A 113941-nucleotide genomic window follows, 5' to 3' on the forward strand; every position below is an offset into this window, starting at 1 on the left:
AATCCTTCACGTTGTCAACGCCCAGGCTGGGGTGAACGACGAGGTAGCCGGGCATCTTCACGAGCCTGGCCACGGGCGCAAAGTCCTTTTCCGGGTCGTAGCGCAGTTTCCGGAACATTCCTGGGGCCACCGACATCGGCCCGGTGGAGCCCACCACCAGCGTATAGCCGTCGGGGGCGGACTTCGCCGCTGCATCCACGCCGATGGTGCCCCCTGCCCCGGCACGGTTCTCCACCACGAACGGCTGCCCCAACGACCGCTGCAAGCCGTCTGCCAGCGCCCGGGCGACATAGTCGTAGGGGCCGCCCGGTGGAGCGGGCGCGATGATCTTCACAGGGCGGCTTGGCCACGTATCCGCGTTGGCGGCGACAGAAGCCGCCATTGCGCCGACTGCGGCAAGTATTCGAAAGGCCTTCATCCAGTGTCTCCTTCAGTAGCTTTTCATTTGAAGTGGCCAGCCGGTCTCAGCGCAGAAGTACGCCGCCCAAGACGACCGCCGTGACTGCGGCTGCGGCGTACACCCACACGGCGACACCGCTGCTACGCTTTGCGCTCGCGGGAGTTGCCGTGTCGGCTTCGGCCGTGATCGAGGGGCCCGGCGTGGGCACCACCAGCTTGCGGAACGCCTCGAAGAAATCATCCGACATCTTCCGCGCGACACTGTCGATCAGCCGGGAGCCGATCTGCGCGAGCTTGCCGCCCACCTGTGCCTGCGCCGAATAGCGCAGCTCGGTCGCGCTGCCGACGTCGAGCAGTTCGACGGTGGCCTGTCCTTTGCCGAACCCCACGGCACCGCCCTGCCCCTCGAACACCATCACGCATGACTCCGGCGGCTGTGCCTGCGTCAGACGCAAGTCGCCGTTGAATTTGGCCCGCAACGGACCGATGGCCGACACGACGACCACACGGAAGAGCTCGGGCGAAACACGCTCGACCGACTCACAGCCGGGCAGGCAGCCCTTGAGGATCGCAGGGTCGTTGAGGGCCGCCCAAACCTGTTGGCGCGGCGCGGCGATGGATTGGCTTCCAGTGATTTGCATGGCAGTCCTTAAGCGGTCAGAGAGTGCAGCCGGCGCGCCACGACCGCGTTGAACGCAGCAGGCTGGTCGACATTTGGAAGATGTCCGGCACCTTCGATCACGTCGAGGGCCGAGCCGGAAACGAGTGATTGCAGATGCCGCATGGCGTCCGGCAGGACACCGTCGTTGGCGCCGACTATCCATTGCGTGGGCGCCGTGATGCGGCCGACGCGGCTCAGGTAGTCCAGACCTTGCAAGGCTCGCGCGCAAGCGGCGAAACCGCCGACGGAAGTGCCGGCGATCATCTCCTTCACCTCCCGTCCGAGCTCCGGCCGGCGTTCGAGGAAGTCGGAACCGAACCAGCGTTCGGCAGTCGAGTCTGCGAGTGCGGCGGTGCCATGAGCTTGCGCCGTCGCAATCCGCTCGTCCCAGGGAGCTGCAAATGCCGGTGGCGCATCCGCACGGGCGTCGCAGACGATCAGGCTGGCGACGCGATCCGGGTGAAGGATGCCGAGACCGAGCGCTACCATTCCGCCCAGCGATACGCCGATGAAGTGCGCCCGTGTGATGCCCAACTCGTCGAGTACGCGGATGTTGTCGGCGACCAGGTCGTCCAGACTGCATTCCGGAGGCGGCTCGTCCGAGGCGCCATGGCCACGGGTGTCGACGCTCACGACGCGCAGCCCGAGCTCAAGCAGCATTTCGACCTGGCCGCGCCACATGTTTGTGGAAGCCAGGATGGAGTGTCCGAGCACGACCGCCGGAGCGCCGACACGGCCGGCGGTGTGTACCGCCAGCCTCCCGTGAAAGCTCTCGGCGGGAATGAGTGTGGATTCAAGTTGCATGGTTTTCTCCGGCTTTGCCGCTGTTGCGCTGCTCGATGACGGTCCAGATGGCCTGCGGCGTCATCGGCAGTGCGTCGATGGATGCGCCCATAGGAGCCAGCGCGTCGTTGACGGCCGCTGAAATCGCCGCGGCGCTGCCCAGGTAGCCGGCCTCGCCGGAACCTTTTTGGCCGAATTCCGTCAGCGGCGAAGGTGTGCAGTGATCGACGATGGTCACGTTCGGCACCTCTTCCGAGCTGGGCAGCAGGTAGTCCATGAACGTGCCGGACAGCAGCTGCCCATCGTCGGAATAGGTGAACTTCTCCATCAGTGCGGCGCCCAGGCCGTGCGCAACACCGCCGTAGGTCATGCCATGAACGACGTCGGGGCTGATCATCACGCCACAGTCGTGGCCCACCGAATAGCGGTGCAGCTTCACCTTGCCGGTCTGGGGATCGACGCTCGCGAGGACCACATGGCTCTCGAACGAATGGCAGGGGTACATCTGCACCCGGCCATCCTCGGTGGGCATCTTGCCGCCAGTGGGGACTTGCCACACGAACTTTTCCTGCAACCCAGGTTCCATGCCGGGTGGCAGCTGGTGGTACTTGCGGTGAGCGATTTCGACCAGTTGATCCCAGCTCAGGCGCCGCCGCGGCTCCTCCGCCACGAACACGGCACCGTCCTCATAAACCACCGACGAGAGCGGGACACCCAGATTGTGAGCGGCGATGGCAAGCACCTTCGCCTTGAGAATCTTCGCGGCGCCGGCTGCGGCCCCGCCTAGCATGATGGCCATGCGGCTTCCCACGGGGCTGTTGGACGGCAGCGCGCTCAGCGAGTCGGCATGCAGCACCCGGATGCTGTCGGGGTGGATCTGCAGGACTTCGCCCACCACCGTCGAGACCAGCGTTTCATGCGCCTGCCCCGACGTGGAGGTCGCCATCAGTGCCGTGACGGCGCCCGACAGATCGATGCGCACAAGGCAGGAATCCATCCACGTCGTGGTCTCGTTCTTCGGATTGAAGAGCGGCTCGAAAGAAGAGTTGCCCCCCGATGGCTCGAGGCAGGTGGACACGCCGATGCCCGCCAGCAGCCCTTGGCTGCGCAGCGTGTCGCGCTCTCGCTCCAACTGCGCCATCGGAACGACGCCCAGGGCCTTGTCCAGCACCGTAGCGTAGTCCCCGGAGTCATAGGTCGTCCCACTCGGGATCAAGTAGGGGAACTCGTCCTTGCCGATCAGGTTGCGACGCCGCAGTTCCACGCGGTCCAGCCCGAGGAAGCGCGCGACCTTTTCCATTCCGGTTTCGATGGCATAGTTGGTGGGCGCCTGACCGAAACCGCGGACTGCTTCCTGCGGCGTCTTGTTGGTCAATACCGAGATCGCCTCGTACTCGACGCTCGCGATGCGGTAGGGACCGACGATGGCGCCCACCGGTTTGCCCAACTGCAGCGGCGCACGGCCGGAGTAGGCGCCGATGTCGTCGATGGCCCGCATCTTCATCGAATGGATCACGCCTTGCTCGTCGAACGCCATCGTGACGTCGAAGGCACGATCGGGGCCCTGCATGTCGCCGCCGCGCATGTTCTCCAGGCGATCCTCGATGAGCCGCACGGGGCGCCCGAGCTTGCGCGCCAGGTAGCCGGCGAGCACGGCATGTTTGATGCCGCGCTTGACGCCGTAGCTGCCGCCCACATCCACATCGAAGTGCACCCGCACGGCGTTGCCGGGCAGCTTGAGTGCCTTGGCCAGTTGATCGGGGAATTTGGGCATCTGGATCGAGGCCCATACGTCGAGGATCTGTTGCGACTCGTTCCACTCGCAGGTGACGCCGAAGGTCTCGATCGGCACGGTCGCGCTGCGCGCCCAGCGCACGCGGTAGCTGAGCGTGTGGCGAGCCCGAGCGAAGTCGTCAGCCACGGCTCCCCAGGTGAACTTGCGGCGGAAGATCGTGTTCGAGCCGAACTTCGGATGCACGATTGGGGAATCGGGTTCGATCGCATTTTCCATGTCGACCACCGCCGGCAGCGGGTCGTAGTCGATGTGCACCAGTTCCGCAGCGTCTTCGGCGAGCGCACGCGTTTCCGCGACGACGGCAACCACCCACTCGCCGGCATAACGTGCAACGCCGGTGGCAAGCGGGAACCGCTCGACCTGAGGCGCGTCGACCCCTACCAGCAGCGGCAGCGTCGCGGCGCAAAGCTCCTCGCCCGTGAGCACGGCATGCACGCCGGGGACTGCGAGCGCCGCGCTCGACTCGATCTTTGTGATGCGCGCGCTCGCATACGGACTGGCGATGATCGCCACGTGAAGTGTGTCGTGACGCCTCACATCCGCTGCGAAATGCCCCTGGCCCAGCACGAATCGCCGGTGCTCCACCGCGCGGCGATGCTTGCCGATGTACCGGAATTGCGCTTCAGCCATGAGATGCATCCTGGGTCGTTGCATGAAGGACGGCGTCGATGATCTGCTTGTAGCCCGTGCAGCGGCACAGGTTGCCGCTGATTGCCTCGCGCACCTGGGCCTCCGTAGGATGCGGAACCCTGTCGATCAGCGACTGGCAGGCGACCAGCATGCCCGGCGTGCAGTAGCCGCATTGCAGCGCATGCTTCTCACAGAAGGCGTCCTGCAACGGAGACAGCTTTCCCCGCTCCGGCGCCAGACCTTCGACCGTAGTGACGGACGAACCGTCGGCCTGCACGGCGAACATGCAGCAGGAACGCACGGGCTCGCCGTCGAACACCACGGTGCATGCGCCGCAGACCCCGTGTTCACAGCCGACGTGCGTACCGGTCAGACCGAGTTCGTCGCGAAGGAAATCAACGAGCGTCATGCGGGGCTCGACGGCCCGCTGGTGCTCGCGGCCGTTGACCGCAATGCGGATATTCACAAGTCTGTTCAGATCGTTCATGGTCAGTGGCTCGCACCGCGAGCGTTTTCGGCAGCCTTCAGCAAGACCCGTTCGCCCAGCACCGCCGCCAGGTGGCGGCGGAATGAAGCGGTGGCATGGATGTCATCGCCCGGTTCGCAGCGCGACGAGGCCGAGTGGGCGATCTCTCGGGCGGCCTGCGCAGTGATGCGGTGACCGACGAGCTGCGAGACGAGTTCGGGAAACACCATCGGCGTACCGTCCACACCGCCGAAGCCAAGGGCGACCCGCTGGCAGACACCGGCCTCATCGAGCTGCAGCTGGCAGGCGGCCGATGCCATCGCAAAATCACCGTGCCTGATGCTGGTCTCGTCGAAGGCGCTGCCTGTGTGCGCGCCCTTCCAGACCGGCCAGTCGATGGCGACCAGGCATTCGGTCTCGGCAGTGGCAGTGAACATCGGGCCCTGGAAAAACTCCGCCGCATCTACGACGCGCACGCCGTTCTGGCTGCGCAGATGCAGCCGGGCTGCCAGCACGCTGGCCGCCAGCGGCAACTCGGCGGAAGGATCGGCGTGAACAAGGCTGCCGCCCACCGTGCCGCGATTGCGCGTCTGAATGTGACCGACCCAGGTCAGCGCTTGCGCAACCAGCGGCAGTCGCGAACGGAGACCTTGATCGTGCTCGACATCACGCTGGCGAGTGCAGGCACCCATCCGGACGGCGTCGGCGGCGCTCTCCACGCCTTTCAGCGCAGTCAGTCGGTTGATGTCCACCAGTACCGAGGGCCGGGCCAGGCGCATGGCCATCATCGGCACCAGGCTCTGGCCGCCTGCCACGAGCTTGGCGTCGGCGCCATGCTGCTGCAGGACCTCCAGCGCGTGAGCTTCGCTCTCGGCGCGGATGTAGTCGAACGGGGCTGCTTTCATGGCTGCCGATCATCGACACGTAGGGCGATCGCGGCAAAGGACGATTCTTCACGTGGCGTGAGCTATAGTCACTCGACCAGCGGAACGCCTTTCCCCAGAATGAACAGGCCATGATCAGAAAACTCCCGCCGTTGAATGCGGTACGTGCATTTGAAGCCGCGGCGAGACACGTCAGCTTTACCAAGGCTGCCGAAGAACTCAGCGTCACTCACGGCGCGATCAGCCGGCAGGTGGCCTTGCTCGAGGATTGGTTCGGCCGTCCCCTGTTCCGGCGGTCTTCATCGCAACTGACGCTCACCGACGCCGGTCGCAGCTATCTTCCCGAAGTCAGCGCCGCGCTCGATCGACTGGCCTTGGCCTCGATGTACATGCTGCAGCAGCAGTCGCCGACCAGCCTGCGCGTGAGCGCACCACCCACCTTCACCATGCGATGGCTTATCCCCCGCATGTCAGGCTTCCAGCGCCGCCGACCGGACGTGGAGATCCGGCTCTCGACGTCAATGGAGCGGCCGAACTTTCAGGCCAACCTGTACGACGTAGCCATCCGGGGCGCCCATGAAGCCCCCCTGGACTGCGGCGCGGTGCGGTTCATGTCGGAACACATCCTCCCTGTCTGCCACGTTGACGCGCTGAACGGAGGCGCTCTGCTTGAGCCAAAGGACATCACGCGGTTCACGGCCATCAGCTATGCGACCGAACCCTATCCTTGGCAGGAGTGGCTGCAGTCGGCCGGCGTTGCGGATCTGCGCCCCGCGAATACGCTGAAATTCGAGCAGATGTACTTCGCATTGCAGGCAGCCTGCGAAGGCCTCGGTATCGTGCTCGTGCCGCTGTTTCTGGTCCTCGACGACATCATCGCCGGCAAGTTGTGTGCACCCTTCGGCCCTTTGGGAATCAAGCGCCGCGACTATTACGCCAGCTTCCCCTCTGAATCGGACGCCTATCCGCTCATCGCCAAGTTTTGCGAGTGGCTCCAGCAGGAAGGGCGGGACACGGAGAGTTCTATCGAGGAATGGGCCCGGTCGCAGAGCTGGGACCTACGGACACCCGTGCCTACGACTTTGCCTGAACTTCCAAGCGGTACTGGGTCGGACTAAGACCTGTCCACCTCCGAAAGGCCTTGCGAAAGCTCGCAGCTTCGGAAAAGCCTACGCGCTCGGCAATCTCGTCTATCGACAACGGAGAGTTTCTCAGCAGGCCCGCAGCGATGGCTTGTCGAACCTCATCGGCGATGGCCTGGAAGCCAAGCCCGCCCTCGGCCAGTCGCCGGTGCATGGTCCGCACTGACAGGCCGAGCGATCGAGCTACCGCATCGGCATTCGACATCCTGCCTTGGTTGCTGAGACAAACGGCGCGGATCTGGTCCACGAGGCCTCCGCCTTCGAGCTGGGTCCTCATGATCTGTTCGCAAAAGCTCGCGCACAGTTTGGCCGTTGCCGGATTCGCGCCGGGACACGCCATGCGCAGCACGGCGGAATCGAATTCCCATTCGATACGTGGAGCGTCGAAGTGCACCGGACATCCGAACATGCGCTCATAAGCAGCGGCGTGCACCGGACGCGGATAGGGCAAGCGCAGGCACTGCGAAGGAAACGGTGCCGCGAGGATGTTGGTTGCGAGTTGGAGCATCGAGGCGAGCCAGAACTCGGTGGCCAACGGCAGCACAGGACCCAGCGAGAGAACGTCGGCTCCTTCGAGCAGTGCGGTATCGCCCAGCAGACGAAAGCGCTTGTGAACCACCGGTCCCGCCAGCTTTAGGTACTTCATGCCAAGCACCACTGCGTCGCCAAAGGCTGCACTGCTGGTCAGCGCGTAGCCGTACACACCGAAGTCGCTCAGGCGCTGCCGCGCGCCGGCGCGCAGACCGACGTCGGGCAGCCTGGCCAATCGCTGTGCGTTGCGGAAAATGGTGATCTTCTGTCGATGCGACATGCGCACTTCGGGGTCGACCAACTGCCTTGCTTCCAGCCCCGACCCGCCGAGCACCACCTCGGCGCTCACACCCTGGCCAGCCATTTCGGCCAGGAGCGCGCCCAGGCCCAGCACCGAGTGCACAGGCGCCTCCAACTCCATTCCGTAGCTGCCTACCAGTTCGAAGCCGGCGGCCTGCGCCTGACACCGTTGCATTGAGCTTGGCAATTTATGACCTCTGTTGGCAGGATGGGACCTCGTTGAAGTCCTGCGTCACCCGTAGATTTCGTTCGCCCACGCGCCACTCCCGTCCCCGCGACCTTGCGGCATGTGCGAGCGTCCACCCAACCGACGAATGACCGGAGACACTTCCATGGAAACCGAGCTGCGCCTGCGCGGGCTTTTCGAGCGCCAGAGGGCAGCCTTTGCCGCCCAACCCTTTCCCAGCGTGATGCAGAGAAAGACGCATCTCCGGGCGCTGAAGAGCCAGTTGCTGCGCTATCAGGACGAATTGGTGGCGGCCATCAGCCGCGACTTTGGATTCCGGGCCCCGGCCGAAACCCAGATGATGGATGTGCTGGGCTCGGTGCTGGAGATCAACCACGCTCTTTCGCATGTGGGCCGCTGGATGCGTTCGCGCCGGCGATCGACCGAACTGCTGTTCATGAGCAACAGCCTGCGCGTGCACTACCAGCCCAAAGGCGTGGTGGGCGTGATCGTGCCTTGGAACTTTCCGGTCTATCTCGCGCTCGGGCCGCTCGCTGCCGCTCTTGCAGCCGGCAATCGCGTGCTCCTCAAGCTCTCGGAAGCCACGCCTGCCACCAATGAGGTGCTGGCGAGCCTGCTGGCGGAGGCATTTTCCGAGGCATGGGTTGCGGTCGTGGGTGCGGAATTGGAGGATCCGAACTTCTTCACCGCCCTGCCCTTCGATCACATCGTTTTCACGGGGTCGCCTGCGGTCGGACGCGCCGTGATGCGCACAGCGGCCCAGAACCTGACGCCTGTCACGCTCGAGTTGGGCGGCAAGTCCCCTGCATTGCTGCTGCCCGGATGCGATCCGCGCGATGCCGCGAGCCGGATCGCACATGGAAAAGCCGTCAACGCCGGGCAGATCTGCATTGCGCCCGACTACGCACTCGTGCCAAGGGCGCAGGTGGAAGCCTTCGTCGAGGGTGTGAAGGATGCCTTTGCACGGCTCTACGGCCCGAGCGTCTGTGATCACCCGGACTACACCGCCATCGTGAACGAACGCCACGGCCAGCGCATCCGGGACTTGCTGGATGACGCGCGAAGCAAGGGTGCCCATGTGATTGCCTGTGCCGAGCCGGGAGCCGGCCGGCGCGTTCCCCTGCATATCGTCACAGGTGTGCGCAAGGACATGCGGATCGCTCAGGAAGAAATATTCGGCCCGATCCTGCCGGTGTTGGACTATGACAGCCTCGACGACGCGCTCAGCATCATCAATGCCGGCCCCCGCCCGCTGGCCCTGTACTGCTTCGGCCATGACGCGCGTGCGCGGCGCCGCGTGCTGGAGCATACGCATTCCGGCGGCGTGACGATCAACGACTGGGGCTGGCACGTGCTGAACCATGACGCGCCCTTCGGCGGCATAGGCAACTCGGGCATGGGCAGCTATCACGGCGAGGAGGGATTCCGCGAGCTGTCGCATGCACGAACGGTCTTCAAGCGCCACCGCTGGTTCCCCGTGGGCCTCTTTTATCCACCGTACGGCAGCTTCGTGCAGCGACTGATCCTGCGCCTCTGGCTGGGCCGCGGCGATCCATCTCTATCGCCTCCGTCAGCGCGACCATCCCAGGCCTTGGGGAGTTCCGCACGATGAGCCAGCAGACCTTCGACTACGTCGTGGTCGGTGCGGGAGCGGCCGGATGCGTGATTGCCTCCCGGCTGAGCGAGGATGCCAAGACCAGCGTGTGCCTGCTCGAGGCCGGTCCATCGGATCACAGCGTCCTGATCCGCGCGCCTGCCGGTGTCGTCGCCATGGTGCCGACCCGATTGAACAACTATGCCTACGAGACGGTGCCGCAGCATGGCCTGGGTGGGCGGCGCGGCTACCAACCCCGAGGCAAGGTACTGGGTGGCTCCAGCTCCATCAACGCCATGCTGTACGTGCGCGGCCATCGCTGGGACTATGACCATTGGGCCGAGCTCGGCAATCCAGGATGGTCGTATGACGAAGTGCTGCCATTCTTCCGACGCTCGGAGAACAACGAGCGGTTCGGGCCGGACGACTTCCATGGCCGGCGCGGACCGCTCAATGTGGCGGACTTGCGCAGTCCGAGCCCCATCAACCAGGCCTTCCTCCTGGCAGCGGCGAACCAGGGCGTTTCTCGCAACGAGGACTACAACGGCGCCGAGCAATTCGGCAGCTTCCACTACCAGGTGACGCAGAAGAACGGCGAGCGCTGCAGCGCCGCCAGCGCCTACCTGACCCCACATCGCAGCCGTCCCAACCTGCATGTCGAGACCGGGACAGTGGCCTCCCGCATCTGCTTCGACGAAGGTCGGGCCGTGGGCGTCGAGTTCCTGAAGGGCGGCCAGCGGCACGCAGTCCGCGCGCGCCGGGAGGTGATTGTCTGCGGCGGCACCTTCGGCTCGCCGCAGCTTCTGATGCTCTCGGGCATCGGCCCCGCGCACGCACTCCAGCGGCACGGCATTCCGGTGCTGCATCACTTGCCCGGCGTCGGCCAGAACTTGCAGGACCACATCGACTACGTGCAGGCCTGGCTCGCCCGCAGCGACACACCCACCTTCGGGATCTCCCCGCGCGGTATCGGGCAAGTCGCCAAGGCGATCTTCGAGTGGCGGCGCCATCGCACCGGGCTCATCACCAGCCCCTTCGCCGAGTCCGGCGCCTTCGCGCGCTCCCGTTCCGATGTGGCTGTGCCCGACCTGCAGCTGATCTTCGCGGTGGCCATCGTGGACGACCACGCGCGAAAGGTGCACCTGGGTCATGGCTTCAGCTGCCACGTGTCGGTCTTGCGTCCCAGGAGTCGCGGCACTGTCGCGCTGGCCTCCCGCGATCCGCGTGCCGCTCCCGTGATCGACCCCGCGTTCTTCAGCCATCCGGACGACATGGCACTGATGCTCAAGGGTGCGCGCCTGATGCAGTCCATCCTCGGCGACCCCGCGCTGGCGCCATACCGTGGCCGGCGCATGCTGTATCCGGTGCGCCCGGACGACGAGGCGCATCTCGAAGCCGACATCCGCCAGCGCTCCGACTCGCAATACCACCCGGTGGGCACCTGCAAGATGGGCCCGGCCCACGATACCGGTGCCGTTGTCGACGCCAAGCTGCGGGTTCATGGCGTGAGCGGGTTGCGCGTGGCGGATGCGTCGATCATGCCGACCCTGGTGGGAGGCAACACCAGCGCGCCCGCGGTCATGATCGGCGAAAAGGCGGCGGCCATGATCCGCACCGACGGTGCATGAGAGTCAGGCCCGGCGGCGCACCAGCCGGGCCAGGCCTCCCGGCAACAGGTAGACGAAAACGATGAGCACCACGCCGTAGACCGCCCATGGCGCCGCCTTCGACACTTTTTCGGCCAGATCGGGCACGAACATGATGAACACGGCCCCGTACAGCGCCCCCCACAGCGTGCCGACGCCACCGACGACGATGCCCACGAGCAGCGAGATGGAGAGAAACATCGCGAAGGTGTCCGGCGACACGAACTGGACCGCGACGGCGAACAGGGACCCCGCCACGCCCGTAAACCCGGCCGAGATCCCGAAAGTCACCGACTTGCAGTGGCTGCCCGGCACGCCGATGGCCTCGGCCGCCAGGGGATGGTCCCTCATCGCACGCATGGCTCGCCCGCTGGCGCCGCTGACGAGATTGCGGGCGACCAGAAGCATCAGCAAGCCCACCACGAGAGAAAAAAGGTAGAACCACTGGTCCGCATCGAGCGGAAGGCCGAACGGCGCCTCGGGCTTGTTCAGCACGATGCCGCTGGACCCTCCCGTCCACGGCTCGAAATGCCTGGACTTGAGCAGCTGCGGCGCGGCGATACCCAGCGCAAACGTGGCGAGCGCCAGGTACAGGCCCTCCAGCCGCAGGGCTGGGCGTCCGAACAGGTAGCCCACCACCAGCGCGACGGCGCCCGAGATCGGCACGCACAACCAATACGGCACACCATACCTGTCCATCAGGATGGCCGTGACATAGGCGCCGACCGCGTAGAACGCGCCATGCCCCAGCGAAATCTGGCCGTTGTAGCCGGTCAGCAAATTCAGGCCAAGCAGAGCGATCGCGTAGCTCACGATCATGGTGGCCTGGAACAGCTGGTAGCCCTTGGCGAAGAAGGTCACCAACACGGCGAGCACCACCAGTGCGATGAACAGCCGCGGGATGGAACGTACCGCATCGCCCTGCACGGGCTGTGCAGTTGGCAGTGCCTTCAGGGCGGGAGGATTGGCATTCATCGTCGATCTTCCTTCAGACACGCTTCACCACCACGCGGCCCAGCAGCCCCGCAGGTCGAAAAACCAGCACGGTCACGATCAGCACCAGGGCCAGCGGCAGCTTCAGCTCCGTGCCGATGACGTAGGTTCCGAGCAGGTTCTCTGCCACGCCAACCACGAGCCCGCCGACAACGGCGCCCACCGGATTGTTGATGCCCCCGACGAGCGCTCCGGCAAATGCGTAGAGCAGCACTCCGCTCATCATGTGCGGGTCGAGGAACAAGGTCGGTGCGACCATCATGCCGGCCACCGCGCCGATCGCTCCGGCCAAGCCCCACCCAAGCATCAGCATGCGGCTGACGGGCACCCCGAGCAGCCGCGCCGAATCGGCGTTCTCGGCAGCCGCACGCATGGCCAGACCCAACGACGTCAGCCGCAGGAATGCAAACAGCATCGCGACTAATGCCAGCGTGACGGCCATGGCGCCCAGTTGATGCACGCTGAGCAGCGCGGAGCCGAACCAGGCGTCAGCAGGGAACGGGCTCGGAAAGCGCTTCACGTCAAAACCGAAAAGCCAGCCCGCCATGCTGTGAAAGACCACCAGCAGGCCGATGAAGACAACCACGACACTCAGCTCGGGCGCCTTCTCCAAGGGCCTGACGATGACGAACTGGACCGCCGCGCCCATGGCGAACGACACCAGCACCGTGGCCGCGAAGGCCAGCCAGTACGGTACCCCCGCCTGCAGCAAAGCCCAGGCAATGAAGGCTGAGAAGGTGGCCATCTCTCCCTGGGCGAAGTTGATGTGGTGGGTGGCCTGGTAGATCATTACCAGGGCGAGCGCCATGCTCGCATACACCCCGCCGGCCGCAAGGCCGGCGGCAAGTTGATGCAGGAACGCTTCCATCTCAATCTCCGAGGTAAGCGCGCCGCACGGCATCGTCTTGCCGCATCTGCTCGCTGGAACCCTGCGCAACGACGCGGCCGCCTTCCAGCAGATAGGCGCGCTGTGCAAGTTCCAATGCCAGGCGCGCGTTCTGCTCCACGAGCAGGATGCTCACGCGCTCTTCACGATTGATCTTCGCGAGGATGCCGAAGATCTCGCGCACGATCAGCGGGGCTAAGCCGAACGAGGGCTCATCGAGCAGCAGCAGGCGCGGCCTCGCCATCAACGCCCGCGAAATGGCGAGCATCTGCTGTTCGCCGCCCGAGAGCGTCCCTGCCTGCTGTCGCCATCGTTCCTTCAGCCGCGGGAAGTAGCCGTACATGCGCTCCAGGTCACCAGCGCAGCCTGCCCGGTCGGCCCGCGTGTAGCAACCCAGGCGTAAGTTTTCCTCCACGGTCAAGCCGAGGAAGGTGCCGCGGCCGTCAGGCACGTGACCGACCCCGAGCCGGGCGACCTGCTCGGTCGTCTTGCGCTCGATGGCCTCTCCCGCAAGGCTCAGACTCCCCTCGGTCCGCACTTTGGTGCGGCACAGGGCCCGCAGCGTGGTCGTCTTGCCTGCCCCGTTAGCGCCCAGCAGCGCGCAGACTTCGCCCTGCTCCACGTCAAGATCGATCCCGTGCAGCACGGCGACAGGGCCATAGAAGGCCCGCAGGCCCTTCGCTTCAAGCAGCTTGTTCATCGGTCGCTCCATGAACTTGCTCGCCCAGGTAGGCAGTGATCACGTCCGGGTGCCAGCGCACCTGTTCCGGCGTGCCTTCGGCGATGCGGCGACCGAAGTTCAAAGCAACCACCTTGTCTGAAATTCCCATGACGAGGCCCATGTGATGCTCGACCAGCAGCACGGCGAGGGACAACTTGTCCCGCAGGGACACGATCAACTCGCCGAGGCTCTCGAGCTCCTCGTGATTCAGGCCGCAAGCAGGTTCGTCCAGCAGCAGCAACGACGGCTCGCAGGCCAGCGCCCGTGCCATCTCCACCCGCTTCTGCGTTCCAAACGGCAGCGCAGCGGCGCTTCGATCCGCCACGGACTGGAGCGACAGCAACTCGATGGCGGCATCGGCCCGCTCGGCCGCTTCCCTCTCCACCTTTCGCTTGCGTTTGCCACCAATCGCATCCGACAGAAAGCCAACGTGGTGGTGCGCGTAGGTGCCGACGAGCACGTTCTCGCGCACACTCATCGAGCCGAACAGCGCGAGGTTCTGGAAGGTGCGGCCGAGCCCGAGCGCCGCACGGCGGTGGCTGGGCATATGCGCAAGCGCGTGGCCATTGAATTCGATCGCGCCGACCTGCCATGGGTAAAGGCCCGAAAGGCAGTTGAACAAGGTGCTCTTCCCGGCACCGTTGGGACCGATCAACCCGCAAACCTGTCCACGCTCGACGTTGAACGAGACACCGTCAAGTGCGACGATCCCGCCGAAGCGAACCGTCACGCCGTCAATGCGCAACAAAGGCTCACGGGGCGCTGTGCGGTCCATGGCGGCGCCTGCTCAGATCGGGTTCCATCGGAACACATCACTCGATCGGTCCAGGCTGTGGTACTGCGCTCGCAGCGCCGGTAATGCGTGATCGGCCACGCTCTGAGGTGTCCAGCCCTCCCCCCGGTGTACCGACCGCACGGGACGAGGTTGACTCATGAGGAAGATTTCGTTGTTGCGCACCGCGAAGATCTGCCCCGTGGTATCCGCTGCGAGATCGCTCGCAAGGCATACCGCCAGCGGTGCGATCTTCGCGGGCGTCATTTCCTTCAGACGATCCACTCGAGCCTGTTGTTCCGGCGTGTCCGTGGGCATCGAGGCAATCATTCGGCTGAACGCGAACGGTGCGATGCAATTCGAGCGCACATTGAACTTGGACATGTCCAGGGCAATCGACTTGGACAGCGCGGCAATGCCCATCTTGGCAGCCGCGTAGTTCGCCTGCCCGATCTCGCCGATCAACCCCGAGGTCGACGTCATGTGCACGAAGCAGCCGGACTCCTGTTCCTTGAAATGATTGGCGGCCGCGCGGCTCACGTGATAGCTGCCATACAGGTGCACCTTGATGACGGCATCCCATTGGTCGTCGCCCATCTTGTGGAAGAAGCCATCGCGCAGGATCCCGGCGTTGTTCACGACGATATCCAGGCGACCGAAAGCATCCAGCGCACACTCCACCATGCGACGGCCGGCGACCGGATCAGCCACGCTGTCGGTGTTCGCGGCGGCCTGGCCGCCCAGCGCCTTGATCTCGTCGACCACGGCTTGCGCCGGCCCTGCGTCCCGGCCTTCGCCATTGAGAGCGGCGCCGATGTCGTTCACAACCACCCGCGCGCCTTCGCGCGCCATGGCCAGGGCGATGTCGCGACCAATGCCGCCGCCCGCGCCCGTGACCACGGCCACCTTGCCTTGCAGAATGCCCTCGGCGCCGGTCGGGGCTGATTTTGTGTTGTCCATGTGATTGCTCCTGTGGGTGGCCTCTGCCGCGGTCATGTGCCGGCGGGCCAGTTGTAAGGGGGTGCCTGCTTTTCCAGCAGGCGATTGACGGCCAGGCGGTGGCCCGGCGTACTCATGGCCATCGCCTGCGCCAGGGCCTCGGCGTCCAGCAAGGCAGCCAGTTCGCCGCCCTGCGGCGCCAGATTGCGCTTGATCATGCTCACGGCGGCCGGTGATGCCTGGACGAAGCTGCGGGCGATGGCGCGGGCGCGGGCGAGCAGCGCATCGGCAGTGGCAATCTCTGTGACGATGCCCAGGCGTTGGGCCTCGTCGGCACCGAATTCGCGGGCCGACAGCATCAGTTCTTTGGCTCGCTGCACACCCACCACTCTAGGCAGCGTGTAGAGGCAGCCGCAGTCGGGCACAAGGCCAACGCGCAAGAACGACGCGCTGAACCGCGCACGCGGCGTGGCAAGCACGAAATCTGCCGTGAGGGCAAGGCTCAGGCCGGCGCCCGTCGCCATGCCGTCCACGGCCGCGACCACCGGCCGGTCGAGCGAGATCAGGTCCCGCACCCAGTCGTTCATGTCCTGGAAGCGCTGCAGCCAGCCTTCGTTGTCCAGGCCTGCACTGGCGAGCGCCCGGAGGTCGCCGCCGGCGCAGAAATGCCCTTGCGAGCCGGTCAGGATCACGACGCGCACGTTGCGGTCGCGCCGGACGGCAACGATGGCGTCCGCCAACTGCGCCCGCATGGCGGGATCGAGCGCATTGCGGCGCTCCGGCTGGTTAAGCGTCAGTTCCGCAACGCCATCCTTGATGTCAAGCAATACGCTTCGGGGTTCGCTCATGCTGCCTCCTGCAGTAGCAAGACCAGGGCCTCGCCTTCGAGCTTGATCTCGCCCTGCTCGTTGGTGCAAGTGAGCGCCACGCGGGCTAGTCGTTCCGGCGACTGCTCGACGATCTCGATGACGCGCCCGCCACAACGGATGCGCTCGCCAACCCGCGTGATCGCCGCAAAGCGCACGTCCATGCTGCGGACCGCATGCTGGGGCACCCAGCGCGTGAGCACGTGGCCCAGCCAGGCCATGGAGAGCATTCCGTGCGCGAAGACGTCCTGCGCGCCGGCGGCGCGGGCATAGTCGATGTCGACATGAATCGGGTTGTGATCCCCCGATGCGCCGCAATAGAGCGCGAGCACGAGCCGCGAAACAGGCTCCGGTTCGAAGACCGGCAGTTCAGCCCCCGCCTGCAAGGATTCGAGGACCTTCATGCGCTCGCTCCAATCGGATGGCGCACGACTGTCACGAATCGCAGGTCCGCGACGTGTGCGCCCGCCTGGTTGCTGACGCGCGTGACACGCGCGACGAATTCGAGCGCCCCGCCCTTCTTGTCCCAGATGTTCTCGATGCGCGGCGCGAAGGTGAGCACGTCACCTGCGTAGGCCATCGCGTGATACCGGAAGCCCTGCTCGCCATGCAGCAGGAAGCGGTAGTCGAGACCCAGAAGCTCCCGAACGGCAGCCGGATTGGGTCCGTCCATCTCCAGGCAGAACAGGAAGGTGGGCGGCACGGGCAATCCGCGATGGCCCGCGGCCTGCGCGGCCATCTCGTCCGCGTACACCGGGTCTGGCTGGCTCGTCGCCTTGGCAAAGAACCTCAGCCGGCCGGGTTCCACGGTAACCGAGAACGGTTCCAATGCATGCCCGATAAAGCGCTTGTCGATCACGCCGTCCCCTCAAGCGCGCTGGTAGAGCGTGACGACGCAAGCGCCACCAAGCCCCAAGTTGTGCTGCAGCGCCACGCGCGCGCCTTCGACCTGGCGCTGTTCGGCCTGTCCCCGCAGTTGCCACACCAGTTCCGCGCATTGCGCGAGGCCGGTGGCACCGAGCGGATGGCCCTTGGACAGCAATCCGCCCGAGGGATTGACGACATAGCGGCCGCCATAGGTGTTGTCGCCATCGAGCACGAACTTCTCCGCCGTTCCAGGCGCAGTCAGGCCGAGCGCTTCGTACGAAATGAGTTCGTTGGCCGTGAAACAATCGTGCAACTCGACGACATCCACGTCCTCAGGACCAATGGAGGCCCGTTCGTAGACCCACTTCACCGCGTCCACCGTCATGTCATAGCCCACCAGCTTGCGCATGTCGTTGCTTTCGAAACTGGCGGGTGTATCGGTGGTCATGGCTTGGGCAGCGATCACCACACTCATGTCCAGCCCGTGCTTGCGCGCAAAGTCGGCCGAGCACACGATGGCCGCCGCCGCGCCGCAGGTGGGCGGACAGCATTGGTAACGCGTGAGTGGGTCGAACACCTTGGGCGACGCCATTACTTCTTCGAGCGAGAGCACCTGCCGGAACACGGCCAGCGGGTTGCGCGCTGCATGCTGGCGCGCCTTGACGGAGATGCGACCGAAGGTCTCGGGCTTGGTCCCGTATTGCGCCATGTAGTCGCGCCCAGCGCCGCCGAAGAACTGGGCGGCCCGCGGAGTCTGCGGTTCGTAGCCCTGGTGCGCGGTCATCGTTTCGGCAAAGCGCTGCATTGGCGAAGGGCGATCGTCGAAGGCGCCCTTCAATGCGCCTGGAACCATCTGGTCCATCCCCAAAGCCAGAGCGCACTCCACCGCCCCGCTCTCCACGGCCTGGCGCGCCAGAAATAGCGCACTCGACCCCGTTGCACAATTGTTGTTGACGTTGAAGACGGGAATGCCGCTCAGTCCGACCTGGTACATGGCCGCTTGGCCCGCGGTGGAATCGCCATAGACGTAGCCAACGTAGGCCTGCTCCACGAGGCCGTAGTCCAACCGGGCGTCTTCGAGGGCGAGCTTCACGGCCCGCGCGCCCATGACGTTGTAGGGCTCACTGGTGCCGGGCTTGGTGAACTGGATCATGCCGACGCCCACGACATGGACGGGACGGTGCTTGTGGGTCATCGATCTTCCTCGGAGGAAATTAAGAAAGTGGGCTGTTCACGCGGTTGCGCGGGACAGGTATTCGTCGCGCAACCGGGTCTTCAGAATCTTGCCGGCGGCCGACAGCGGCAAGCTGTCGACGAAATCAAAGCTCTTGGGGCACTTGTAGCCCGCGAGACGCGTGCGGCAGTGCTCGCGCAGGGACTCGCCATCGGAAGTTGCGCCCGGTCGCAGAACGATGACGGCGTGCACGGCTTCGCCCCACAGGGCGCTGGGTATGCCGATCACGGCGCATGCCGACACGGCCGGGTGCGCCATCAGCGCCGCCTCGACTTCTGCGGAGTAGACGTTCTCGCCGCCGGTGATCACCATGTCCTTGAGCCGATCGACCACGTAGATGTGGCCGGCGGCATCGCGCCAGCCGGCGTCCCCCGTATGCAGCCAGCCGTCGCGCAGAGCGGCCGCGGTTTCGGCGGGCTTGTTCCAATAGCCTTGCATGACGGCCACGCCGCGCAGCACGATCTCGCCGACGGCGCCCGGCGGGAGGTCACGGCCATCGGGGTCGACGATGCGGAGTTCGGCGCCCAGGCCGACGCGCCCCACGGAACGCGTCACCTCGCCCATGTCCTTGCGGTCCGCCTGGATAAACGGCCCCAGCACACTCACCACGCCCGAAGTCTCGGTCATGCCGTATGAGCTGCAGAAGCCGACGTGAGGCAGTGCGCGCATGGCCCGATCGAGCAATGCGGGCGGCATCGGAGACGCACCGTAGGAGAGCCGCTGCAGGTTGCGCAGTCGCCCGGCATCGAATGCCGGATCGTCCAGCAGCATCTGCAGCATGCTGGGGACAACGACGATGTCGGTCACGCCGTAGCGCTCGATCGCCTCGACCACGGCTTCGGGCCGAAACTGCGGTTCGATGACATTGCTGGCGCCGAGCACCAGTTGCATGACGAACCGGAAAAGGCCCGAGACATGGAAGAAAGGCGTCACCAGCAAGGCCACACCGTCGCGGGGACTGAACATTTCCGCCAGGCGCGTCACTGCACCGCACCAAAGATTCGCGTGGGAAAGCATCACGCCCTTCGGGAAGCCGGTGGTGCCGCCCGTGTACAGGATGGCCGCCAGTTCTTCGCCGCCGCGCCGCACATCGGTGGCCGGCTCGCAGGACTGCACCAGAGCTTCGTAGCAATCGATACCTTCGGCACGTGGCGCCGTGCCGACGTGCACAACCCGGCGCACTACGGCTGCGGCAGCCCGAATCGCATCGACGAGCGGCAGGAAGGCGTCGTCCACCACCAGGACAGCAGCCCCGCAGTCGGACAGCGAGTAGGCGATCTCGGTCACGCTCCAACGCGTGTTCACAGGCGCCGCGACCGCGCCAGCCCACCAGACGCCCAACAGAAACTCGACATAGCAGTCGGAGTTGTGCGCCAGGATTGCCACGCGGTCGCCGGGGCGTACGTCGAGGCCCTGCAGCAGGGACGCCACGCGGCTGGAACGTTCGGCCAGTTCGCGAAACGAACTCGTTCTTCCCGCACACAGCGTTGCCGGCTTTTCTGGAAACTGCTGCACAGCGCGGTGCAAGCCTTGGGTGAGATACATCGCCGTCATTCCAGTGTGATGCCCAGTTCCTGCATGAGCACCTTCTCCCGGGCGAACTCGCGCGCCGCGGATTGCGCGTAGGCTTCGCTGCCGAGGTACTCTGGTATCTGGTCGTTCTGATCCATCGCACGAACGTAGGCTGGATCGTTCATGGCCTTGCGCAGGGCATCGTGCAAGCGGGCAACGATTGCGGGGTCCATGCCGCGCGGGCCAATCAAGCCGATAGGCGAGGTCACGACGATGTCGTAGCCCAATTCCTTCAACGTCGGGACCTGAGGCCAGCGCTTCGGCCGCGTCTCGCCCATGGTGGCCAGGACACGCACCCTGCCCGACTCGAGCACCCCTCCCCAGCCGGCGTCTGAATACACGCCGATATGCCCGCCCAGCAGGTCGTTGGTCACCTCGGCCGTCCCCTTGTAGGGCACGAAGTTCAGGCGCACACCTGCCGCCCGCGCGAGTCGCTCCATGGCGACATGGCCGCTGCTGCCTCGGCCGGTGGCACCGTAGGCGATGGCGCCGGGTCTGGCACGTGCGTCGTCGAGCATGTCCTTCAGCGTCTTCCAGGGAGCATCGTCGCGCACGATGATCCCGAACGAGAACCCGCTCAGACCGATGATGTAGGTGAAATCATGCAGCGGGTCGTAGTTGACCTTGCTGAGGTGCGGCAGGCGCAACAGGGTGCGCACTGCCAGCGCGATCGTGTAGCCATCGGGAGCCGAGCTGCGAGCCATTGCAGCCGGCGCGAGTGTGCCGCCATTGCCCGGCCGATTCACAATGATGATGGGCTGGCCCAGGTCCTTCGAGGCCGCAGCGGCGAGCGCACGCAGCTGTCCATCGGAAACGCCGCCGGCCGGGAACGGCAGGATCAATGTGATCGGGCGCACCGGGAAGGGATCGGCCGCATTTGCCGGCCCGGCAGTCATCAGCGTGCAAACTGATGCGAGGGCAAGAAGCAGTCTGCGGCCAAGCAGTGCCGGAGAGGCGGAAGGCGTCGTGTTGCAATGCTTGGGCATGGTCAGTCCTGTGTAGCGTCTTGAGAGCGCGCGGAGAAAGCGCCGCTGCAATGTAGGCGCGCGTTCGCAATCAAGCGAGGTAAAAACGCTCAAGCCGCATGAGAATTCCTGACATGTCATCACCGCACTTCCGCCCGATACAGCGTGACAACGCAGGTCCCGGTCTCGTGATCGATAGCGTGCTGCAGGGCCGCGCGGGCGCCCTCCACCTGCCGGCAGCGAGCGGCGCCGCGAAGCTGCCACACCAGCTCAGTGCACTGGGCCAGCGCATTGGCTGCGCCGGCGTTTCCAAGACCGAGCAATCCCCCCGAAGGATTGATCACCACGAGTCCGCCGTAGGTGTTCTCGCCTTCGAGAACGAATCGTTCTGCGCCGCCTTTCGACACAAGGTGCAACGACTCGTAGGCAAGCAGTTCGCTCGCCGTGTCGTCGTCATGCAGTTCAACGAGGTCGAGATGCTCCGGGCCGATGCCGGCTTCTGCGTACGCCTTGCGCGCAGCAATCTCGCTGGCGCGCGGTACATCGAGGGAGCCAGCCATCCGCTCGATGGCTTGCGCATCAACCGACACCCGCTTGTCGAGCCGATGACGACGCGCGAAATCCGCGCTGCACAGGATCACGGCCGCCGCGCCCGCACGAGGTACGCTGGATTGCAAGCTCCTCAGCAGATCTGAGAGCGCATCCGAGTCCAGCGTCTCCGACATGCCCGATGTACACCGGTCGTTCACGAGCGGATTGCGTGCAGCATGCTGCCGGGCTTTCACCGCGATGCGTGCGAACGTCTCCCTCCGCGCCCCTTGCAGACCCATGCAGGTGCGTGCGACACGATGTCGGGCCTCGTCGTGCGCCTCACCATTCTTCAAGCAGGTGGCACCCGCATGGACCCCCAGGACAAGTGCGCACTCCACAGAGAAGTTCGCCACCGCCTCGCGGGCCCGGTGCAGCGCGTGGGCGCCGCCGAGATCGTCCGTGCTCACCCGGAATGCCGGAATGCCGGCCATCTCCGCGGCACAAACCGCGCTGGAAGCCCAGTTCGGATCCTGTATGGCCGAAGCCATGAATGCGTGCTGCACCAGATTGCCCTCGAGGGCAGCATCGGCGAGCGCCGCACGTGCCGCCTGTGCACCCAGGACGGCTGCGTTGGTGTCTGGTTGGGGAGCGGTGAAGGGACCCCGCCCCACACCGACCACATTCACGCCGCGGTTCATGGCCATCACAGTCGGTCAGCGCCCGTAGACCTTCCCGAACAGCTCCCAGTAGGTGCCATTGAATCGCATCATCTTCATACGCTCCAGCGGGAAGTAGTCATCGACACCTGTTGTCACGCTGATGCCAGGCAGCAGCATGGGCAGCGTGACGTCGAGGCCGGCGGCCTGCTTCATGATGTTCTCGTGCGTGAGGTTGTCGCCCGCTTGGCGGATCACCTGCACCGTGGCCTGCGCGACGGTGTAGCCCCAGACGACGAGCCAGTCCTTCAGATCGGCGTTGGGGTTGTACTTGCGCGCCCAGGCCACGAAGTCTTCGTATTCCTTGCCCTTCTGCCACTGCGGATCGGAAGCATCCCGAAAGAAGTTCGCACTGATGAGGCCGGCGGCGCTGTCCAGGCCGGCGGGCTGCAGGACGCCGCCGATCGAACTCGACGCATTGATCAGGTAGTGGGTCGGTTTCCATCCCAGTTCCGCCGTCTTGCGGATGGCCTGCGAGGCGAACTTTCCGAAGGAGACGTTCAACAGCGTGTCCGCTCCCGAGGCCTTCAGGGCGATGATCTGGCTGTCGATGGTCGGGTCGGTGAATTCGTAGCTGGCGCGGCCTACGATCATGGACTTGGCCTTGGCACCGAGTCCCTCCTCCAAACCTGCCAGGAACTCCTTTCCCACGTCGTCGTTCTGGTGGAACACGGCGATCTTAGCGGCCGGCTTGTTCTCCAGGAGGTACTGCGCAAAGATGCGGGCCTCGCTGTAGTAGTCGGGCGTGAAGCCCATCGAATAGGGGAAGGCTTTCGGATCGCCCCACTTGCGCGTGCCGGAGGCGACGAACAGCTGCGGCACCTTCTTTGCATTCATGTACTTCTGCACTGCCGCGCTGGTCGGGCTGCCGATCGACGCGACGATCATCAGCGCCTGCTCCTGCTCCACCAGCTTGCGGGTTTGCTCCACCGTCTTGGGCGGGTTGTAGCCATCGTCCAGCGAGACGAAGACAATCTTGCGGCCGTTGATTCCGCCTTCGTCGTTGATCTTGTCGAAGTACGCCTTCATCGCCTTCGGGCCGGAGCTGGCGCTTGAGAGCGCTCCGGAATAAGGGGCGGTGTTGCCGATCTTGATCTCTGTGTCCGATGCGCCGGGGTCGTACTTCTTCTGGGCGAAGACTGTCGTATGGGCGGCCACGGCCATGACCGCGGCCCAGGCCGCGAATCGGGTGATAGTCATCTTGTCTCCTCAGTGGGTTGATTCAGGTCGCGGTTCGGCTAGGCATCCACGTCCGTGGAGAACGCGATCGCCTGCTGCGCCTCGAGCGCCGCGAGGCGTGCCGTCAGCGTCGAATGCAGGGCTTCGTAGGCATCGCTGCCCAGGGCCAGACGACGCGGCGCCTGTGGCTCGTCTGCGCAGGCGATCATGGCCTTCGCGATCTTCTGCGGATCGCCGCGGAAGGCCTGTAAACCGGCGGTGGCCATGCGGCGCCGCATCGCGCCGACGGTCGACTCTTCGTAGGCGGATAGCGGTTGTGCACGCTCGGCGTTCGATCCTGCCCAATCCGTACGCGCGCCGCCTGGCTCCACCAGCGTGGCTTGAATGCCAAAGGGCGCGACCTCGGGAATGAGCGCTTCAATGAAGCCTTCGATGCCCCACTTGCTGGCGTGGTACACCCCGAGGGTGGGGTACGCGACCTGCCCGCCCACGCTGGATACCTGCAGAATGCGGCCGCCGCCATGCGCCCGCAGGTGCGGCAAGACCGCTCGCACCAAGCGCATCGAGCCCAGCAGGTTCACGTCGAGCTGGCGGACCAGCTGCTCGTCGCTGACTTCCTCGGCCGCGCCGAAGAGTCCGTAGCCAGCGTTGCTCACGACCACATCGATGCGGCCAAGATCTGCAACCGCCTCTCCGACGACGCGCACGATATCGGCGTTGTCGGTAATGTCGAGCTCGCTGCGCCAGAGACACTCTCCGAAGCGAGTTGCAAGGTCATCGAGCGAAGCCAGCCTGCGCGTGGTGGCAGCCACCCGGTCACCGCGGGCCAGCAGCTGTTCAACCATCGCGCGCCCGAAGCCGCCGCTGGTTCCAGTAATCAGCCAGGTCTTGTTCATTTGCATGCTCACTCGGGTTTCAGGAATTGCCGTGCATGAAGGGGCAGCGCCCTCCACTTGCCGTTGTTGCCGATTCTTGTTCCGCCTGCTGCGGCAGGCGCTGGACTTCTGCCATCAGCTGGCGGGCATGGGCCATTGCGAACTCCCGGCTGGCGGGATTCGTCGCGATGATCATGTGCCCGGCAGCGAGGCCGTCGAACGCCTTTGCAGCGACCTCCGCGGAGTCCTGCGCATAGGGCTCTATGCGCGCCGCGGCCTCCGCTGAGGCGCCGATCAATGCCGTGACGCGCTCGGTGCGCACCCACCCAGGAGCCAGAAGCGACACCTTGATGCCGAGCGGAGCAAGGTCCCTTGCCGCCGTTTCCGTCAGGCCCAGTGCTGCGAACTTGCTGGCCGTGTAGATGCTCATCGGCCCGACATGTGGCGGCACGCCCAGCGAATGTTCGGACCCGGTGTTCAGGATGAAAGCGGGCCGGCCGACCGCGGCGGCCGCCTGCAGGTGCGGCGTGAACGCATGGATGCCATGAAACAGGCCGAGCACATTGAGATCCAGCACCTGGCGGGCCAGTGAAGGGTCGGTCGCGTGCAGCGGCCCCGGCACGCCCCGGCCGGCGTTGTTGCACAGCACGTTGATGCCGCCGAATCGCTCGACGGCGTGCGCCGCCAGGGCGGCGACGTCCGGGTACTGGGTTATGTCGCAGGGGCGCCATTCGGCCCGGCCGCCCGCGGCGGCAATCGCATCCACTGTGGGTTGGGCGTCCTGCACATCGCCGATGATCACTGCCGCCCCGCGGGCCGCCGCTTCGAGCGCAAGCGCGCGACCGATCCCGGCTGCTCCACCGGTGACGACGACGACGGTATTGTTCAGCGTCTTCATGGCTCAAGCGACTGCCAACGGCAGAGACAGCAGCTGGTTGATCATGGTGTTGCGGCCACGCCTGGGCTCGCCGTCGGGCCGCACGCGAATGCCGCGCCGGTGCATCTCCTCGAACAGGATGCGCAGTTCGAGCTTCGCGAGGGGCGCGCCCAGGCAAGCGTGGCAACCGCCGCCAAAGGCCATGTGGTTGTTCTTCGGACGTGCCGGATTGAAGCGGTGCGGCTCCTCGAAGATTTCGGAGTCGCGGTTGGCCGAGACAAAGTACAGCTGCATCACATCGCCTTCGCGGATCTTCGTGCCGGCAAACTCCAGGTCCCGCGTGGCCACCCGCACCATGTTCATGGCCGGCGTGATGTAGCGGAGGAACTCATCGATCAGTGCATCGGTCGTGCCGGCCGCCACCGCTTCATTGGCCATTTGCGCAATCGCCTCGTCTTCCGCGATCATCCGCATCGCCTGGGCCATCACGGTGTGCGTGGTTTCAAAACCGGCCAGCAGCAGCACGCTCGTGAACGAGCGGTACTCGCCCTCGCTCAACTCTCCGCGCTCGTGTGCCTGCGCAAGCGCTGTGGCCATGTCATCCGCCGGTTCGCGCAGCTTGGCGGCCCGCAATTCCCACATGTAGTCGCGGATCGGGTTGTTGACCGTCCAGAAAGTCTTGCCGCCGTCGGGCACCTGCATTGCGGCAAAGATGTCGAACGTCCACTTCACCACGCGCAATTCCTCGTTGCGGGGAACGCCGATCACCCGGGCCATGACGCGCGAAGGGATCATCGCCGCCACTTCGGGTACGAAGTCGCCGCCGCCCTTGGCTATGTAGGCGTCCAGCGCTTCGGTCACGATCGGTCGAACCCATCCGTCGAAGTTCGCAACCACCCGAGGCCCGAAAGTCTTCGCCACGCCTCGGCGCAACTCGCCGTGCTTGGGCGGATCGTTCCACAAAATGTTCTCTGGATTCTTCCCCGGCAGCGGAAAGTAGGGTCCATGATTGGACGTGAAGGTCGCCGGATCGCTCTCGATCGCGGCGATGTCCTTGGCCCTTGTGACGGCCCAGAAGCCGCCGCTGAGCGTGCCGCGCTCGACCGGCTGCCAATAGAGGCCGGGCATGGCCCGAAGGGCATCGAAAGCTTCGTGCGGCACGCCGCCCACGAAGGTATCCTGGCTGGCCAGGTTGGGGATCTGCGTTGCGGGCACTGCGCTCATGCTTGTCTCCTTTTGCGATGGAAGGCGCCTCAACGGCGGCCGAAAGTCTGGCGATTGCCCAGGTCGACCCAGATCGACTTGGTCTCGGTGTACTCGTCGAGGGCATGGGAGCCGAGTTCACGGCCCAGCCCGCTCTGCTTGAAGCCGCCGAACGGCATCGTGTGATGGACCATGCGGTAGGTGTTGACCCACACCGTTCCGGCGCGCAGACGGCGCGCCATCCGCTGGGCCCGCGAAGAATCGCGCGTCCAGACCGCCGCCGCAAGCCCGAAGTCCACGTCATTGGCAAGGGCCAGCGCTTCCTCCTCGCCCTTGAAGCGGATCACCGCCACAACGGGACCGAACACCTCTTCCTGTGCGAGACGGGAGCTGTTGGCGACGTCGGCGAACACGGTGGGACGAACGAAGAATCCGCGTCGCGTCGCTGGCGCTTCGTCGCGTACGCCGCCAGCCAACAGCCGCGCTCCCTCGGATTTACCGATGTCGATGTACTCCAGCACCTTGCGCAATTGCGCACTGCAGGCCAGAGGGCCGACTTCGGTCGCAGGGTCGAGGGGGTCACCGAGCCGCAGGGACTCGGCGGCGGAGGCGAGACGACGAGTGAACTCGTCATAGATGCCATCCTCCACCAGCAGCCGCGAGCCGCCCATGCAGGTCTGTCCAGTGGCCGCGAAGATGCCCGCCATCGCACCATGCACGGCGTTGTCCACGTCGGCATCGGCAAAGACGATGTTGGGCGACTTCCCGCCAAGTTCGAGCGTTACCCGTCCGATGCGATCCGCAGCAGCCTTCAGCATCGCGCGGCCGCCCTGCGTCGACCCCGTGAAGGCGATCTTGTCCACCCCGGGATGGGCCACGAGCGCGGCGCCGGCCGTCTGCCCATAGCCGGTGACTACGTTCACCACGCCCGCTGGGAAACCGGCCTGCACACAGAGCTCCGCCAGGCGCAAGGTAGAGGTGGGCGTCACCTCGGAGGGCTTGATCACCAGCGTGCAACCGGCACCCAATGCCGGGAACAGCTTCCAGGCGAGCAGCCCCAGCGGCGTGTTCCAAGGGGTCACAGCCGCGACGACGCCCAACGGTTCCCGAACCGTGCTGGTGCTCATGTTGGGAAAACCGGTGTCGACGGTCTCGCCGTGCATGTTTTCCACCAACCCGGCAACATAGCGGGCATGGGCTCCAAGCACGAAGGTGCCGCGGCTCATCTCTCCAAGCAGCTTGCCGTTCTCCTGGATCTGGATCCTCGCGAGCTCGTCGGCGTTCTGTTCGATAAGGTCTCCCAGCCGGCGCAGCAACGCGGCCCGTTGCCCTGGTGGCGTCTGCGGCCAGCCGCCTGTATCGAATGCCCGGCGAGCGGCGCGTACGGCGCGGTCCACGTCTCCCGCTTGTGCCGAGGGGACGCGGCCCCATTCGCGGTCTTCGTAGGGATCGACACAACGGAAGGTCTCACCACTTTGCGCAGCGACCCACTCGCCGTCGATCAGCATCCGGTAGTCGCGATCCGTGCTGGGGTCGAATCGTGTGGGGGCTTGGGAGGGTTCGCTCATACGGATACCTGAATGGAGTTGGAATTGGATGGAACTTGCGATGCCGCACAGATAACGCTGGTCGCCAGATAGTTCAGTGGCACGGAGGTGTCGGCCAGCTTCGACGCAACGCCACTCACGCCACCGCCGACGAGCCTGCGCGCGGCAGCAAAGTCCCGCGGGCTCGACACGACGTCGGCAGCAACCAGAGCGCCCGCCCTGAGGTACCACACACTGAAGCTGCTGTCGGTCTGTGGATCGCCGCGCACCACACGTTCGCAATCCGGCGTGTAGATGCCCACGCTCTGCAGCCGCGCATCGAACTGGTTCGACCAGAACCACGGCGCCGCACGAACAGGTATCGGCTTTCCGGTGAGCGCGGCTGCTGCGATACGCGCCTGCTGCAAGGCGTTGTCTACCGACTCGATTCGGCGCGGCGTCCGGTCCGCGCCACATGGCTGCCGTGCGCAGTCCCCGATGGCCAGGATGCGATGATCGCTGGAGCGGCATGCCGCGTCTACGAGGACGCCCTCTGTCACGGCGAGTCCAGCCCTCTCGGCCAGCTCTGTTCGCGGCTGCTGGCCGATTCCCACCAGCAGGGCGTCGCACGCAACGCGCTCTCCATCCGCAAGCACGACAGCCGTCACATGCCCGCCTGCTCCGAACTCGAACGAGACAACTTGTGCCGCCAGTCGGATGTCGACGCCACGCGATTCATGCAGACGCCGGTAGAAGTCCGACACCGGCTCGGAGGTAACGCGGGCCAGCAAGCGTGGCTGCGCTTCGAGCACAGTGACCTGCAGTCCGAGCTGGCGCGCCGCGGCGGCCGCCTCCAGGCCGATGTAGCCACCGCCCACAATCACCAGCTTGGAACTGGTCCGCAGGGTTTCCTTGAGCGCAGTGGCGTCAGCCAGTGTCTTGAGGTAGTGGACGTTCGATGCACGCTCGATGTCGCAGCCGGCAAGGCGCCGTGGCTGCCCACCGGTTGCAAGGATCACAGCGTCGTAAGGGAGTTCGCGCCCGTCATGCAGGCGGACTCTCCTGTTATCGCGGTCAATGGAGTCAACAGCGCCCGACAGGATTTCGATGCCCTGCTCGACATACACGCTGGCCGGCCGGATCGCCAGGTCGGCCTCGGTCGCTGCGCCGAGAAGGTAGGCCTTGGAGAGTGGCGGCCGTGCATAGGGCACGCCCTCTTCTTCGTGAACGAGCGTGAGCGTGCCGGTATAGCCGCAGGCACGCAGTTCCGTGGCCGCCTCGGCACCTGCCTGGCCGGCTCCGACGATCACGACGGCGCCGTACTCCGGGGCTTGCGCGGCGTTCATTTCTGCGAGCGAGGCACGTGGACGACGAGGCCCTCGAGGGCCGGCGTAAGACGCACCTGGCATGCAAGGCGACTGCACGCCGTGGGCATCTCCGCCGTGCACTCGAGCATCTCTTCCTCATCGGGGGAGCGCGCGGGCACCGCCGCGAGCCATTGCTCGTCCACCATCACGTGGCAGGTGGCGCACGAGAGTTCGCCACCGCAGTCTGCAACGATGCCGGGCAAGCCGTGACGGCGTGCCACCTGCATCACCGATTCGCCGTCGAGCCCTTGTACGGTCTTGCGCTCGCCCGAGGCCTGCACGAAGGTCACCGCAGGCATACGGACCGTCCTGCGCGTTTGGCGGGTTGCTGGAAGTTCATGGATATGTCTCCTGCCGATTCACACATTGAATGGCAGGGATGCTGACGCCCTCGGCCGATAGCGTCCAATAGAAAGATGCGAGGTCTCGGATACGGGTTCGGTATGGCCCGTCCGCAGGCTCAGCGCGCAGCAGAATCCGACAACCAGGGCAGTCGATCCACCGCTGTGTAGACCCGCCCATCTGCAATCCGGCGGGCCGTTCGAACGAACGCCGCACGGCGCACCAGCGGATCGGCTCCCGCTTGGTTTTCTATCGCGGCGGCGACGTCCAGCACTCCGCACGGATGCCCGATTCGTATCGTGCCGCTCGCGTGGGCATCCGCGCTGACAAGGTCGTAAGCCACGCTTCCCTCCAGCATGGAAGCAACGCCCAGGCAGGCGCTTCCCGTCCCAGGATAGGCCTTGTGCACATTGCCGCCCCTCGCGTAGAGACGCGTGCCGATGTCGCACTCGTGCGCCTCATGCTGCTCGCCTGTTGCATGATCGCACCAAGGACGCGGGGCGCTGACGAGCGCCAGCCACGGCGTCGAAGGTGGCTGTCGGGTGGCCGACTCCATATCCTTCGCGACGCCGGCGAGCAGTGCCGCTTCCAGCCGCACCCGCTCGCACAACTGCATCAGTTCGTAGTTCGCCTGCATCGCAAGCGGGTCTTCGGTCCCCGCCAGGCCGAGGTCCCCGGCGCGTACATAGCAGACCAGGTTTGCGAGGTCGACGATGGAGACCTCGATCTCCTTGCCATCGACGATCAGCCGATCCCGGACACGACCCGTCGGAAGCAGTCGCCCTGTCGCGCCTCCCGCCAGTTCCCTGAAGTCCAGCCGCACGGGCGCACCGGTGCCGGGTACGCCATCGATGCGCTGCGAGCCCAGCACACGAGCCTTGCCGTCCTCGCCGACCTCCACGTCGGCGTGGATGATCTGGCCCATGTTGGTGGCGTGAATTCGCACCGAGGTGATGGGTCCGCGGGACGCCACAAGGCCTTCGTCGATGGCGAACGGACCGATGGCCGCGGAGATGTTGCCGCAGTTGATGTCCTGGGTGACGGTCGCCCGCTCGGGGATGACTTGCAGGAATGTGTAATCAACGTCCGCGCCGGGACGTGTGGGAGGGCCCACGATCGCGAACTTGCTCGTCAGCGGGTCCGCGCCCCCGAGTCCGTCGATCTGGCGGCGATCTGGAGACCCCATGACCGCGAGCACCCAGGCGTCCAGGTCCAAATCGCTTCGCATCGGCGGCAGGTCGGAGCGCTTCACGATGGCGGCCTTGCTGGTGCCGCCCCTGTAGTAGGCGTATGCGGTTGCGAACTGTTCCATCATGCCCTCCTCATTCCATGCGCAGCTTGTTCTTGGCGATCAGCCCCTGCCAGCGTCGCCCCTCGCGAGCGAGCCGCTCGGCGTAATCCTGCGGCGTGTGCTGCGACGCGACTTCCACACCGGAGGTTGCCATGCGCGTGCGCAAGGCCTCGTCCGCCCATACCTTGGAAAGCGCAGCGTGGAGTTTCTGGATGACGTCCGGCGCCACGCCACTGGGCACTGCCAGTCCGACGTGCATCTCCGCGTCGAAGGCGGGAAATCCTGCTTCGGCAAACGTGGGTACGTCGGGCAACGCCGCAATGCGCTTCTCGTTGGCAACCGCGAGCACCCGCAGGTCACCGGATCGGATGTGCGGCAGGTAGGTATTGAGTGCGGCAAACGCCACCTCCGTGTCGCGCCGTACGAGCGAGGTTGCCATCGGCGACCCACCAGGATATGGCACGTGCACCATCTGAACATCGTTCTGGGCCATGAACATCTCGGCAGCCAGGTGATAGGCGGTGCCCGCGCCCGCCGACGCGTAGTTCACGGCGCCAGGGCGCGCTTTCAGATAGGCCACGAGTTCACGCACGGTGTGCACCGGCAATTTGGCATTCACGATCAGGCCAAGCGGGAATCTGGCGAGTACGCCGACGGGTGCGAGATCCTTGCGTGGGTCGTAGCTGAGATCCTTGCGCAGCAGGGCCGCCGTGGCCATGTTGAACTCGGTGCTCATGAGCACCGTATATCCGTCTGGCGGTGCGTGCGCAACCAGATTGGCGGCGAGCGTCGAGGCGCCTCCCGGGCGGTTCTCGAGCACCAGGGGCTGGCCCAGGCTTCGCGCCATGATCTCGCCAGCGCTGCGGCCGATGAAATCCGCGATCCCACCCGCGGACGTGGGCACCACGAGCTTGATCGGGCGTGCGGGGTAGGACTGTGCCCGCGCCACACGCGCCAGCACGGAGGCCCCCAGGGCAACGAGAGTTCTGCGTCGATTCATCATGATCTTTGTCTCCATTTCAAATATTCAACGTTATTGGGGAGCGCCGCAAGTTGGACAGGCTCTCCCCAGGTACTCCGCTGCTTAGAATCCAGTACGAACGCGACGAAGTTTCGCGGCGAGGAGACCCGAGGTGGACATCAAGCAGCTGCGCGCATTCCTGGCCATCGCCGATACGGGAAGCATCACTCGTGCCTCCGAAACTCTGCACCTGGTGCAGCCGGCGCTGTCGCGCCAGCTGCGCATGCTCGAGGACGAACTGGGCACCACGCTGTTCGAGCGCACCCCGCGCGGCATGGACCTCACGGACGCCGGCGCGCGCCTGATCGACCGGGCGCGGCGGGCGCTTCGAGAGATCGACGGCGCACGCACGGACATCCTTGCTGCCAATCCGGGCGCGGTGCGCGGCACCGTGGAATTGGGGCTCCTGACAAGTCAGAGCGAAATGATTGCCGCCCCGCTGGTGGCCGCGTTGCGGAGCAGCCATCCGGACCTGCTGCTGCGCATATTCACGAGCTATTCGGACCGGCTGCGCGAGTGGCTGGAATCGGGTGACGTCGGCCTCGCGATGTTGACCGACTACAAGCAGTCGAGCCAGCTGGATATGCAGCCTCTCTTTGCGGAGCAGCTGTGCCTGGTTGGCGGCCCGGCCTTGGAAGACCATGGACGCGAGCCCATGGGTCTGCAGCGCCTGGTGAGTCTGCCCTTGATCCTGCCGACCTTCTACCGGGGGCTGCGCCTGATCCTCGACCACGCGAGCGAGGCCCAGGGCGTCAAGCTCAACGTCATCGCCGAAACGAACGACACGCGGGTGCAGAAGGAGATGTTGCACTTGAACCTCGGCTATGCGGTTCTGCCCATCAACATCGTCGCCGCAGAAGCGGCCAGCGGGCAACTGAAGTTCACGCCGCTGGCCAACGAGGAGCTGCAGCGCCGCACCGGAATTGCCGTGTCGATGATGCGCAGAAATTCCTTGGCGGTTCGCGCTGTTGCCAATGAACTGAACGCGCTCACCCGCACCCTGATCCAAGAAGGCCGCTGGGTAGGTGCGACCTGGATCGGCGAAGACTGACGCGAACGGAATCAGGCGTCCGCGCATTCGATCACGCCATCCTTGCGCAGGGCCGAGATCTCCTGCGGCGTGTAGCCGCCGAGATCCTGCAAGACCTGCGCAGTATCCTGCCCGATCGAGGGCGCGGGTCGCGTCAACTGCATCGGCTCATCCTCGAACTGAAACGGGAAGCCCTTGGCGAGAGAGCCATCAGGCAGGGTCCCGACGGCTTCCCACCAGGAGATGCCCCGCCCCTGGGCGGCTTCGTTCCCGTCCCGCGCGGTCGCAGCGGCAATGCCCAGCGCGGCCAGTGCTTCGACGGCCTCTTCGGCCGTGCGAGTGGCCATCCACCGCGCCAAGCGCTCGTGGACCCGCCCAACCGCTGAATCGGCCACCAGTCCGGCCAGCAACGGAAGCTGCCGCTGCTCCACGGTGACGGCAATCCACGCTTTGTCCCGAGACGCATAGCAATCCTGGAGCGCATAGAGCGGATCCGTATTGCCCCGGGGCTGGCCCGAAGCGCCCTGCACGAACCGCTCACCAAGCAGAAAGCTCGTCAGCTCGCGCTGGGACAGGTCCAGGTGCACTCCCTGGCGGCCCTGGGCTGCATGCCAGGCCGTGACCACCATGCCCGCCGCGAAGATCGCAACGACCTGGTCGGGATAGTTCAGGTCGCGGCCGCTCACCGTCGGCGTTCCGCCCGCGTACCCTGTCTCCGCCGCAAGACCCGACATCGCTTCGAGCGTCGTGCCGAACGATACGCGGTCGGCGTCCGGGCCGAACTCGCCATGGCTGGACAGTGAGGCCAGGATGATGGAAGGCCGCACTCCGCGCAGTTGCGGGTAATCGATGCCTAGCTTGGCCAGCACGCCGCGCCGGAAGTTCTCCACCACCACGTCGGAACGGGCGACCAGACGCATGAACACCGCCCTGCCCTCAGGCCGTTTAATGTCGATACCGATTCCCTGCTTGTTGCGGTTGGTGAACCGGAAGAATGGCGAATCGTCGGCGCCGCCCGGCCCGCTCCAGCGGCGGAACGGATCGTGGTAGCCCGGCGATTCCACCTTGATCACATCGGCCCCGAGGTCGGCGAGCATGGCCGAGGTCGCCGCGCCAGCGGTGATGATGCCCAGGTCCAGGACCCTGCAGCCTGCGAGAGGACCGGTCATGCCAAAGTCTCCTCTTCCTGCATGCCTCGCGCCGGAATTCGCCCCGGCGCGAACAGCTCACCACTCCAGAGAACCGGAAGGCGCGGCAGGGACACGCTGCCTGCATCCGACGCCACGGAGCGCACGAAGCTCCGCGCGCGGTAGTGCGGATCGTCCGCCAGCTCACCGACGCTTTGCACGACGCCCAGAGGCAGCCGGTGTCGCGCGGCGAGCGCGTTCACCTCGCCCCGCGTCAATCTGGCCAGCGAACCTTCGAACAGCGCCGCAAGTTCGGACGCGTGCGAAGCACGGCCCGCGGGGGTGCCGAACCGGGGATCTCGCAGGCGCGGATCACCCAACGTGTCGCGCAGCGTCTCCCACTCGTGGGGTTGGTAGACCACCGCCACCCAGCCGTCCGCACACCGCACCACCGGCCAGCTCATCGCCTGGCCGGACCGCCTGGCAGGCGTCTCGCCAATGGAAACCGTTGCCAGGTTCTTCCAGTTCAGCCAAAGTGCCGTTTCCAGCAGGCTCACCCGAACGACTGGCGGCTGCGGCCCGCGGCGACAGAACGCCGCCACCATGCCGGTATACGCCGCCAGCCCGGCGGAGTAAGCGACCTGGTGGCCGGCAAGGCGCACGGGCTCGCGACATGCATCGCCGACCAGATCCAGCAAGCCACTCTCGGCTTCGACGGTGAACTCGCTGGCCGGCGGTTCGTGTGCATGTTGGCGAGGCAGCATGTCCACCTGGACGATAGCGCGCGGGACACCGGCAGCCAGCTTCTGGCCTAGCGCTTCGGCCGCGGCATTGCGCAGCCAATCGTCCCCGAGCAAGGCATTCGCACCGCCTGCGATTTCTCGCGCCAGTGTCAAGGCCGCGTCGTCCCCGACGCCTGTCACAACGTTCTTGCCTGCAGAAAGGAACGAGTGGAGGGCCGAGGCCTCTTCGATCGCAGCGTTCGTATCCGGCAGCGCGGCCTCGCCGGCAGGTTGCAGGCAGACAACCTGCGCGCCGAGGTCGGCAGCGATTCGCCCCGCGAAAGCCGCAGCGAGCCGCACGCCCCAACTGCTGCGCGGCGAAACGGCCTCGAGCACAACACGGCCTTGGAGCGGCTTCGTCATGCTTTGTCCTTGAACGCTGCGATGCCTTCGGTCTGGGCCGTCGTGCGCGTCCGAATCCCGACGTTGAGGGCCATCGCGTAGTCGAATGCCGGTTCCAGTTCGGTGATTCGCTTCGGGATCATCTCGAGCGCACGCTTGCTCTCGGACAGCGCAATGGCGTCGTGCCGGGCAATACGTTTCGCCAGAGCGTCCGCGGCGCCCTCCAGTTCGGGCAACGGCACACTCTCGTTCACCAGTCCCCACTGGGCGGCCGTGCGGCCATCGATGCGATCAGCCGTCAACACCATCCAGGCCGCGCGCTTCGATGGCAGCATCATCTGCGTAGAAGGCCCTGCCATTGCGGGATACATGCCAAAGCCGAGCTCGGGCATGCCGATCTGCGCTTCGTGTGCGGCAATCGCGAGGTCGCACACGTTGATCAACGACACGCCGCCGCCCAGTGCATAGCCTCCGACGGCCGCGATGAAGACGGCTGGATGACGCCGGATCGCCAGCAACACCTCCACCCACTCGCGCGGAGCCAGCTCCCGTTCGCGCTGGGTGGCAGATGCGACCTCCTTCAGGTCCACGCCGCTGCAAAAGCTGCCGTCCTGCCCCGTGATGACCAAGACTTTGTGTGCGCTGCGAGCCCGTTCGAGGCACTGAAGCAGTCCTTTGCGGGCCGCGCTGTTCATGGCGTTGCGCTGGGCCGGGCGGTTCAGCCGGATCAGTCCGTAGTCGCCACAATCTTCCAGCAGAACTGGTTCTTGCGGCGTGCTCATCGAGCGTCCTCCCCCACCGGCGCGAACACCGGGATCGAAACCTGCTCGTTGGCGTGGCGGAACGTCACGCGAACACGTTGGCCGATGCGGATCTCGTCGTTCGCAATGCCGACCAGGTTGGTGAAGATGAACGGGCCTTCGTCCAGCTGGACCATTGCCACGTTGTACGGCAGCTCGTCAGCGAAGCCGGCATAGTATTTTTGATGGAAGACCACCCACGACGTGACGGTGCCAAGGCCGGAGAGCTCCGCCCATTCCCATTCCTTGGAGAGCGTGCGCGGCGCGACCGGCGAAGGCGGAAACCAGAACTCGCCGGTCGCCTTGTCGCGCTGCATCAGCAGGCGATGCTCGCGGCAGGCATTCCAGAAGGGCCTGCTCCAGACGTCGACGACGGGGAGCGGCTTGCGGTAGGGAGTCGATGTTTCGGTCATGGACTCAGTTCCTGAAGATGATGGAAGTGGCGCAGTTGGTCGCGCAGATGTACTGGAGGGCCTTGCAGTCCGGGATCTGCCGCTCGCCCGCGCTGCCGCGCAGCTGACGTACGGCCTCGGCGATCAATGCCCAGCCCTGCATGTACGACTCCGACAGGTGGCCGCCGCTGGTGTTGGTGGGCCAGCGGCCGCGCCCGAGTTCGAGCATGCCGTCACGCACGAATGCGCCGCCCTCGCCGCGCTCGCAGAAGCCCATGCCCTCGAGCGCGAACAGCACGGTGGGCGTGAAGTTGTCGTAGATCATCAAGCCGCTCAGGTCGTCGCGCGAGATACCCGAACGCGCATGCACCTCCCGGGAAACCTCCTGCAGGGCCGGATGCCACAGGTCCGGGTGGAAGGTGGAGCTGTTGTCGTAGGTGTCGCGGCGGGCATAGCCGCTCACGAACACCGGCTTGCACCGCAGATCGCGGGCCCGCTCGGGCGTGGTCATGATCCAGGCCACGCCACCGTCGTTGATCAGGCAATAGTCATTCAGCCGCAGCGGATCCGCAATGAAGCGCCCCGCCTGGTGCTGCTCCACGGTCAGGGGCTCCCGCATCACGGCGTCCGGGTTCAGTATGGCGTGCTTGCGGAACGCCACCGCCACGTGGGCCAGGTCTTCGGAACGTGAGCCGTACCGGTTCATGTGATGGCGCCACATCATCGCGTGCAGCGCGCCCGGCGAGGTCATCCCCCAGGGAGACCAGGTGGCGTCGCCACCGCCATAGTTCATCCGCTGCGAGCGCCCGTTGTTGCCATACACCAGGGCGACGTAGTTGGCCTCGCCGCAGGCAAGCGCGTTGGCCGCCAGCTCGAGCGAGATCGAGGCGAAGCGGCCATGCACAGGCGTCTGCATGGTGAAGCGCGGATTGAGCCCTGCGACTTCGGCGAAGCGTTCGAACGATGGGATGCGGCTGACGATCAGCCCGTCGATCTGTTCCGGCTTCAGGCCGGCGTCTTCAACGGCACGCTGGAGCGCGTCCGCGCCCAGCCCATAGGCATCCGATTCGGGGAAGGATCCATAGGCCGTCGTTCCTACGCCGACGACACAGGCCCTGTCGCGAAGCGACCATTCTGACATTTGATTCCTCTCAGGTTGAACGCCGGATGGCGTACAAGGGAATCGTGGCTCAGGGCTCTTTCGCAGTCCAATAGAAAGGCTTGAGGAGCCGCATAACCGAACGGAATAGGGCCGCCGGAGATCGACTCGTCAAGACCGGCGGACGTCCATCTCGCCGAATCCAGAGATTGTTTGAACGGCAGACAGCGCCCCCCGTCCGTGGGGTGACTCCAGCTGCCCTTCGGATGCGCCACTGCAAGGCCGCGCGATGCCGACGCGGGGATCATTTCGACATCCTCGGATTGGCATGAGCGGATCCAATGCCGACCGATGTCGACACTCCGTCTCCACGAGCAAGTGTGATCAGCTCGTGCGCATCAAGTCTGGAGAGAATAGCCCCTACGATCGGGCCTCAAGCGATGCCGCCGAAGCAGATGTACTTCGTCTCGACGTACTCTTCGATCCCGTACTTCGAGCCTTCGCGCCCGATGCCGGATTCCTTCACGCCGCCGAATGGAGCAAGTTCGGTGGATATGCCGCCCTCGTTCACGCCCACCATGCCGACCTCCAGGGCCTCGGCAACCCGCCATGCGCGGCCGACGTCCCGGCTGTAGAAGTAGCCCGCCAGGCCGTAAGGCGTGTCATTGGCCTGGGCGATCACCTCGGCCTCATGCTCGAAACGCTGCAAGGGTGCCACGGGCCCGAAGATTTCTTCGTGGCACATGCGCATATCACCGGTGATGCCGGAGAGCACTGTCGGGCGAAAGAAGAGCCCACCGAGTTGATGCACGGTGCCGCCGGTTTCCACCTTGGCACCGCGAGCCAACGCATCGCCCACCAGCACTTGCACCTTCTCGAGGGCGGCTTGGTTGATCAGTGGGCCTTGCTGGATGCCCGGCGCGAGTGGATCGCCGGTCTTCATGCCGGCGACCGCCTCGCTCAGCATATTGCAGAAGCGGTCGAACACGCCGGCTTGCACGAAGATGCGGTTGGCGCTGACGCAGGTCTGCCCCGTGTTGCGGAATTTCACCGCCATCAGGCCCGCCAGTGCGGCGTCCAGATCGGCGTCGTCGAACACGATGAAGGCCGCATTGCCGCCCAGTTCGAGTGACACCTTTTTGACTGTACCTGCGCATTGCGACATGAGCAGCTTGCCCACGCGTGTCGAACCGGTGAAGGACAATTTGCGCACCGCCGGGTGCGTAGTGAAGACCTCGCCTACCGGTGCCGGCTTTGCCGTTGTCACGATGTTGAACACACCCGCCGGTACCCCCGCGCGCAGCGCCAGTTCACCCAACGCCAGCGCCGACAACGGCGTGTCCTCCGCAGGCTTGAGCACCACCGTGCACCCCGCCGCCAGGGCCGGCCCCGCCTTGCGGGTGATCATGGCACTGGGAAAGTTCCAGGGCGTGACCATCGCCGCGACGCCGACCGCCTGCTTCACGACAACGAGGCGGCGGTCACGAACGTGCGGCGGGATGACATCGCCGTACACCCGCTTGGCCTCTTCCGCAAACCACTCGACGAATCCCGCGCCGTAGACCACCTCACCAATGGCCTCAGCCAGAGGCTTGCCCTGCTCGCTGGCCAGGATGAGCCCGAGATCTTCGCGATGCGCCAAGATCAGGTCGTACCAGCGGCGCAGGATCGCGGCCCGCTCCTTGGCCGTGAGGGCTGACCAGGCCGGCAGCGCCTTCTGCGCCGATTCGACGGCAGCCACGGCATCCTGTGCGCCCGAGGCGGCCACGCGCGCCAGCTGGATGCCATTGGCAGGATTGACGACCGGGTGCAGCTCGCCGGAGGCGGCGCTGCGCCAACTGCCGTCGATCAGATTGAGCTGCCGAAGCAGCGTCTTGTCGACCAAGCGGTCGGAGAGGGTTGGCGTCTGGAATTCTTGGGTCATCATGGACGGTGGATTGTCCGCAGGAGCCGCCCGAGGCTCAACGGATAAAAGCTCACGTCGCACCAGACAATCTCACGTCAGTTGCTTCGCTCAGCAAGCAACTCAGTGAAGCAATGTTCCCGGGCCAGGCGGAATTCCTCCGCGATGTCTTCCACCAGAGCCGCCACTGATTGCAGTCGCGCAACTCCGGAAACGCTGTGGCCCGCACTCCAGATGTCCGTCCAGCGCTTGGGTGCACCGTTGCTTTGGCCGCCGCCGAACTGCGCCTTGGCAGCTTCCAATGTCACTTGCTCTTCCAGTTGTGTGAGATCCAGGCCAGCAGCTTCGATCGAAGGACGAAGCATGTTGGCGTCCAGGCCTGTGAAAGCCCGTGTCAAGACCACGTCATCCAGAGTGCTATCGACGAGCATTCGCTTGTACGGCTCAGAGGCCCGGCTTTCTTCGGTGGCGATGAACCTCGTGCCCATGTAGCCTAGGTCGCAGCCAAGCACGCGCGCAGCCCAGAGCGCCCAGCCGTCGGATATTCCCCCCGCGATGACGATAGGGCCATCAAAGAAATCACGGACAGCTCGCACGAAAGCCATCCCGTTGGCCGAGCCGGTCTGTCCCCCCGCACCGGCAGAAAGAAGCACCAAACCATCTGCTCCCGCGCGCAAGGCCTTCTCCGCGTGCGCAATGGACGCAACGTCGGCCAGGACCACACACCCGATGCCGTGAAGAGGCGAGATCACCTGCGCCGGCGAGCCCACACTCGTTATCACCATGCGAGCACCGTGCCGCAGCACGCAGGCCAGATCGTCACGCAATCGAGGATGCCGAATAATGAGATTGGGACAGATCACTCCCTCAAGCTGACCTGTATCCTCTTGATGACGTAGCGACTCGCGCGCCGCGAGCAGCCATTGATCTAGCTCATCCGTGGTGCGTGCATTCGCTGTAGGGAAAGCCCCGATGACGCCGCTGGTGCAGGCGGCCATAACGAGCTCCGGCCCGCTAACCCGAAGCATCGGGGCCGCAATGAGGGGGATCTTCAAGTGAGACCAGGGCCACGATGGGGCCGACCTCGATGATGGAGACATGATTCCTTACCTCGATATGAATGACGCCAACTAAATGGCTCGTTCCCTATCGCGCCAATGGCTAGCCCGCAGTTCTCTCTTGAGAACCTTGCCCACAGCGTTTCGCGGGAGCTCTTCGACAACGAATATGTGCTTCGGTCGCTTGTAACTGGCGAGTCGTCCAGAACACCACTCGAGGAGGACAGCCGGCGTGAATAACACGCCGGACCGAAGCTCGCAGAACGCGGCCACCGATTCCCCGAATTCTTCGTCGGGAACACCGATGACTGCGCAATCGGCAATCGCGGAATGCGTCTTCAGGACGGCCTCGATTTCCGCCGGATAGATGTTTACCCCGCCTGAAATGATCAGATCCTTCGCACGATCACAAATGTAGAGAAATCCATCGTCGTCGAGGTAGCCGATATCCCCCGTAAAAAAATAGCCGTGCGAATCGAGTTGATCGGGACCGAGCGTAGGCCCATGAAGATATGACGTGATGCCGACCGGTGTCTTGATCCAGATCTCTCCATGCTCACCCGCGGGCAGCACTTGCCCCCCGCCGTCTCGAATGGAGATGCTGACGTGGCGAAATGCGCGCCCGCAGGAGTTCATCTTTACGTGTTGGAACTCTGGCGGCAGAGAGGTTGCCAGTCCAACCTCCGATGAACCGTAACCTTCTCGCAGGCACACACCCAGGTTGTCCATGATCCATTGCTTCAAGGCCCCATCGACAGGAGCCGCGCCGACGCCCAATTGCTTGAGGGAGCTCAGGTCGTACTGCTTCACCTCCGCGCCGAGGGCAGCAACCCGCCTGTACATTGTGGGCACGCCAAACCACTGCGTGACTCGCTGGTCCTGGATCAGACGAAGGACTTCTTGAGGTTCGAAGCGCCGCAGGAGGATCAACTTCGCACCCGATTTGAGCGCATCGGAAACCTGCGTCGCACCCGCTGCGTGGTGGAGTGGAACAGTCACGAGGCACACGTCGCCGGGGGCCAGGGATCGGGTCGACCGTACGTCTGCAAGGTACTCCCTGGTTACCTCGCTGTCATCGGGTCGCAGGGCGATACCTTTCGGCTCCCCCGTAGTGCCCGACGTGAAAAGAATAAGCGAAGGTGGCTTGCGCGAAAAAAAGTCCGAGGCCGGTTGGGATTCCGAAACAATGTCGGCGTACGACGCGAATCCCGCCGCGGTACAGTCTATCGAGATGGCACACTTCAGTCCCCCAGGATCGATTTGTGCACCGAGCTGGGTAAGTTCGGGATCGTCACAGATCAGGCCAACGGCCTGACTTTCGCCCATGATTCGCCCCACTTCGTCAGGAGTTAAGCGCCAATTGAGAGCCAGCAATTGACATTCCAGCTTGCCCAGCGCCAGGCAGACTACCGCCCATTCAAGCCGGATGTGACTGCGGACGGCAACAATGTCTCCAGGTCGAACACCATCAGTCCTCAAAGCCGTCGCCAGACGATTGGCCAAGAGATTGAGTTGCGCATAGGACAACTGCCTGTCGGACTCCAGCACGGCCGCTGCGTCAGGTTGCCGCAGGGCCCAATATTCCGGCGTCTCAGGAGCAGGTCGGTTCAGTGGCTCGTTCATTAAAGTTTCCATTTATGTGGCTTTGGTTCATCCGGCCAGCGGATCAACTTCCGAGGCTAGATATCGCCCAATGATCAGTTGCTGGATCTGCGTGGTGCCTTCGTACAACCGCAACAATCTTGTGTCCCTGAAGAATCGCTCCACCACGGACTCGTTCATATAACCCGCGCCTCCGTGAACCTGCACGCCGCGGTCTGCGATCCTGCCCGCCATCTCTGTGCAGAACATCTTGCAGCAGGACGCGAGCATGGTGATCTCCGCGTTGCGCACACTCGGATCTCGGCCGTCGTATCGCGTGGCGCAGTCTTGCACCATCGACCAGCCCGCATACAGTTCGGCCTGGCTGTCGGCAAGCATGGCTTGGACCAGTTGAAAGTCACCTATCCGCTGGCCGAATTGCTTGCGCTGCGCCGCATATCGTCGTGACTCGTTCAACACTCTGCTGGCCATTCCACAAGCCACCGCCGCTATGTGTAGGCGGCCGCGGTCCAGCACTTTCATAGCCGTTCGAAAACCTTTCCCGGGAATTCCGCCAATGATGTTGGCCACAGGGATCCGCACATTGTCGAAAACCACGTCGCAGGTCTGCGAGCCCTTCTGACCCATCTTCTTGTCGATCTTCCCGAGGCTGATTCCCGGCAGGCCGGCAGGCACCACGAAGGCGGAGATTCCGTTTGCTCCCATCTCTCCGGTACGCGCCATCAGAGTGAACGCACCCGCTCGCGGGGCGTTCGAGATGAATCGTTTACGGCCGTTGATTACATAGTGGGTCCCGTCATGGTCCGCGCGCGTGCGTAGGGAGCTCGGGTCGGAACCGGCGTCCGGTTCCGTGAGCGCGAATGACATCACGAGGTCGCCGCTGGCGACACGCGGAAGAAACTCTGCCTTCTGGTCCTGCGTCCCATCCATCAGGATTCCCTGGGAACCAATGCCGACGTTCGTCGAGAATACGGATCGGAACGCTGCAGCGGTTCGGCCAAACTCTCGGATTACGCAACACTCCTGCGCCATGGAGAGCCCGCTGCCACCATACTCTTCAGGTATGGACAGGCCAAAGAGCCCCAACTCCTTCATCTCCGAGATCAGTTGAGAGGGCACCTCATCGAACTCCTCGACATGGTTCTCGTTGGGGAGCAGGCGCTCCATCACAAACCGCTGCACAGAGGTCAGCAGTACTTGAAACGACGTGGGGTCTAGCGCCATGGTGCCGTCCACCTCAAGGCCTGCGCAGCACGTGCGCGTAACAGACGGCGCCCAACCCGACCATGTGCGCCATGGCAAGCCGAGCTTGCGGCTGCTGGCGCTCCCCGGCTTCATGCCGCAACTGCCGCACGATCTCGCCGATTTGGCCGATCCCCGTGGGTCCGATTGGATGCCCCATGCCGATTAGGCCGCCAGACGGGCTGACGGCGGCGCCTCCCCCAATGTCGAAAGCGCCCTCCTTGAGCATCGGAATCGCGTGTCCCGCGCCGCAATAGCCGATGGCTTCGAGGTATTCAATTTCCTCGATGGTGAAAGCATCATGAAACTCCAGAACATCGAGCTCGCGCACGCTGACGCTCGCCTGATCCAGTGCTTTTTTGACGGTGGCCTGCGTCAACTCGACATCGTGACGGGCCGGATCGCCACTGGCGCACTGGCTTGAAGCCGCCGAGCTCAGGACTTGAACGGGGCGAACCGGACCGGAGATCCTCTTTAAGGCTTCCTCCGAAGCAACAATGACGGCAGCGCCGCCCTCCCCAACCGGTGTGCATTGCAGCTTCGTGAAGATGCCAGCAACCGGCTTGCCGGCCAGCACCTCTTCCAGCGTCTGCTCCTTCTGCCGCTGTGCGTACGGATTTTTCGCGGCATTCCTTAGGTTCTTAACGGCTACGAGCGCGATGTCGGCCACCTGGCAGCGAGACGACCGCGCGTACGCCTCAGCCCGCAGGGCGAAGCTGGTGAAGGGAACGATGGCATCGTTGGCCAGATTGTCCAGCCCGTTGATGGCTTCTGCCCGCGCGGACTGCCGTACAGGATCCGGCTTATCGACGCCGATGACCATCGACACGTCACTCACGCCGCTGGCAACGTCCAGCACCGCAGCGCGGAACGCGGCAGAACCCGATGCCGAGGCGTTCTCGATGTGAACAATGGGAATGCCCGTCGCGCCGAGATGACGCAGCATAGGCCGGCCCGACGCCATCGGAAGCAGCGCGGTGGCGACGAACGCCGAGTCGACGCTCTCCCAGGGCAGGCCGGAGTCCGCGAGCGCTTCGCGCGCGGCGGTCAGCCCCAGGTTCACGTAGGGGGTGGCGCTCAGCGCTTGGTACCGATGAAAGCCAATACCAATGACATATACCGGGCGAAAGCTCAAGAGAGGCAGCTTCACGGATATCCTTACTGTTCGCTAGAAGCAACAAAGCGCAGATCCAGCACACTCGACGAAGGGTTTCCCGGCTGGGGAACCTCGACGAGTTCTGCGACCACTGGATGACCGGGAGGAAGAATCCGTGGCACGCCGCCAGATCGTTCCGCTAGAAGCGTGCGCACGAGCGGGCCATCGTGCAGCCGCACCGCCGCGACCACAAATGGGGTCGGACGATCGTTCGTTGCGTGCAAGTGCACGATTACGCTGGCGAGCACGACCCCTGCTCCAGCAAGTTGGGTGGGCTGCAGTGATGTCGTGTCGCCGCAGCGCTCGCATCCCAGCGTCTGCCAAGGAAAGAAGACGTAGCCACACTGGCAACGACCGCCTTTGAGATACGCGCCTCGCGCCGGCTCGTCCTCGAATATTCCGTACAACGTTGGTTTCAAAAAGGTCAACATATGAGCTCCGGCGCTGTTTCTACTGTCCCGTCCACCGCGGTTTGCGCTTTTCGGCAAACGCCGCGAAACCTTCCGCTCTGTCGCGCGACTCCAGCACCCGTCTGGCGATGGGTTCCTGGGCTTTCCAGGCTTCATCATCGGAGAGATGCGCGCTTCGATCGACAACCTCCTTGCTGCAGAGCAGGGCGATCGGGGCGTTTTCCTGAAGAGCCAACGCCCATTGCTGCGCCTCCTGCAAGGCCAAACCGGGCTCTGTGATCCGGTTCACGAGCCCATGCCGCTGAAAGTCGACGGCGTCGTAGAACTGTCCACCCAGGATGACCTCCATGGCGAAGGCGCGCGGTACCCGCTTGGGTAGGCGTAACAGGGCGCCACCGATCGCCATGACGCCGCTGCGCACTTCAGGCAGGCCGAACTTGGCATCGCGAGCCGCGACAACAAGATCGCAGGCCAGACAGATCTCGAAGCCACCTCCGATGGCATAGCCCTCCACCGCAGCGATCACCGGCTTGCGCGGGGGCTTCTGGACAATGCCGAAGCCTCCGCGGCCTGCGGTCATGGCGCGCTCTCCGCGAGCGGCCGCTTTCAGGTCCGCACCCGTGCAAAAGTTTCCGCCGGTGCCGGTGATAATGCCGACCACCAGATCCGGATCGTTGTCGAGTAGGTCCAGTGCGGCGCACATCTCTTCGGAAGCCTGCGTGCCCATGGCGTTCTTCACGTGCGGGCGGTCGATGGAAATGACCAGGGTAGCGCCCTGGCGCTGTATGCTGACTTGAGCTTGGTTGTCCATGTTCATACCGATAGGGTGTAGCCGCCATTGACCGGGTAGGTCTGGCCGGTGATCCAGGAACTGGCGTCCGATGCGAGGAACAGCACCATGTTTGCAACGTCCGTCGGCTGGCCGAGTCGCCGAATGATGTAGCGCTCCAAGACCTTCTTCTTCCGGTCCGGGTCCTTGGCGAAGCGCTCCTCCAGCGCGGGCGTTGAGGTTGCGGAGATCGAGACGGTGTTGGCGGTCACCTGGTAGCGGCCCAGCGTGTGAGCGATGGCTCGCATGAAGCCAGCCGACCCTGCCTTCGCCGCAGAGTAGATTTCCAGGCCTGCCTGCCCTACTCGGGCGGCGTCTGAAATGATCGTGATTATCCGGCCGCCTCGCTTCTCGATCATGCTTGGGATGCACGCCGAAACGCAGTTGATCACACCGAACAGGTTGACGTCGACGACGCCGCCCCACACGTCCCTGCCGTGTTCCCAAAAGGGTTGCGTCACCTCTTCGCTGGGATTCGCGCCGAAATTTCCTGCGTTGTTCACCAGAATGTCGATGGAACCGTAATGTGTCGATGCTTGCCGCATCATCTCCGCGACGCTCGTTGCATCGGTCACGTCAGCCTGAACGGGGATTGCGCTTCCGCCCCTGGCGAGGATCTCATTCGCAACGCGCTTGGCCCGGTCGAGAAAGAAGTCATTGACCACGACTTTGGCGCCGTGCGCCGCGAACAAGTGACTGATGGCCTCCCCAACTCCTTGCCCGGCGCCGGTGACGACGGCCACCTTGCCTTCAAGATTGAGAATGCTTTGGTTGAGATTTTCCATGCTTGATGAACCTATTGGTTGGTGGATTTCATTCGGCCACGCCGAGACGCAGCATCTCGGCAACTTCGTCACGCGAGAACCCGAACTCCGACAGAACTTCGCCGGTCGAGTGGACCGGTGCCGGTGGAAGCGACGATGCTGAGGCGCCAAACCGAGGCACCGCACACGGAACTCGTATTTCGTTTGCATCGACAAAGGTTCCACGCGCAACGTTGTGCGGATGAGTCAACGCTTCTTGCATGCAGAGCACGGGTGACACACAGGCATCGACCCCATCGAAGTGCCCTACCCATTCATCCCGCGTGCGCGTAACGAATATTTCCTGCAGGCGCCGTCGCAGCGCCGGCCACGTTGCAGGGTCGTTGCGTTGCGTTATCGCGCAATCACTCTCCAGACCCATCCGCTTCACGAATGCATCCCAAAACTTCGGCTCAAGCGGCCCCATTGCAATGAAGCGGCCGTCATTGCATCGGTACACGCTGTAGTGCGGCGCACCGCCATCGGCAATATTCGCGCTACGCTCGTCAAGCCACGTCCCCGCCGCGAGACGCGCATAGAACGGAGCCATAAGAAACGCAGCGCAGTCGGTCATGGCCACGTCAATCACCTCTCCGCATCCGGTCCTAGCCGCCTGCAATAGGCCACTGGCAATCGCGAACGCCAGAATGGCGCCACCGCCGCCTAGGTCACCGACCAAGTTCAGGGGCACCACGGGCGATCCTGCCGTTCCAATTGCATGCAGTGCGCCTGCAATGGCGATGTAGTTGATATCGTGCCCCGCGGAATGTGCCAAAGGTCCGGACTGGCCCCATCCCGTAACGCGGCCATACACCAAGCTCGGACGGCGCGCGAGACATGCGTCCGGCCCTAGTCCCAGTCGCTCCATGACCCCCGGGCGATAGCCCTCGATGAGCGCGTCCGCGCGCTCAACCAATCGAAGCATCGCTTCAACGCCCTGGGCCTGCTTCAAGTCGAGCGTGACGATTCTTCTGCCGCGTGAATAAGGGTCCTTGGACTCTTCCACCGGGCTGCTCAGTGCGGGTGTCCGCCGGCCCTCGACGCGGATCACCGATGCTCCGGCATCGGCGAGCAGAGTCCCCGCACACGGCCCGGGACCGAGCCCTGCCATCTCGATGACCGTCACGCCCTTCAGTGGTTTGGTCATGACAGCAGGTGACGGGCTAGGACCCGGTACTTGTGAACCTCGGTCGGGCCCTCGTAGATTCGCGCCATACGCTGGCGGTCGTACCACCACGCCAGAGGAGATTCGTATGTACACCCGGCCGCCCCATGCACCTGAATAGCGCGATCCAGGATGCGGCCTACCATCTCGGTACATTGCATCTTCACGAGACCCGCCTCAATGCGCATCTCACGGTCACCGTCAGATCTTTCCGCGCAGCGATACAGCATCAACCGGTTTTGCTGGAGCTCGATCCACGAATCCACCACCATGGTCTGCACCGCTTGCTTGTCCGCTAGGGGCCCGCCAAACGCGACGCGGTCCTTGGCGTAGGAGACCATCATTTCGTAGGCCCTCTGCGCCACGCCGAGCGCGCTAGCAGCCACCTCAAAACGGGCGGACGTCAATCCGATCTGAGCTCCTTCGAGGCCGTGTCCCTCGGCGCCTAAGAGCGATGAATCGTCGACCAGGCAATCGTCGAATGTGAGCTGATGGGTCTTCATTCCACCAAGCATTGGGACCTCACGTGCGATAAGCCCGGGATTTTCTTTCTCCACCGCGAACATCGACATGCCTTTGATTCCGGCGCTTTTGTCGGTTCGAGCCACGACAAACACAACGTCGGCCTCGTCGAAGGCCGTGATCCAGATCTTCGAACCGTTGAGAATCCAGCCCTGGTCATCGCGACGTGCTGTCGTGGCCACGGCGCGCGCCGGGTCGGCGCCGCCGCCAGGTTCAGTCTGAGCGAAGCTCCAATGCTTATGCCCGGCCAGGATGGGATCGAGATAGCGCTCCTTCTGCACCCCGGTCAGCGCAAACAGCGATTGGAAAGTGTGTCCGCCGAAACGCAGCGGAGTGAGGCAGCGTGAGTTTTCTTCGATGACAGCCAGGCGATCGACCAAGCATAGTTGCGCCCCATCGAATTGCGGCGGTGCCCGCAATGCCCAGAGCCCAACCGCTTTGGCCGCCAGCATCCCTGGTTCGTAGTCCTTCAGGGTCAGCGTTTCCCCGCGCAGCATCCGCCGCTCCAGCGGCATTTGATGTTGCGCTACTAGCCGGTGGACCAAATCAACCACAGCCTTGGTCTGCTCGTTGAACTCATACATGCTTGTTGCCCTTTGACTATTGGGGCTCCAGCTTAGAGATCCTCGCCAAATTTCCGAAGATGGTTGTATCCCTCTTAATCCGTTCCGCGAAGTCTGCAGTTCCGCCCTGCGTGATCGTGTAGTTCTGCAGAATCGAATACCTTCTAACGACGTCGGGGTTGTCGAGGACCATACGGATGTCCGCCACGATCGAGGCCGCTAGGGCGCTTGGCATCCCTGCCGGTCCTACCATGCCGAACCACAGCGAAGCCATCAGATCCGGGTAGCCAAGCTCGAGCGTCGTCGGCACAGTGGGATACTCACTCGACCGCTTGCGCGCCATGATTGCCAAAGGTTTGAGAGTCCCCATCTTGAAGTGCTCCCTGCCGGAGCCCAAAGTGGCGATTCCAAGTTGCGCCTCGTTGGAAATCATCGCAAGCATGGCCGGCGCAACGCCACGGTACGGGACACCGACAAACTGCGTCCCTGCGAGCTGGTTCATCGTTTCGAAAAGAAGGTTGGGTGTGCTGCCCTGCCCCCAACTAGCGTATGAGAATGACTTCTTCACCGACTCAGGAAGCTTGACGAGTTCGGCAAGGTTCGTGGCAGGCACACTTGCGTGAGCAACCAAGTAATACTCGGACTCCACCAAGCGAGTCAGCAGCGTGAAGCTGCGGTCGGGATCGTAGGGCAGCTTCTTGAAAGCGAAACGATTGCCAACCACGATCGACTCGTTCACCAGAAGCAGGGTATGGCCATCCGGCGGGGCGTTGAGAATCGCCGTCGTTCCAATCAAACCTGATGCACCGGTGCGGTTCTCGACGACCACCGCTTGCTTCCAGATGGAGCCCAGTTCTTGGGCCAGAGCTCGCGCAACCGGATCCAATCCGCCACCTGGAGGAGACGGCACGATCAGGGTTACTTGCCGGCTCGGGAACGCTGCTGCCATTGTCGGCAAGCCGAGCAAGGCGCCCGCACCTCCAAGACATACGTTTCTTCGGATCAAGTTCATGCTTATCTCCTTAACAGGGATTGAATTCGGCTACGCCCTTGGCAGCATCACATTCGGATGTCGACTCGCCCACTTGGCATGCCAGCATCTGCAAGACTGTTGTGCATCGCTCTCCGGCAGGTGCACTGGCCACAACAGCCCGGCATCGACCACTACCTGGCGCAACACACCTCGAGCTATCCAAAGCTGCACTTGAGAGAACTTCAAGACTGTTTCCTGCTTGGGGCCGCATCACTAATCTGCACGCAGACCAAATATAGATAACGTCGTTATCGATGTCAAAGACGGGTAAACCCGAAAACTAGTACCCCCGAGTCGCTTTTTGCTGGCGCTTAGTTGTTCGATCAATGAAATCTCACATGGCGTCAGACAAACTCACGATCCCATCGCCCTTCGCAAATCGACGGGAAGCGCAGGCGCCGCACTGGCGTAGGCGTGGCCATCAGGCGCAGCATTCCGGTACGCACGTTTGCAGACTGGCGCGACCCGGCGCCAGTCTTCTTCGAGATCGACATGGTCGAACACTGCGGCGGCCCGAAGACGGACGGTGACTGCGTTCAAACCCTGACGCTGACCGACATCGCCTGCGGTTGGACGGAGTGCGTGGCGATGAGGATGCGCGACCAGATGCTGGTGATCGAAACCTTCGAAAAGGTGACGGCCGATCTGCCGTTCGAGATGCTCGGCATCGACTCGGACAATGACAGCACCTTTATGAGCCAGGCCGTGTTCGACTATTGCAAGGGCGCGGGCTTGAGAAGACGCGATCACGGCCCTACAAGAAGAACGAGCAGGCCTGGGTGGAGCAGAAGAACGGTGTCGTCGTGCGGCGCCTAGTCGGCTATGGCCGCCTGAGCGGTCGCGAAGCTACGAAGGCCCTGGCACGGCTGTACGAGTCGTCGCGGTTGTACATCAACTTCTTCCAACCGTCATTCAAGCTGAAGTCCAAGACGCGCGACGGCGCTCACGTGCACAAGGTCTACTTCGCGCCGGCGACCCCATGTGAAAGGATTGTTGCTCACAGGGGTGTCGTGCCGGCGATCAAGGAGAAGCTGACGGCGCAATTCAAACGACTCGACCCCGGTGCGACTGCTGCAGGAAATCCGCAGCGCACAGCAGGCGTTGAGCGAGATCGCGGCCCACGGCGTGCCGACTGAAGTGAAGTCGAGAAGTGCAGCCGATGTTGCAACTTTCCTTCAAGGCTTGTCGTCGGCCTGGATGGAAGGCGAGGTAGGTCCGACGCATCGCAAGCAGCCCAAGGCCTTGATGGTTCGTCTGGTCGCGGACCCTGCAGCGCCGGGTGAAGGCCTGGCGCAGCGCGCGCGTCACCGAATTGGTCCTGGGCGGTTTGCACAAGGCTGACGCAGTGCCGGCCGAAGTCTGAACGCAGTCGACCAACTTGCGCGATGCCGAGGGGGGCCGGGTGGCGCTTCGCGCCCGGCAGGCCATGGACAGGTGGACGATGCGCCCACGGTCGCAGCCTTCGCCCACATGCCCACAGCCTTCAACTAAAGAATTGAAAAGGAAGATCAAACGACAACCAGCCGCCGGGTGACATTCCCTCGTGAGGCAACACGGCGGTCAAGATAATTGACGCCGGCCAGGGCGGCGTGGATCGCCGGCAACGCACTCGCGGCGATCGCGGTGGCCGCGCCGATGGGGCCACCCGCAGCCTGGGCTCAGGTGCTCGCCAAGTGGTTCCAAAGGCGTCTCGCTGAGTTTTCGCGCCTGGGATGGGCAATTGCGCCAGCCAATGCTCCTGACCGATGGGCAGGGGATCATCGAGCAGGTGCCGGTGGAGTGCAACGTGGCGCGATGAGCAAATCGCCACACAGGCGCATGCCCGAACCGCTGGCGCCAGCGCACAGACAGGCGTCGGTCCCGGAGGATGAAGCCGAGACGGCGATCTGCCGCCGCGGCCCGGTCCTGCACGCGCTGGGCGCGATCGTCACCTGCGAGCTGCTGAAGTTCATGCAACAGACTGGCCGGCTGATCTCGGCGCTGGTGCTTCCGCTGCTGTGGCTGATGGTGTTCGCGGCCGGCTTTCGCAATGTCTTTGGGATTGCGATCGTCGAGCCCTATGACACCTACACTTCGTACGATGTTTACATCGTGCCCGGCCTGATCGGCATGGTGCTGCTGTTCAACGGCATGCAGTCCTCGCTGGCGACGCTACGACCGCGAAATGGGATCGATGCGGCTGCTGCTCACGGCTCCGCTGCCGCCCGCCTGGCTGCTCATGTGCAAGCTGTGCGCGACCGCGCTGCTGTCGGTGCTGCAGGCGCTTGCGTTCGTGGCCGTGGCGCTGGCGCTCGGCACCGACATCCCGGTGTGCTCGTGGGCCGGCGTCCACGTGCTGGGCACCCTCATCTGCGGTGCCCTGATGCTGGGCGCGCTGGGACTGCTGCTGTTGGTCCACATCAAGCAGCTGGAGAATTTCGCCGGCACGATGAACTTCGTCATCTTCCCGATGTACTTCATCTCGTCCGCGCTCTACCCGCTGTGGAAGCTGCAGGAATCTGGTGCCGAATGGGTGTATCAGCTGGCGCGCGGCAACCCCTTCACCTACGCGGTCGAGTGGCTTCGCTTCTCGCTGTACAGCAAGGTCTTCGTGCAGGTGAACAACTTGCTGGACCGCAGGTACGCCTCGGCCTCGCAACCGGGCAGCAATGGCTTCCGGGACAATGGCAGTTTCCAGGCCCGGCCGTTTCTGCCCCGCAAATGGCCAATACCCGCTGCAGCATTCGACCTTCCATGCGCCCGGCGATCAGAGCGCCGGCTCGATGCCACGCACCGACAAGCGCAACTTCGAGGCGTCGCTGGCCAGGAACTGCATCAACCGGCGAGCGTCGGCCGCGTTGGCCGCCTCAACGACCATTGCGGCGTCGTAACGCGTCCACTCCTGCAGCTCAGCCGGTACCGGCGCGGCGAGCAGCAGGCCAGGCGTCCCAAGAATACGGTCGATGGCATGCAAACCCAGTTCGGCATCGCCGAATCCAACAGCCGCGATGGGATTCGATCCACTGCCCAACTGCGTTTTCGCTCGCAACTCGGCTGCCAGGCCGAGGCGGTCGATGACGGCCCTGGCGCGCAGGCCTTCCGCACTATCCTTCGGATCGGCATAGACCAGTGATTTCGCATCCATGAGCGCCTGGCGAAGGCGAGCAGCACTGGAGAAATCGCGGACTCCAGAATCGCCGCGACGAACCGCCACGCCCACGCCCACCCGGCCAACCGGCTGACGAGTTCCGCTTTGCATGGCACCTTCGTGATCCAGCAAGTCGATCAGTTCGGCCGGCGCCACCACCAGATCGGGATGATCAGGGCCATGCAGCCTGGCTTTGAGCTGGGAGGCTTGCGTGTATTTCACCGCCACGGTCTGACCCGTGGCGTTCTCGAAGGCTCGCACAAGATCGTCCACGACAGGCTGCATCGAGGTCAGGCTCAACACGGTCAATTCGCCGGCGCCGGCTGAGACGCTACCCCATCGAGCCATCAGCAGGCCGCCGGCGGCGATCAACGAACGGCGCCTCATGGAGAGCTGTCCCCCGTGGCCACATACGCCCACAGCATCCCGATCTGCTCGGGCGTCAGCAGGCTTCGCCACGGCGGCATGCTGTTCTTGCCGTTGCTCACCGAAGTGACGAAACGCGAGCGCTGCGCTTTCGGAAAGGTACGCAGGTCGAAGAAGCCTCCACCCGGCTCGGCCATCCTGGCGCCATGGCACACAGAACAGTGCTGCGCGTACAACTTGGCGCCAGTGGCTACTTCCTCCTTGGCAAAGTTTGCCGCGCCGGCCTGTGCACGGGCGATGGGTGGCGTCGCAAGTACCAGCAACGCGCAATATGTCAGTAAGAAACGATATCTCATGATGCGCGGACGTCAGTCAGGCAGGGCGAAGGTCCACACCGAGCCGCCGAGCGGAACGTTCTTGCCGTGCTCGCCCATGAACCTGCGCCCTATCCCGCCCAGTCCGGTCAACACGGTCACGTACTGCTTGCCGTCCTGCGCCCAGGTGACGGGGTTGCTGTTGATGCCGGAGCCGGTCTGGAACTGCCACAACTGCTTGCCCGTGTCGGCATCGAACGCCTGGAACTCCCCCGTTTGCCGTCCCGTGAAGAGCAGGCCGCTCCTGGTGGCGATCATGGACGCCCAATTCGCGTGGTCGGTCAGCGGGACTTCCCACTTCGACTTGCCCGTCAGCGGATCGATGGCCTTGATGAAGCCACGGGCCTCTGGCACGTAGTTGAGCTTGATGTCCTGCACCCCCATGTAGCGCACGCCCAGCTTGTGCGGGGGCATAGGCACCGACTTCCAGCTCGAAGCCATGTGAATCGTGTTGGTGTAGAGCAATCCTGTTTCCGGATTGAACGCGGCGTGCTGCCAATTCTTCCCGCCGGCACTGCTGGGCCAGAGGTCCAGCGTCTCGCCCGCACGCATGCGCCTGGGAATGTCGGTTTCGACCGGACGCCCCGTGGCCATGTCCACATGGCTGGCCCAGTTGATCCTTTCAAAGGGATTGGCGGCAAGCAGCTTGCCGTTGGCACGGTCCAGCACGTAGGCGAAGCCATTGCGGTTGAGTTGCATCAGGACCTTGCGCGGCGTCCCCTGCAGCTTGATGTCGGCGAGGATAGGCTCCGACACGCCGTCATAGTCGAACACGTCATCCGGCGTGAACTGGTAGTGCCACACCATCTCGCCGGTCTTGGGCCGCACCGCGACCATGGAGGCGGTGTACAGGGCGTCGCCTTTGCGGATGGTTCCATTCCAGGGCCCGGCGTTGCCGGTACCCCAGTAGAGGAGGTCCAGCTCAGCGTCATAGGAGCCGGTGATCCAGGTACTGCCGCCGCCGCGCTGGTATTGGTCGGGCACCGGCCAGGTTTCCGAACCCTTCTCGCCCGGCGCGGGCACCATGTAGCCGCGCCACAGTTCCTTGCCCGTTGCCGGGTCGTAACCCGCGAGAAAACCCCGGATCCCGAATTCGCCGCCCGCCACGCCGGTGATCAGCACTCCGTTGGCCACGATCGGAGCGCTGGTGATGGAGTAACCCTCCTTCCAGTCGATGACCTTGGTTTTCCAAACTTCCTTGCCCGTCTTCTGATCGAGCGCCACCATGTAGGCATCTAGCGTGCCACGCAGCACCAGGCCGTTGTAGAGCGCCACCCCCTTGTTTGAGACACCGCAGCACACCACGCGGGGAGTGTCGGGATCAAAGTCCACGGCCGTGCGCCAGAGCTGCTTGCCGGTGACCGCATCGATCGCCACTGTCCACTTGGCGTTGCTCACGTACATCACGCCGTCGTGGATCAAAGGCTGGGCCTGCTCGCCGAAATCGTTTTCCAGCGAAAGTGACCATGTGGGAACGAGCTTCTTGACGTTGCGCTTGTTGATCTGGTCCAGCTTCGAATAGCGCTGCTGGCCATAACCCATGCCGTAAGTCAACACGCTTTCGCCGGTCCGGCCATCCGCCTTGAGGTCGTCGGCCGTCTGGGCATTTGCCAAGCCGGTGGACAGCGCCAGAATCCCCGCCACCGTGGCGAATCGATAGGCCGCCATGCGCATGCGCCCAGGCTCACCATTGGCGCCGCCGCCAGCGGCCCCCAGCAAGGCCGAGGTTTTGATTTTGCTTTTCATGAAGTCTCCGAAAAATTTTCCAGTGCATGCGAAGGGACGCCGGGGCGCCCCCTTGGTGTTCTCATTCGTCACGCCTTGAATTGAGCCGGGTCAATCGGCAGAGAGCGCACACGTTTGCCGGTCAGCGCAAACAGCGCATTCGTCACGGCCGGCGAGATCGGCGGCGTACCGGGCTCGCCCATGCCGCCGGGCGCCTCGGTGCTGGGAACGATGTGCACTTCCACCTTGGGCATTTCATGCATGCGAAGCATCGGATACTGGTGGAAATTGGTTTGCTCGACGCGACCATCCTTGTAGGTGATCCTCCCGTACAGCGCGGCCGTCAACCCGTAGACAATGGCGCCCTCTGCCTGGCGATGCACGATCTCCGGGTTCACCACCTGGCCGCAGTCGACGGCGCAGACGACCCGATGCACGCGCGGCGAGCCATCGCTGTTGAGCGACACCTCGGCCACTTCGGCCGCGTAACTGCCGTACGAGGAAACGACCGCAATGCCGCGAGCGCGGCCCTTCGGCAAGGGCGCGCCCCAGCCGGCCTTCTCGGCGGCCAGTTCCAGAACGCCCTTGTGGCGCAACGACTTGCCCAGCATGGAGCGGCGGAACTCGTACGGGTCCTGCTTGGCCGCGTAGGCGAGCTCGTCAATAAAGCTTTCGGTGAAAAAGCCGTTCTGCGAGTGCCCCACGGAGCGCCAAAACCAGACCTTCGGACCAGGCTCCTTGCGACCCCAGGCCAGCAACTGGTTGGGAATATCGTAGGGGTGGTCGGCCAAGCCCTCCATCGCCAACCTGTCTACTTCGCCTGGCCCCACCTTCGTTCCAGAACTCACACCGATCGAGGGCGAGCTCACGCCGACCTTGAGGGACGCCAGGCTACTGCCGCTGACCACGCCCTCCATCTGTGCCACGGATGCCGGCCGGTAAAATTGCGCCGCCATGTCGTCTTCACGTGTGAACACCAGCTTCACCGGCACGCCAGCGGCCTTGGACAACAGCGCCGCATCGGTAGAGGCATCGAACGAAAAGCGCCGCCCGAAACCGCCGCCCAGCAACTGCATGTTGATCTTGATCTTTTCCGGCGTGGTTTTGAGCACGCCGGCCAGAACGCCCTGCTGCGGACCTGGGCCTTGCGTGCCGATCCAGACTTCGGCCTCGTCGCCCCGGACCCAGACCGTGCAGTTCATTGGTTCCATGCAGGCATGGGCCAGGTACGGCACTTCGTAGCGTGCCTCGATCTTGGTGCCGGGGACCGCTTCGACGCTGCCCAGCTTGCGCGCCACGGCGTCGGCCTGGCGCGCGCCTTCGTCCAGCATCTGCGTCACCGCGGCACTGTTCAAGCTACCGTCGCCGCCCAGGTCCCAATCAATAGCCATCGCGTCGCGGCCCTTCTTCGCGGCCCAGTAGCCGGTGGCTAGCACCGCCACACCGGTCGGCAGCGTGACGACCTGCTTGACGCCCTTGATGGCCAGTGCCTTGGCCTCGTTCACCGCCTTGGGCTTAGCGCCCGCGAGCGGCGTCCGGGCCATTACCGCGACCAGCATCCCGGGCAGTTGCACGTCAATGCCATAGCGTGCTGTGCCGTTGGTCTTGGCCGCCGTGTCTAGGCGACTGAGCGACTTGCCCAGAATCCTGAAGTCAGAGGGGTTTTTCAGTGTGGGCTTCTCGGGCACCGGCAGCTTGGCAGCAGCCTCGGCGAGCGAGCCGTACGACGCACTCCTGCCCCCCGGGCCGAGCACGAAGCTCTTGTTGGTGCGCAGTTGCGACGCATCGATTTGCCACTGCGCCGCAGCGGCCGACACCAGCATCTGCCGCGCGGCGGCGCCAGCGGTGCGCAGGGGCATCCAGAAGCCGCGCACGCTGCTCGAACCGCCCGTCCCCTGGAACTTGAAAATCGGATTGGTCAGCGTCTTGTCGACGCCATTTTCCACTGACACCAACGGCCAGTCGGCGTCGAGCTCCTCGGCCACCATCATGGGTATGGCCGTGAAGACTCCCTGACCCATCTCGGACTGGCCGCAGACCACGGTGACACGGTTGTCCGCGCCAATGCGCAGGAAGGCGCCCATCGGGATCGAGGCAGCCCCATTGGCGACAGCCGGCGCGCCGGCCGCGCGGCCGGCGGCCGGCAGCGTGAAGCTGATGACCAGGGCACCGCTGGTTTGCAGGAATGCTCTGCGTTGGGTGAGGATGGTTTCCATGATCACGCCTTCCTGTGCAGCGTGACTGCAGCGTCCTGGATCGCCGCGCGGATCTGGTTGTAAGTGCCACAGCGGCAGATGTTGCCGCTCATTGCACTGTCGATGTCGCCGCCGCTGGGTTTGGTGTTCTTGGACAGCAGCGCGCAGGCGCTCATGATCTGGCCGGACTGGCAGTAGCCGCATTGCGGCACATCGTGCGCCACCCAGGCTGCCTGCACGGCCTTGCCGGTTTTGGTGCTGCCCACACCTTCGATGGTGGTCACGCTCTTGCCGATCGCCGCCGACAGCGGTGTGGAGCAGGAGCGAACGGGCTGCCCGTTCACATGCACGGTGCAGGCCCCGCACAGCGCCATGCCGCAGCCGAACTTAGTGCCGGTGAGCTGCAGCTCTTCGCGCAGCACCCACAGCAGTGGGGTGTCGGCGTCGACGTCGACGTCGACATTGACGCTCTTGCCGTTGACTTTCAAGGTGCTCATGGCGTTGTCTCCTTCCTGGTTTTGGTCCCGAGTGGGGCTCTAATTGGGGCTTGATTCCTGCCGCATCCGCGGCCTTCTTCAAGCGGCGGTGTTCCCGCAGTTGCAGTTCACGAACATCCTCGGACTCCACCAAGCGAGTCAGCAGCGTGAAGCTGCGGTCGGGATCGTAGGGCAGCTTCTTGAAAGCGAAACGATTGCCAACCACGATCGACTCGTTCACCAGAAGCAGGGTATGGCCATCCGGCGGGGCGTTGAGAATCGCCGTCGTTCCAATCAAGCCTGATGCACCGGTGCGGTTCTCGACGACCACCGCTTGCTTCCAGATGGAGCCCAGTTCTTGGGCCAGAGCTCGCGCAACCGGGTCCAATCCGCCACCTGGAGGAGACGGCACGATCAGGGTTACTTATCGGCTCGGGAACGCTGCTGCCCTTGCCGGCAAGCCGAGCAAGGCGCCCGCACCTCCAAGACATCGGCCGCTACTTGGCGCAACACACCTCGAGCTATCCAAATCTGCACTTGAGAGGACTTCAAAACTGTCTCCTGCTTGGGGCCGCATCACTAATCTGCATGCCGACCAAATATAGATAACGACATTACCGATGTCAAAGACGGGTAAACCCGGCAAAGAGCACGACTAAGTCGCTTTTTGCTCGCGCTCAGTTGCGCGATCAACGAAATCTCACATGGCGTCAGACAAACTCACGACGCCATCGCCTACCTCGGGCAGCCTCGTCCACTGACAATTGGCATTTGATGAGCGAAACAACTCTGACCATTTCTGCCCGCCGAGCGCGTCCGCGCCCCGGCCAGGAATGCACACGGCACCACGTGCTCGAAACGGTCTACGACCTGATCTCTGAGCACGGTATCGAAGGCCTCAGCATGAGGCAGGTGGCCGACGCCGCGGGCCTTTCCACAGGCACGATCAACTATCACTTCGGCAACAAGCAGAGCCTGGTCATTGCGGCGCTGGAAAGCGCCTACGAGCTCCCGTCGGACTGGGAACAGTACTGCGGATCGCCCTCCGCTCAGTTGCGACGCCTAGTGTTCGGCTATGTCTGCCGCAGCCCAAGGGACCGTTTCTGGCGCTTCTGGATCAATTACCTCGCCGCCAGCACGCGCAACGATGAGTTGTCGGCGCATCAAAGGACGCGCTACGAGCGGCAGGAACGCTTCTGGGCCCGGTTAATCCGTGACGCCGTGAAAGTGGAGGAGTTCAAGAAATCCCTCGACCCGCAGCACGAAGCAGAACAGCTGCTGTCCTTGGCACACGGGCTGGTCGTACGCCAACTGGTGCTTCCGTACGCGGAGGTACGCGCCGAGGCCCGGGCGCTGCTCGGTGCGCGGATCGACAGTTTCAGGGAGTGAGCACCTCGCGTGCTACGGCTTGCGGCTGACGAGCATGTGCTCCATGCGGGTCAGCGAATATGGTGTCCTGGCCAAACTTCCGCTATGGATCGGTTCACCGTCAGGTCGCGCACGCTCAGGTTCCTCGCCACCCGCATCTTCTACGCAGGTGATTAGCTCCCCGGCGCCGTCCGAGCTCAGCACCATCCCGGCCCACGAAGGTGGCTGGTAGCTGCCAACTGACAGGTTCGATTGCCAATGTCCCGTATCGGCCAACAGGCGGTCGCGACGGCATTGCGGTGCGATAAAGGCGCGCAATGCCATCGCGATCCACGCTGGTGGCCGTGCTGTCGAGCAGCATGGCCAATACCTTCGAGGTTCCCGATGGCCTGAATTTCGATATTGATACTATCAAAACAACATCTAGACAAACCTCAATCGAAACCAGACCCCATGGCAACGAGTAAACCAGGCCGCATGCGCCTCACCGACATGAGCTTTTTAGAAGGGACGATCGGCTATTCGATCCGCCGCGCCCAGATGGCGGTGTTCCAAGACATCTACAAGGCTTTTGGCGACAAGGCATTAACACTCGTGCAGTTCTCGGCCATGGCGGTCACGGCTGACAACCCAGAGATCACGCAGGCCGAACTGGCGGAGCTTCTAGCCGTCGAGCGGCCGCGCATCGTGCCGATCCTCAACAAGCTCGAAGAGCTCGGGATTGCTCAGCGGCTGGTCTGCGACACCGACAAGCGCAATCGCCGAATCGTGCTGACGCCCAAAGGGCACAAGCTGCTCGCGGAACTCAAGCGACGCTTCGCCCTCCACGAGCACCGGCTGGCTCAGCTCTTGGGCGCAGAGCATAAGAAGCTGCTGAAGATGCTGCACAAGGTCAGCGAGCTGGGTGTGGGTATGGCCGGCGATGAGGTCGACTGAGTGTGCAGAGCACCGCAGCGGCCGCGGCAAATAACGATGCTATGCGCAAAGTCTGCGATGAAGCAACTTGCCTCTACTACGTCAGCACTGGCCACCTCATGCGGCCTCACCTTTTAGGTTGGCGCGTGCACGCCGACGAGGCGGCAGCCGGAATGTCTCCACATCCTGCTGGCGGAGAGAGGGGGCGAGAGTGAGCAGAGCACTCCCCTCGCCGGCTTACAGCAGTGAACGCGCGATGATCTCTTTCATGATCTCGTTCGACCCGCCGTAGATCGGACCAACCCGCACGTTCGTGTACATGCGGGCGATCGGATACTCCATCATGAAACCATTGCCGCCGTGCATTTGCAGGCAACGGTCCACCACTTCCACGCACTTCTGCGTGGCCCACAACTTGGCCATTGCGGCGCCGGCATTGTCAAGGTCTCCGCTGAGTGCCTGTACCACGCAATTGTCGACGTACGCCCGTGCGACCGTGGCTTCGGTCTGGCACTCGGCCAGCTTGAAGCGAGTATTTTGGAGTTCAGACAGGTTCTTGCCGAACACGCGCCGCGAAAGGACGTAGTCCCTCGTGAGCGCCACCGCCCGTTCCATCTGCGCCACCGCATTCATCGCGATGTAGAGACGCTCCACGGGAAGCTGGGCCATGAGTTGCGAGAAGCCGATTCCTTCGGTCGGGCCAAGCAGGTTCTCGACGGGAACCCGACACCCGTCAAAGAACAGCTCCGCGGTGTCCGATCCCTTGTTACCCATCTTCTCCAGTACGCGGCCGCGACGGAAACCCTCCAGTCCGTCGGTCTCGGCGACGACGATCGAAATTCCCTTCGCGCCCTGGCCCGGGTCGGTCTTGACCACGACGCAGACCAGATTGGCGTGATAGCCATTCGTGATGAACGTCTTGGCACCATCAATCACATACGCGTCGCCATCGCGACGGGCACGGGTCTTGATCGATTGCAGGTCGGACCCCGCATCGGGCTCGGACATGGCAATGGCACCTACATACTCGCCGCTCGCCATCTTGGGCAGCCAGCGCAGCTTCTGCTCCTCGGTTCCGTAGTGCAAGAGATAGTGCGCCACGATGCCGCTGTGGACCGTATTGCTGAAGCTCCCGATGATGCTGCGCGCCTGTTCGCTGAACACCACGATGTCGTGGGCCAGCGTTCCACCGCCTCCGCCGTATTCCTCCGGGATGCTCGCGCACAGAAGCCCCATGGCGCCGGCCTTGTTCCAGGCATCGCGGTCCATCAGCAGATCCTTGGCCCAGCGCTCCTCGTTGGGCACGAACTCGGCTTCGAAGAAGCGATGAGCAGCATCCCGCAGCATTTCGAGCTCAGGGGTCATCCAGGGAGATACGTAAGACATGTGTATGGAATGCGTGGGGCCGCTTTCAGGCGGCGGTGGTTTCGGAGCGATACAGTTCGCGCAACTGGGTCTTCAACACTTTTCCAGTGCTGTTGCGAGGCAGCGCCGCAACGAAGAAGACGTACTTGGGCTTCTTGTAGCTCGCAATGCGTTCCCTGCAATGGTCGATGACGCCCTGCGCGTCCAGATGAGCGCCGTCATCCAGTTCCACGTAGGCGGCAACGGCTTCGCCGAACAAATGATCGGGAACGCCGATCACTGCGGCGTCACGAACCGCCGGATGGGCCTGGATGGCCTGCTCAACTTCTTTCGAATAGATGTTGTAGCCACCGGAGAGCACCATGTCCTTCTTGCGGTCCATCAGGTACAGGTAGCCGCCCTCGTCGAACCGCCCCATGTCGCCCGTGGCCACCCATCCGTTGCGCAAGGTCTTGGCTGTGTCTTCCGGACGGTGGAAGTATTCGCGCATCGTCGAGAAGCAACCCGGCTCCCCGCTTCTTACCCAGATCTCTCCGACTTGGCCCACCGCGACTTGCTCTCCGCTGTCGCCAACCAGTTTGACATCCACTCCGGGCCACACGCGCCCGACCGAGTCAGGGTGAGTGAATTGCTCATCGCTGTTGAGCCAGGCAATGGCGCCCGCCTCGGTCATGGCATAGAACGAGTAGAAGCGTACTTGCGGCAGCGCATCGCAAAGCCGGCGCTTCACGTCCAGGGGAAACGCCTCACCGGTCACCAGGGCAACGCGCAATGACGCGAAATCCTCGGGTCGCGCCTCCACCTCCTGGAGCATCATCCGCCCGACGGTCGGTACCATCCCGAAGACCGTGATGCGTTCCTCCCGAACCAGCCGGGTTGCTTCCGATACATCGAAGCGTGGCATTACCACGAGGGTGCTGCCATGCAGGATCATGTTCATCAGGCGCGCCATGCCGGTACGGTGCGCCAACGGCGTGGTGCACAGGTGCCGGTCATTCGACGTCAGATGCCAATGCCAGCCATTCAGGTATCCATTGACGAACAGGTAGTTGGACTGGGTGAGCACCACGCCCTTCGCGCGGCCCGTTGTCCCCGAGGTGTAGCCCACCATGCAGGCATCGGCATCGAAAGGGATGTCGAGCGGTGCCCGCGGCTCGCCGGCGTCCAACAGCTCATCCTGCCGCAAGTCTGCTTCGCAACCCGGATCGCACGCGATGGAGAGGATGCGCGCCCCTGCCTCGACAGCACGGGTGAAATTGGCCCGCGTGGCTTCGCCGATGAAGGCCGCTTGAGGTGCGCAATCGGAGAGGATGTGCGCGACCTCCGGCACGGAAAGCGGAAGATTCACCGGCACGGCGATGCCGCCCGCCTTGATCACTGCGATGAACGCTCGCACGAAAGCGACGCTATTGGGCAGGTAGATCGCGACTCGCTGCCCAGGCGTCACGTTCGCCTGATCACGCAATGCTTGGGCCAGCCGGGTGGTCTGGTTGTCCAACTCCGCGAAGCTCAGTCGCTCCTTGCCGCAGACCACGGCATCCTTGCCACCCATGGTTGCGGCATGCGAGGCGAGGAATGAAGCGAACTTCATGATTCGCCTTCAGACCGGTTCAAAGGCCGGATAGTTGAACTTTTCGGACAGGCGCTCAAACATCAGCTTGACGGGCATGCCGATCTTGACGTCTTCGGCCTTGACGTTGAAGAGGTTCGCAAGGATGCGCACGCCTTCCTCCAGTTCCACATAGGCGCAGGTGTAGGGGACACGGTCTTCGTGCCCCGGCCATGCCGCCACGCTGACCGTATACGAGTACACCGTTCCGCGGCCCGAAGCCTGGCGCCATTCAATGTTGCGCTTGCCGCTGTGCACGCTGCCCGCGCGAGGAAACCACTGGTACTTGCCGCTGTCCTTGCAGTACTGCAACAGCAGCTTTCCCTCGTTCGCCGCCTCCCAGAACGGGGCGGTCTTCGTGTAGATGTCCGGCCGCGGCAGCGGGCGCACGGGCTTCTTGGGTTCTGTCTTGATTTCGCTCATGTCATTGCTCCAGGATCATCACGTTGGAACAGCTCCAGTTCCTGCCAAAGGGAATCGAGCCGATGCCGGTCACCATGGCGTTGCGCGGATCGCTCACTTGGCGTTCGCCTGCCTCGCCGAACATCTGCCGCACGGCCTCTACCAGGTTCACGCCGCCGCCCGCCAAGCCGGGCTGCCCGGCAGAGATCTGCCCGCCGCCGGTGTTGAGCGGCAATCTGCCCTTGTGACTGAAGTCGGTGTTGAGAATGAAGTCGGATCCTTCACCCTTGCCGCAGAACCCGATCTGTTCGAGCTGCAGCAGAATGGCGATCAGGAAATCGTCGTAGGGATGGAACATCCGGATGTCTTGGGGCGTCAGGCCCGCCTGGGCGAGCGCGCGCGGGCCAGCGACCGTGAAGCCGCTTTCGGTGATGTCGGCCAGCAGGTCATCCACCTTGTAGTTGGTCACCTCGCCGTATCCCACGGGGTAGACCGCTTTCTTGATGCCGAGGCGCTTCGCGTTCTCCGTGGAGGTGACGAGCACGCCATTCGCGCCGTCACACACCATCACGCTGTCCAGTACGCGCAAGGGCGTGGAGACGAACTTTGAATCGAGGTACTCTTTCTCAGTCAACGGCGCCTTAAGCTTCGCCGTGGCGTTGGGATTCATCAGCGCGTGGTTGCGCTGGGTAACTGCGAGTTTGGCTAGGGCTTCGTATTTCAGCCCGTACTGGTGCTCGTAGCGATGCATCAGCATGCCGAACACGCCCGTGGGACCGCGCAAGCCTACCGGATACTGAAACTCCCAGCGCGGCCCGCCCTGCTCGGTGGCAGGATAGCTGGACTGCGCGTCGGAAGCGACCACAAGCACGGTGCTGCACAGGCCATCGCGGATGGCTGACGCCGCGCGCACGATGCCGGCCACCGTCGATGCCCCGCCCATGCCATTGACTTGCGTCCAGCTCGTCTGCAGGCCCAGGTGCTCACCCAGGAAAACAGCCCAAAATGGGTTGCTGGTCTCGCTCATCGTTTCGGATACGCAGATTCCGTCGATCTCGGACTTGGCAATGCCGGTCTGGTTCAGAATCTGCTCGAGCACTTCACTCGCCAGGTCGTAGGAACTGCGGCCTCCGCGAAGCACAATGGGCGTCTCGCCGTAGCCGACGATCGCGACGTCTTTCTTTGTCATGTATGTTCTCCTTCAGCGGCCAATGAAGTTGGCGGGGCGCCTGTCCTTGAACGCGGCCAGGCCCTCTTCCTTGTCGGTCGAGAATGCCAGGGCGAAAAAGGAGTCAGCTTCGATGTTCATGCCTTCCGACAGCGTGGCATCGAAACCCCGCTCGACGGCCTGTTTGCTGAACATCACGGACAGCGGTGCCTGGGCTGCAATGGACTTGGCGAGTTCACGCGCCTTGTCGATGGCCTTGCCCTTTTCCGCAACGTGGTTGACGATGCGAAGGCCCAGCGCTTCCTGTGCGGAGAGGCGGCGCCCCGTCCACATCAGCTCTTTGGCCAACGGCTTGCCCACCAGGCGCGGCAGCGTTTGCGTTCCAGCACCACCGGGCATCAGGCCCAGTTTGGCTTCCGGAAGACCGAACTGTGCGCCCTCTGCAGCAACGACGATGTCGCACAGGAGCGCCAGCTCGAAACCCCCACCCAGCGCGAACCCCTCGACGACTGCGATGACTGGTTTGGTGACTTCCGGCAGCGCACGGAACATCTGATTTACCTTGCGATTGCGCTTGCGGCGACGCCAGAGTTCGTAGACCTCGTCGGGGTTCAGCTTCTGCTCGCTCGTGTCCACGCCGGTGCAGAAGGCCTTCTCGAGACCCTTGATCAGGATTGCGCGGCAGCTGCGGTCGGCCTCCGCCAGCTCGATCTGCTCCAGGATTTCGACAGCGGTCTGCTCGCGGATGGCATTGAGCTTGTCGGGACGGTTGATGGTGATCTCGAGCCATTGCTCGTTGCGCTCGACGATGATGTCCTGCATGGGATTCCTTTCGGGTTCAGTTGCACTTGAAGCGTCGGCCGCACTTTAAGTCTCAATCGCACGAACGTGCGATGAGAAAGAATCGCGCGGCGTGAGTTTTCTTGATGGGGTGAATCGTCGATCGCCGCGATACAGCCGTCCAATACAAACTCGTGAAACCTGCGATCAGGTCACGGCATGAGCTCTCGGTGCGCCAGCAGCCGGTCGGCACCCGAACGGGCGCTCCGTCGTCGACATGCGCAGCTTCGCGGCAAGCTCAAGATGCCGGCAAGTTCACGCCGGCGGCGGAACCCAGGCCGCAAAGTCCTCGAAGGCGAGACGCGGCGATTCGATCGCATTGACAGGCGCTGCGGGGTCCTCGTAGCCGATCGCCATTCCGCAGAACAACAGCCATTCGGGCGGCGCGGACACGAAGGCGCGTACCGTTCGGTGGTAGAGCGACCAAGCCTCCTGTGAACAGCTGTGCAGGCCCCGCTCACGCAACAGGAGCATCACGGTCTGCAGATACATGCCAAGGTCGGCCCACTGCGGCGGGCCCATCCGCCTGTCCACGAAGCAGAGCAAGGCGGCAGGTGCACCGAAGAAATCGAAGTTGCGCGCGAACTGTCCACGTCGGCCGGGCGCATCGTCCCGCGCCACCCCGATGGATGCGTACAGGCGCTCGCCGATGTCGAAACGGCTGGTGCGGTAAGGCTCGCCAAGCCCCTTCGGATAGACCTCGTACTCGAACGGAACTTCGGCTTCCGGCGTTTCACGCACGCGCAACCGCATCACTGCCTTGAAGGCGCACATCGCCTCGCCGGAAAGGAGGCGCAATCGCCAGGGCTGCAGGTTTCCGCCCGAAGGGGCTCTGGCCGCCAAGGTCAGCACCTCTTCGAGGAGCGACCGCGGCACATCCTGGTCGAGGAAAGCGCGAACGCTCTTGCGCGAGCGGACGGCCTGCGCTACGGACAAAACGGAGGATTGATGCATGCGAATTCGTTTGCTCATTTTCACGGGACCAGCCGACTTCGTTCCGAGCGACTCGCGTTCGCACGGAAAGTCAGGACGCTTCGAAGTCAAATCGTCAAGACTCGTCCGAGAGGCGCTCGACATCGACGAAGTGGATGACGCAAGGGGTTATGCCGATTTCCTGCCCCGCATTGATGCGTTGGCCGGACTGTAAGTGTCGACAGCACGAACGCGCGACAAGAAAGACTCATGGAGCATGAGATTTCTTGACGCGCCCAAGGATCCCGGCATTGCCGCCTGCTGTTCCAATGAGGATTTCTTGCTCGCGGACATGCCCGGATCAAGATGCTCTGCATGGCTCGCCGACCGACAAGCGATGACATGCAGGCGTGCCTCGCTGCCTCACTCAAATTCACCTTTGAAGGACGACGAATGTTGCGTACCCTTTTGAATTCCAAGATCCACCGGGTCACGGTTACACACTGCGAATTGCACTATGAAGGATCCTGTGCAATCGACGAGAACCTTCTGGAAGCCGCAGGCGTTGTCGAGAACGAGCAGATCCACGTCTGGAACATCGACAACGGCGAACGCTTCGTCACGTACGCGATAAAGGGCCAGCGAGGCTCCGGAATGATCTCGGTGAACGGCTCTGCCGCGCGACGGGCAGCAGTCGGCGACCTGATCATCATCGCCGCGTTCGCGCAAGTCAGTGAAACAGAAGTGCCAGCGCACAAGCCGCGACTGGTATTCGTGGACGAAGCGAACCGCCAGGTTGGCGAGCGGCAGTTCGTTCCCGTCCAGCAGCAATGACCACGGACGAGCCATGAGCGCGGTACGCTCAACATCCATACGACGGGCGAGGGGACAGGGCTGCTATATGGGCCAGGGCGAGCACGTCACCAAGCACCAATGCCAAGTCCTGGGCGTGGAACCGCCGCCCTCGTCGTTTCACCCGCCTGGAGAAGCCGCTACCAACGAGTCAGCTGCCGCTGCTCGTGCGGCCTCTCCGACCATGCTGGACGAGCACCGAGGGCCGGCACACGTAGGGACATACACGGTGATGTTCGACAGAGCTGAGAGCATGAGAGAGGAATCGTCGTTGCTCGCACGGAGTCGCCCGAGCGACTGTTTGTTGGTGTGCTGCGCGACCACGCGGATGTTTTGACAGAGCTTCTGCGTACTGATTCCGAGCCAATTGATCGCCACGGATTCGTCGTCCGCGATGCGGGCGGTGCGCTTCGCTGGTCCTTTTGAGCGCCCACTGCTGAACTCAACTCCAAGTCCACAGCATGGACACGTTGCTTCTTGAGACTCGCGACGGCGTGGCAACGCTGACGCTAAACCGTCCAGCCCATAAAAATGCGCTGGGCCCCGCGATGCGCGCCGACCTGATCGCCACGATGGGCACAATCCGCCGCAGGACGGGGTGCGCGTGCTCGTTATCGCCGGGGCAGGCAATGACTTCTGGTCCGGCGGCGACATCCGCACGATGGGGCCTGATGTGCCGGCCGCCGCTACCGCCGACTCCACGCGAGCCTGCATTCAAGCCACGCACGAATGGCACGGGCCTATGTCGAAACGGCAGCACTTCGATACAGGACATCGTAAACGCAGTACGACGGATTGCAACTTTGCGTTGACGCTGAAGAAACCTTCCGCGAATAGCCGAGACGGCGTATTGACACAGCGTGCGCTCGCCAGTCACTCTTAACTGCCTGAAAATGAGCGATCGCTTTTCGAGACTCCAAGATAACGACGAACCAACGGCGTCACATAAGAAGCGATCACATGCGACGAAATCTCGCAAAGACCATGTGCGCACATCACCTTCATGCGAGACAGCCACGCCGAGAAGTTCACCGCCGCGATTTCTTTGCTCATCTTCTCGAGATCGATAGTTTGGCAGAGCGTCCGAATCTCTTCCCGATCCAATCCGATCCGCATCAACTCATCTCTCAAGGATGGAAGGTCCCCTTCGATGACTCGGCCAATCGCAGCGGCGAACGGGTTCCCGAGTGATCCGACGCCCCCGTCGATGCTTCCAGATGTCAAGTTCGTCATGAGATTCTCCGGAAGGCGTCCATGGCAGTAAGTTTGAAGCAAACCGGCAAAGCAGTGAACCGGTGGCGACCCTAGCCACTGGCGTTGGCGCCACGGCCTGCAAAACGGTTCAACACCGATGCAGCGACCTCTCCGCCACAGGAAAATCGCACCCACCACCGGGCCGAGGAGTGTCCCCACCCCACCGGGCAGCGTCATCAGGATCGCTTCTCCTGACACATGCCAATGAATGTCGCCCAAGATCGCGACCTGGAAGACCAATGCCTTCGTCGAGCCAGCCAGCCCCGAGATTGCGGCGGACAGTACGAAGGCCAGCATCTTGTATCGATTGACTTGGTATCCCAAGGAATCGCACGCGCTTCGTTCTCCCGGACGGTGGCTGGATCCGTCACCGCGATGGTCTCGCCGTTGTCTGCTTGGGCCCATGCGCCGCCCACGAAAGTTTGCTGACGCCAGAGGAAAGCGTCTTTGGGTTTCAAGGTCGCCATGTCTTGCTCGGCGTTCTGTGTGAAGTCAGGCCGCGGGGCCGCTCAGCCCGAAGCGGCGGATGCGAGGGCGTCCCGAAGCTTGAAGCGCATGATCTTTCCGGAGCCGGTCCGCGGAATGGTCTGCACGAATTCGATTGTCTGTGGCACCTTGTAGGCGGACAGCAGTTGGGCGCAGTGCGCGCGGATCGCCTCGGCGTCCACCACCTGTCCGTCCCTGAGGACGACGCAGGCCACGGGAACCTCGCCCAGGTGCGGATGGGAAATGCCGACCGCCGCGCAGTCGAGCACCGCCGGGTGCGACAGGACTGCGTCTTCCACCTCCGCGGGCGCGATGTTCTGCCCGCCGCGAATGATCAATTCCTTGAGGCGGCCGGTAATGGTGATGAATCCGTTGGCATCGCTCTTCGCCAGGTCGCCCGTGTGGTACCAGCCGTTGGCCAACACCTCCTCCGTTTCCTTGGGCTTGTTGAGATAGCCCTGCATGACGTTGGGGCCACGGACAATCAATTGGCCCTCCGACCCGAAAGGGACATCGTGTCCTTCCATGTCGACGATGCGTGCAGCCAGGCCGGACAGCGGCAAGCCGCAGGACCCCATCGTTCGCGTGGCGCCCGGCCAATTCAGCGTGACCATGGTGGACGTCTCGGTGATGCCATAGCCGTCCAGCAGCGGCGTGCCGAAGAATGCCTCGAACTCTTGGTTCAATGCCGCGGGCAAGATCGCGCCAGCCGACAGGAAATATCGAATTCCCTTGACGCGGTCCGCGCCGCTGGACCGAGCAGCTTCCAGCAGATAGTGGAACATCGTCGGCACGCCAGGCATGAGCGAGTAGCGCCCGCTCGCCAGACGCTTCGTGACCTCCTGCGTCGAGAACTTCTCCATCAGGAACTCGGTTGCGCCGACCGCCAGTACGCCGAGGACGCAAAGGTTCAGGGCGTAGGAGTGAAACAGGGGAAGCGGCGAGAGCACCACATCGTTCTCATGGAGACCGGCGATAGGTGCCCACGAGGCCGCCACCACCCACAGCATGCTGTGCTGTGAAAGCATCACGCCCTTGGCACGACCCGTCGTCCCCGAGGTGTAGACGAGGAAGGCCGTCGCATGGACGTCTTCAGGATCGCGCGGGTTCGATCGCGCAGCGCTCTGCGCGAGCAGCGCCAGCGACAACTGGTCGGTCGGGTCGTCGCTTCCGGCGACGATGACCCGCGTCAGCGCGGGCAGTTCGCGGCGCAGCCGCTCGATCAGCGGCAGATGGCTGACACCGACGATGATGGCCTTGCAGCCGGCGTCCTCGAGCCGGTAGCGCACCTCCGCCTCCGCGGCCTCTTGGCTGATGGGCACACTCACCGCGCCCGCTCGCGCGATGGCTACGCAGGACAGCACCCAGTCGACCGAGTTGGGCAGCATGATGGCCACCTTATCGCCGGCTTCGATGCCCCGATCCTGCAGATGGGCGGCGACCGCGGCGCTCTGCGATTCAAGCTGCCCGTAGGTCAGCGAGGCGCCAGAGGAATCCTCGAACGCCAGCTTGCCGGGTTGCCGCTCGCCGTGCCGGCGAACCAATGCGCCCATGGGCGCAATCAGATCTGTACGAATCATCGCTGTCTCCTGCCTCCTGCCTCGGTCGCTGCTCGCTTTCAATCCGCGGGCTGCGCGCCTCAGACCATGCTGAAGCCGCCGCTCACGCTGACGACCTGCCCGGTGATCCACCCGCCTTGCTCGGAGGCCAGCAGCACGGCCAGCGGCGCCACGTCCTGGGGCTGGCCCAGGCGGCGCAGGGGATAGAGCTTGGTCAGCTTGTCGCGGTTGGCGGCGATGAACGCGGGATCGTGCGCCGTCTCGATCAGGCCGAGGGCCAGCGTGTTCGCGGTGAGGCCGGCGCGGGTCTCGCGCGCCACGGACTTCATCAGGGCGATGTTGCCGGCGCGTGCGGCGGCCGCGATCGCCAGGCCCGACTCGCCCACACGGGAAGAGTCGCCCACGATCGTGATGATTCTCCCGGCGCCGTTCTGCGCCTCTAGATGCAGCAAGGCGGCATGGGTGCAATTGAGTGTGCCGTAGAGACAGACGTCGATCTGGCGCTTCCATTCCTCCGGCGTCGAGTCGCCGAAGCGCTTGCGGATCACCAAGCCGGCGTTGTTCACGAGGATGTTGAGGCCGCCGAACTCCTGCACCGTCTGGGACACCATGGCCCTGACCGCGTCGATGTTGGAAATGTCGCACCCAATCGCCAGCGCCTTGCCGCCGCATTCGCGAATCTCGGCGACCACCGACTCGGCCCCCGCTTTGGAAGCGTGGTAGTTCACCACCACGGCGGCGCCCTCCGCCGCCAATCCGATTGCGATTTCCCGACCGACGTCACGTGCGCCGCCGGTGACGAGCGCGACCTTGCCTTCAAGACCCAGGTTCATGTTCATTCCTTCTTCGATGTTGCGAGCGCATCGGCATGGATCAGCCGGTAGATCCGCTCAGGGGTGATGGGAAGTTCGACGATGTCGACGCCCAAGTGTGAAAGTGCATCCGCGACAGCATTGGCGATTGCGGCGGGCGAGCCGATGGTTCCGCCCTCACCCATGCCGCGGAAGCCGCCGAGGGTGTTCGGAGCGACGGCGGGCAGGTGAATCAGTTCCAGGTTGGGGATCTCGGGCGCCGACGGCACGAGGTAGTCCACCAAGCTGGCGGTGAGCAGTTGCCCGTCGCCGTCGTAGACTACTTCTTCCAGCAGCGCCGCACCGACGCCCTGGGCCAGCGCGCCGCGCGTCTGGCCGGTCACTATCATCGGGTTGATGACGCGACCGCAGTCCTCGGCGATCACGTAGCGCTGGATGTGGACGGCGTAGGTCTCGGGATCGATCTCGACCTGCGCGACATGCGTCGCCGAGCTCGTCGTGCCGGTCACGGGGTCATACATGCGCGTGACGCACAGCTCCTCGCGCGCCTCGGGCGGCAGGCGGCCCATCTGTGAGTAGAGCGCGCGCGCCAGTTCCTTGAAGGTCAGCGACGAATCCGAGAGGCGGATGCGGATGACGCCCTCCGCGATCTCCAGGTCCTGCGGCGCGGCGTTGAGCAGATGACCTGCCACGCGCAGCATCCGCTCCCGCAGTTCCCGCGCGGCGAGGATGCCAGCGCCGCTGCTGATGACCGCGGTGCGGCTCGCATAGCTGCCGGTCCCGTGGGGCACGGCGGCGCTGTTGCCCGTCACAACCCGCAGGTCCTCGATGCGCGCGCCTAACTCGTCGGCCAGGACCTGAGCCAGTGTGGTCTCGTGACCCTGCCCGTGCGAAGAACATCCGAAGGCCGCGGTGACCGCCCCCGTGGAATCGAGTTGGATGACGCAGGTGTCCGTGCCGGTGTTGATCGGCATGCCAGGCGAGGCGGCAATCCGCGAGCCGATGCCCGACAACTCGGCATAGCAGGCCACGCCGATGCCGACCCAACGCCCTTCGGCCCGGGCCCTAGCCTGCTGCGCGCGTGCCTGCGCATAGCCGAAGCGATCGACGGCCGCCTCCAGGCCCTCCATAAAGGCGGATTGGTCCCACACGATGCCGACAACCGTCCGGTACGGGAACTCCTCGGGCTTCACGAGGTTGCGCCGGCGCATCTCGACGGGGTCCAGGCCCGCCTTCGCGGCGGCCATGTCCATGAGCCGCTCCATCACGAAGGTCGACGTGGGCCGCCCGACGCCCCGGTAAGGCCCGCTCGTGGACTTGGGCGTCGTGACGCCGCGCACGTGACCCGCATAGCACGGCACCCGGTAGGGCCCGGGCAGGAAGCTGATCACCTGCACCGGCTCGATGCCGGCCGTCCACGGATAGATGGAATAGGCCCCGACGTCGCCGATCACCTCCGCGCGCAGGCCGCAAATGTGGCCCTCCTCGTCGAAGGCGAGTTCCGCGGCAACCCGTTCGTCGAAGGCTTGGCTGGTCGACAGCAGATCCTCGAGCCGGTCGCCGGTCCACTTCACGGCCCGCCCGACCTGCCGCGCGAGCGCGCTGACCAGCATCTCTTCCTGGTAGAGCGAGGTCTTGCCGCCGAAGCCGCCGCCGACGTCCGGCGCGATCACCGTCAGTCGGTTGCCCGGCATGTCGAGCAGGTCCGCCAGCGCGTCGCGGATGATGCCGGGCACCTGGCTGGAGGTATAGAGCGTCAGCGCGTCGCGCCCCCGATCGTACTCGGCCAGGTAGCTACGCGGCTCCATCGCCATCGAGGTCTTGCGGTGGAAGCGGAAGCGGGCCGACACGCGCATCGGCGCATCGCGGAACGCCGCATCCACCTCGCCCTTGGCGAAGGTGCGCTCCACCAGCACGTTGCTCACCAAGCCAGCATGGAGCAACGGCGCGCCGGGCTTGCAGGCCTCCTCGGGGTCGGTGCAGGCCGGCAGGGGCTCGTAGTCGACCTCGATTGCGTCACGCGCATCCTCGGCGAGGTAGCGGCTATCGGCCAGCACGGCCACTATCGGTTCGCCGACGAAGCGCACCACCTCGTTGGCAAGGGCATGGATGGGCGTGGGTTGGTAGCCGGCCATCCGCGACGTAGCCAGTGCCGGCTTGACGCCTCCGGCAATGTCGCGCCAGACATAGATGCCACGTACTCCCGGCATGGTCCGCGCCGCCTCGGCGCGCACGGCCACGATGCGGGCGTGCGGCTGGTCGCTGCGCAGCAGCGCCAAGTGCAGCGCATGGGCATGCGGCAGGTCGTCGACATAGCGCCCGGCGCCGGTGAGCAGGCGGGCGTCCTCGACGCGTCGCACGGGCTTGCCGACGAGCTTGTCACCAGCCTGCGGGCTCAGCCTCGTCTCTGCGTGGTCCGGGCTGGCCAGATCACTCATAGAACTTCGCCCCCTTGCGCAATTCATCCCACTGCTGCGCATCGTGGCCGAATAGGACCGTCGCGCCCGCGGCTTGGATCTTCCTGATCTCCTGCAGCGACTGGGTGGCCGCGTCCGGGTTCCAGGTGTTGCGCGGCATGATCTCCTGGTCGAGGTTCGCGCGCAGCGCGACCGCGTCGGCGGTCAACAGGAAGCTTCCGTCACGGTCCAGCCCGACCATGGCGCCGAGCGTGCCCGGCGTATGCCCAGGCAGCGGCAGCAGCACCAAGCGCCCATCCCCGAACAGGTCGCGCTGCGCCTCGATGGCGTCGGTGGGCATTGGGTGCTGCCAGTCTGCCGGGATGTAGCCGCGCTGCACCGCATCCGCGCCCTGCGCCGCCTCCAGTTCCTTCGCGTGGCAGATAACGGTGGCGCTGCGGAAGAACTCGTTGCAGCCGCAGTGGTCTGAATGGAAGTGGGAGTTGACGACCACATCCACGTCGTCGGGGGTAATGCCCAGTTCCGCCAACCCAGAAATCACGTTCTCGTGGGGCGCACCGATCGGCACCATGGCCTTGGCCATCGTGCCCCAGCGCGATGCGGCATCCTCGACGGTGCTGGGGTGGCAGCCCGTGTCAAACAGGACGTTGCCCTGCGCATGGCGCAGCAGAACGCAGGACACCGGCAGGTCGATGGTTTCGGCGCGATCGGCGCCAGGAAGGTAGACGCTCTTGCGCATGCGCAGGCGGCCGCCGTTCAGTATGTGCATCTTCATGGGGTTGTCTCTTCGGTGCCCGGTGCGCCATCGGCGGCTGCAGTGCGCAGGGCGTTTCTTGCGGTCACGCAGACCTTGACGGCTTCGACGATGCCCTGGTAGCCGGTGCAGCGACAGAGATTTCCAGACAGCGCGTCACGAATCTCTTGCTCGGTGTCGAGCGCGCACTTCTGCAGGGCGTCCGCGCAGGTGGCCAGCATTCCCGGCGTGCAGAAACCGCACTGCAAGCCGTGGTGTTCGCGAAAGGCCTCCTGCAGCGGGCTCAGCGCGTCGATGCAGCCCATGCTCTCGACAGTGCGGATCTCGGTGCCGTTTGCCCGCACAGCCAGCATCAGGCAAGAGCGCACGCTATCGCCGTCGACCATGACGGTGCAGGCGCCGCACACGCCGTGCTCGCAGCCCACGTGGGTGCCCGTCAGGCCGAGCCGCTGACGCAGGAAGTCGGACAGCAGCATGCGCGGTTCGACCTCATGCTCTTCCACCTTGCCGTTGACGAGCATCCAGACCGGATGCAGCTTCACGCCACGTTCGTTCATGCCAACCTTCCCTCGGTGCGGCTCCGGGCCTTCTGGATACAGCGCCTGGCCAGCACCGACGCCAAGTGGCGGCGGAATGCCGGCGACGCATGCAGGTCCTCGCTCGGCTCCAGGCCGCTGCAGGCGGCTTGCACGGCACGCTCCACCACGTCGTCGCCCAGGTCGCTTCCCTTGAGCACGTCTTCGGCCTCGTGACAACGCAGCGGCGTGTCCCCCACGCCCATCATTGCCATGCGCGCGTCGCGCACCTTGCCCTCGAACACGTCGAGCAGCACGCCGGCCGCGGCCAAAGCGAAGTCGCCCGTGCGCCGCGAGAATTCCTCGAAGCCCCAGCCGTTGTGGCGCATGCCAGGCAGCTCGATGCGTACCACCAGTTCGTCCTCGTCCAACACCGTGGACAAAGGGCCGATGAAGAAATCGTGCGCCGACACGGTTCGCTCGCCGCGGGCCGAACTGATCGCGATTTGTGCGTCCAGCAACCTGACGAGCATCGGCAGCTCTGCCGCGGGATCGGCGTGCGACAGGCTGCCGCCGATGGTTCCGCGATTGCGGATCGCCAAGTGCGCCACATGCCGCATCGTCTCCGGGATCACCGGGAAGCGAGCCGCCACCAGCGCGGAGGTCTCCAACTCGCGATGCCGGGTCAGCGCGCCGATTGACAGACCGCCATCCTTGCGCTGGCGCACGTAGTCCAGTTCCAGCAATCGGCTGACGTCGACGATCAGGGCCGGCCGCACCACGCGGAAGTTCAGCATGGGGCCCAGGCTTTGGCCACCGGCCATCACCTTCGCCTCGCCCTTGTTGGCGGCGAGCACCTCGACGGCCTCGGCCACCGAGTCGGGACAACAATAATCAAAGGGAGCGGGCTTCATGTCGATGGCTGCATCTCAGCGGCCCTGGAACCGGGGTGCGCGCTTTTCCGCGAAGGCGGCCCGGCCTTCGCGGTAGTCCTCGCTACCAGCGGCCGCCTCGATCTGGCGCTCGGCATGCGCGAGGTCCAACGCCCCGGTGCCCATGGCCATACCGTTGAGCAGCGCCTTGGCGCCGGCGATGCTCAGCGGCGCGTTGCCGGCAAGCGACCTGGCGAAGTCGCGTGCGGCCGCCATCGGGTCGACGGGCGCCAAGGGGGGGGGAGCTTCAGCGCCGCGCAGCCGTTGCCACCAACTGGTGGTCTTTGCGCTGCTGCCACTCACCTGGTCCACGAACCCGTTGAGCAATGCTTCGTCGGCGCTGAAGCGCTGCGCGCCGAAGAGGATTTTCTTGGCCATGGGCAGGCCGACCAGGGACAGGAGCTTTCGCGTACCGCGCACCCCGTAGACGATCGAGAGCCGCGCCGCAGGAATGCCGAAGATCGCGCCCCCGGATGCGTAGCGGAAGTCGCATGACATGGCTAGGTGCGCGCCGCCCCCCAGGCAATAGCCGCGCAGCACCGCGATGGTCGGCTTGCCTATGTTGGCGATGGCGTCGCAGCAGGCGTCCACGGCTACTTCGTAGGCAGTGGCCTGAGCTGCGTCGCCACGCACCTTCTCGAACTCGGGAATGTCTGCACCCGAACAGAAATCATCGCCGGCGCCCGTGAGGATGATCGCGCGCACCTTCGGGTTGCGCGCCAGCGACCCCATGATAGCGGGGAAGGCCTTCCACATGCCATAGGTCATGGCATTGCGACTGCCCGGGCGGTTCAGGGTGACCACTGCGATCTCGTCCGAGATCCAGACCTTCACCTGCTCCGAGGTCAGCACGTCCATGACGGCATCGTTGTGTGCCTCGGTCGACGCGTTGGCCGGCGCTTGGCTGGCCACCGGTGCCGGCGCGGCAACCTGCGCCGGACGTGGCTCGGTGGCCACCTGTCCCCCCGACGCAGTGAGCGGCGCTGCAAGGTCTAGCATGTCCAGGCCACTGCGGGCGGACGCATGAGATTCATCGCCTTTCCGGCTATCGACCTGTTTCGCGAAGAGGCCGAAGAACTCGTCGGCCGACTTCCTGGCGGCCGCATCGATCATTCGCGAGCCCAGTTGCGCGAGTTTGCCGCCCACGTTGGCCTTCACGGTGTATCGCAGCAGCGTCAGTTGCGGCTCGAGCGCCTCCAGAGACACGATGATGTCGGCCTTCGCGAAGCCGGCCGCTCCACCAGACCCCTCGCCCGTCAAGGTGTAGCTGCGCGGCGCCTGGATGTCGGACAGCGTCAGCTTGCCGGCAAACCGCGCCTTGATCGGCCCTACCTTGCTCACCACCGTCGCGCTGAACGCGTTGTCGGCAGTGCGCTCCAGCGCTTCGCACCCGGGAATGCTCGTCTGCAGGACCAAGGGATCGTTCAACGCATCCCAGACAGTCTCACGCGAGGCCTCGATTCGCGCTTCGCCAAACATCTCCATGTGATTACCTCATAACTAGCAAATAGTTCAGGTGGCTCAGGCCGCGATGGCCTGAAGGACCGCGCGGACCTCGTCCGGAATGGGAACCGGTCGACTGGTTGCGCGATCGACATAGACGTGAATGAACTGGCCGACTGCCGATGCTTGGTCCTCTTTGTTACGGAACAACGCGATCTCGTACCGAACGCTGCTGCGGCCCAGCTGCGCGACCTTCATGCCTACGTGGACATCGTCGGGAAAGCCGATCGATGAAAAGAAGGTGCACTGCGTTTCGATGACCAGTCCCACGATCTCGCTCTTCGCGACGTCGAGCACGCCGTTGGCAATGAGGTGGCGGTTAACGGCGCTGTCGAAGAACGCGTAGTACACGACGTTGTTCATGTGGCCGTAGGAATCGTTGTCGCCCCAGCGCGTGGGCATGCAGGAGAAGCTTCGATAGGCCTCCCGTAGCGTCCGGGATCTCTTCTCGCTCAAAGGACCTCCAAATAAAGGGCCGCGGCGTCGCTCTCGGTGAGTTCGCGCGGATTGTTGACGAGAAGCCGCGTCTGCTTCATCGCATCCGACGCCAGCGCGCCGATGTGCTCTGACTTGATGCCGACCTCGCGCAGTGTGACGGGCAAGCCGACGGAAGGTGCCAGACCGCCGACATAGTCGACGAAGGCTTCGGCCTTCCGCGCTTCGCTTCCCTGGAAGCCGGGCCGGACGATCTCGAGAAGTTCGGCGTACTCCTTTTGCGCGGCCGGCAGGTTGAATCTGGCCACCGCTGGCAAGACCAGCGCATTCGACAAGCCGTGCGGCACATGGAACTGCGCGCCGATCGGATAGGCCAGCGCATGCACGCCCGCCACCGGGGCATTGGCAAAGGCAATGCCCGCCAGGCACGCGCCGAGAAGCATGTCTTCTCTGCCATGCAAGTCGTCGCCTGCCTCGCAGGCTTTGTGCAGCGAGCGGGAGAGCAACCGCAGCGCCTCCTTGGCCAGGCAGTCGGAGATCGGGTTCTTCAACTGTTTGCTTGTGTACGCCTCGATGGCGTGGACCATAGCGTCGATGCCCGTGGCCGCCGTCACGTGCGAGGGCAGGCCCAGCGTCAATTCCGCATCGAGCAGCGCCAGGTCAGGCAGCAGCACAGGCGAGAGGACGCCTTTCTTCCCACCTTCCGCGGTGGTCACGATCGAGATGGGCGTCACTTCGGAGCCGGTACCGGCAGTCGTCGGCACCAGGATCAGCCGCAGCCGCGGCCCCTTGGCCTGGCCCACACCGTAGACCCCGGAAAGAATCTCGCCGCTGGACGCCAGGAGTGCGGCGAGCTTGGCCACATCCATCGAACTGCCACCACCGAATCCGATGACGCAATCGGCCTTGGCCGACCTGGCCGCGGCTGCTGCTGCCTGAATCACCGCCTCCGGCGGATCGGCCTGCACATCTGAGAAAAGCGCAACCAGGATGCCCGCCTTCTCGAATCCGTTCAGTGTCGGCTGGAGGATGCCCGAGCGCAGCAACCCTGCGTCGGTGATGATCAGGACAGACCGGCCACCCATGGCCGCAACCTTGTCGGCAAGCCGGGCCGCGCCGCCGCGGGAGACGCTGAGCGTCTTGCATGTGGAGAACTCGAAATCCTGCATGGTGCTGTAGCCTTCAACTTCCTTGCATTATTAGACTTACCAGGCGATCGAGCAAGCGCAATTTGCCAATGCAGTCTTCTGAGTGACGCAGGTAGACTGCTCATGCCCTCTTTCCACACGCTGGACGCTCCACGCCGTTTTCATGGCTACCTCGACCTCACTCAAACCCACCAAGCGCCCTGCCCCTCGTGCACGACGAGCGCCGTCGCGCGCCGGCGCCGCGCCCAAGGAACGCAATTGCTCGGTCGGCCGCACCATCGATGTCATCGGCGATGGCTGGAGCTTCATGGTTCTGCGCGAGTGCTATTTCGGGGTGAAGCGCTTCGAGCAGTTCAAGGAGATCCTCGGGCTGCCGCGTACCACCCTCTCCGACCGGCTTCGCAAGCTCACGGCCATGGGCCTGTTGCGGCAGGTCCAATACACCGACAAGCCCCCGCGCTTCGAGTACCACCTTACGCGGATCGGCATCGATCTGTATCCGGTCATGCTGGCGTTGATGAGTTTTGGCGACAAGTGGCTCGGCGGGCGCAAAAAGAAGCCACTTCAACTCATACACCGCACGTGCGAGCGGCCCTGCAGCGCGATCGTCATCTGCTCGGAATGTCGCGGCGAGATCCTTGCCAGCCGGGTCAGCTACCGCGACGGGCCGGGCGCCGGCATGAGCGCCATCCCGGTGGAACGCAAGAGCCGCCGCTCGGCCGACCCCACCGCGCTCGAGCGCCGGCGTCCCAGTTCGGTGGCGCGCGCACTCCAGATAATCGGCGACCGCTGGAGCTTCATGATCATTCGTGAGGCCTTCTTCCGCATCCGCCGCTTCGACGATCTTCAAACCCGTCTGGGTATCGCGCCGAACATCCTCACCGATCGGCTCGGTCGCCTGGTGACCGACGGCGTGTTCCGTCGCGTCCAGTATCAGGCCGGCCCTGACCGCTACGAATATCGGTTCACGGAGAAGGGCCGGGACCTCTTCGGGTCGATGATCGCGATGCTCCGCTGGGGCGACCGATGGCTGTCCGGCGGCACTCCCCCCCTTATCCTCACGCACACGGACTGCGGCAAGGACTTCGAGCCCACGGTCGCTTGCGATCAATGCCGCGAAGCGATCAATGCCCACAGCATGCGCTATGCAATGAACTACCAGGACCCAAAGCCTGGCGCATGAACCGGCTGGGTCCTGTTCGCCCGATGCACCAGCGGCATCGGGCGGGCGGATCACTTTTTGACGAGCGGGCAGGCGCTTTCCGCCAGCGGACGAAACGCCGTGTCGGCCGGAATCGTCGCCACCAGCTTGTAGTAGTCCCACGCGTACTTCGATTCGGCCGGCGTCTTCACCTGGTAGACGTACATGTCGTGCACCATGCGGCCGTCCTCCCGGATGCGTCCGTTGGTGGCGAAGAAGTCGTTGATCGGCGTCTCTTTCATCTTCGCCATCACGGCGCCCGCCTCGTCGGTGCCGGCGGCCTGGATCGCCTTCAGGTAATGGATGGTTGACGAGTAGTCGCCCGCATCACCCATGTTCGGCATGCGCTTCATGCGCTCGAAGAAGCGCTTGGCAAAGGCGCGGGTCTTGTCGTCGCGGTCCCAGTAGAAGGCGGTCGTCAGGAGCATGCCCTGCGCAGTATTCAGGCCCAGCGCGTTCACGTCGGTGATCCACACCAGAAGGCCGGCCACCGTCTGGCCGCCGATGCCCAGTCCGAATTCGTGGGCCGACTTCACGGCGTTGACGAAGGTCGTGCCCGACCCGGCGATGGCCACCACCTTGGCCTTCGAGTCCTGCGCGCGCAGCAGGAAGGACGAGTGGTCGCTGGTCTCGACCGGATAGCGCACGCTGCCGACCACCTTGCCATTGCGGCCCTTCACCAGCGCGGAGGCATCCGCCTCCAGCGCATGGCCGAAGGCATAGTCTGCGGTCAGGAAGTACCAGGAGTCGGCGCCCTTGTCCATCAGCGCGCGCGCGGTGCCGTTGGCCAGTGCATAGGTGTCGTAGGCGTAGTGAATGCTGTTGGGCGTGCATGAATTGCCTGTCAGCCGCGAGGAGCCCGAGCCATTGACAATCGCAATACGATTGCGCTCCTTCGCGATGTTGGCCACGCCCAGCGCAATCGCTGAGTTGATCAGGTTGCCGACCATATCGACCTTCTGCGTGTCGAACCATTCGCGGGCCTTCGAAAGGGCCACATCGGGCTTGTTCAGGTGGTCCGCGGAAATGACTTCGACCGGCTTGCCCAGGACCTTGCCGCCGAAGTCCTCCACGGCCATCTGGATCGCCGTGACGGACCCCTTGCCGCCTTCATGGGAGAACTGGCCCGACATGTCGGTCAGGACGCCGATACGCACGAGCTCGTCGGAAATCTTGCCTTGCGCATGCGCACAGGAAAGGAGCATCCCGCCGAACGCGGCCAGGCTGCACGCCAGGAGTTTGGAAGCTTTCATGTCGACCTCAGGGTTTGCGATTGGGGGCCCGTTGAAGAGCCTTGTACGTCCATCTATGCAACCAACTATGCTAGTCCAGTTATGCAAGTAACAATCGGGGGTTTCCCGATGTGCAAAGGCGCTGCGCCAGGGGCCGCGCTCAGGCGAGCGCCGTGCCCAGACAGACGTTGACGATGGACGGATCGCGCGCCAGCTCGGCCGCCGGGCCCTGGAGCACGAACTCCCCCGTCTCGATCACATAGCCGTGGTCCGAGATGGCGAGCGCCGCCATACACGCCAAGAGGGCGGTTTGGCCCATGGGGCCGGTTGGGTTTGCGCGCTGCGTGATGCCGCGCCAGTCAGTTGCGCAGTGGCCTTCCGGTGGTGAGCATGTGCTCCATGCGCGCCAGCGACTGCGGCATCCTGGAAAGCGCGACCATCCTTTCCACCTCGAGCGCGAGGATGTGTTCCTCGCCGACAACGGTGCCGGGCGGTACCGCGCCGCCGGTCAGCACCTCGGCCATGGCGCGTGCGATGGTCAAGTCGTGTTCGTTCAGGTCGAGGTCGGCTCGCATCTCCTGGAGATGGGCGATCAACGCGTCCGCCCCGGCAGTCCCCTTCACCTTGAACTCGACGGCGGCTTTCGGCGGGCGCGGCGCCTCGCACATCGCCACTGCCAGCGAACGAGCCTCCGTGATCACGAAGTCGCGGTTCATGACGATCCGGTCGCTCGGGCGCAGCAATGCGCGATCGACGGCCTGCAGCGCCGATGAAGTCACCTTGCCGTCGACGAGCACCTCGAGTGCGTTCTTCGCGCCGAGGAAGGCATCACCGCCGCATCGCTCGGTCCAGCGCTCGAGCAGGCGCGTGCAACCTCCCCAACCGGGCAGGATCCCCACCTTGACCTCCGGCAGGCCGGCATTCAACTCGGCGTGCGCGACGCTCGCATGGCAACTGAGCTGAAGCTCGCAGCCGCCGCCCAGCGCCAGCCCGAAAGGCGCGCCGACCACCGGGAACGCGGCCCGGCGCAAAGCCAGCAACGCGGCCTGTCCACGTGTGACGAAGCGGATCATGCCGGGCCAGTCCGCAGCCTTCGCATAGGCGACGAAATGGCCCAGGTCCGCGCCGACGGAGAACGCGCGGGCATGGTCGTTGGCCAGGATGAGGGCGCGAAAGCCGGCTTGCACGTGGCGCGGCGCCGCCTCCAGAAGATCGACAACCTGCTCGTTGCAGGCGTTCATCTTGGTGTGCACCTCCAGCGCCAGAATGCCCTCGCCAACGCCCCAGAGCGACGCCGATCCGTTGCCAGCGACTTTGCCCGAAGAGCGTTTGGCGCACCCGATCGAGAATCCCCCGCGCCCGGCGTTGGCCGCCGTGCGCTGGCCTGCGCCATCGAGCGGACGCCCCTCCTGGTAGAAGCCGCCGGCTGCGGCCGCCTGGCCGAGCAGCGCGGGAACGGCGCGCCCCTCCTGCGAGAGCCGGTCCCGTATCCATTCGCAGCCCACGCGATCGGCCAGTTCGAAGGGCCCGGCGGCCCAGTTGTAGCCTAGGCGGATCGCGACATCAATGGACTCGACGTCGTCGGCGATCTCGGGTCCGACCTCCGCCGCGTAGCTCACCGTGTGCGAAAGAACGCTCCAGGCGTAATGGCCCGCGGCGTCGCCTTGCTCGCACAGCTTGCGCAGATCGCGCCCGGCGACGTCGAGGCTAGTGAGGCGCGCGGGCTCGAGCGGCCGATAGGCTCCGGTGCCAAGGTCCATCGCCTCGCGCATCTTGTTCGCACCCTCCTGGCGGGTGCGATAGAAGCCCGAGCCAGCGTTGCGGCCGGTCAGGCCCTGCGCAAGCATGCCGAGGATCAGCTTGTCGCGCGTGATGTCATGGCGACGATGGGCGTCGCTTGCCGCAAGCGACTTCATGAAGCTGCCCCACACCAGCGGCACGAGATTGATGCCCACATAGTCGAACAGGCCGAAGATGCCGGTGCGGGGAATACCGAAGGGTGCGCTCATGACGACGTCCGCCTGCTCGACGGTCAGTCCCAGCCTCTTGGCCTCTAGGACGGCGACGGACATCCAATAGTTGCCGACGCGGTTGGCGATAAAGCCTGGCGTGTCGCGGCAGCGCACGACCGTCTTTCCCATGACCTTCGCGCACCAGGCATCGGCGCGGTCGACCGTCTCCTTCGCCGTCGCAGGACCGGACACCAGTTCCACCAGCTTCATGACGCGCGGCGGATTGAAGAAGTGGGTGATGACGAAGTCCCGTGCAAAGGATTCGCTCAGGCCTTCGACCAGGTGCGCCAGCGGGATGGTCGAGGTGTTCGACGACACGATCGAGCCCGGACGCCGACGCTTCTCGATCTCGGCATAGAGGCTGCGCTTCACGTCGAGGTCTTCGTAGACGGCCTCGATGATCCAATCGGCCAGCGCAAGCTGTTCCAGGTCGTCCTCCATGTTCCCCGGCTGCACGAGCCGCGTCCGGTCGGGTGCATGAATCCACCTCCGCCCATTTGCCGCTCGATGGCGCGCTCAGCCAGGCAGTTGCGCGAGGACTCGCCGCTCAGCACGCGGTCGAGCAGGACAGTTTGCACGCCGGCATTGGCCAGTTGCGCGGCGATGCCGGCGCCCATGTTGCCGGCGCCGATCACCAGAGCGCGAGAAATCTGTTGGATCATGCCGGTCCTCAGCGCGCGAGGTTCTCGACCACCAGGGCGATGCCCTGGCCACCACCGATGCACATTGTGACCAGGCCATAGCGGCCGCCGATCCGCCCCAGTTCCGCGAGGCACTTGACCGTCAGGATCGCTCCGGTGGCTCCCAGGGGATGGCCCAGCGCGACCGCGCCGCCGTTCGAGTTGACCTTCTGCGGATCGAGGCCCAGGCCATCGATCACCGACAGGGCCTGCACCGCAAAGGCTTCGTTAGATTCGATGACGTCGATCCGCGCCAGCGTGACGCCCGCACGCGCCAGCGCCAGGGGAACGGCATGCACCGGGCCGATGCCCATGATCTCCGGTGGCACGCCGGCCAGCCCCCAACCAACCAGTCGCCCGACCGGCTGCAGCCCGCGTCGATCGACTTCCTGCGCGCTGGCCAGCACGACTGCCGCGGCCCCGTCGTTGATACCCGAGGCGTTGCCGGCGGTGACCGAGCCGCCCTGCCGGAACACCGGCTTGAGCTTGGCCAGGTCGTCCATCGTCGTTCCAGGCCGGATATGCTCGTCGGCATCGAAGACGGTCATTCCCTTCCTGGTCTTGATCTCGATGCCGACGATCTGCTTCTTGAAGCGCCCTTCCGCGGCGGCCGCGGCGGCGCGCCGGTGACTTTCCACCGAGAAGGCGTCCTGGCGCTCGCGGCCGATGCCGTACTTGGCGGCCACGTTTTCCGCCGTGCACCCCATCGCCCCGTGGCCGAATGGATCGGCCAGGGTGTTGTGCAGCCAGTCGTAGACCACGCTGTCGCCCATACGGTTGCCAAAGCGCATGCCCTGCACGGACAAGGGCGCACGGCTCATCGCCTCGGCGCCGCCGGCCACCGCGATCTGGGACTCGCCCAGGCGGATCATCTGGGCCGCGCTCATGATCGCCTGCGCACCGGAGCCGCACAGGCGGTTGACCGTCAGCCCGAGCGACTCGACCGGCATGCCCGCCTCAATGGCCACGGTGCGCCCGAGAAACAGATCGGCCGCCTCGGTGGGAATGACGTTGCCGAAAACGGAATGGTCGACGTCGCCGACGCCGACGCCTGCCCGCGCGATCGCCTCGCGCACCACCACGCGGCCGAGTTGGGTGGGCGTGAAGTCCTTCAGGCTGCCGCCGAAGGTGCCGATGGCCGTTCTGGCGCTACCGAGGATGAAGATGTCGTTTGCCATGGCGATGAAGGGCTGTGTTTCGATCTGGTGGGTTGGTGTCGAAGCGGCGTCGACGTTCAGTGGCTGGCGACGTCGTCGCTGAGGACGACGGCAGGGTTGCGAGGTTCTGCGTAGAGCGCCGCGACATCCTGGCTGCGGTTGGCCAGGGCGGCGCGCTGGTTGAGGTAGCCCTTGTCAGTCATCTCCCCGGCTTCCATCGACGGCGCGCTCGCCAGCAGCAGGGCGCGGTGCACCCGCATCGACGATCCGCCGGCGCTGCTCAGTTCGCGCAGCGCCGCCGCCACCGCTGCGCGGACGGACGGGTGCGCTATCGATTGCGCCAAGTCGGCGTCGTGCAGGCCGGACAGCCCGCGGCATGCGGCGAGATTGGGGAAGACCAGCAGGCCGACCTCGTCGCGGTCGTGGCCGGTGACCACAACCTCGTCGAACAAGGGCGCGCCGGCCGACAGCGCCGCAAGGCGCAGGCTGCCGACGCTCACCCAGGTGCCGCTCTGCAGCTTGAAGTTCTCCGCGACTCGTCCGTCGAATAGGATGCCGTCGCGCTCCCAGTGATCGTCGTCGAGCTTGCCGGCGTCGCCGATGATGTAGAAGCCCGCGTCGTCGAACGCAGCCGCCGTGAGTTCAGGATTGCGCCAATAGCCGGGCGTTACCATCGGTCCGCGCACACGTAGTTCATGCTTGTCCTGGTTGAGCATCAGCTTGATCGCCGCGCCGGGGAGTGGCAGCCCGATCGAGTCGGACCGGCAGCACTCGCGTCGCGTCATGCTGACGACCGGCGCCGTCTCCGTCGATCCCCAACCGATGAAAAGGTTGAGCTGGTGCCCTGTCGTACGCAAGCAAGCCGCATGCAATGCATCCCAAGTCGCCTGCGGAAGCGCCGCACCGGCGGAGAAGACGACGCGCAGACGCTGGAAGAACGCACGTTCCAGGTCGGCATCCGTCTGAAATGCCTTGACCAATTCGTTCAGCGCCTTGGGCACGCCAAGGTACACCGACGGAGGGAAGGCCTTGAGATTCTCGAAGGTTGGATGCATCCGCCCGGGGACAGGGCGACCATCGTCGATGGTGAGCGTGCCGCCGTTTCGCAGCGCGAGGTTGAAGTTGAGGCAACCGCCGAAGACGTGATTCCAGGGCAGCCAATCGACGATCTGGGGAGGCTCGTCCTCGAGGAACGGCCACACCTGAGCCATAGCATCCTGGTTGCTGCACATCATGCGCTGCGTCACCATGACGCCCTTCGGAGAGCCGGTCGATCCGGAGGTGAATAGCACCTTCGCAACCGTGTGGTCGCCCACCCGTGACACGAGGCTGGCGACATCCACGCCTGCGACACCCTCGGTCAGATCCGCGATCGTGGCGCGCCCCGGCTTGGTAGGAACCGCATTGCCCACGACGACCGCCGCGCCCATCTCCTCGGCAAGACTCAGCGCGCGTTCGTAGCCGGCCTCGTCATGGGCAAAAACCAGACCCGGGGTCAGCGCCTGCAGGATGCCGCGCAGACGTGACAGATCCTCAAACTGCGAATACGCCACCGAGATCGGCGCCACCGGGATGCCCACCGCCATCGCCGCCAGAGCCAACATGGCGTGGTCGATGCCGTTCTCCGAAAGGATCGCCATTGGCCGTTCGGCCGTCAGCCCGCGCGCCACCAGGGAACTCGAGAGCCGAAGGCACAAGCGCAGCGCCTCGCCGTAGCGCAGCTCGCGCCACGTTCCACTCACCGATTCGCGCAAGAAGACTCGGTCGGCATGCTCGCCCGCGCCGCGCTCGAGCATCTCACAAAGGGTCGAGGAGCGCCGCACAGGGGCTGTCTCCGCCTCGATGAGATGTGCGCCGCCCGCAAGCGAGCGACGCTGCTCGATATAGCCATAGTCTTCGCGACGCTTTTGCAGGGCTGCTTCCATGTTTGTCCTTTGTTACTTGTTCTATTGGATTTACTATAGATAATAATGTTATCGACTTATCTAGGTGGTAACCCTCTACACTGCTCGGCAGACCGGCCCTGTCGTTGGAACGACTCCCCATGCCCTTCGTCCCAATTCCAATGTGCGCAGCCCGATCGTCATCGACATGAGGCACGATTGGCTACTCCATCCGCCGTATGCAGATTGCCGTCTTCCAGAACATCTACAGGGCCTTTGGCGACCAGGCCGTGACCCTGGTGCAGTTCTCGATGATGGCTGTCGCGGCCGACACCCGGAGATCACTTCATCGAGATGGGAGTCACTGAACTGAGCATGAGCCCCGCCGCTATCCTGGCGGCTAAGAAGCGGATCTGCGAGTTGTGATCGTGCAGAGCACCGGACCATCGAGTCGGCGCGTGCTGGGCATCCTGAGCGACTGCGACGGAGTGATCGTCGACAGCGAAGTCATCGCCGATGCGATCTTGGTCGACGTGCTGCAGACCGCTTTCGACCGCACTGATCTGGGCGCACTCACCCAGGACATGTTCGGCCGCCGGCTAATCGACATCATTCAGCTCATGGAAGAACGTGCCGGAAAGGTGCTCTCGCCGGCCGAACGCATTGCGCTCCAACAGCAAATCGACGCCGAAGTAGCCGAGCGCGCACCCGCCGTGCCGGAGACGGCCGAGGTCTACCGCAGCCTGGGGTTGCCGGTAGCAGTGGTTTCCAACAGCGCCTTCCCGCGGCTGCGCCGCAGCGTCGAGCGAACTGGGCTGCTGCCCCTGACCGGTGCGCACCTTTACAGCGCCGAGGATGTGGGTCGCCCCAAGCCGGCGCCCGACGCCTACCTGCACGCAGCGCATCGGCTGGGCCTGCATCCGCGCCATTGCTTGGTGATCGAGGACAGCCTCACCGGCGTGCGGGCGGCGCGCGCCGCGGGCATCAGGGTGCTGGGCTTTCTGGGCGGCAGCCACATCGGCGCAGGATATGCGGCGCGGCTGATAGAGGCTGGTGCGATGGACGTATTCGCAGACATGCGCGAGCTGCCGGACTTGATCGCGACCGCCGAGCGGACCGCCACGGATCTGCGACGCGCTGGGGGCAAGTGATTTGCAAGCGCAACAGGATCATCGAACGATGGCACAAATGCAGTTCTCACTTTCCGTGTCAACGGACACATGTGCTCTTTGACATGCAGTAAGAAATTTCCCAAGTGTTCTGAGAACCCACAAGGGGCATCGAGCGTGCCGGATCCCGGCTGCATAGCGTCACAAGCCGCAGGGCGGGCGTCAAATGGGCACCGACACCTATGGGTTGCACAAGGCTTTTACCTTCTCGGAGAGCCGCAGCTGGACCTCTGGCGAAACGAACTTGTCGACTTCACCGCCCAGCATCGCTGCCTCTCGCACAAACGTGCTGCTAATGAACTGGTACTTGTCGCTAGGGGTAAGGAAGACGGTCTCCACTTCTGGCATCAGGCATCGGTTCATCCCTGCCAGCTGGAACTCGTAGTCGAAGTCGGTTACCGCGCGCAGGCCCCGAACCATCGCCTTGCCACCGCGCGCGACGACAAAATCTCGTAGCAGTCCGGAGAAGCTTTCCACCTCCACCTGCGGATAGCTCTCTGCCATTTGACGGGCCATATCGATGCGCTCCGCTAGCGTAAACATCGCGTTCTTGTGGTGGCCGGCGGCCACGGCGACGATCACCCGGTCGAACAATTGGGTCGCGCGACGCACCACGTCCTCATGCCCGAGCGTCATGGGATCGAAGGTGCCGGGGTAGACGGCGATCAGGGGGCAGGATCTGGTCATGGTGCTTTTCCGATGTGCAGCCGACGAACCGACGTTTCGCGCCGATCAGCAGCAATCCACTGCCGTGCGTTGGTGCGTGCGCAAAGCGAAGGCAAGTCTGGTCGACCGGACTTTACCTGCTCAGGGTGTGAGTAAATCTCTCACGGCGAGACCCCATCGTTCAGGAAGAACTACGCGCGTGCAAAGCATTGAGACCCCGGCATGACAAGGCTCGCGATAAGCCAGGAGTGACCCACCCGCAGCCAGCCTTACCAGAAGCGCCACCAGCGCCGCGGAGCGGGCGATGCAGCCAAGGGCGGCCCCAGTCGGTCGCTCAATGACATCGGCGCTCGATTGCGGCGACGAAGCTCTGTCTCGTGCTCATGGGCATAGCCCCTGGCATGCAGCACGCCCTGCAAGGCCAGTCGACGCCACGCGAGCGCCCGCTCCTGCAAGTCGGCGTCGGAAAGCTCAACGGGTTTAGTCATCCGGTAATTTTCCCGCCGAACCACCGCTTGCGAATGATTTCACACAGCAGCCGCCAAATGAGGACTTCAACTGTAGCGCTTCTCGAGCTTGTCCCAGTGAGGCTTATCCACCAGCCTCTGGCGCTCGGCAAATGGCGTCACGAGTCCGCTGGACTCCTGCACCTCCTTCTCATCGCGCAGCACAGCCAGGGCCTTCTGCATCCCGGCCAGGGCTCCCTGCAGCGCCGCATTCGCGTACAGCACGATGCCATAGCCCATCTCGGCCAGTTCGTTCGCGTTGAAAATCGGGGTTTTGCCGCCGATCACCATGTTCATCAGCTGGGGTTTGTTCAGACGCAGTGGCAGCGCACGAATCTCGGCCGCCGTGGTCACGGCCTCGACGAACAGAATGTCCGCGCCGGCCTCCGCGAATCTCTGGGCGCGCTCCACAGCGGCCTCGAAGCCGTGATTGGCAGCCGCATCCGTTCGAGCCATGATCATGAGATCGGAGTCCCGGCGCGCATCGACAGCAGCCTTGATCTTGCTTACTGCCTCTTCGGTCGAGATCACCTCCTTGCCCGAGAAATGACCGCAGCGCTTAGGGGCGACTTGGTCCTCGAACTGGATGCAGTCCGCGCCCGCACGCTCCAGTGTGCGCACAGTGTGATGCACGTTGAGCGCGTTGCCGAATCCCGTATCGGCATCCACGATCAACGGCACCGACACGGCATCGCGGATGCGTGCTGTGTGATCGGCAATTTCCGACAATCCCATGAAGCCCTGGTCCGGCATGCCGAACCACATGTTGGTGACACCGGCCCCGGTCACGTAGATGGCCTCGAAGCCCAGATCCTCGATCACCTTGGCAGACAGTGCATTGAAAGCGCCCGGCACCAGCATCCCACGTCGGGCTTCGACCATGGACTTGAGTTGTTTGCGAGTTGACATTTTTTTCTCTGTGTTCAGAAGCTGTCGCCGGGCACACGGACCCAGCCTTCCATCAGTACGCGCGCACTGCGGCCCATCAAAGCCTTGGTCACTTTCCACTGACCGTCGATCTGCTCGGCTTGGGCGCCTACGCGCAGCGTGCCCGAAGGATGGCCGAAGCGCACAGCTTGACGAGTGCCTCCGCCGGCAGCGAGGTTGACCAAGGTGCCGGGAATGGCGGCGGCCGTCGCGATGGCCACGGCCGCCGTGCCCATCATCGCGTGGTGCAGCTTGCCCATGGAAAGCGCGCGCACGAGCAAGTCGACTTCCTCTCCCTTCACGGTCTTGCCGCTCGAGGCAACGTAGTCGGAAGGCGGCGCAACGAAGGCGATCTTGGGTGTGTGCTGCCGCTTGAGCGCTTCGTCGAGGTTCCGGATCAACCCCATCTTCATGGCACCGTGGGCGCGGATGAGCTCGAAGCGCACCAGCGCCTTGGCGTCGCGATTGATCGCATCTTGCAGTTCGGTGCCCGTGTAGCCGATGTCCGTCGCATTGACGAAGATGGTCGGGATGCCGGCGTTGATCAACGTGGCCTTGAAGGTGTCGATGCCGGGCACTTCCAGGTCGTCCACCGGACGACCGGTCGGGAACATCGCCCCTCCGCCATCGCCGTCGGCCCCTTCCGCGGGGTCGAGGAACTCCAACTGCACTTCGGCAGCAGGAAAAGTCACTCCGTCGAGTTCGAAATCGCCAGTCTCCTGCACCACCCCGTTGGTGATGGGTACATGGGCGACGATCGTTTTGCCGATGTTGGCCTGCCAGATGCGAACCGTGCACAACCCGTTCTCGGGAACGCGTCCGGGCGGCAGCAGGCCGTTGGCGATCGCGAACGGGCCCACGGCGGACGACAGGTTGCCGCAGTTGCCTGACCAGTCCACGAAAGCGCTGTCGACGGAGACTTGGCCGAAGAGATAGTCCACGTCGTGGTCGGGTCGCGAGGATGCCGCCACGATGACCGTCTTTGAGGTGGATGAGGTAGCCCCGCCCATGCCGTCGGTCTGCTTGCCGTAGGGATCGGGGCTGCCAATCACGCGAAGGAGCAGCTTGTCACGTGCCGGGCCGGGGCGTCGCGCGGCCTCGGGCAGGTCCTGCAGGCGGAAGAACACGCCCTTGCTGGTGCCACCGCGAAGATAAGTGGCGGGAATCCTGATCTGGGGTTGGAATGACATGGCGATGCTCCTCATACGGCCGGCTTGCGCTCGGCCAGAAAATCCTGAGCGAAGCGCTGCAGCACGCCGCCAGCCTCGTAGATCGAGACTTCCTCGGCAGTATCCAGCCTGCAGGTGACGGAAACTCGCAGCGATTCGCCCTTCGTTCGATGGATGACCAGAGTCAACTCGGCTCGCGGTGCGCGTTGGCCGACCACGTCGTAAGTCTCAGTGCCGTCCAGCCCCAGGGTCAACCGGCTGATGCCGGGCTTGAATTCCAGCGGCAGCACGCCCATGCCGATCAGGTTGGTGCGGTGGATGCGCTCGAAACCCTCGGCCACCACCGTTTCCACACCGGCCAGGCGCACGCCTTTGGCAGCCCAGTCACGCGACGAGCCTTGGCCATAGTCAGCGCCCGCGATGACGATCAGCGGCTGGCGTCGATCCATGTAGGTTTCGATGGCCTCCCACATGCGCACGACCTTGCCTTCGGGCTCCACACGGGCGAGCGAACCAGCCCTCACCTGCCCTTTTGCGTCGCGCACCATCTCATTTCTGAGCGTGGGGTTGGCGAAGGTGGCACGCATCGCGGTGAGGTGATCGCCGCGATGGGTCGCGTAGGAATTGAAGTCTTCCTCGGGCAAGCCCATTCTTTCCAGGTACTCGCCGGCGGCCGAGTCGAGCAGGATGGCGTTGGAAGGCGACAGGTGGTCGGTCGTGATGTTGTCCGGCAAAAGGGCCAGTGGACGCATTCCCTGGAGGGTCCGCGGGTTCGCCGCGAGCGCCCCGACGCCCTCGGTATCCCAGTAGGGAGGGCGGCGGATATAGGTAGACACCGGCCGCCAATCGTACTGAGCGCTCACCACTTCGCCGCTGTCGGCGCGAATGGCAAACATGGGCTCGTAGACCTGACGGAACATCGCGGGCTTCACACTGGCCCGGACCACGGCATCGATCTCCTCATCGGCCGGCCAGAGGTCCTTCAGCCGGATCTCCCGGCCGTCTGCAACGCCCAGGACGTCTCGCTCGATGTCGAAGCGCATCGTGCCGGCAATGGCATAGGCCACGACAAGAGGCGGCGATGCCAGGAAGGCCTGCTTCGCGTAGGGGTGAATGCGGCCGTCGAAGTTGCGGTTGCCGGACAGCACGGCGGTCGCGTACAGATCGCGGTCGATGATCTCCTGCTGGATCTCCGGATCCAACGCGCCCGACATGCCATTGCAGGTCGTGCACGCGAAGGCCACGATGCCAAAGCCGAGCTTCTCCAGCTCGAGCAGCAGGCCGGCCTCTTTCAGATAGAGCTCCACGGTTTTCGAACCGGGCGCCAGTGAGGACTTCACCCAGGGCTTGCGAACGAGCCCCAGCCGGTTGGCGTTGCGCGCCAGCAGGCCCGCCGCGATCACGTTGCGCGGGTTGCTGGTGTTGGTGCAACTGGTGATGGCCGCGATGATCACGGCACCGTCGGGCATCAGGCCCTCGGCCTCCTGCTCGCGCGCTTCGTCCAGGCCGACGGCGATGCCGCGTTCAGCGAGGTCGGAGGTGGGCAGGCGCCGATGCGGATTGGAAGGGCCCGCCATGGCGCGCACGACGGTCGAGAGGTCGAACTGGAGCACTCGCTCGTACGAAACATCCCGTAGTGTGTCGGCCCAAAGGCCCGCCGTCTTGGCGTAGCTCTCGACCAGCCGGACCTGTGCCTCCTCGCGGCCCGTCAGGCGCAGGTATTCGAGTGTCTGCTCGTCGATGTAGAACAGCGCGGCCGTCGCGCCGTACTCGGGGCACATGTTGGAGATGGTCGCGCGATCGCCGATGGTCAGGCTGCGTGCACCCTCGCCGAATAACTCGAGATAGGCCCCAACCACCTTTTCCTTGCGCAGGAACTCCGTCAGTGCCAGCACGATGTCGGTCGCGGTCACCCCCGGCTGCCGCCGCCCGCTCAGCTCCACACCGACGATGTCGGGCAGACGCATCCACGAGGCGCGGCCCAGCATCACGTTCTCCGCTTCAAGGCCGCCGACCCCTACGGCGATGACGCCGAGTGCATCAACATGCGGCGTGTGGCTGTCCGTGCCCACACAGGTATCGGGAAACGCCAAGCCATCCTGCACGTACACCACAGGCGACATCTTCTCCAGGTTGATCTGATGCATGATTCCGTTGCCTGCCGGGATCACCTCGACGTTCGCGAAAGCCCGCTTCGTCCAGTCGATGAAATGGAAGCGATCCTCGTTGCGCCGGTCCTCGATCGCCCGGTTCCTGGCGAAGGCATCAGGCTCGAAGCCACCGCACTCCACGGCCAGCGAGTGGTCCACGATCAGCTGTACCGGCACCACGGGGTTGACCTGCGCCGGGTCGCCGCCCTGGGCCGCGATCGCGTCACGCAGGCCCGCCAGGTCCACCAGGGCCGTCTGGCCCAGGATGTCGTGGCAAACCACCCGAACCGGATACCACGGGAAGTCCCGATCGCGCCGCCGCTCGATGATCTGCAGCAGGCATTCGTCCAGGATATCGGGCTCGCAACGACGAACCAAGTTTTCGGCATGCACTCGCGCGGTGTAGGACAGACCGTTCCACGCGCCGGGGCGCAGCGCATCGACGGCCGCGCGCGCGTCGATGTAGTCCAGCGCCGTGTCGGAGAGGCGTCTTCTGTAGGGTGTGTTCATGGGGCGAGAGGAAAACATGGCGGCGGTTAGGGCCTTCGGATGCATGACAGCCCGATCGCTTTCGGGCCAAAAAGGAAGCTCAGCGCCGATCCTCGATCGGCACGAACTTTTGGTCCTCGGGGCCTGTGTAGTTGGCGCTCGGACGGATGATCTTGTTGTCGATGCGCTGTTCGATCACGTGGGCGGCCCAGCCGCTGGTACGGGCGATCACGAAAAGTGGCGTGAACATCGCGGTTGGCACGCCCATCATGTGATAGCTCACGGCGCTGAACCAGTCCAGGTTGGGGAACATCTTCTTGACTTCCCACATCACCGATTCCAGCCGGTCGGCGATGTTGTACATCTTGGTCGAACCGGCTTCCTCCGACAACTGCCTGGCCACGCCCTTGATGATCACGTTGCGCGGATCGCTCACGGTGTAGACCGGATGGCCGAAGCCAATCACGACTTCCTTGGCTTCAACGCGCTGGCGGATATCGGCCTCTGCCTCGTCGGGGTTGTCGTAGCGCTTCTGAATCTCGAAGGCCACCTCGTTGGCGCCGCCGTGCTTGGGCCCGCGCAGCGCACCGATCGCGCCGGCAACGGCCGAGTACATATCGCTGCCGGTGCCGGCAATCACACGCGCCGTGAAGGTCGAGGCGTTGAACTCATGCTCGGCGTACAGGTTCAGCGAGGTATGCATCGCGCGCACCCACGCCTGGGCGGGCTTCACGCCGTGCAGCAGGTGAAGGAAATGGCCGCCGATCGAATCGTCATCGGTCTCCACCTCGATGCGCTTGCCCTGGGTGCTCCAGTGATACCAGTACAGCAGCATGGAGCCCAGCGACGCCATCAGGCGATCGGCGATGTCACGCGCACCGGGCAGGCTGTGGTCGTCCTTCTCCGGCAGGATGCAGCCCAGCGCCGAAACGCCGGTTCGCATCACGTCCATGGGGTGCGCGCTGGCGGGTAGTCTCTCGAGTGCCTCCTTCACGCTGGCAGGCAGGCCGCGCATGGCACGCAACCTGGCCTTGTAGGCCTTGAGTTCCGGGCCGCTCGGGAGCTTGCCGTGCACGAGCAAGTGCGCGATCTCTTCGAATTCGCAGACTTCCGCGATGTCGAGGATGTCGTAACCGCGGTAGTGCAGGTCATTGCCGGTGCGCCCGACGGTACAGAGCGCGGTATTGCCTGCCGTCACGCCGGACAGGGCGACGGATTTCTTCGGTTTGAAGGACACGGTAGGGACTTCGGTCATCGCAAGGCTCACTTTCGATCTCGTGTTGTGTTTGCAATCTTCGCAGCGGACAATGAAGCTGACCAGTGCTGAATTGGCGTAGATTTGTGAAAGCCTTTCAGCCAAGTTGCAATGTTTGCGAAGTACTCACGATGCACAAGACGTTCATGGGCGTGCGCCTGAAGACCCTGCGGGAGCAGCGCGGACTGACACAGGCCGCGCTGGCGCAGTCACTTGGCCTGTCACCCAGCTACCTGAATCAGATCGAGAACAACCAACGGCCCCTGACGGTGCCAGTATTGCTGCGGCTGCAATCAAGCCTTGGGGTCGACCTGCAGTTCTTCTCGGAAGATGAAGAGGCCCGCCTCATCTCGGAACTGCGGGAAGTGGTGGCCGACGCTGGTGCACAGGAGCCTGTTTCCATGGCGGAGGTGCAAGCCATGGTCGGCCAACTGCCAGCCATGGCGCAGGTGCTGGTGCGTCTGCACAAGCGTTGCCGCAATGCCGAGGAACGCCTGATGCTCCTGGCCGACGGCATTGACGGCGATCACAATCCCCAGCGCTCCGCGATGCCATTGCAGCCGTACGAAGAGGTGCGCGACTTCTTCTACGAGCGGCACAACCACATGGCGGTGCTCGACGAACGCGCAGAGCAACTATTCGAACAATTGCACCGCGATGCCGATGCCGAGCGAGCAGGCAAGATCTCCGGCGAAGACGCCACCACTGCGGGCGGCGACCTCGTCGCGTTGCTGGAACGACACCTGTCCAAGTTGCATGGAGTCTCCACGATCAACGCACGCCGCAGCGGCAACGACGCCGAGATTGTCCGGGCCTTTGACCCTTCAAGCCGCACCTTGAGCCTCTCGGCCGACATCGAGCCAGGTCAGCGAGCATTTCAACTCGCCACACAGATCGCGCGACTGGACGCGGCCGACCTGATTGAATCGTTCGCCACCCATGAGAGCTTCGGCAGCGACGAAGCCCGCGCGCTGGCCCGCATCGGCTTTGCCAGCTACTTTGCGGGTGCTCTGCTGCTGCCCTACCGCCGCTTCCTGGCCGAGGCGGAGGCCTTGCGTTACGACATCGACCTGCTCAGCCAACGCTTCAGGGTGAGCTTCGAAACCGTGTGCCACCGCCTCTCGACCATGCAGCGGCCGGACGCGAAGGGAATTCCGTTCTTCTTCGTACGCGTGGACCGTGCCGGCAACATCTCAAAGCGCCAATCCGCCACGGACTTCCACTTCTCGCGCACGGGTGGCACCTGTCCGCTGTGGAATGTGTACCAGGCATTCGCCCAGCCCGGCGAGATCCTGACGCAACTTGCACAGATGCCCGACGGGCGTACCTACTTGTGGATTGCCCGGTGCATATCGCGCCGGCGAGGCGGGTTCGCAGCGCCCGCGCGCACCTTTGCCGTCGCGCTGGGATGCGACGTGCGGCACGCTCACCGGCTCGTGTATGCAACCGGGCTCGACCTCCGAGATCCTGCAGCCGCAACGCCGATCGGCGCCGGCTGCAAGGTCTGCGAGCGCGAGGACTGTGCACAGAGGGCTTTCCCTGCCATTGGCCGAGAACTTCAGGTCAACGAGAACGTGCGCCAGTTCGCACCGTATGCCAACGCGCCCCAGATAGAGCCGAAGGCGATGCGCACGGTGCGACCGGAGCCACTTGCAGGCAGGCGACGCAACTGAAAAAGCACGACTGGATCGCTCCGAAGTCTGCTCCTTGCTCTCTGCAAGTGCCCGGGAGATTGGATGCCGCGCACGCTCGTGCCGCTCACTTCAGGTCAGCTCCGCAAGCGCTTCACTGACACCTTGCTCCCGCAACGGAGAGTCCGCGCCGTTCCGATGCAGCGCCGCATCGGAAGGCACCGGTGTTGCGCAGTCCTTGTGGATGACCCCATCCTTCATCACGAGTTGAATCTTCCCCGGGTCCGTCAGCAGCGCGAGATTATTCAAGGGATCGCCATCCACGAGAACGATGTCTGCCAAGTAGCCCGCCTTCAACTGGCCGAGTTCGTCGGGCTTTTGCATGATCTGGCCACCGAGCTGAGTTGCGGCGAGCAAGGCCTCCTTGGGCGTCATGCCGATGTAGTCGACAAAGTACTGCAGGTCGTTCGCATTGGTGCCATGCGGCATCCATGCAAAGCCATAGTCGCCGCCCGGAAGGATGCGGATTCCACGCTTGTGCATTTCGCGCAGCGAGGCTGATGCGATTTCGAGTTCGCGCTTGTAGCCCATCTGCGTAGCCACGGCTTCGGTGATCCCGTATTCGGCAGCGTTGTAGGTGGTACGGATCAACCAACCGATGCCCGGTGCGACAAAATGTTTGTCCTTCGCGGCTTCGAGCATGTCCAGCGCCTCGGCATCGGCAAAACTGGCGTGGTAGACCATTTCGATGCCGTGGCGCACGCACTGCTTGACCGATTCGCTGGACCGGGCGTGCGCTGCCATGCGCTTGCCATAGCGCTTGGCCTCCTGCGCCAGCATTGCCACCTCGTCCTCGGCAAACGGCGACATCTCTGCCGGCAGGCCCGCTATGTACTCGCCGGAAAGGTTGATCTTCAGGTGGTCGACGCCGTACTTGATGAAGGTTCGGGCCGATTTGCGGATTTCCTCGGGGCCGCTGCAGACGCTGCCGAAGCTCAGCTCCTCGAACTTCATGTGCGGCAGCGTGTTGTCCCCGAGCGCGCCAATCGTCGTGATTTCCTGGCTGCCCGCGAGATAGCGAGGGCCGGGAAACTCCCCGGCTTCGATGGCATTGCGCAGCACCACGTCGAGTCGCGGCTTGGCCGCCGCTGCGCCAATGGCGGAAGTCCAGCCCATGTCGAGATAGCGCTTGGCCACCCGTACGCACCAGAGCATGTGCTCCTCGGGAGGCATGAACTGGATCGCGGCGAGCGAAGGCTGATCATTCCATGAGAAATGCGTGTGCGCCTCGGTCATGCCGGGCATGAGGAAGCGGCCCCTGCCCTCGATCACGCGGGCGTCGTCGGTGCTGATTTTCTGCGGTGCGCGCGCAATTTCGACGATGCGCTTTCCTTCGACAAGAACGTCGCCCATGTAAGGGTCTTCGCCGGTGCCATCGAAGATGCGGACATTGGTGAATGCAGTGCGGGTCATGACATGTCTCCTCCGGTCGTGAATGCCGGAAATGGTGGATGAAACCTAAGGACCTGTAAAAAATCAGCGCAGCGATGCATGGAACCGTTTGAGTTCCTCCATGCAGCGTAGTGGCTCCTCGAAGGTGGTCCAGTGGCCACAGCCGTCGAAGACCACCTGTCGCGATCCGGCAATGCGTGAGGCCATCACAGCGACGCTGGCTGGCGGTGCGACCCCGTCCTGATCGCCGGTCACGAGCAAGACAGGTATGACAATCTGCTCGATCTCGGCCGACTGCGCCGCAGCCAGCGCCTCGCAGCTTTGCGCATAGCCCTCGGGGGGTTGGCGCATCACGCTTTCACGCACCAACGCAAGCACCGCGGGCTGCTCGGCTTTCGTCTCCCGGCTGGTGGCTGCCTTGACGATGGCATCGGCAATCTCCTGCATCGCCACCACCCCGCCACGCGCGGCCGCCGCGCGCGCCAGGATGTTCGGCCTGGCCGCGTCCGGCGGCGCAACGAGCGGGCCGAAGAGCGCCAGCGACTTGACCATGGCGGGATTGCGAACTGCGAAGTGCTGCGCAACGATGGTCCCGAGCGAGTGCGCGGCGACGTGCACCGTCTCGATGCCAAGCCCCGAGAGCAAGGCTTCGAGCTGCATTGCGTAGCCTTCGATCGAGAGCGGCTCCTGCAAGAGCGGTGAGCGCGCACTGCCGGGCAAGTCCGGCCGGATCACCTTGAAATCGGACAACGCTGCAAGAAGCGGCGTCCAGGTGTTCGACGAGCCGCCGAGCCCGTGGATGCACAGCAGTGCATCGCCGTCGCCATCGATCTCGACGGCCAGACCATGGATGAGTTGTGTCGCCATGGTGCGGCTCAGACGAACTTGTTCTCGATGATGCCGAGGCCGTCGATCTCGACGCGGACCACATCACCAGGCTTCAAGTACCGCGGCGGCGTCATCCCCATGCCGACCCCTGCCGGTGTGCCGGTGGCGATCACGTCGCCCGGATACAGCGTGATGCCGTGCGAAATGGTTTCGATCAGCGTCGGAATGTCGAAGATCATGTTCTCCGTGGGACCATCCTGACGCAACTCGCCGTTGACCCAGCAGCGCACGCGCGTCTTGGTGCCGTCGAATTCGTCCGCCGTTACAACCCAGGGGCCCATCGGGCAGAAGGTGTCGAAGGACTTGCCCAGGTCCCACTGCCCGTGACGGATCTGCACGTCACGCGCCGTCACGTCGTTGACCACCGTGTATCCGAAGACATGTTCCATCGCCGCGGCGCGCGTGATGTTCCTTCCGCCCTTGCCGATGATGACGGCGAGCTCGGCCTCGTAGTCGATCTGGGTCGAGACCTCCGCGGGAACCAGCACGTCGTCATGCGGGCCGACCACGCATTCCGGTACCTTGGTGAACACGATCGGCCACTCGTCGGTCTTGGCGCTGTTGTCCTTGAAGACCGAGGCCGAGAGTTCCTTGGCGTGCGCGTGATAGTTGCGCCCAACGCACCAGAGATTGCGGCGCGGCTTGGGCAGTGGCGCGTCGAGCGCTACGTCGTCCATCTTGACTTTGGGACCGGTCGATGAAGGCAGCGCACCGCCGCCGGCCATTGTTTCGATGATGCTCAAGATGCCCGCATCCGACTGCGCGGACGACAGGTCGAGGGGCTGGATTGACAGTCCGTCGCCGGAAACCACGCCCACTTTCCGGGTGCCGTCGATGATGAAGGTTGCGATGCGCATTTCGGTTTGCTCCTGGGATTTGCCTTGCTGGCCGCGGCGCCGATGGACGTGCCGCAGGGACGGATCAACTGTAGAAAAAAGAGCCTTCGAGGGCTTATCGAAGCATCCGGCGACGTATCGGGGAGTCAGGTGAAGTGCTAGGGAGTTACCCGGGGACGGCTCCCTGTCAGACCGGTCCGGACGAACAATTGCGCCGTTGACCCATGATTCAAGGACCCGAAAGATGTCGGAGGCATACGCACTGCACGAAGGGGCGTTCGGTACGGCGATCGTTCTGGAATCACGTGCGAACCTGGTCGCGCACGCGCATTCAGAATCGCAGCTTGCACTGTGGCTCGGCGGCACGCGCGCCATCGCCCACGTGGGTAGCGAAGTCGTGCCCTATGGCGAAGACGTCGCACTCGGCGTCAATGCCTTCGAAGCGCACGACATGGTCATGGAAAGCAGCGGCGGCTCCTGCCTCTTCCTGGTCTTCATGATCTCGCGGCAATGGCTGGACGATCTTGGAAACGCAAAGGGACGAAGCTTTCGGTTTCCGTCGCCTCGCGTTCCAATCAACGGCGTGCTTCGCCGCTCGTGCTGGCGTGTGCTCGACCTGATCATCTCCGCGCAAGAGGCCCGTTCGGCAGTGGACAGCGAGGTGGAACGGCTGCTGGAGGCGGCGATTGCGACTTCGGCTGCCGGCGCCGACGACACGCCTGCCGGGGTCATGATGCTCGACCAGCGGCTACGCCGAGCCATCTCATATATGCGAGAGCATGTCTCTGAGATCACCACCATTGACGAGATCGCCGCCAAGGTGGGGCTCTCGCGCGGTCACTTCTTCGCCCTGTTCCGGGACCAGCTCAACACGACGCCGCAGGTCTTCTGGAGCGGCGTGCGCGTCGAGGAAGCTATGCGTCGCGTGGCCGAAGGCAGCGCTTTGACCCAAGTGGCGCTGGATCTCGGCTTCTCTGCGCCTGGAAACTTTTCTCGCTTCTTCAAGGAGCACACCGGGGTCTCGCCATCGATCTTCAAGCGGGCAGCGCGAGAGCCTATGCCGGTAACCGTGACTGGAATTCCGCGAGAGCCAAAAATCTAGCTGCATGCGTGCGCATCGCGTTGGGGCAGGTTGCCCTGCCGCTCCAGCCAAGACATCACCCTTCCGCAAGTCTTGCTCTTCGGCCGTCGCTTTCAAGTCCCAAGCTCGCCCAACTCCAGGCGCATGCTCACCCCCCCAAGGTCGGATGTCCCAATTTGGAGTCGCCCTTGATGGATGCGGGCCACTTCGGAAACGAGGTGCAAACCAAGGCCGGCTCCGCTCCCGCGGGCGCGAAGCCGGTAGAAAGGCTCGACGATCCGCCTGCGTTGATCCTCCGGAATGCCGGGCCCGGAATCGGACACCTCTATCGTCGCGGGTGGGTAGACGCCGACACGAATCTCGCATCCTTCGCCACCATGTTCAATGGCGTTCTGAATCAGGTTCGCCACCGCGCGCTCAATAGAAGTCACGTCGGCGCGGACGCGTACGGCATCGGGAGCATCGACCGCAATCGAACAGCCATTCATGATTACCAGAGGGGCAAGATCACCGACCACCCGCTCGCAGAGCAGCCGAAGGTCGACGGAATCGACGGATGCTGGTTCGCGTGTAAGCCTTTGAAGATCAAGCAGTTGCTCAGCCAGTGTCGCCAACCGCGTTGTAGACCGAACCAACCGCGCCTTATCCCTGGTTTCTTGGGGCAAGGATTCGATCTGTATGCGCAGCGTTGCAATGGGCGTTCGCAGCTCATGTGCCGCGTCCACCAAGAATCTTTCGTGGCGCTTGTAACCCTCGTCGAGACGGTCGAAGGCTCGGTTGACAGCCACAACGAGCGGCTGGATCTCGGAGGCCACTTCAGTCATTGGCAAGCGCGTTTCACGGCGATCAATGTCGATATGTTCTGCCTTGGCCGCAGTAGCCACCGTTCCCGCCAATCCGCGACGGATGACAAATGGCGTAGCCATAAGTACCACCAGTGCCGTCACAAGCATGGTGGGAGCTACCAGTACGAGGTAGGCCGTCGCTATCCATTTGAACTTGTCTACCAAGGACAGCGGCGCGCCAGCCTGCACTATGACGTTGACAGCTCCTCCATCCGTATCGATCCGCTCGAAACGAGCCACAGGCCGACCGACAGTTTCGGCGAGATCCAACGCCGACCGCTCCTCGCCATCCAGGACTCGAAGCAACTCGACATAGCGTGGAGGGACATCACCATGCCGCAACTCGTATCCCTGCGAATTGCGCGCTGCAAACCAGAGGTTCGGTGCAGCGCCCACCAACCGCTGCATTTCCGAGGTCGTTCCCAACACAAGCTTTCCGTCGGCAGTGTGCCGAATCGACCTGCCGATGATCTGCGCCGTACGCTCCCCGCCTTCGTCCACGAGTCTTCCTACCGCGCCGAAGATCGCAATCACGCCGAGAAGCGCCAGCAAGCTGGCGACAACCTGCAGGAGGACGAGATTTCCGACCAGTCGCCAGCGCAGGGATCTTGGTTTCATGCGGAAGTTTTCAGTAGATAGCCGACCCCACGAATGGCGTGTATTTCCACGCCTGCGCCCGATTGCTCCAGCTTGGATCGAACTCTGGATACGTGGGCGTCCAAGGAGTTCGAGCGTATGTCATCCGCATCTCCATAAATGCGCTCCAGCAGCCGCTGCCGAAAAACCGTACGGCCTGTGGACAGAAGAAGGGTTTCGAGCACCAGAAGCTCGCGTCGCGTCAGGGCAAGCGGTTCGCTCCCGACCTGGAACTGGCGTGATTCATGGTCAAAATGCAGCCGCCCGGCAACGCTGATCTGCTGCGCACGCACAACCGGCCGGCGTGCGAGAGCGCGGATCCGGGCCATCAGTTCATCGATGGAGAACGGCTTGGCCAGGTAGTCATCCGCGCCACGATCGAGGCTGCGAACCCGTTCCGTTACCTCGCCCATGGCGGTCAAGACCAGCGCCGGCGTGGACCGGCCGGAACTTCGAAGGAATTCAATGAGGGCAAGGCCGTCGCCATCGGGCAGGCCCCTGTCCACGATGAATATATCGTGGTCCGCATCGATTGCGAGATGCATGGCTTCACGCAATGACGAAGCGATGTCCACCACCATCGAATGGTCATGCAGGGCGGACGCCAGCGCCTGCGCGAGATCGGAATCGTCTTCAACTACAAGGATTTTCAAGGGCGAACCGTACTTGGAATCAAACGAGGCTGGCTATGGAGTTCCATTCTGGCAAACCGGAAGTAGTTTGCCCGATCAAATCTCAGTCCGCGAGTCGCCGGCAATCCAACTGCTCCGCCGGACGCCTGAAGCGCGCCAGCCTTGTGGGACGTTGCCACATCGCGCGACCCCACGGGCTCCACGCCGCGCGGCGCCCCAGGCAGGCCACGAGTATGCCGCCGGCCACGTCAACGACGACGTGCTGGCGGGTCGCCAGCGTCGAGTAGATGATGGCGAGGCACCAGAACCAGTTGAAAGCTCGGGCCCAGCGCGGCGAGCGAATGCTCTTCAGCTGGCTCGAAATGACGTACGCGCTGTACACGGCGAACGCCACGTGCAGCGAAGGAAAGGCGTTTCCGCTGGCGTCGGACTCCTTCAGAAAGCGGAGCATCGGAACCTGGGACCAGTCAACGCCGAACGGCGGTGTGACGGTGGGAAAAAGCCAGAATGATGCGATGCCCAAGAGAGCAATGGCCAAGGCGCCCGCGGCGTAGGCGCGCAGCGCGCCTGCGTTCAACGCGAACGCGGGGGCGAGTGACACGTAAACCCAAAGCGATACGTAAGGTACGAAAGCAAACTCGTTGACGGCGATCCACTGGTCGATCCACGTCATCGGCATCGTGATCGCCCGGCCCGCCGTCTCTTCCATGGTCCAGAAGTACACAGCGAAGAATGCGGCGATACCCGCGACCGTACCGATCATTTTCAGGAACCAGAGTGTCCGGATTCGAAGCCAGAGTGCTCTGGTCCAGGAGAAGGGCACGTGCGCAGGTTGGATGTATTTCATCTGAGGTCCACAAGGGTCGGAGACCATCCTATGGACCGAGATTGCGCGAACATTACGCAGATTGGCGGGCGGAAGCAGGCGGATCTGCGTGATCATCGAACGTCTTCTGCGCCCAACATCGTGGCCGGCACGCTCAGCCAAGGTTGCCTGCAGCAACCCTCAAGCGGCTTTCAGCGGAGATTGCCAAGGCCGGCGGTCTCCGTTCACGGCCGAGCGCATCGAGAAGGACTCCCGAGATTCAGATCGTCAGATCGACCACGCATAAATGAGATGCAAATGGTCGGCGCGACGCCAGTGCCACCTGACGTGGTCAACGCCCAACAGCGGCCGACCTCTCTTGCAATGTTCGCGTAACCCTCATAGGTAGTCTTCTCGTCTGTCTCCAACCGATTCGCAGATCGCGGATCGCGCGGCGATCTTATAAGGAGCTGAAAGATGAGGTTGAAGGGCAATCTTCTAGTGCTTGCAGTTGCAGCGGCGGTGACGCTCACGCTGACAGGCTGTGCAACGGATCGACATGAACGACGCGCTGCAATAAAAGGAGCTCTGATTGGCGCCGCTGGAGGCGCAGCGATCAGTGCAATGACAGGCGGAGACGTGGCCGCAGGAGCTGCGATCGGAGCGGCTGGCGGTGCCGCCGTAGGTGTCATAACTCATGAGGGGCGCGAACGCCGCATCTACAACGACGGGGGTCGCCGGTATTGGCAGGACGACTATGGCCAGCGGCGCTATTTTCCAGACGGCTATCGTTGACCGAACTGGGCTGGCCTGAGTTGAACAGCCGGCGCAGTTCGATGACGCACGGGCTTGGCGCCGTCAAGCGAGCCTGCCGGTCCCCGGAGGGGCCCTCACTCCGTGACTGGCAGCATAAACCGACCCGTCGGTCGTCCTAGGGTCTCCGTATAAAGTCGAGGCTGCTTGCCGTCCAGGTCCTTGATGCCATACGCCATACCCAACTCAGCAGAGATCAGCGTCTCTCCCGACCTATCAAGCTTCGATGGATCACGCCACAGCCGTTCAATGACTGAGCCCGTGAATTCAGGCATTTCGAAGTTGCACAGATGAGCTGCGACTTGGGGGGGGAGGTGTTCGCGCGGGATGGATTTCAGCGCGTCGGTGAGGATCAGCCCGGGCCAGATGGATACCGCCGTCACGTTGTACGGACGAAGATCCACCGCCATGTCGAACGTCATCTTGTCGGTACCGGCCTTTGCAGCCCCATAGGCTGGCCCGCAATGGTAAGACACGGCCCCATAAAAGGAGATGTTGACGATCAGGCTGCCGCCAGTCGCGACCATCAGCGGCACCGCATGGTAGGCGGCCACGTAATTTGAGCGAAGCCCAATTTCAATCATGTCAGCGAGAGCGAGCGGCTTCTCCCAGAAGGGTCCCGGCCTGGCGAGCGAGCGAGCATCGACCGCGGCGGCGTTGTTGACGAGGATGTCCAAAGACCCTGCCTCCATCTTGATGCGCTCGAAGAGCATCTTCACTTGTGCGTCGTCGGCGTGATCGCACATCACGGGTATGCCTTCACCACCGGCGGAATCCACCTCCTCAGCGGCATCTTCGAGTGGCTCAAGCGAGCGCCCCGTGATGTAGACCTTGAAGCCTCGGCCGCCAAGCGCCCGCGCAATGCCTCGACCGAGCCCACGACTAGCACCCGTAACGACCGCAATATTGGTTTTCATGCTTTGGGTGACCCTCACCGCTGTGTGCGGATCCTCTGTTCAACATGCTCGAGAGGTTACCTGGGATCGCGAGCGGCGCCAACGGCACATCTTTATGCCCGTTAATCTTGCGAACAGGACCTGACACCGTGCCGCCTACAGCGGTTTCCCACCGACATGACTGCCTCCCACCCCAAGGGCTTGGCCGTCAGCGACGGCCGAGTTCTCCGCGATCGAAATTGAGCCCGATGGACTCCACGGCGAGTCGGCTTACTCAATCAACCCTGAATGAACAGCCCCTTATGGCTTCCGTGACGAGACCTGCTTCTTCCTCAAGATCCGTGCTGCGTTTCTCGGAGTTGGGTGACGAACCTTTTCCTTGCAGATGACTGTGAGACTCTCACTTCAAAGAACGCGATGATCTCGCCCATGATGCCCTTGCGGAAAGCGAGCACGCAGATCACGAAGATCAGGCCCGTGACCATGGTTACCGAATCGCCCAGCGTATTGAACCAGTCCACTGCCGTGAGGCGCGCGAGGAAATTCCCCAGTTCGCCAATCTTGTTCTCCAGCAGCACCACCACTGCCGACCCCATCAAAGGACCCGACAACGTGCCCAGCCCACCCACCAACGTCATCAGGATGACCTGGCCCGAAGCCGTCCAGTGCACGTCGGAGAGAGTGGCAAATCCCAACACCAGTGTCTTGAGCGAGCCGGCGAAACCCGACAGCGCGGCAGAGATCACGAAGGCCATCAGCTTGAAGCGACTCACGTCGTAGCCCAGCGACACCGCGCGCGGCTCGTTCTCCTTGATGCCCTTCAACACCTGGCCGAAGGGCGAGTGAATCGTACGCACAATCAGCAGGAAGGCCAAGACCACCATGAACAGCGCCACGTAGTACATGGTCAGGTCGTTCGACAAGTCAATGAGCCCGAACAGCTTGCCGCGTGGCACGCCTTGCAAGCCATCCTCACCGCCAGTGAACTTGGCCTGCAGCGCAACGAAGAACATCATCTGCGCAAGCGCCAGTGTGATCATCGCGAAGTAGATTCCCTGTCGGCGGATCGCGATCACGCCGAACAGCCAACCCATGAGCGCTCCGGTGAGCGTGCCCGCGAGCAAGCCGAGTTCTGGCGTCAGTCCCCAAACCTTGATCGCATGGCCGGCCACGTAGGCCGAGCCACCCAGGAAGGCCGCGTGTCCGAAGGACAGCAGGCCGGTATAGCCGAGCAGAAGATTGAAGGCCGCGGCGAACAGCGCGAAGCACATGAGCTTCATCACAAACACCGGGTAGGCGCCGAAGAACGGCGCCAGCACCAGCGCGACGAGAAGCAGTGAATAGATGACGTTGGAAAAATTCTTCATGACAACGTCTTCTTTATTTCTCTTTGCCGAACAAGCCGGCGGGGCGAATGAGAAGCACCAGCACCATGATGGCGAACACCACGGTTGAGGACGCCTCCGCGTAGAAGACTTTGGTAAAGCCCTCGATGACTCCCAGACCGAGACCGGTGAGGATGGCGCCCATGATCGAGCCCATGCCACCAATCACGACCACCGCGAATACCACGATGATCAGGTTCTGCCCCATCAGTGGCGAGACCTGCATCACCGGTGCCGCCAGCACCCCGGCGAAGGCTGCAAGTGCGCAGCCGAAAGCGTAGGTCAGCGTGATCATCAGCGGCACGTTGACCCCGAAAGCCTCGACCAAGCGCGGGTTCTCGGTGCCAGCTCTCAAGTAGGCGCCGAGCCGGGTCTTCTCTATCGCGTACCAGGTGACGAAGCACACGACCAGCGAGGCCACGACCACCCAGGCGCGGTAGTTGGGCAACACCATGAAGCCCAGTGCTGTTGCTCCAGACAGCGCCTCAGGGGTGTCGTAGGCCAGACCGGATACCCCGTAGACTGAACGGAAGCCGCCTTCGATGAGTAAGGTGATGCCTAACGTGAGCAGCAGACCATAAAGATGGTCCAGCTTGTAGATCCAGCGCAGTAGAAACCGCTCGATGAACACGCCGAGCAAACCGACGATCAAGGGTGCTGCTGCCAGCATCACCCAGTAGTTGGTTTCGAAGTGGTTCATTGCGATCCAGCTAAGTACCGCGCCGAGCATGAACAGCGCACCGTGGGCAAAGTTGATCACGTTGAGCAATCCGAAGATCACAGCAAGCCCCAAGCTCAGGATCGCGTAGAACGATCCATTGACCAGTCCCAGTAGGAGCTGGCTCATCAAGGCGGAGAGAGAAATGGTCATAGAGTTTGAAGCAGCTGCGGGCCGTCACAGGCTCGCAGGAATGCGGTCACTTCCAGATGGCGCACTTGCTCTCGGCCTTGGTGGTGAACACCTGATCGCCCGGCAGTTTGGCGGCGACTTTGAGGTAGTCCCAGGGCTTCTTGGACTCTGATGGCGACTTAACCTGCATCAGATACATGTCATGCACGAAGCGACCGTCGGCTCGAATCTGGCCTTTTGCGTAGAAATCATCGATCGTCATGCTCTTGAGCTGGGCCATGACCTGGTCTGAATCCGTGGTCTTCGCAGTTTGGACAGCTTTCAAGTACGTCGTCGTGGCCGAGTAGTCAGCCGCTTGAATATCGGTAGGCATGCGCTTGGTCTTCTCGAAAAACCGGTTCGCGAACTTGCGCGTTTCGTCGTTAAGGTCCCAGTACCAGCTGGTCGTATGAAGAAGACCTTCTGTGTTCTTCAAACCCAGGCTGTGGATGTCGCTGAGAAATACAAGCATCCCGGCCGTTTTCATCGTCTTGTTGACACCGAACTCGCGAGATGCCTTGACGGCGTTGACCATGTCTCCACCGGCATTTGCCAGGCCGAGGATCTGCGCTTTGGAGTTCTGGGCTTGAAGAAGGAAGGAGGAGAAATCCGACGCGTTCAGCGGGTGCCGGACCGAGCCGACGACGCTCCCTCCCTTTTGCTTGATGACCTTCGTTGTATCGGCTTCAATGGCCTGACCGAAGGCGTAGTCAGCGGTCAGGAAGAACCAGTTTTTCCCGCCGGCGTCGACCACCGCACCACCCGTTCCGCGGGCCAGCGCCACGGTGTCATACGCATAGTGGACCGTATAAGGGGTGCATTCTTCATTGGTCAGTGCTGACGTGCCTGCGCCGCTGTTGAAGTAGACGCGCTTCTTCTCTGCCGAAACCTTCGCAGCGGCAATAGCAGCGCCAGAGTTGGTGCCACCGAAGATCATGTTCGCGCCCTGTATGTCGATCCATTCACGGGCCTTCGAGGCAGCGATATCAGCCTTGTTCTGATGATCTGCGCTCAGGAGAAAAATTGGACGTCCGAGCACCTTTCCTCCGAAGTCGTCGATAGCCATCTGCACGGCCAAGGCGCCATTTTTCCCTTCGAGATCGGAGTACAGGCTCGACATGTCGGTGATGAACCCGATCGTGACCTTCTCTTGGGACTGGGATTGCGCATGGGATGCTGCAGCGAAGCTCAATCCGAGTGCCGCGACAACGAGAGAAAATTTGAAATGTTGCATGACGTGGTCTCCAAAAAATACTTTTCAAACGCCGAGCAAATCGGCAAGCAATGGCATCTTGTCTTCGAGCTTTTCGGCCTTGAAGTGCTCGACCATGCGGCCGTGCTCCATCACGTAGAACCGGTCGGCCAATGGCGCCGCAAAGCGGAAGTTCTGCTCGACCATCACAATCGTGTAGCCCTTGTTGCGCAGCGTGTGGATCATTCGCGCCAGCGCCTGCACGATTACTGGCGCCAGACCTTCGGAGATCTCGTCGAGCAGCAGCAGCCGTGCGCCGGTCCGCAGGACGCGCGCCACTGCGAGCATCTGCTGCTCGCCGCCCGACAGTCGCGTACCCTGGCTGTGCCGACGCTCCGCGAGATTGGGGAACATCGCATAGATCTCATCGACCGACATGCCCGGCGCCATGACCTTGAGCGCAGGCGGCAGCAGCAGGTTCTCCTCGGCCGAAAGGCTTGCGAAGATGCCGCGTTCTTCGGGGCAGTAGCCGATTCCAAGGTGCGCGATGCGGTGCGTCGGCATGTCGATGGTCTCGACCCCGTTGACCTTGATGCTGCCCTTGCGGGTGCCGGTCAGCCCCATCACCGCGCGCATCGTGCTCGTGCGGCCCGCGCCGTTGCGCCCCAGCAGCGTGACGACCTCGCCCGGCTGAACCACCATGTCGACGCCGTGCAGCACGTGCGATTCGCCGTACCAGGCTTGCAGGCCCTTGATCTCGAGTGCGGGCGCAGCCATCAGTGCGCTCCCTGCAATTCATCACCGGTGGTGCCCATGTAGGCTTCCATCACCTGCGGATTCTTGGAGACTTCGCCATAGGGGCCCTCAGCCAGCACGGCCCCCCGCTGCAGCACGGTGATGGTGTCGGCAATGGTCGAGACGACGCTCATGTTGTGCTCGACCATCAGGATGGTGCGACCGGCCGATACACGCTTGATGAGTTCTGCCACGCGATGCACGTCCTCATGGCCCATGCCCTGCGTGGGTTCGTCCAGCAGCATCAGTTCGGGCTCCATCGCGAGCGTGGTGGCGATCTCGAGCGCGCGCTTGCGACCATAGGGCAGGTTCACGGTCTGCTCGTCGGCCAGTTCTTCCAGCCCTACTTCGGCGAGCAACTCGCGCGCGCGCCGATTGAGCGGTTCGAGCGACTTCTCGCTCTTCCAGAAGTGGTACGAGGTGCCCAGCCGGCGCTGCAGACCCAGGCGCACGTTCTCCAGCAGCGTGAGGTGCGGGAACACAGCCGAGATCTGGAACGAACGGATGATGCCGCGCCGCGCAATCTGCGCGGGCCGCTCGCCAGTGATGTCCCGGCCGTTGAAGAGAATCGTGCCACTGGTCGGCTCAAGGAATTTGGTCAGCAGGTTGAAGCAGGTGGTCTTGCCGGCGCCGTTCGGGCCGATCAGTGCGTGGATCGATCCGCGCATGACCGAGAGATTGACCTTGCTGACCGCGGTGAAGCCCCGAAATTCTTTGGAGAGCTGATGGGTTTGAAGAATGGGATCGCCCATGAGATTGAACATGAAAATTGATCGAACGAAGTCGCAGCCTCAGGGCGCTCACAAAACCAGGGATGCCTTAAAGCGACCGGAAGCGCGCCTTACTGGGCAGTCCAACCCCCATCGATAGGCATTGCGATGCCTGTAATTCCGGCAGCGTTATCGCCGCAAAGAAATTCGACCGCTGCAGCAATCTGCGCGGGTGGCAGCAAAGTCATGTTCGGCTGCTTCTCTCGAAGCAACTCATGGACGCCCTCTTGATAACTACCTCCGACAGCTGCGGCTTTAGCTTTTATTTGAGCTTCAAGGATTGGCGTGTCGGTAAATCCTGGGCAAATGCAGTTTGCAGTAATCCCACTCGTTGCCGTTTCAAGAGCCACACCCTTCGTCAAGCCGACCAGTCCGTGCTTCGCGGCCAAATACGCCGACTTGTTCACCGATCCAATCAGTCCGTGAACTGAAGCAACGTTGATTATGCGCCCCCAGCCCCGCGTACGCATTCCACCAAGACACGTCTTCATAAGGAGGAACGGCCCAGTCAAATTGATGGCTAAAACCTTCTCCCACTTTGCGAGAGTAAATTCTTCGATCGAAGAGACATGCTGAATACCGGCGTTGTTTACCAAAATATCAACGCCGCCGAACAATTTTTCAGCCCGCTCGATTAGCTCCAACGCCTCATCGGAATTCGACAAATCGGCACGGATATAGCCCACAAAACGCTTGTCGCCAATTTCGCTGGCGAGGCGCTCCCCATCATTTTCACTTTCAATTCCGTGAATGATTACTCGAAGCCCGGCGGCAGCCAGCTTCCGGGCGATCGCAAATCCGATACCCTGTGTTGACCCGGTTATAAGCGCAACTCTAGTTTTGAGCATGATCAGTATGCAATGAGATTAACGAGTTCTTTCCAGAATGCTCACGTAATTCGCGACGGCGGAGCCACCCATATTGAAAACTCCTCCGAGCTTCGGGCGATCTACCTGGAATTCCCCCGCTTGGTCGCATAACTGCATCGCGGCAATAACATGCATCGACACTCCCGTCGCACCGATCGGGTGACCTTTGGCCTTGAGACCTCCAGAAGCATTCACTGGGAGGCGTCCGCCGAGGTATACAGAGCCGTCATCCACCACTCGACGGCCCTCTCCCTTTGGCGCCAACCCCATCGCTTCATAAGAAAGGAGTTCAGCAATGGTGAAACAATCATGAACTTCTGCAAAAGAAAGATCGGTGGCCGAACAGCCGGCATCGTCATAGGCTCGCGCCCAAGCCCGCCTCGGGCCTTCAAAGTCGAGAAGGTTCCGCCTAGACATGGGCAAAAAGTCACTGACTTGCGCTCGCGCTCTAAACGCAACCGCTTTTTCGAATTCCTTGGCGCGCCGAGAGTCAACAATCACGACCGCCGCAGCCCCATCGGAAACCAGCGAACAGTCCGTCATTCTGAGTGGTGCTGCGATTATTGGGTTCTTGATCGAGACGGTGTTGCAGAAATCGAACCCCAAATCCTTGCGCATTTGTGCGAAAGGATTCTTAACTCCATTGGCATGGTTCTTTGCGGCTATTTTTGCTAGAACTTCGGAGTGATCGCCATAAGCATCAAAATAGGCCGCGGCAAATTCCGCAAAAATGCCCGGAAAGGTGAGACCGATACTCGCCTCCTCCGGAACATAAGAACATCCGGCCAAAATGTTCGTTACAGCGGGGGTATCTCTCTGGGTCATCAGTTCCGCCCCCACGACCAAGGCGGCGCTAATACGACCAGATTCAATCGCGTCACAAGCCGCGTTGATAGCCGCTGCACCCGACGCACACGCGTTCTCTACCCGGGTCGAAGCCGCCCAGCGCAGTCGGTCGTCGGACTGAAGAATCAGGGAGGAAGCGAAGATGTCATTTACGAATCCTCCATTAAGATTTCCCAGCCAAGTTCCGCCGATTTCCGAGGGATCGATCGCAGAATTCGACAAAGCCTCATCGGCGACCGCTACAATCAGCTTTTCCAAGCTGGAGGCGGTATGCTTGCCAAAAGGAACGTGCGCCCACCCGACGATGCTGCAACCCATGTGATGATCCATTTAATTGCAAAATTTGCGATCCACAATTCTGGCTTTGACGGAGCATCGGGGAAAGGCGTGCGTCTACGCAAGGGGAAACCCTTAATCGGGACTCGTTATGAATGACGCTTTGAGAGAACATCTGATCGAGGGCTTTGAATTCGCGCCCGTTGGGCTGTGCATTACCGAATTCAGAAAAATCGTCATCTGCAATGAAGAATTTAGCCGAATGTTCGGTTTTGAGAGCCACGGACTCGTCGGACAGTCGCTCGCGATTCTTTATCCTACTGCTCAAGAGTTCGACAGCACGGGCGAACTGGCGCTGCCAATTCTGCGAGAAACCGGCCGATATTCGGACGATCGACTCATGCGCCATCAGTCAGGTCGATTGATTTGGTGCCACGTTGCGGGGCGATCCTTCAGGGTCAATTCACCGTATGAGCACGCGATCTGGATGTTCGAAGACCTGTCCGACCGTCGCAAGACGGTGGTGCAACTGACGCCACGAGAGCGTGAGATTGTTAAGTTGCTGGCCAAGGGATTGACCAGCAAGCAGATAGCAAAGTTACTCGAAATGAGTCACAGAACGGTTGAAGCGCATCGCACTCGGATCGGCCGCAAGCTTGATGCGAGAACGACCGTGGAGATCGTGAGCAAGATTGCCGGATTGTATTAAAAAAGAGGGAGCCAATCCCCCTCTTTCGCTCAGTCTGGCTGTTGGCAGCTAAAACTCTTCTCGGAATTGGG

The 113941-nt window shown here is 63.6% G+C and carries 104 protein-coding genes and 5 pseudogenes (2 of these 109 running past the window's edge); 16 read left to right on the forward strand and 93 right to left on the reverse strand.

Annotated features, from left to right (window positions below):
• The 6 genes in view from ACAM58_RS31295 to ACAM58_RS31320 are tightly spaced (at most 46 nt apart) and all read right to left on the reverse strand, a layout consistent with a single transcriptional unit that may run on beyond the window.
• Positions 1–418: the 5' portion of a tripartite tricarboxylate transporter substrate binding protein gene (locus tag ACAM58_RS31295; protein WP_307596834.1), read on the reverse strand. It extends 548 nt beyond the left edge of the window; 418 of the gene's 966 nt are visible here — the first part of the coding sequence; its start codon is at positions 416–418; the stop codon falls past the left edge of the window.
• 46 nt (positions 419–464) lie between these two features.
• Positions 465–1040, reverse strand: a complete 576-nt coding sequence (locus ACAM58_RS31300; protein ID WP_307596835.1) for a carbon monoxide dehydrogenase subunit G — start codon at positions 1038–1040, stop codon at positions 465–467.
• Positions 1041–1048: 8 nt separating this feature from the next.
• Positions 1049–1864 carry an alpha/beta fold hydrolase gene (locus tag ACAM58_RS31305; RefSeq protein ID WP_307596836.1) on the reverse strand — a complete coding sequence of 272 codons (816 nt, stop codon included), beginning with the start codon at positions 1862–1864 and terminating at the stop codon, positions 1049–1051.
• On the reverse strand, positions 1854–4268 hold the full coding sequence (locus tag ACAM58_RS31310; RefSeq protein ID WP_369664675.1) for a xanthine dehydrogenase family protein molybdopterin-binding subunit: 2415 nt from the start codon (positions 4266–4268) through the stop codon (positions 1854–1856). The genes ACAM58_RS31305 and ACAM58_RS31310 overlap by 11 nt, the downstream gene beginning before the upstream one ends.
• A complete protein-coding gene (locus tag ACAM58_RS31315; RefSeq protein ID WP_307596838.1) occupies positions 4261–4755 on the reverse strand; it encodes a (2Fe-2S)-binding protein in 495 nt (164 codons plus the stop codon). The genes ACAM58_RS31310 and ACAM58_RS31315 overlap by 8 nt, the downstream gene beginning before the upstream one ends.
• A 2-nt stretch (positions 4756–4757) precedes the next feature.
• Complete coding sequence (locus ACAM58_RS31320) at positions 4758–5639, reverse strand: xanthine dehydrogenase family protein subunit M (protein ID WP_307596839.1); 882 nt, start codon at positions 5637–5639, stop codon at positions 4758–4760.
• A 110-nt stretch (positions 5640–5749) separates the two neighbouring features.
• Between ACAM58_RS31320 and gcvA the strand changes: the two genes are divergently transcribed.
• A complete protein-coding gene (gene gcvA / locus ACAM58_RS31325) occupies positions 5750–6736 on the forward strand; it encodes a transcriptional regulator GcvA (protein WP_369664676.1) in 987 nt (328 codons plus the stop codon).
• Here the strand turns inward: gcvA and ACAM58_RS31330 are convergent.
• The gene (locus ACAM58_RS31330) at positions 6693–7766 is read right to left on the reverse strand and encodes an AraC family transcriptional regulator (RefSeq protein ID WP_369664677.1); all 1074 of its coding nucleotides are present in this window, start codon (positions 7764–7766) and stop codon (positions 6693–6695) included. The genes gcvA and ACAM58_RS31330 overlap by 44 nt on opposite strands.
• Before the next feature lie 157 nt (positions 7767–7923).
• On the opposite strand from ACAM58_RS31330, the gene ACAM58_RS31335 reads away from it, so the two are divergent.
• Both ACAM58_RS31335 and ACAM58_RS31340 read left to right on the forward strand, forming a co-directional pair.
• Positions 7924–9390: a coniferyl aldehyde dehydrogenase gene (locus ACAM58_RS31335; RefSeq protein WP_369664678.1), complete on the forward strand. Its 1467-nt coding sequence runs from the start codon at positions 7924–7926 to the stop codon at positions 9388–9390.
• Complete coding sequence (locus ACAM58_RS31340) at positions 9387–11000, forward strand: GMC family oxidoreductase (protein WP_369664679.1); 1614 nt, start codon at positions 9387–9389, stop codon at positions 10998–11000. The genes ACAM58_RS31335 and ACAM58_RS31340 overlap by 4 nt, the downstream gene beginning before the upstream one ends.
• 3 nt (positions 11001–11003) lie before the next feature.
• On the opposite strand, the gene ACAM58_RS31345 is transcribed toward ACAM58_RS31340, so the two are convergent.
• The 21 genes from ACAM58_RS31345 to ACAM58_RS31445 all read right to left on the reverse strand — a co-directional run bounded on the left by ACAM58_RS31345 (position 11004) and on the right by ACAM58_RS31445 (position 31743).
• Positions 11004–11993: a branched-chain amino acid ABC transporter permease gene (locus ACAM58_RS31345; RefSeq protein WP_307596844.1), complete on the reverse strand. Its 990-nt coding sequence runs from the start codon at positions 11991–11993 to the stop codon at positions 11004–11006.
• 13 nt (positions 11994–12006) lie between these two features.
• Positions 12007–12879: a branched-chain amino acid ABC transporter permease gene (locus ACAM58_RS31350; RefSeq protein WP_369664680.1), complete on the reverse strand. Its 873-nt coding sequence runs from the start codon at positions 12877–12879 to the stop codon at positions 12007–12009.
• Position 12880: 1 nt separating this feature from the next.
• Positions 12881–13597 carry an ABC transporter ATP-binding protein gene (locus ACAM58_RS31355; RefSeq protein ID WP_307596846.1) on the reverse strand — a complete coding sequence of 239 codons (717 nt, stop codon included), beginning with the start codon at positions 13595–13597 and terminating at the stop codon, positions 12881–12883.
• Positions 13581–14393 carry an ABC transporter ATP-binding protein gene (locus ACAM58_RS31360; RefSeq protein ID WP_307596847.1) on the reverse strand — a complete coding sequence of 271 codons (813 nt, stop codon included), beginning with the start codon at positions 14391–14393 and terminating at the stop codon, positions 13581–13583. Before ACAM58_RS31360 ends, ACAM58_RS31355 begins: the two co-directional genes overlap by 17 nt.
• A 12-nt stretch (positions 14394–14405) precedes the next feature.
• Positions 14406–15350, reverse strand: coding sequence for an SDR family NAD(P)-dependent oxidoreductase (locus ACAM58_RS31365; RefSeq protein ID WP_307596848.1), 945 nt, complete (start codon positions 15348–15350; stop codon positions 14406–14408).
• A 32-nt stretch (positions 15351–15382) separates the two neighbouring features.
• A complete protein-coding gene (locus tag ACAM58_RS31370; RefSeq protein WP_369664681.1) occupies positions 15383–16177 on the reverse strand; it encodes an enoyl-CoA hydratase/isomerase family protein in 795 nt (264 codons plus the stop codon).
• Positions 16174–16599 (reverse strand): MaoC/PaaZ C-terminal domain-containing protein, encoded by a 426-nt coding sequence (locus tag ACAM58_RS31375; protein ID WP_307596850.1) that lies wholly within the window; start codon positions 16597–16599, stop codon positions 16174–16176. Before ACAM58_RS31375 ends, ACAM58_RS31370 begins: the two co-directional genes overlap by 4 nt.
• Positions 16596–17054: a MaoC family dehydratase N-terminal domain-containing protein gene (locus ACAM58_RS31380; protein WP_307596851.1), complete on the reverse strand. Its 459-nt coding sequence runs from the start codon at positions 17052–17054 to the stop codon at positions 16596–16598. Before ACAM58_RS31380 ends, ACAM58_RS31375 begins: the two co-directional genes overlap by 4 nt.
• Positions 17055–17063: 9 nt before the next feature.
• On the reverse strand, positions 17064–18257 hold the full coding sequence (locus ACAM58_RS31385) for a lipid-transfer protein (RefSeq protein WP_307596852.1): 1194 nt from the start codon (positions 18255–18257) through the stop codon (positions 17064–17066).
• A 36-nt stretch (positions 18258–18293) separates the two neighbouring features.
• On the reverse strand, positions 18294–19841 hold the full coding sequence (locus ACAM58_RS31390) for a class I adenylate-forming enzyme family protein (RefSeq protein ID WP_307596854.1): 1548 nt from the start codon (positions 19839–19841) through the stop codon (positions 18294–18296).
• A gap of 5 nt (positions 19842–19846) precedes the next feature.
• Positions 19847–20854, reverse strand: coding sequence for a tripartite tricarboxylate transporter substrate binding protein (locus ACAM58_RS31395; protein WP_307596855.1), 1008 nt, complete (start codon positions 20852–20854; stop codon positions 19847–19849).
• 119 nt (positions 20855–20973) lie between these two features.
• The gene (locus tag ACAM58_RS31400) at positions 20974–22068 is read right to left on the reverse strand and encodes a lipid-transfer protein (protein WP_307642069.1); all 1095 of its coding nucleotides are present in this window, start codon (positions 22066–22068) and stop codon (positions 20974–20976) included.
• Between the two features lie 9 nt (positions 22069–22077).
• Complete coding sequence (locus tag ACAM58_RS31405) at positions 22078–23244, reverse strand: ABC transporter substrate-binding protein (protein WP_369664682.1); 1167 nt, start codon at positions 23242–23244, stop codon at positions 22078–22080.
• 74 nt (positions 23245–23318) lie between these two features.
• Complete coding sequence (locus ACAM58_RS31410; protein WP_307642068.1) at positions 23319–24155, reverse strand: SDR family oxidoreductase; 837 nt, start codon at positions 24153–24155, stop codon at positions 23319–23321.
• 19 nt (positions 24156–24174) lie between these two features.
• Positions 24175–25032 (reverse strand): SDR family NAD(P)-dependent oxidoreductase, encoded by an 858-nt coding sequence (locus ACAM58_RS31415; RefSeq protein WP_369664683.1) that lies wholly within the window; start codon positions 25030–25032, stop codon positions 24175–24177.
• Positions 25033–25035: 3 nt separating this feature from the next.
• Positions 25036–26235, reverse strand: a complete 1200-nt coding sequence (locus ACAM58_RS31420; protein ID WP_307596860.1) for a cytochrome P450 — start codon at positions 26233–26235, stop codon at positions 25036–25038.
• Positions 26236–26264: 29 nt separating this feature from the next.
• Positions 26265–27782, reverse strand: coding sequence for an aldehyde dehydrogenase (locus ACAM58_RS31425; RefSeq protein ID WP_307596861.1), 1518 nt, complete (start codon positions 27780–27782; stop codon positions 26265–26267).
• Positions 27779–29086 carry an NAD(P)/FAD-dependent oxidoreductase gene (locus tag ACAM58_RS31430; RefSeq protein ID WP_307596862.1) on the reverse strand — a complete coding sequence of 436 codons (1308 nt, stop codon included), beginning with the start codon at positions 29084–29086 and terminating at the stop codon, positions 27779–27781. The genes ACAM58_RS31425 and ACAM58_RS31430 overlap by 4 nt, the downstream gene beginning before the upstream one ends.
• Positions 29083–29406 carry a 2Fe-2S iron-sulfur cluster-binding protein gene (locus tag ACAM58_RS31435; protein WP_307596863.1) on the reverse strand — a complete coding sequence of 108 codons (324 nt, stop codon included), beginning with the start codon at positions 29404–29406 and terminating at the stop codon, positions 29083–29085. The genes ACAM58_RS31430 and ACAM58_RS31435 overlap by 4 nt, the downstream gene beginning before the upstream one ends.
• Positions 29407–29567: 161 nt before the next feature.
• Positions 29568–30764: a PrpF domain-containing protein gene (locus ACAM58_RS31440; protein ID WP_369664684.1), complete on the reverse strand. Its 1197-nt coding sequence runs from the start codon at positions 30762–30764 to the stop codon at positions 29568–29570.
• A 7-nt stretch (positions 30765–30771) separates the two neighbouring features.
• Positions 30772–31743, reverse strand: a complete 972-nt coding sequence (locus ACAM58_RS31445) for a Bug family tripartite tricarboxylate transporter substrate binding protein (RefSeq protein ID WP_369664685.1) — start codon at positions 31741–31743, stop codon at positions 30772–30774.
• Positions 31744–31873: 130 nt separating this feature from the next.
• Here ACAM58_RS31445 and ACAM58_RS31450 point away from each other — a divergent pair, with 130 nt between their 5' ends.
• Positions 31874–32812 (forward strand): LysR family transcriptional regulator, encoded by a 939-nt coding sequence (locus ACAM58_RS31450; RefSeq protein ID WP_307642064.1) that lies wholly within the window; start codon positions 31874–31876, stop codon positions 32810–32812.
• Between the two features lie 11 nt (positions 32813–32823).
• Here ACAM58_RS31450 and ACAM58_RS31455 read toward each other — a convergent pair whose 3' ends face one another.
• The 16 genes from ACAM58_RS31455 to ACAM58_RS31530 all read right to left on the reverse strand — a co-directional run bounded on the left by ACAM58_RS31455 (position 32824) and on the right by ACAM58_RS31530 (position 49598).
• The gene (locus ACAM58_RS31455; RefSeq protein WP_369664686.1) at positions 32824–33960 is read right to left on the reverse strand and encodes a CaiB/BaiF CoA transferase family protein; all 1137 of its coding nucleotides are present in this window, start codon (positions 33958–33960) and stop codon (positions 32824–32826) included.
• Positions 33957–35063, reverse strand: coding sequence for a CoA transferase (locus ACAM58_RS31460; RefSeq protein WP_307596869.1), 1107 nt, complete (start codon positions 35061–35063; stop codon positions 33957–33959). The genes ACAM58_RS31455 and ACAM58_RS31460 overlap by 4 nt, the downstream gene beginning before the upstream one ends.
• Complete coding sequence (locus tag ACAM58_RS31465; protein ID WP_307596870.1) at positions 35060–35824, reverse strand: enoyl-CoA hydratase/isomerase family protein; 765 nt, start codon at positions 35822–35824, stop codon at positions 35060–35062. Before ACAM58_RS31465 ends, ACAM58_RS31460 begins: the two co-directional genes overlap by 4 nt.
• Positions 35821–36255, reverse strand: coding sequence for a Zn-ribbon domain-containing OB-fold protein (locus ACAM58_RS31470; RefSeq protein ID WP_369664687.1), 435 nt, complete (start codon positions 36253–36255; stop codon positions 35821–35823). The genes ACAM58_RS31465 and ACAM58_RS31470 overlap by 4 nt, the downstream gene beginning before the upstream one ends.
• A 4-nt stretch (positions 36256–36259) precedes the next feature.
• On the reverse strand, positions 36260–37375 hold the full coding sequence (locus ACAM58_RS31475; RefSeq protein ID WP_307596872.1) for a thiolase family protein: 1116 nt from the start codon (positions 37373–37375) through the stop codon (positions 36260–36262).
• A gap of 391 nt (positions 37376–37766) precedes the next feature.
• Positions 37767–39257, reverse strand: a complete 1491-nt coding sequence (locus ACAM58_RS31480; RefSeq protein WP_369665088.1) for an NAD-dependent succinate-semialdehyde dehydrogenase — start codon at positions 39255–39257, stop codon at positions 37767–37769.
• A 77-nt stretch (positions 39258–39334) separates the two neighbouring features.
• Positions 39335–40234 (reverse strand): nitronate monooxygenase family protein, encoded by a 900-nt coding sequence (locus ACAM58_RS31485; RefSeq protein ID WP_307596874.1) that lies wholly within the window; start codon positions 40232–40234, stop codon positions 39335–39337.
• Between the two features lie 132 nt (positions 40235–40366).
• Complete coding sequence (locus tag ACAM58_RS31490; protein ID WP_307596875.1) at positions 40367–41917, reverse strand: class I adenylate-forming enzyme family protein; 1551 nt, start codon at positions 41915–41917, stop codon at positions 40367–40369.
• A gap of 27 nt (positions 41918–41944) precedes the next feature.
• The gene (locus ACAM58_RS31495) at positions 41945–43120 is read right to left on the reverse strand and encodes an acyl-CoA dehydrogenase family protein (RefSeq protein WP_307596876.1); all 1176 of its coding nucleotides are present in this window, start codon (positions 43118–43120) and stop codon (positions 41945–41947) included.
• 13 nt (positions 43121–43133) lie between these two features.
• Positions 43134–44288: a thiolase family protein gene (locus tag ACAM58_RS31500; RefSeq protein ID WP_369664688.1), complete on the reverse strand. Its 1155-nt coding sequence runs from the start codon at positions 44286–44288 to the stop codon at positions 43134–43136.
• Between the two features lie 8 nt (positions 44289–44296).
• Positions 44297–44725, reverse strand: a complete 429-nt coding sequence (locus ACAM58_RS31505) for a Zn-ribbon domain-containing OB-fold protein (RefSeq protein ID WP_369664689.1) — start codon at positions 44723–44725, stop codon at positions 44297–44299.
• Between the two features lie 19 nt (positions 44726–44744).
• Positions 44745–45521, reverse strand: a complete 777-nt coding sequence (locus ACAM58_RS31510) for a crotonase/enoyl-CoA hydratase family protein (RefSeq protein ID WP_307596880.1) — start codon at positions 45519–45521, stop codon at positions 44745–44747.
• Entirely contained in the window at positions 45518–46318 is an 801-nt protein-coding gene (locus tag ACAM58_RS31515) for an SDR family NAD(P)-dependent oxidoreductase (protein WP_369664690.1), read from the reverse strand. Before ACAM58_RS31515 ends, ACAM58_RS31510 begins: the two co-directional genes overlap by 4 nt.
• Positions 46319–46346: 28 nt before the next feature.
• Positions 46347–47483 (reverse strand): CaiB/BaiF CoA-transferase family protein, encoded by a 1137-nt coding sequence (locus tag ACAM58_RS31520; RefSeq protein ID WP_307596882.1) that lies wholly within the window; start codon positions 47481–47483, stop codon positions 46347–46349.
• Positions 47480–48607, reverse strand: a complete 1128-nt coding sequence (locus tag ACAM58_RS31525) for an acyl-CoA dehydrogenase family protein (protein WP_307596883.1) — start codon at positions 48605–48607, stop codon at positions 47480–47482. The genes ACAM58_RS31520 and ACAM58_RS31525 overlap by 4 nt, the downstream gene beginning before the upstream one ends.
• Positions 48608–48623: 16 nt before the next feature.
• Positions 48624–49598, reverse strand: coding sequence for a tripartite tricarboxylate transporter substrate binding protein (locus tag ACAM58_RS31530; protein WP_307596884.1), 975 nt, complete (start codon positions 49596–49598; stop codon positions 48624–48626).
• A gap of 435 nt (positions 49599–50033) precedes the next feature.
• Here ACAM58_RS31530 and ACAM58_RS31535 point away from each other — a divergent pair, with 435 nt between their 5' ends.
• From ACAM58_RS31535 to ACAM58_RS31545, 3 genes and pseudogenes are all read left to right on the forward strand, one after another.
• Positions 50034–50435: a hypothetical protein gene (locus ACAM58_RS31535; RefSeq protein ID WP_307596885.1), complete on the forward strand. Its 402-nt coding sequence runs from the start codon at positions 50034–50036 to the stop codon at positions 50433–50435.
• Positions 50399–50755, forward strand: a complete 357-nt coding sequence (locus tag ACAM58_RS31540) for a hypothetical protein (RefSeq protein ID WP_307596886.1) — start codon at positions 50399–50401, stop codon at positions 50753–50755. Before ACAM58_RS31535 ends, ACAM58_RS31540 begins: the two co-directional genes overlap by 37 nt.
• Positions 50756–51569: 814 nt before the next feature.
• A pseudogene (locus tag ACAM58_RS31545) lies at positions 51570–52197 on the forward strand (ABC transporter permease); the annotation flags it as partial.
• Positions 52198–52365: 168 nt separating this feature from the next.
• Here the strand turns inward: ACAM58_RS31545 and ACAM58_RS31550 are convergent.
• The 6 genes from ACAM58_RS31550 to ACAM58_RS31575 all read right to left on the reverse strand — a co-directional run bounded on the left by ACAM58_RS31550 (position 52366) and on the right by ACAM58_RS31575 (position 58294).
• Complete coding sequence (locus tag ACAM58_RS31550; RefSeq protein ID WP_369664691.1) at positions 52366–53133, reverse strand: molybdate ABC transporter substrate-binding protein; 768 nt, start codon at positions 53131–53133, stop codon at positions 52366–52368.
• Positions 53130–53468 carry a cytochrome c gene (locus ACAM58_RS31555; RefSeq protein WP_307596888.1) on the reverse strand — a complete coding sequence of 113 codons (339 nt, stop codon included), beginning with the start codon at positions 53466–53468 and terminating at the stop codon, positions 53130–53132. The genes ACAM58_RS31550 and ACAM58_RS31555 overlap by 4 nt, the downstream gene beginning before the upstream one ends.
• 12 nt (positions 53469–53480) lie before the next feature.
• Positions 53481–55232, reverse strand: a complete 1752-nt coding sequence (locus ACAM58_RS31560; protein ID WP_307596889.1) for a PQQ-dependent dehydrogenase, methanol/ethanol family — start codon at positions 55230–55232, stop codon at positions 53481–53483.
• A gap of 68 nt (positions 55233–55300) precedes the next feature.
• Positions 55301–57427: a molybdopterin cofactor-binding domain-containing protein gene (locus tag ACAM58_RS31565; protein WP_369664692.1), complete on the reverse strand. Its 2127-nt coding sequence runs from the start codon at positions 57425–57427 to the stop codon at positions 55301–55303.
• A 2-nt stretch (positions 57428–57429) separates the two neighbouring features.
• Positions 57430–57903 carry a (2Fe-2S)-binding protein gene (locus ACAM58_RS31570; protein WP_369664693.1) on the reverse strand — a complete coding sequence of 158 codons (474 nt, stop codon included), beginning with the start codon at positions 57901–57903 and terminating at the stop codon, positions 57430–57432.
• Positions 57794–58294, reverse strand: coding sequence for a Bug family tripartite tricarboxylate transporter substrate binding protein (locus ACAM58_RS31575; protein ID WP_369664694.1), 501 nt, complete (start codon positions 58292–58294; stop codon positions 57794–57796). Before ACAM58_RS31575 ends, ACAM58_RS31570 begins: the two co-directional genes overlap by 110 nt.
• A gap of 362 nt (positions 58295–58656) precedes the next feature.
• Here ACAM58_RS31575 and ACAM58_RS31580 point away from each other — a divergent pair, with 362 nt between their 5' ends.
• A complete protein-coding gene (locus tag ACAM58_RS31580; RefSeq protein WP_369664695.1) occupies positions 58657–59271 on the forward strand; it encodes a TetR/AcrR family transcriptional regulator in 615 nt (204 codons plus the stop codon).
• 456 nt (positions 59272–59727) lie between these two features.
• A complete protein-coding gene (locus ACAM58_RS31585; protein ID WP_307596893.1) occupies positions 59728–60186 on the forward strand; it encodes a MarR family winged helix-turn-helix transcriptional regulator in 459 nt (152 codons plus the stop codon).
• Positions 60187–60402: 216 nt separating this feature from the next.
• On the opposite strand, the gene ACAM58_RS31590 is transcribed toward ACAM58_RS31585, so the two are convergent.
• The 6 genes from ACAM58_RS31590 to ACAM58_RS31615 all read right to left on the reverse strand — a co-directional run bounded on the left by ACAM58_RS31590 (position 60403) and on the right by ACAM58_RS31615 (position 66485).
• A complete protein-coding gene (locus tag ACAM58_RS31590; protein ID WP_307596894.1) occupies positions 60403–61551 on the reverse strand; it encodes an acyl-CoA dehydrogenase family protein in 1149 nt (382 codons plus the stop codon).
• 25 nt (positions 61552–61576) lie between these two features.
• Positions 61577–63121, reverse strand: coding sequence for a class I adenylate-forming enzyme family protein (locus ACAM58_RS31595; protein WP_369664696.1), 1545 nt, complete (start codon positions 63119–63121; stop codon positions 61577–61579).
• Positions 63122–63130: 9 nt separating this feature from the next.
• Positions 63131–63562 carry a Zn-ribbon domain-containing OB-fold protein gene (locus tag ACAM58_RS31600; RefSeq protein WP_307596896.1) on the reverse strand — a complete coding sequence of 144 codons (432 nt, stop codon included), beginning with the start codon at positions 63560–63562 and terminating at the stop codon, positions 63131–63133.
• A gap of 1 nt (position 63563) precedes the next feature.
• Positions 63564–64730: a thiolase family protein gene (locus tag ACAM58_RS31605; protein WP_307596897.1), complete on the reverse strand. Its 1167-nt coding sequence runs from the start codon at positions 64728–64730 to the stop codon at positions 63564–63566.
• Positions 64731–64742: 12 nt separating this feature from the next.
• On the reverse strand, positions 64743–65531 hold the full coding sequence (locus ACAM58_RS31610; RefSeq protein ID WP_307596898.1) for an enoyl-CoA hydratase/isomerase family protein: 789 nt from the start codon (positions 65529–65531) through the stop codon (positions 64743–64745).
• Between the two features lie 273 nt (positions 65532–65804).
• Positions 65805–66485 (reverse strand): nitroreductase, encoded by a 681-nt coding sequence (locus ACAM58_RS31615; RefSeq protein WP_307596974.1) that lies wholly within the window; start codon positions 66483–66485, stop codon positions 65805–65807.
• A 429-nt stretch (positions 66486–66914) separates the two neighbouring features.
• Here ACAM58_RS31615 and panD point away from each other — a divergent pair, with 429 nt between their 5' ends.
• Positions 66915–67295: an aspartate 1-decarboxylase gene (panD, locus tag ACAM58_RS31620; RefSeq protein ID WP_369664697.1), complete on the forward strand. Its 381-nt coding sequence runs from the start codon at positions 66915–66917 to the stop codon at positions 67293–67295.
• Positions 67296–68684: 1389 nt separating this feature from the next.
• Here the strand turns inward: panD and ACAM58_RS31625 are convergent.
• The 11 genes and pseudogenes from ACAM58_RS31625 to ACAM58_RS31675 form a co-directional block, all read right to left on the reverse strand.
• Positions 68685–68920, reverse strand: a pseudogene (locus tag ACAM58_RS31625) (branched-chain amino acid ABC transporter permease); the annotation flags it as partial.
• Positions 68921–69025 (reverse strand): annotated as a pseudogene (locus ACAM58_RS31630) (hypothetical protein); the annotation flags it as partial.
• 51 nt (positions 69026–69076) lie between these two features.
• On the reverse strand, positions 69077–70633 hold the full coding sequence (locus tag ACAM58_RS31635) for a class I adenylate-forming enzyme family protein (protein WP_369664698.1): 1557 nt from the start codon (positions 70631–70633) through the stop codon (positions 69077–69079).
• Between the two features lie 59 nt (positions 70634–70692).
• A complete protein-coding gene (locus ACAM58_RS31640; protein WP_307596903.1) occupies positions 70693–71451 on the reverse strand; it encodes an SDR family NAD(P)-dependent oxidoreductase in 759 nt (252 codons plus the stop codon).
• Positions 71448–73862 carry a xanthine dehydrogenase family protein molybdopterin-binding subunit gene (locus ACAM58_RS31645; protein WP_369664699.1) on the reverse strand — a complete coding sequence of 805 codons (2415 nt, stop codon included), beginning with the start codon at positions 73860–73862 and terminating at the stop codon, positions 71448–71450. Before ACAM58_RS31645 ends, ACAM58_RS31640 begins: the two co-directional genes overlap by 4 nt.
• Positions 73855–74616, reverse strand: coding sequence for an N-acyl homoserine lactonase family protein (locus ACAM58_RS31650; RefSeq protein WP_369664700.1), 762 nt, complete (start codon positions 74614–74616; stop codon positions 73855–73857). Before ACAM58_RS31650 ends, ACAM58_RS31645 begins: the two co-directional genes overlap by 8 nt.
• On the reverse strand, positions 74613–75152 hold the full coding sequence (locus ACAM58_RS31655) for a (2Fe-2S)-binding protein (RefSeq protein ID WP_369664701.1): 540 nt from the start codon (positions 75150–75152) through the stop codon (positions 74613–74615). The genes ACAM58_RS31650 and ACAM58_RS31655 overlap by 4 nt, the downstream gene beginning before the upstream one ends.
• Complete coding sequence (locus ACAM58_RS31660) at positions 75149–76024, reverse strand: xanthine dehydrogenase family protein subunit M (protein WP_369664702.1); 876 nt, start codon at positions 76022–76024, stop codon at positions 75149–75151. Before ACAM58_RS31660 ends, ACAM58_RS31655 begins: the two co-directional genes overlap by 4 nt.
• A 15-nt stretch (positions 76025–76039) precedes the next feature.
• Complete coding sequence (locus ACAM58_RS31665) at positions 76040–77527, reverse strand: enoyl-CoA hydratase-related protein (protein WP_307596907.1); 1488 nt, start codon at positions 77525–77527, stop codon at positions 76040–76042.
• A gap of 36 nt (positions 77528–77563) precedes the next feature.
• A complete protein-coding gene (locus ACAM58_RS31670) occupies positions 77564–77947 on the reverse strand; it encodes an acyl-CoA thioesterase (RefSeq protein WP_369664703.1) in 384 nt (127 codons plus the stop codon).
• Positions 77948–77997: 50 nt separating this feature from the next.
• On the reverse strand, positions 77998–79149 hold the full coding sequence (locus ACAM58_RS31675) for an iron-containing alcohol dehydrogenase (protein WP_369664704.1): 1152 nt from the start codon (positions 79147–79149) through the stop codon (positions 77998–78000).
• Positions 79150–79291: 142 nt separating this feature from the next.
• On the opposite strand from ACAM58_RS31675, the gene ACAM58_RS31680 reads away from it, so the two are divergent.
• Positions 79292–80311 carry a winged helix-turn-helix transcriptional regulator gene (locus tag ACAM58_RS31680; RefSeq protein WP_369664705.1) on the forward strand — a complete coding sequence of 340 codons (1020 nt, stop codon included), beginning with the start codon at positions 79292–79294 and terminating at the stop codon, positions 80309–80311.
• Between the two features lie 50 nt (positions 80312–80361).
• On the opposite strand, the gene ACAM58_RS31685 is transcribed toward ACAM58_RS31680, so the two are convergent.
• The 6 genes and pseudogenes from ACAM58_RS31685 to ACAM58_RS31710 all read right to left on the reverse strand — a co-directional run bounded on the left by ACAM58_RS31685 (position 80362) and on the right by ACAM58_RS31710 (position 87335).
• Positions 80362–81582, reverse strand: a complete 1221-nt coding sequence (locus ACAM58_RS31685; RefSeq protein WP_369664706.1) for an ABC transporter substrate-binding protein — start codon at positions 81580–81582, stop codon at positions 80362–80364.
• 139 nt (positions 81583–81721) lie between these two features.
• Positions 81722–81850, reverse strand: a pseudogene (locus tag ACAM58_RS31690) (ABC transporter ATP-binding protein); the annotation flags it as partial.
• 70 nt (positions 81851–81920) lie between these two features.
• A complete protein-coding gene (locus tag ACAM58_RS31695; RefSeq protein WP_369664707.1) occupies positions 81921–84014 on the reverse strand; it encodes a 3-hydroxyacyl-CoA dehydrogenase NAD-binding domain-containing protein in 2094 nt (697 codons plus the stop codon).
• A complete protein-coding gene (locus ACAM58_RS31700) occupies positions 83942–84235 on the reverse strand; it encodes a 3-hydroxyacyl-CoA dehydrogenase NAD-binding domain-containing protein (protein WP_369664708.1) in 294 nt (97 codons plus the stop codon). The genes ACAM58_RS31695 and ACAM58_RS31700 overlap by 73 nt, the downstream gene beginning before the upstream one ends.
• An 8-nt stretch (positions 84236–84243) precedes the next feature.
• A complete protein-coding gene (gene bktB, locus ACAM58_RS31705; protein ID WP_369664709.1) occupies positions 84244–85431 on the reverse strand; it encodes a beta-ketothiolase BktB in 1188 nt (395 codons plus the stop codon).
• A 56-nt stretch (positions 85432–85487) separates the two neighbouring features.
• A complete protein-coding gene (locus ACAM58_RS31710) occupies positions 85488–87335 on the reverse strand; it encodes an AMP-binding protein (protein ID WP_307596914.1) in 1848 nt (615 codons plus the stop codon).
• A gap of 197 nt (positions 87336–87532) precedes the next feature.
• Here ACAM58_RS31710 and ACAM58_RS31715 point away from each other — a divergent pair, with 197 nt between their 5' ends.
• Together ACAM58_RS31715 and ACAM58_RS31720 are read left to right on the forward strand one after the other, a co-directional pair.
• The gene (locus ACAM58_RS31715) at positions 87533–87661 is read left to right on the forward strand and encodes a hypothetical protein (protein WP_369664710.1); all 129 of its coding nucleotides are present in this window, start codon (positions 87533–87535) and stop codon (positions 87659–87661) included.
• Between the two features lie 90 nt (positions 87662–87751).
• Positions 87752–88444 (forward strand): HAD family hydrolase, encoded by a 693-nt coding sequence (locus ACAM58_RS31720; RefSeq protein ID WP_369664711.1) that lies wholly within the window; start codon positions 87752–87754, stop codon positions 88442–88444.
• Positions 88445–88642: 198 nt separating this feature from the next.
• On the opposite strand, the gene coaD is transcribed toward ACAM58_RS31720, so the two are convergent.
• From coaD to prpC, 5 genes are all read right to left on the reverse strand, one after another.
• Positions 88643–89149, reverse strand: a complete 507-nt coding sequence (gene coaD, locus ACAM58_RS31725) for a pantetheine-phosphate adenylyltransferase (RefSeq protein ID WP_369664712.1) — start codon at positions 89147–89149, stop codon at positions 88643–88645.
• A 533-nt stretch (positions 89150–89682) separates the two neighbouring features.
• A complete protein-coding gene (locus ACAM58_RS31730; RefSeq protein WP_369664713.1) occupies positions 89683–90543 on the reverse strand; it encodes an oxaloacetate decarboxylase in 861 nt (286 codons plus the stop codon).
• Positions 90544–90557: 14 nt separating this feature from the next.
• Positions 90558–91751 carry a 2-methylaconitate cis-trans isomerase PrpF gene (gene prpF, locus ACAM58_RS31735; protein WP_369665089.1) on the reverse strand — a complete coding sequence of 398 codons (1194 nt, stop codon included), beginning with the start codon at positions 91749–91751 and terminating at the stop codon, positions 90558–90560.
• Between the two features lie 11 nt (positions 91752–91762).
• Positions 91763–94390, reverse strand: coding sequence for a Fe/S-dependent 2-methylisocitrate dehydratase AcnD (gene acnD, locus ACAM58_RS31740; RefSeq protein ID WP_369664714.1), 2628 nt, complete (start codon positions 94388–94390; stop codon positions 91763–91765).
• A gap of 79 nt (positions 94391–94469) precedes the next feature.
• Entirely contained in the window at positions 94470–95624 is a 1155-nt protein-coding gene (gene prpC / locus ACAM58_RS31745) for a 2-methylcitrate synthase (protein WP_369664715.1), read from the reverse strand.
• 131 nt (positions 95625–95755) lie between these two features.
• On the opposite strand from prpC, the gene ACAM58_RS31750 reads away from it, so the two are divergent.
• Positions 95756–97297, forward strand: a complete 1542-nt coding sequence (locus tag ACAM58_RS31750; RefSeq protein ID WP_369664716.1) for a short-chain fatty acyl-CoA regulator family protein — start codon at positions 95756–95758, stop codon at positions 97295–97297.
• A 90-nt stretch (positions 97298–97387) separates the two neighbouring features.
• Here the strand turns inward: ACAM58_RS31750 and ACAM58_RS31755 are convergent, their stop codons facing one another.
• From ACAM58_RS31755 to ACAM58_RS31765, 3 genes are all read right to left on the reverse strand, one after another.
• Entirely contained in the window at positions 97388–98728 is a 1341-nt protein-coding gene (locus ACAM58_RS31755) for an amidohydrolase family protein (protein WP_369664717.1), read from the reverse strand.
• Positions 98729–98791: 63 nt separating this feature from the next.
• On the reverse strand, positions 98792–99574 hold the full coding sequence (locus ACAM58_RS31760) for an alpha/beta fold hydrolase (RefSeq protein ID WP_307596924.1): 783 nt from the start codon (positions 99572–99574) through the stop codon (positions 98792–98794).
• Between the two features lie 8 nt (positions 99575–99582).
• The gene (locus ACAM58_RS31765; protein ID WP_369664718.1) at positions 99583–100452 is read right to left on the reverse strand and encodes a fumarylacetoacetate hydrolase family protein; all 870 of its coding nucleotides are present in this window, start codon (positions 100450–100452) and stop codon (positions 99583–99585) included.
• Between the two features lie 223 nt (positions 100453–100675).
• On the opposite strand from ACAM58_RS31765, the gene ACAM58_RS31770 reads away from it, so the two are divergent.
• A complete protein-coding gene (locus ACAM58_RS31770) occupies positions 100676–101533 on the forward strand; it encodes a helix-turn-helix domain-containing protein (protein ID WP_369664719.1) in 858 nt (285 codons plus the stop codon).
• Between the two features lie 92 nt (positions 101534–101625).
• On the opposite strand, the gene ACAM58_RS31775 is transcribed toward ACAM58_RS31770, so the two are convergent.
• The 11 genes from ACAM58_RS31775 to ACAM58_RS31825 all read right to left on the reverse strand — a co-directional run bounded on the left by ACAM58_RS31775 (position 101626) and on the right by ACAM58_RS31825 (position 113203).
• A complete protein-coding gene (locus ACAM58_RS31775) occupies positions 101626–102975 on the reverse strand; it encodes a sensor histidine kinase (protein WP_369664720.1) in 1350 nt (449 codons plus the stop codon).
• Positions 102972–103646 carry a response regulator transcription factor gene (locus ACAM58_RS31780; protein WP_369664721.1) on the reverse strand — a complete coding sequence of 225 codons (675 nt, stop codon included), beginning with the start codon at positions 103644–103646 and terminating at the stop codon, positions 102972–102974. The genes ACAM58_RS31775 and ACAM58_RS31780 overlap by 4 nt, the downstream gene beginning before the upstream one ends.
• A gap of 82 nt (positions 103647–103728) precedes the next feature.
• Entirely contained in the window at positions 103729–104568 is an 840-nt protein-coding gene (locus ACAM58_RS31785; protein ID WP_369664722.1) for a phosphatase PAP2 family protein, read from the reverse strand.
• Between the two features lie 752 nt (positions 104569–105320).
• The gene (locus ACAM58_RS31790) at positions 105321–106160 is read right to left on the reverse strand and encodes an SDR family NAD(P)-dependent oxidoreductase (protein ID WP_369664723.1); all 840 of its coding nucleotides are present in this window, start codon (positions 106158–106160) and stop codon (positions 105321–105323) included.
• 311 nt (positions 106161–106471) lie between these two features.
• The gene (locus ACAM58_RS31795; RefSeq protein WP_369664724.1) at positions 106472–107506 is read right to left on the reverse strand and encodes a branched-chain amino acid ABC transporter permease; all 1035 of its coding nucleotides are present in this window, start codon (positions 107504–107506) and stop codon (positions 106472–106474) included.
• Between the two features lie 13 nt (positions 107507–107519).
• Entirely contained in the window at positions 107520–108395 is an 876-nt protein-coding gene (locus tag ACAM58_RS31800; RefSeq protein WP_369664725.1) for a branched-chain amino acid ABC transporter permease, read from the reverse strand.
• A gap of 46 nt (positions 108396–108441) precedes the next feature.
• Positions 108442–109647 carry an ABC transporter substrate-binding protein gene (locus ACAM58_RS31805; RefSeq protein WP_369664726.1) on the reverse strand — a complete coding sequence of 402 codons (1206 nt, stop codon included), beginning with the start codon at positions 109645–109647 and terminating at the stop codon, positions 108442–108444.
• A gap of 24 nt (positions 109648–109671) precedes the next feature.
• A complete protein-coding gene (locus ACAM58_RS31810; protein WP_307596935.1) occupies positions 109672–110382 on the reverse strand; it encodes an ABC transporter ATP-binding protein in 711 nt (236 codons plus the stop codon).
• Positions 110382–111152: an ABC transporter ATP-binding protein gene (locus ACAM58_RS31815; protein ID WP_307596977.1), complete on the reverse strand. Its 771-nt coding sequence runs from the start codon at positions 111150–111152 to the stop codon at positions 110382–110384. The genes ACAM58_RS31810 and ACAM58_RS31815 overlap by 1 nt, the downstream gene beginning before the upstream one ends.
• 89 nt (positions 111153–111241) lie before the next feature.
• Positions 111242–112018, reverse strand: a complete 777-nt coding sequence (locus ACAM58_RS31820) for a 3-hydroxybutyrate dehydrogenase (RefSeq protein ID WP_369664727.1) — start codon at positions 112016–112018, stop codon at positions 111242–111244.
• 18 nt (positions 112019–112036) lie between these two features.
• Positions 112037–113203, reverse strand: coding sequence for an acetyl-CoA acetyltransferase (locus ACAM58_RS31825; protein WP_307596979.1), 1167 nt, complete (start codon positions 113201–113203; stop codon positions 112037–112039).
• Positions 113204–113312: 109 nt separating this feature from the next.
• Between ACAM58_RS31825 and ACAM58_RS31830 the strand changes: the two genes are divergently transcribed.
• Entirely contained in the window at positions 113313–113870 is a 558-nt protein-coding gene (locus ACAM58_RS31830) for a PAS and helix-turn-helix domain-containing protein (RefSeq protein ID WP_307596937.1), read from the forward strand.
• A gap of 29 nt (positions 113871–113899) precedes the next feature.
• On the opposite strand, the pseudogene ACAM58_RS31835 reads toward ACAM58_RS31830, so the two are convergent.
• Positions 113900–113941, reverse strand: a pseudogene (locus ACAM58_RS31835) (tannase/feruloyl esterase family alpha/beta hydrolase) (it continues 1649 nt past the right edge of the window).

The organism is Variovorax sp. V116 (assembly GCF_041154435.1).
In the GTDB taxonomy this organism is placed as follows: Bacteria; Pseudomonadota; Gammaproteobacteria; order Burkholderiales; family Burkholderiaceae_C; genus Variovorax; species Variovorax paradoxus.

Bases quoted from the DNA above. Each gene is read 5' to 3' on its own strand.
- ACAM58_RS31300 (WP_307596835.1), bottom strand. From the start codon at position 1,040: ATGCAAATCACTGGAAGCCAATCCATCGCCGCGCCGCGCCAACAGGTT.
- ACAM58_RS31305 (WP_307596836.1), bottom strand. From the start codon at position 1,864: ATGCAACTTGAATCCACACTCATTCCCGCCGAGAGCTTTCACGGGAGG.
- ACAM58_RS31310 (WP_369664675.1), bottom strand. From the start codon at position 4,268: ATGGCTGAAGCGCAATTCCGGTACATCGGCAAGCATCGCCGCGCGGTG.
- ACAM58_RS31315 (WP_307596838.1), bottom strand. From the start codon at position 4,755: ATGAACGATCTGAACAGACTTGTGAATATCCGCATTGCGGTCAACGGC.
- ACAM58_RS31320 (WP_307596839.1), bottom strand. From the start codon at position 5,639: ATGAAAGCAGCCCCGTTCGACTACATCCGCGCCGAGAGCGAAGCTCAC.
- gcvA (WP_369664676.1), top strand. From the start codon at position 5,750: ATGATCAGAAAACTCCCGCCGTTGAATGCGGTACGTGCATTTGAAGCC.
- ACAM58_RS31330 (WP_369664677.1), bottom strand. From the start codon at position 7,766: ATGCAACGGTGTCAGGCGCAGGCCGCCGGCTTCGAACTGGTAGGCAGC.
- ACAM58_RS31335 (WP_369664678.1), top strand. From the start codon at position 7,924: ATGGAAACCGAGCTGCGCCTGCGCGGGCTTTTCGAGCGCCAGAGGGCA.
- ACAM58_RS31340 (WP_369664679.1), top strand. From the start codon at position 9,387: ATGAGCCAGCAGACCTTCGACTACGTCGTGGTCGGTGCGGGAGCGGCC.
- ACAM58_RS31345 (WP_307596844.1), bottom strand. From the start codon at position 11,993: ATGAATGCCAATCCTCCCGCCCTGAAGGCACTGCCAACTGCACAGCCC.
- ACAM58_RS31350 (WP_369664680.1), bottom strand. From the start codon at position 12,879: ATGGAAGCGTTCCTGCATCAACTTGCCGCCGGCCTTGCGGCCGGCGGG.
- ACAM58_RS31355 (WP_307596846.1), bottom strand. From the start codon at position 13,597: ATGAACAAGCTGCTTGAAGCGAAGGGCCTGCGGGCCTTCTATGGCCCT.
- ACAM58_RS31360 (WP_307596847.1), bottom strand. From the start codon at position 14,393: ATGGACCGCACAGCGCCCCGTGAGCCTTTGTTGCGCATTGACGGCGTG.
- ACAM58_RS31365 (WP_307596848.1), bottom strand. From the start codon at position 15,350: ATGGACAACACAAAATCAGCCCCGACCGGCGCCGAGGGCATTCTGCAA.
- ACAM58_RS31370 (WP_369664681.1), bottom strand. From the start codon at position 16,177: ATGAGCGAACCCCGAAGCGTATTGCTTGACATCAAGGATGGCGTTGCG.
- ACAM58_RS31375 (WP_307596850.1), bottom strand. From the start codon at position 16,599: ATGAAGGTCCTCGAATCCTTGCAGGCGGGGGCTGAACTGCCGGTCTTC.
- ACAM58_RS31385 (WP_307596852.1), bottom strand. From the start codon at position 18,257: ATGACCCACAAGCACCGTCCCGTCCATGTCGTGGGCGTCGGCATGATC.
- ACAM58_RS31390 (WP_307596854.1), bottom strand. From the start codon at position 19,841: ATGTATCTCACCCAAGGCTTGCACCGCGCTGTGCAGCAGTTTCCAGAA.
- ACAM58_RS31395 (WP_307596855.1), bottom strand. From the start codon at position 20,854: ATGCCCAAGCATTGCAACACGACGCCTTCCGCCTCTCCGGCACTGCTT.
- ACAM58_RS31400 (WP_307642069.1), bottom strand. From the start codon at position 22,068: ATGGCCATGAACCGCGGCGTGAATGTGGTCGGTGTGGGGCGGGGTCCC.
- ACAM58_RS31405 (WP_369664682.1), bottom strand. From the start codon at position 23,244: ATGGCCGTGGCCGCCCATACGACAGTCTTCGCCCAGAAGAAGTACGAC.
- ACAM58_RS31410 (WP_307642068.1), bottom strand. From the start codon at position 24,155: ATGAACAAGACCTGGCTGATTACTGGAACCAGCGGCGGCTTCGGGCGC.
- ACAM58_RS31415 (WP_369664683.1), bottom strand. From the start codon at position 25,032: ATGAAGACGCTGAACAATACCGTCGTCGTCGTCACCGGTGGAGCAGCC.
- ACAM58_RS31420 (WP_307596860.1), bottom strand. From the start codon at position 26,235: ATGAGCGCAGTGCCCGCAACGCAGATCCCCAACCTGGCCAGCCAGGAT.
- ACAM58_RS31425 (WP_307596861.1), bottom strand. From the start codon at position 27,782: ATGAGCGAACCCTCCCAAGCCCCCACACGATTCGACCCCAGCACGGAT.
- ACAM58_RS31430 (WP_307596862.1), bottom strand. From the start codon at position 29,086: ATGAACGCCGCGCAAGCCCCGGAGTACGGCGCCGTCGTGATCGTCGGA.
- ACAM58_RS31435 (WP_307596863.1), bottom strand. From the start codon at position 29,406: ATGCCTGCGGTGACCTTCGTGCAGGCCTCGGGCGAGCGCAAGACCGTA.
- ACAM58_RS31440 (WP_369664684.1), bottom strand. From the start codon at position 30,764: ATGATGGAACAGTTCGCAACCGCATACGCCTACTACAGGGGCGGCACC.
- ACAM58_RS31445 (WP_369664685.1), bottom strand. From the start codon at position 31,743: ATGATGAATCGACGCAGAACTCTCGTTGCCCTGGGGGCCTCCGTGCTG.
- ACAM58_RS31455 (WP_369664686.1), bottom strand. From the start codon at position 33,960: ATGACCGGTCCTCTCGCAGGCTGCAGGGTCCTGGACCTGGGCATCATC.
- ACAM58_RS31460 (WP_307596869.1), bottom strand. From the start codon at position 35,063: ATGACGAAGCCGCTCCAAGGCCGTGTTGTGCTCGAGGCCGTTTCGCCG.
- ACAM58_RS31465 (WP_307596870.1), bottom strand. From the start codon at position 35,824: ATGAGCACGCCGCAAGAACCAGTTCTGCTGGAAGATTGTGGCGACTAC.
- ACAM58_RS31470 (WP_369664687.1), bottom strand. From the start codon at position 36,255: ATGACCGAAACATCGACTCCCTACCGCAAGCCGCTCCCCGTCGTCGAC.
- ACAM58_RS31475 (WP_307596872.1), bottom strand. From the start codon at position 37,375: ATGTCAGAATGGTCGCTTCGCGACAGGGCCTGTGTCGTCGGCGTAGGA.
- ACAM58_RS31480 (WP_369665088.1), bottom strand. From the start codon at position 39,257: ATGACCCAAGAATTCCAGACGCCAACCCTCTCCGACCGCTTGGTCGAC.
- ACAM58_RS31485 (WP_307596874.1), bottom strand. From the start codon at position 40,234: ATGGCCGCCTGCACCAGCGGCGTCATCGGGGCTTTCCCTACAGCGAAT.
- ACAM58_RS31490 (WP_307596875.1), bottom strand. From the start codon at position 41,917: ATGAACGAGCCACTGAACCGACCTGCTCCTGAGACGCCGGAATATTGG.
- ACAM58_RS31495 (WP_307596876.1), bottom strand. From the start codon at position 43,120: ATGGCGCTAGACCCCACGTCGTTTCAAGTACTGCTGACCTCTGTGCAG.
- ACAM58_RS31505 (WP_369664689.1), bottom strand. From the start codon at position 44,725: ATGTTGACCTTTTTGAAACCAACGTTGTACGGAATATTCGAGGACGAG.
- ACAM58_RS31510 (WP_307596880.1), bottom strand. From the start codon at position 45,521: ATGAACATGGACAACCAAGCTCAAGTCAGCATACAGCGCCAGGGCGCT.
- ACAM58_RS31515 (WP_369664690.1), bottom strand. From the start codon at position 46,318: ATGGAAAATCTCAACCAAAGCATTCTCAATCTTGAAGGCAAGGTGGCC.
- ACAM58_RS31520 (WP_307596882.1), bottom strand. From the start codon at position 47,483: ATGACCAAACCACTGAAGGGCGTGACGGTCATCGAGATGGCAGGGCTC.
- ACAM58_RS31525 (WP_307596883.1), bottom strand. From the start codon at position 48,607: ATGTATGAGTTCAACGAGCAGACCAAGGCTGTGGTTGATTTGGTCCAC.
- ACAM58_RS31530 (WP_307596884.1), bottom strand. From the start codon at position 49,598: ATGAACTTGATCCGAAGAAACGTATGTCTTGGAGGTGCGGGCGCCTTG.
- ACAM58_RS31550 (WP_369664691.1), bottom strand. From the start codon at position 53,133: ATGAGGCGCCGTTCGTTGATCGCCGCCGGCGGCCTGCTGATGGCTCGA.
- ACAM58_RS31555 (WP_307596888.1), bottom strand. From the start codon at position 53,468: ATGAGATATCGTTTCTTACTGACATATTGCGCGTTGCTGGTACTTGCG.
- ACAM58_RS31560 (WP_307596889.1), bottom strand. From the start codon at position 55,232: ATGAAAAGCAAAATCAAAACCTCGGCCTTGCTGGGGGCCGCTGGCGGC.
- ACAM58_RS31565 (WP_369664692.1), bottom strand. From the start codon at position 57,427: ATGGAAACCATCCTCACCCAACGCAGAGCATTCCTGCAAACCAGCGGT.
- ACAM58_RS31570 (WP_369664693.1), bottom strand. From the start codon at position 57,903: ATGAGCACCTTGAAAGTCAACGGCAAGAGCGTCAATGTCGACGTCGAC.
- ACAM58_RS31580 (WP_369664695.1), top strand. From the start codon at position 58,657: ATGAGCGAAACAACTCTGACCATTTCTGCCCGCCGAGCGCGTCCGCGC.
- ACAM58_RS31585 (WP_307596893.1), top strand. From the start codon at position 59,728: ATGCGCCTCACCGACATGAGCTTTTTAGAAGGGACGATCGGCTATTCG.
- ACAM58_RS31590 (WP_307596894.1), bottom strand. From the start codon at position 61,551: ATGTCTTACGTATCTCCCTGGATGACCCCTGAGCTCGAAATGCTGCGG.
- ACAM58_RS31595 (WP_369664696.1), bottom strand. From the start codon at position 63,121: ATGAAGTTCGCTTCATTCCTCGCCTCGCATGCCGCAACCATGGGTGGC.
- ACAM58_RS31600 (WP_307596896.1), bottom strand. From the start codon at position 63,562: ATGAGCGAAATCAAGACAGAACCCAAGAAGCCCGTGCGCCCGCTGCCG.
- ACAM58_RS31605 (WP_307596897.1), bottom strand. From the start codon at position 64,730: ATGACAAAGAAAGACGTCGCGATCGTCGGCTACGGCGAGACGCCCATT.
- ACAM58_RS31610 (WP_307596898.1), bottom strand. From the start codon at position 65,531: ATGCAGGACATCATCGTCGAGCGCAACGAGCAATGGCTCGAGATCACC.
- panD (WP_369664697.1), top strand. From the start codon at position 66,915: ATGTTGCGTACCCTTTTGAATTCCAAGATCCACCGGGTCACGGTTACA.
- ACAM58_RS31635 (WP_369664698.1), bottom strand. From the start codon at position 70,633: ATGATTCGTACAGATCTGATTGCGCCCATGGGCGCATTGGTTCGCCGG.
- ACAM58_RS31640 (WP_307596903.1), bottom strand. From the start codon at position 71,451: ATGAACATGAACCTGGGTCTTGAAGGCAAGGTCGCGCTCGTCACCGGC.
- ACAM58_RS31645 (WP_369664699.1), bottom strand. From the start codon at position 73,862: ATGAGTGATCTGGCCAGCCCGGACCACGCAGAGACGAGGCTGAGCCCG.
- ACAM58_RS31650 (WP_369664700.1), bottom strand. From the start codon at position 74,616: ATGAAGATGCACATACTGAACGGCGGCCGCCTGCGCATGCGCAAGAGC.
- ACAM58_RS31655 (WP_369664701.1), bottom strand. From the start codon at position 75,152: ATGAACGAACGTGGCGTGAAGCTGCATCCGGTCTGGATGCTCGTCAAC.
- ACAM58_RS31660 (WP_369664702.1), bottom strand. From the start codon at position 76,024: ATGAAGCCCGCTCCCTTTGATTATTGTTGTCCCGACTCGGTGGCCGAG.
- ACAM58_RS31665 (WP_307596907.1), bottom strand. From the start codon at position 77,527: ATGGAGATGTTTGGCGAAGCGCGAATCGAGGCCTCGCGTGAGACTGTC.
- ACAM58_RS31670 (WP_369664703.1), bottom strand. From the start codon at position 77,947: ATGCCCACGCGCTGGGGCGACAACGATTCCTACGGCCACATGAACAAC.
- ACAM58_RS31675 (WP_369664704.1), bottom strand. From the start codon at position 79,149: ATGCAGGATTTCGAGTTCTCCACATGCAAGACGCTCAGCGTCTCCCGC.
- ACAM58_RS31680 (WP_369664705.1), top strand. From the start codon at position 79,292: ATGGCTACCTCGACCTCACTCAAACCCACCAAGCGCCCTGCCCCTCGT.
- ACAM58_RS31685 (WP_369664706.1), bottom strand. From the start codon at position 81,582: ATGAAAGCTTCCAAACTCCTGGCGTGCAGCCTGGCCGCGTTCGGCGGG.
- ACAM58_RS31695 (WP_369664707.1), bottom strand. From the start codon at position 84,014: ATGGAGGACGACCTGGAACAGCTTGCGCTGGCCGATTGGATCATCGAG.
- ACAM58_RS31700 (WP_369664708.1), bottom strand. From the start codon at position 84,235: ATGATCCAACAGATTTCTCGCGCTCTGGTGATCGGCGCCGGCAACATG.
- bktB (WP_369664709.1), bottom strand. From the start codon at position 85,431: ATGGCAAACGACATCTTCATCCTCGGTAGCGCCAGAACGGCCATCGGC.
- ACAM58_RS31710 (WP_307596914.1), bottom strand. From the start codon at position 87,335: ATGGAAGCAGCCCTGCAAAAGCGTCGCGAAGACTATGGCTATATCGAG.
- ACAM58_RS31715 (WP_369664710.1), top strand. From the start codon at position 87,533: ATGCAGATTGCCGTCTTCCAGAACATCTACAGGGCCTTTGGCGACCAG.
- coaD (WP_369664712.1), bottom strand. From the start codon at position 89,149: ATGACCAGATCCTGCCCCCTGATCGCCGTCTACCCCGGCACCTTCGAT.
- ACAM58_RS31730 (WP_369664713.1), bottom strand. From the start codon at position 90,543: ATGTCAACTCGCAAACAACTCAAGTCCATGGTCGAAGCCCGACGTGGG.
- prpF (WP_369665089.1), bottom strand. From the start codon at position 91,751: ATGTCATTCCAACCCCAGATCAGGATTCCCGCCACTTATCTTCGCGGT.
- acnD (WP_369664714.1), bottom strand. From the start codon at position 94,390: ATGAACACACCCTACAGAAGACGCCTCTCCGACACGGCGCTGGACTAC.
- prpC (WP_369664715.1), bottom strand. From the start codon at position 95,624: ATGACCGAAGTCCCTACCGTGTCCTTCAAACCGAAGAAATCCGTCGCC.
- ACAM58_RS31750 (WP_369664716.1), top strand. From the start codon at position 95,756: ATGCACAAGACGTTCATGGGCGTGCGCCTGAAGACCCTGCGGGAGCAG.
- ACAM58_RS31755 (WP_369664717.1), bottom strand. From the start codon at position 98,728: ATGACCCGCACTGCATTCACCAATGTCCGCATCTTCGATGGCACCGGC.
- ACAM58_RS31760 (WP_307596924.1), bottom strand. From the start codon at position 99,574: ATGGCGACACAACTCATCCATGGTCTGGCCGTCGAGATCGATGGCGAC.
- ACAM58_RS31765 (WP_369664718.1), bottom strand. From the start codon at position 100,452: ATGCGCATCGCAACCTTCATCATCGACGGCACCCGGAAAGTGGGCGTG.
- ACAM58_RS31770 (WP_369664719.1), top strand. From the start codon at position 100,676: ATGTCGGAGGCATACGCACTGCACGAAGGGGCGTTCGGTACGGCGATC.
- ACAM58_RS31775 (WP_369664720.1), bottom strand. From the start codon at position 102,975: ATGAAACCAAGATCCCTGCGCTGGCGACTGGTCGGAAATCTCGTCCTC.
- ACAM58_RS31785 (WP_369664722.1), bottom strand. From the start codon at position 104,568: ATGATCACGCAGATCCGCCTGCTTCCGCCCGCCAATCTGCGTAATGTT.
- ACAM58_RS31790 (WP_369664723.1), bottom strand. From the start codon at position 106,160: ATGAAAACCAATATTGCGGTCGTTACGGGTGCTAGTCGTGGGCTCGGT.
- ACAM58_RS31795 (WP_369664724.1), bottom strand. From the start codon at position 107,506: ATGAAGAATTTTTCCAACGTCATCTATTCACTGCTTCTCGTCGCGCTG.
- ACAM58_RS31800 (WP_369664725.1), bottom strand. From the start codon at position 108,395: ATGACCATTTCTCTCTCCGCCTTGATGAGCCAGCTCCTACTGGGACTG.
- ACAM58_RS31805 (WP_369664726.1), bottom strand. From the start codon at position 109,647: ATGCAACATTTCAAATTTTCTCTCGTTGTCGCGGCACTCGGATTGAGC.
- ACAM58_RS31810 (WP_307596935.1), bottom strand. From the start codon at position 110,382: ATGGCTGCGCCCGCACTCGAGATCAAGGGCCTGCAAGCCTGGTACGGC.
- ACAM58_RS31815 (WP_307596977.1), bottom strand. From the start codon at position 111,152: ATGGGCGATCCCATTCTTCAAACCCATCAGCTCTCCAAAGAATTTCGG.
- ACAM58_RS31820 (WP_369664727.1), bottom strand. From the start codon at position 112,018: ATGCTCAAAACTAGAGTTGCGCTTATAACCGGGTCAACACAGGGTATC.
- ACAM58_RS31825 (WP_307596979.1), bottom strand. From the start codon at position 113,203: ATGGGTTGCAGCATCGTCGGGTGGGCGCACGTTCCTTTTGGCAAGCAT.
- ACAM58_RS31830 (WP_307596937.1), top strand. From the start codon at position 113,313: ATGAATGACGCTTTGAGAGAACATCTGATCGAGGGCTTTGAATTCGCG.